This window comes from Mesorhizobium sp. M0678, assembly GCF_040320505.1.
Lineage (GTDB): Bacteria > Pseudomonadota > Alphaproteobacteria > Rhizobiales > Rhizobiaceae > Mesorhizobium.
Genome location: NZ_JAMYPT010000008.1, coordinates 111,849 through 224,519 on the forward strand (window position 1 = coordinate 111,849; position 112,671 = coordinate 224,519).

A 112,671-nucleotide genomic window follows, 5' to 3' on the forward strand; every position below is an offset into this window, starting at 1 on the left:
GAGCACGGCCGCGCCCGTCACCGTCCAGAACACGGCGCGCCAGCCGAAATTCTCGATGATCTGGCTACCGGTCAGCGGTGCCAGGATCGGCGACACCGAAAACACAAGCATCAGCAGCGACATCAGCTTGGCGGCCTCGGTGCCGGTATGCAGATCGCGCACGATCGCGCGCGGCACGGCCATGCCGGCGCTGGCGCCGAGCCCTTGCAGGAAGCGGAAGGCGATCAGCCATTCGATCGAGGGAGCCAGCGCCGAGCCTACGCCGCCGACCATGAACAGCGCCAGGCCGCCGTAGAGTGGCAGCTTGCGGCCGACCATGTCGGAGATCGGTCCGACGACGATCTGGCCGAAGCCCATGGAAAGAAAGAAGATCAGCAGGCTCATCTGCACCGCGGCAGTGCCGGCATGCAGATCCTCACCGATTGAAGGCAGGGCGGGAAGATACATGTCGATGGCAAACGGGCCGATCGCGGACAATAGGCCGAGCACGACCGCAATGCGGAGGAATTTGGCGTTCATGATAGCAGGCTCTTTCGAATTCTGGTTGCCGCCGAGGACCGGCGCGTAACCCTAGGACGTTCCATCCCGTGGAGTTCCGACTCTTCTGCGGAACGAAACCCCCTTCGTGCAGTCCACAAATTTAGACAGGCTTGTCTAATTCGTCAACCACCTCTATATAGTTTTGCATGAAGGCCAACGTTTCTCCTGACATTTTCCCGCCGCGGGGCCATGAGGCCAAGCGGATGTCGATTGTCGATGCCGCCGCCTCGGTCTTCTGCCGCGAAAGCTTTGCCGGTGCCAATATCGACATGATTGCCGCCGAGGCCGGCGTCTCCCGCCAGACCATCTACAATCATCACGGCGACAAGGAGAAACTCTTCGTTGCCATCGTCCGCGACCTCACCGAACGTTGCAATGCCGGCATCTTTGCCACGATTTCCACTTTTCCCGATCAGCCGAAGGATCTCGAGGCCGACCTCATCGCCTTTGCTGTGCGGATGAACCACAACTGCATCTGCAACCGCGACGGCAAATTCCTGCGCAAGCTGATCCAGACCGAGGGCGGGCGCTATCCCGAGTTGTTCGCCGAATGGCGCGAAGAAGGACCGGGCAGGACATGGCCGGCGATCGCCGCCCGCTTCGCCCGCCTCGCTCATGCCGGCTTCCTTGATATCGACGATCCCGATGTCGCAGCGCGCCAGTTCATGGCGCTTGCCAATGCCGAGTTGCAGACGACATTCATGCTCGGCGGTACACCGACCGAGGACGAGGTGGTGCAATCGGCGACAAATGGCGTGCGCACCTTCCTGCGCGCCTTCGGCAAGCGGCAGCCTATGGCCCGGGCGAGCAAACAGGGCGCGCTCGCCAGCGCTTGACGATCAAAGCTGTTTGACGATCAAATCGTCGCCAATGGGCTTCGCTTCCGCACGCCGGCGATCTATATCCGGTTTACGCCGCGCTCAAGCTTGATTACAGCTATCAGGACGATTCAACGGAACCCGACAGCCACATGGCCGACGACCACATCCGCTACGACATTCTGGCCCAGGAGGCGTTGCGCGGCGTCATGCGCAAGGTCCTGGCCGAAGTCGCGCGCACCGGTCTCCCGGGCAACCATCATTTCTTCATCACCTTTCTCACCGGCGCGCCGGGCGTGCGCGTGTCGTCGCGGCTGCGCGAGCGCTATCCCGAACAGATGACCATCGTCATCCAGTTCCAGTATTGGGACCTGAAGGTGAGCGACACCGGCTTTGAGGTCGGGCTGTCGTTTTCCGACGTGCCGGAGAAACTGGAAATCCCGTTCTCGGCAGTACGCGGCTTTTACGACCCGTCCGTCAACTTCGAGCTCGAATTCGACGTCAAGACCGATACCCCGGCGGAACAGGAGACAAAGGCCAAGCCTGCTCCCGAACCGCTGGCCATCGTCGCCGAGAAAAAGCCCGAGACGAAGAAGAAAACCGCCGAGGCGGAAAAGAAGCCTGCCGCGGCCGACGCCGGCGCCAAGGGCGCCGACGTGGTGTCGCTTGACGCCTTCCGCAAGAAGTGACCCGACGGGCGGCGTGACATGGCCGAGATCGTCAATCTCCGTCAGGCACGCAAGCAGAAGGCGCGAGCCGAGAAGGAGCGCCTGGCCGAACAGAACCGGGCGCTGCATGGCCGTTCCAAACCCAGCCGGGATCGCGACCGCCTGATCGCCGACAAGGCCGATAAATTCGTCGCCGGCCATCGCCGCGAAAATTCGGGCGATTCGGACAAATCCGATGCTTGAAGTGTGAGTAGGATCGTCTCGTGAGCCCGGTGGAAAAGCGCTCGGTCACCATTCGCGGCCACCGCACCAGCTATTCGCTCGAAAAGCCTTTTTACGACGACCTGGTCGCCATCGCGGCCGTGCGAAAACTGACGCTCGCCGCCCTTGTCGCCGAAATCGACGAGAGCCGCCCGCGGGATGCCAATCTCTCCTCGGCGCTCCGGCTCTATGTGCTGGATTGGGCCAAGCGCGGCAAGTTGTAGCCTTCAGGCAACGCTATCCTGTTTCCTGCGCCGGATACGGAAGCCCAGCAAAGCCGAACGGTCGCGTTCTTCGGCCTGCCAAGCGGCGTATCCTGCAGTTTCAGGTCGGCGAGCGTGAACTGGCCAAAATAGGCGATGTTCGTGGCAAGCCGGATCAGCTTCAAGAGGGCAATGCCGGCAAACAACCCCGCCGTCGCAACCACCACCGCTATGCCGGCAATGAGCAGCACCCGGGCATCGGTGGTAAAATCGCGCAGATGGCTGGGGTTGGCGTGATCGGACTTCATTTGCAGACCCTGCTTTCTGGCGGCGTGCCGACTTGCGGATGGGTCGCCGGCCGTGCCACCGAGGATGGCGGGCACGAGCGATGTTGGTGACACCACGCCAGCATCAGGCCCTGCTTGCAATCAAAGGGTTTCCCGGCGGAGGGCCAGTGACCATTGGCGACCTCGCGGAGCGCCTGCGCATCCGCCATCACAGCGCAGTGGAATTGGTCAACCGTCTTTGCGAAGCCGGGCTGGTCGCGAGGGACCACGACGAGGAGGACCACCGCCGCGTGCTGCTGCGGCTGACCCAGCGCGCCGACGACAGTCTCGCCGATCTGTCAGCCGCTCATCTCGACGAACTCGGGCGGATCGAGCCGATGCTGAAGCGCTTGCTTGCAAGAGGCGACACATAAGGGATGCGCCGTCACCCGCCATTCAGCGATTTCAGCAGATCGTCGATCGACGAGGGATCGAGCTTGAGCTTTGGCGGGGGCTGCACTGGCGGTGGCACGTTGTTTGCGGCCGGTGGCTCCCGTTCCGCGCGCTCCGCCGCGGCCTTGCGTTCGGCGTCGAGCCTTGCCTTCTCTTCCGAGGCGATCCGCAACGCCTCTTCCGCCCTCTGGCGTTGCTGTTCTTCGGCCTGCGCTGCTTCCTCGGCAGCCTGTTGCGCCGCCTTGGCTTTGGCTTCGGCATCCGCTGCGGCCTTTGCAGCCGCCTCGGCTTTCGCCCTGGCCTCGGCTTCGGCTTTCGCCGCTGCATCCGCCTTTGCCTTGGCTTCAGCCTGCGCCCTGGCCTCCGCTTCGGCTTGGGCCTGCGCCTCAGCTTCGGCCTTTGCCTTGGCGTCCGCTTCAGCTTTCGCTTTGGCCTCAGCCTGCGCCCTCGCCTCCGCATCCGCCTGTGCCTTGGCGTCCGCTTCAGCCTTCGCCTTGGCTTCAGCCTGCGCCCTCGCCTCGGCTTCGGCCTGGGCCTGAGCCTCGGCTTCGGCCTTTGCCTTGGCGTCGGCCTCGGCCTTCAGCCGCGCTGCTTCCTGTTGCCTGCGCAGTTCCTCCGCCGCTCTTTCACGCTCGGTTTGCAGCGCAGCGTAGTAGCGCACCTCACGCCGCAGCCTTTGTTTCTCGAGCAGTGCGGCTTGCATGGCTTCGACCCGCTGCTGCTCCTTTTCCAGCGCACGCTGGGTCAGGAACTGTGCCAGCGGCTCGCTGTCGAACTGCCGTTTGGTGGCGCCAAACGGCCCGTCGACGCTGAAATTCAAAATCGGTTCGGAGCCGACCAGCGCCTCATCGCCGGGCCGGTAGGCGATCTCGCCCTTGGCATCGACGGTGCTGGTGTTCAGATCGGCGGTGATGTCGGCGGACAGCGTCGCGCCCGGGCTTTCGAATTTGACCGGCGGCGCCCTCAGCGTGCCGCCGGCGATGGTGAAGGCAATATCGGTGTCCTGCGCCGGAAAACTGCCCGCCGCGGCGATCTGCGGCACAAAGCCGGCGGTCTTCGACGCGTCGATATCGCGCCCTATCGCGTCGGCCTTGGCAATGAATGCGCCAAAGGCATCGGGATTGAAGCCGGCAATAGTCATGCCCTTCAGCGTCGCCGTGCCGGAACCGGACAGCGCCGCAACCATCGCGTCGACCGATTTGCCGCTGGTCGAAAGCGCCGTCGAGAACTCGCCGCTTCCGCTGATGCCGGCCTCCGGCAGCACGGCTACCAGATCGGCGCCGGCGAGTTTCATCTGACTGGAGAAAAGCCCGGTGCCGTCATTGTTCTTGAGCTCGAACAGGCCACTCAACGCGCCGCCGAGGAACTTTGCCTTGAGGTCGGAAACGCGGATGCCCTCCTGGTCGAGCTGCAGCGACAGCGCAGCGTCATAGGCGGTGGCAAGCGGACCGGCGGCAAGCGACGCCGCCGTCAGATCGAGATCGGCGGTAAATGGCAGACTGGATTTCTGGCTGAACGGTGCCGTCGGCCAGGTCCTGTCGTTGACAAGGAAGGCCTGGTCGCCGAACAGCATCACCGCCATCGGATCGAGGTCCAGCTCGTCCAGCGACAGCGCGCCGGCAAGATGCGGCAGCCCCTCGTTGATGTCGATATTTACGTCACCGGAAACCGCCGCTTCGTTGACGGCGCCGCTGAGGCCGCTCAGCACCAGGAGACCATTGCCGTAATCGGCATCGGCTGCAAGCGACGTCGACATGCCGGTGCCCATGCCGGGCAGGCCGACGCCGGTCGTCATCAGCCATGGCTCGATGTCGGCCGTTTCAAGGCTGACCTTGCCCTTGGCGGCCGCGCCTTGAGGCGTGTCGGCAATTGTCCCGTCGAAACCAGCTTTGAAGTCGTTGCCGGCCAGGCTGAAGCGTGTCGCCAGGCCGCCGCCAAGCGTGCCTTTGGCCGAGACCTCGGTAGTCGCCTCGCCAAGCATGCCGAGTGGCAGCGCCGGCAGACCGTAAAGCGCCAGAAGCGCGGTGGCGTCGGCGTTCCTTGCGTTGAAGGTCAGCGTCACCGGCGCTTCGAGAGGCCGGTCGAGCGCCCCTTTGCCGGACAACGACGCCGAAAAGGCCGAGCCACCGGCCTTGCCCTGTGCGCTCATTGCCAGTCCAGTCGTACCGTCGCCATTGTCTGCGGCACTCGTGACCGCATCGATACGCGCATCCTGGAACAGCTCGGGATAGGCAGCAGCACGCTCCGCCAGGCCCTTCAGCACTGCATTGTCGGGATAATGCTGGACGGCGACGTCGATCAGCGGCTTGAGGTCGACGGCGACCACCGAGGCGTCGAGCTTGCCGGTCGGGCTCGCCGGGAAATCCTTGATTCGACCGGTAGCGCTGATCGAGGCGCCGGCAAGTCCGCCGACCGACAGGCGATCGATCTCAAGCAGCCCATCGCGCAATCTAAGCGCGGTGTCGACGCTATCGGCGGTCAACCCGCCGGCGCTGACCGGCCCGGCCTTGATCTGGAAATCGAGGTCGCGGTCGGAAAAGCGGTTGGCGCCCTTGTCGCTGACGAAGATCGAGGCGAAGGCGGCGAGCCCGTCGACATCGAGTTCGCCACCTTCCAGTTGCATCAGCACCGATGGCCTTGTGTCGTCGGGCTGGCTGGAATCGATGCGGCCGGAGAACTTCGCCTTGCCGAGGATGAGTTCGAGATCGCTGAAGGCCTGGTGCTTCTCGCTCAAATCCACCTTGGCCTTGAAGCCGGCGGCCGGCAAGCGGCGGATCGCCTCGTCGACGTCCTTCGACAGCCATGCGGCGAAGCCGGAGGGCTGCGCCACCGCCAGAAGCAGCGATCCGGTGAAACCGAAATGGTCCTCGACGCTGACCATGCCGTTGGCTTCCAGCTTGGCGCGGCCGGGCAGCGTGGCGGCCAGCGATTTTACCGCCCAGCCGCCCTCGGCTGGCTCGGCGGACAGGTGCACGTCGCGAACGGTGGTATCGCCTGCCACCACCGCCGGCAGTTTCACCTCGACCGTGCCCGGTATGGTCGGCTTCGGCAGGTCGAGCAGCGCCTGCTCCAGCGCCGCCACCCGCTCGGACAGCGTCAATCCGGCACCGGCCGCCGCCCCCACGGCCTCGTCGAACTGCACCTGCGCGCCATTGGCCTCGATCGAGAAATGCGGCTTCAGCCCAAGGTCGACCGCAGCCTTGCCGTCGGCAGTGTAGGGATTGTCGCGCGGCCCGGTCTCGAAGCGGAATTCGTCGACGCCGAGCTTCTGGTGGTCGAGCGAAAACTTGCCGTTCAGCCTGAAGCCCGGGTCCGGTTTGCCGGCGCTGACTTTCAGCGCCTCGCCGCCGGTGCCCAGCTGCCGCGCCGCAGTCTGGTCTGCGCCCGATATCTTGAACTGGCCCGAATAGACGGCGGCGCCCTCGACGAGGCCCACATTGCCGTCGGTCTCGATGACCAGCGGATAGGCGTCCGGATCGGCCTTGAGCCTGAGCCGCATTTGCCCGTCCGGTTCGGCCTTGCCGGTGGAAGCGGCGATCGTCGTCCGCAACCCGTCCAGCAACAGCGAGCCGTCCAGCCGCCAGGGGCCGGCCAGCGACTTGGCCGAGATCGTCGAGTTGATCTCGGAAATAAGATGGCTGCGCCCGCCGGCGGCGTGGCTGAGCGCGATCTGTCCTTCCGTCACCGTCAGCTTCTCGATGGAGATCTGGCCGGGATCGAAGGGCGAGGACGGCCGTATCGTCCAGTCGACCGTGCCGTCGGCGGCGATGTCAATCGTCGCCTTCGGCCGCACTAGGCGCATGTCGAAGATCAGCACCTCGCCGCGCAGGAATGGCGCGAGTTCTGCATCCATCGAAAAGGTTTCGACGGTCATCGCCGGCTGGCCGTTAGGGCCACCGGCAACGGCGACGTTGGAAAAGGTCACCGAGGGGAACGGCAACAGCCTTGCCGTCGCATCGCCTCGCACGGTCACCTTGCGGCCCAGGACGGCACTGGCCTCGCGCTCGAAATCGGCACGGTAACCTGTCCAGTCGACAAAGTACGGCACCACCAGCGCCGCACACAGCACCAGCACAAGAAGCCCACCGAAGATCACGAACAGGCGTGCGAGCATGAACTCCTAGACAGTTGATAGTAAAGTCAGTGGCACTCTACCCGCATCAGCGTGTCGATAAAGAGGCAAATCGGGGCGCGGCAGCGGCCTGATGTCAGTCCTTTCCCGGCAGTATCTTCCCCGGGTTCATGATGTTCAGCGGATCGAGCGCCTGCTTGATCGTGCGCATGATGTCGACGCCATGGCCGAGCTCATGCCGCAGGAAGCCGATCTTGCCTTGCCCTATGCCGTGCTCGCCAGTGCAGGTGCCGTCCATGGCGATGGCGCGCATATTGAGCCGCGCCACGAATTTTTCGGCCAGTGCGATCTCTTTCGGGTCATCCACGTCCATCAGCACCAGCACATGGAAATTGCCGTCGCCGGCATGGCCGACGATCGGCGCGATCAGGCCCATCTCGGCGATATCCGCCTCGGTCTCGGTGACGCATTCGGCAAAGCGCGAGATCGGCACGCAGACATCGGTCGACAGACCCTTGGCGCCCGGCCGCAGCGTCAGCGACGACCAGTAGGCATCGTGCCGGGCTTTCCACAATTTTGTCCGCTCTTCGGCGACGCTGGTCCACAGGAACGGACCGCCGCTATTTTCCTCGGCGATCATGCCGAAGGTCTCGGCCTGTTCGGCGACGCTGGCATCGCTGCCGTGGAACTCGACGAACAGGCACGGGCTCTCCGGATAGTCGAGCTTCGAATAGGTCTTCATCGCCCGCATCTGCAGCGCGTTGACCAATTCTATGCGCGCCACCGGAATGCCCATCTGGATGGTCGCGATCACCGTGTTGCACGCCGCCTCGAGGCTGGGAAACGGGCAGACGCCGCCTGAAATCGCCTGTGGAATGCCCTGCAGCTTCAAGGTCAGCTGGGTGATGATGCCAAGCGTGCCTTCCGAACCGATCAGCAGCCGCGTCAGATCATAGCCGGCCGAGCTTTTCTTGGCGCGCTTGCCGGTCGTCACTGCTTCCCCGTCGGCCATCACCGCCGTCAGCGACAGGACGTTCTCGCGCATCGTGCCGTAGCGCACCGCGTTGGTGCCCGACGCACGCGTCGCCGCCATGCCGCCGAGCGAGGCGTTGGCGCCCGGGTCGATCGGAAAGAACAGGCCGGTGTCGCGCAGGTGCCGGTTGAGATCCTCGCGCGTCACGCCGGGCTCGACGGTGCAGTCGAGGTCCTGCGGATTGACCGCAATGATGCGGTTCATGCGTGACGTATCGAGCGAGATGCCGCCGCCCGGCGCATTGGTGTGGCCTTCCAGCGAGGAACCGACGCCAAAGGCGATCACCGGCACGCGATGCGCCGCGCATGCGCGCACGATCTCCTGCACCTCCTCCGTCGTCTCGGCAAAGGCGACGCCGTCCGGCGCCTGCGTCGGAATATAGGTCGTGGTGTGCGCGTGCTGGGCCCGGATCGCCTGGCCGGTCTGGAATCGCTCGCCGAGCCGCTGCTTGAGGATGCCGAGTACGGCGGCAATGCCTTCTTCGTTGCGCTCGACCGGATTGAGGTCGCTTAGAGCCATCGATTCCTCCGCGAATGGACCAGCGTCCACCCTTGTTCTGCATCTACGGATGCGTAGTCTCACCAACCACGCTCTGTCCAGTCCACGCTCATCCCGGCATGACGAGAAGGAAGTTTCCGATGCCCATCCCCGCCCCTTTCGTCTCCCGCGCCATGGACATCGAGGAGGCCTGGATCGACTACAACGGCCATCTCAACATGGCCTACTACAACGTGCTTTTCGATCGTTGCTCCGACGAAGCCTTCGAGATGATGGGGATGGGGCCGGATTATGTGAAAGAACGACGGCTGACCATCTACACGGCGGAAGTCCATGTCTGCTACGTCCAGGAGTTGCATCTCGACCACAAGGTCACCGTTTCGTTCCAGCTGCTGGACCATGACGAGAAGCGGCTGAGGGCCTATCAGGAAATCCGTCATGTCGACGGTTGGCTCGCCGCCACTTCAGAAACATTGTCGCTGCACGTCGACATGGCTGGCCCGAAGGTAGCGCCCTTCCCCGCCGACGTCCTGGCCAGGGTGGAAGCGATGCGCGCCGCCCATGCCGCCCTGCCGATGCCGGAGCGCGCCGGCCGCTCGATCGGTATTCGTCGTAAGCCGGCTTGAACCGCAACCCAACCGCCGTTAACCTTACCGAGGTTTTAACGTGAACAAGCCGAATTGAGACGTTGAACGACTCAGCGCGGCGTTGGAAAACCGTCCGCATCGAATTGCGATACGGGCGGCGGAGCAGCAGCGGTTCGGGGAACGTGCATGAAAACCGACATCAAGGTCGAGGCGGACAGGCTGGCGGCTGATCCACGCATCACCGACTATGATTTCTGGCGCTCGCTGAAGAACCTCAACAACGAGATCTTCCACATCGCCAACAACAACGAGCCGATCCCCTTCGCCATGATCCGCTGGCGCGCCATCCTGAAGCAGGCGCGGATGAAACGCGGCCACGCCTGAACGGTGGGGAAAAAACAGACCGGCCGTCCGGTTTGCATTTCTGATGATGTGCTGACGAACGATCCCAAGCGTCAAGGCAGCCGCTTCACCGCCCCCAGCGGCGATCGCGGCACCACCGGCGACGACTGGATGATCGCCGTATTGGTCATCGCGAACGGAATGATCCGGTCGATTACCCGCTCGAGCTCGGCCACCGAGGCGACATGCGCCAGCGCGATGAAACAGTCTTCACCGGCGACCCGGTCGCATTGGGCGATTTCCGGTAGGTCGCGGATGATTTCGGCCACGACAGCGAGCTGGCCCGGCACCGGCCTGATCCGCAGCCACGCCGACAATTTCATGCCGAGCGCGGCCGGATTGATGCGCACCGTGTAGGCCTCGATCACGCCGCTCTCCTGCAGCCGCTTGATGCGCTCGGCCACGCTCGGCGCCGACAGGCCGACCGACCGCGCCAGTTCGGCGGTGCTGGTGCGCGCGTCCTTTTCCAGCAGGCGCAGGATTTTCAGGTCCGCCGGATCCAGATCGCTATTTTCATTTCGAAGGCGTTTCAGCGCAATGCTCCTTGCTTTCGGAAAGGAAATGGCCGAAATGCCCGGCCATTATCCATATCAATGGCAAAAATCGCCTGCGATACTGATCCCATGCAAGATCGGACGCAAGCCCCCGCAGCAAGTCCGGCACTCGCCGGCCCCGCCTTTATCTTGGCAAACGCGGTCCCGCCGCATCTCTGGTTCGGCGTCAGCGCCGTGTTCCACTATCTCGGACCGGCCTTCGCGGTGCTGCTGTTCCCGCATGTCGGCGTGCTCGGCATGGCGTGGCTGCGCATTGCCACCGCGGCGCTCGTCTTTGCCCCGCTGACCCGACCGTGGGCGGTCTTCGCCCGCGCCGATCGCTCGACGCAGTTGCTGCTTGTGGCCTTCGGCGCCTGCCTTGGCGTGATGAACTGTTCTTTCTACCTGGCGCTCGATCGGCTGCCGATCTCGCTGGTGGCAGCGATCGAATTCGTCGGCACGATCGGCGTCGCGCTTGTTGGTCTCAGAAGCCCGCGCAATCTCGCCGCCCTCGCAATCGCTGTCGCCGGCACCCTGTTGCTGATCGACGTCAAATGGTCGAGCGATCCCGTCGGCCTGTTCTGGGCCTTCCTCAACGGCACGCTGTTCGTTGGCTACATCGTTCTTGGCCACCGCGTCGCGCGCGCCGGCGCCGGCGACGGCATCGCCGGGCTGGGTGCCGCCATGGCGGTCGCCCTTCTCGTCGTTCTGCCGATCGGTTTCGCCGATGCTCTGCCGGCTTTCTCGGCGCCGCCGCTGCTGCTTGCGGCGGTCGGCGTCGGCATCTGCTCGTCGGTCATTCCCTATATTTGCGACCAGCTTGCCATGTCGCGGCTGCCGCGCTCCAGCTTCGCGCTGATGCTGTCATTGCTGCCGGTCACCGCAACGTTGATCGGCGTCATCGTGCTGCGGCAGGTGCCGAGCCTCACCGACTGCCTTGGCATCGCCCTGGTGATGGCCGGCGTGGCGTTCCATAAGCCGGCGCCGGACTGATCAGGCCAGCTTCTCCTTGAGGAAAGCGATCGTCCGGCCCCAGGCGAGGTCAGCCGCCTTCTTGTCGTAGCGGGCCGCCGACGTTTCGTTGTTGAAGGCATGGTTGGCGCCTTCATAGACATAGACCGAGTATTCCACATGGGCCGCGTCGAGTGCCTTCTTGAAGGCATCGATGCCGGCATTGGTGCGGGTGTCGAGCCCGGCATAATGCAGCATGAGCGCGGCCTTGATCTTCGGCACGTCCTCGGCCTGTGGCTGCATGCCGTAATAGGCGACGGCGGCGGCGAGGTCCGGCGCGTTGACGGCCAGCATGTTCACCGTGCCGCCGCCCCAGCAGAAGCCGACGGCGCCGACCTTGCCGTTGCCGTCCTTGTAGCCTTTGAGGTAGGCGACGGTTGCCACGGCATTGGCGGCGACCTGTGCTGGATCGAGCTGGGAAAACAGGTCACGTGCCCTGTTTTCATCGTCCGGCGTGCCGCCGAGCGGTGTCATGAAGTCCGGCGCAAGCGCCACGAACCCTTCCAGCGCCACGCGCCGCGCCACATCGCGAATATGCGGGTTGAGACCCCTGTTCTCGTGCACCACGATGACGGTGCCAAGCTTGCCGGTCTGGTCCGCCGGCCTGACCAGATAGCCCTTCATCTCGCCGGCGCTGCCGGGATAGCTGATGTCCTCGCCTTTCACACGCGGATCGTCTTCCGCCACGATTGCCGCCTGGGCCGAGTTCGCCGCCAGCAGCGGCGCGATCGCGGCAGCTGCCGCACCCGATCCGGCAAGCCTGGTCAATTGCTCCATGAAGCGCCGCCGGTCGAGCGTCAGATGCGTGTATTCGTCATAGGCGTCGATCATCGCCTGGGTAATGACAGGCTCGGCGGCAGTGGGTCCGGCACGTGTTGTCATGGCGCGCTCCTCGTCGGCGCCCCCCGCGGCAACATAGAGCCGAAGCTTGCCTGGTCCAGTCACGGCTGAGTGAGGCCGCCATAAGTCCCTGCACGAGGGCCGTGATGCCGCTGGCCCCACTGTCGTTAAATTTTGGTCCTTTGTGGCAATGCTAAATGCACGCACCACAATGTAAAAAGAAGTTACCGGGCTGTGCCTCACTCGGGCCATTTGGCGAACGACAATGGCCATTTGGCGGGAAAAGAATGCCTGATTGACGAAGGAACACGCCCATGACCTTTCCCTCCCCGCTTCTGGCAAGTGGGTTCGCCCTCGCCGCTATGGCTTTGCTGGCGCTGCGGTTCACTGCCTTCACCGCCTTCAAACGATCGTTGATCAAGATCCGCGCCAACCGGCACCCGCCCGCAAACACCAAAGCCTGAGGAAAGGTCATGGACGTTCAGGACATCATCAACACCGTCTCCCAGAAATCCGGTCTCAACCAGGCTTTGACGGAAAAGATCGCCGGCACGATTTTCTCGGTGCTCGAACACGAGGCGGAAGGCACGACTCTGTCCAGCTTCTTCGCCAAGATCCCGGGAGCCGACGCCCTGGCCAAGCAATATGATGTCATGGCTCCCGGCGCAGCTTCCGGTGGTGGCCTCCTGTCCTCGCTGGAGGGCGCGCTCGGCGGCGCTCTCGGCGAAAAGACCGGCGCGCTGATCAACGGCGTCGCCATACTCAAGGCATCAGGTCTTACGCTGGCACAGATCAGCCAGGCCGGCACGATGCTGGTCCAGCAGGCCGAGACAGCCGCCGGCCCGCAGCTGACCAGTGAGGTACTTGCATCGGTACCCGACCTGAAAGGGCATCTCGGGCTCTGAAGGAACTTCTCTATTTCGGCAGCGTATAAGCCATCACATAGTCGCCCGGCTTGGTACCGACCGAGCCGTGGCCGCCGGCAACGATGACGACGAACTGGCGTCCGTCGGCTACCGTGTAGGTCATCGGTGTCGACTGCCCGCCCGCCGGCAGCCGCGCCTGCCAGAGTTGTTTGCCGGTCGTCAGGTCATAAGCGCGCACATAGTCATCGACCGCCGCACCGAGGAAGGCGACGCCGCCGGCAGTGATCATCGGCCCGCCAATGCCGGGCACGCCGACCTTGAACGGCAGCGGCAATGGCGTCATGTCGTAGACGGTGCCATTGCGATGCTTGTAGACGATCTTGCCGGTCCGAAGGTCGGCACCCGCCACATAGCCCCAGGGCGGCGCCTGGCAGGGAATGCCGAGCGGCGACAGGAACGGCTTCAATATCACTGCGTAAGGCGCACCGTCATTGCGATTCAGGCCTTGTTCGCTGCCCTTGGTGTCACCGGGCGGCGGCACGTCGGCGCGCGGCACCAGCTTGGAGATGAACGCCAGGTACGTCGGCATGCCGAACATCACCTGCCGGACCGGATCGACTGCCACGCCGCCCCAGTTGAAGGTGCCGAAATTGCCGGGGTAGATCAGCGAGCCCTGCAGCGACGGCGGCGTGTAGCGGCCCTCATAGCGCAACTTCCGAAGCTCGATCCGGCAGGCCAACTGGTCGAACATGGTAATGCCCCACATGTCGGCGCCGGTCAGCGGTTTCGGACTGAAGCTGAGATCCGAGAGCGGCTGCGTCGGCGAGGTATGGTCGCCCTCGATCGCGCCGCCCGGCGCCGGCACTTCCTTGACCGGAACGATCGGCTCGCCGCTGCGCCGGTCGAGAACATAGAGGTCGCCCTGCTTGGTCGGCCCGACCAGCGCCGGCACCACGCCACTTTCCGTGGTGATGTCGACCAGCGTCGGCTGCGCCGGCACGTCCATGTCCCAGAGATCGTGGTGCACGGTCTGCCGCACCCAGCGCAATTGTCCGCTGTTGAGATCGAGCGCGGTGATCGAAGAGGAGAATTTCTCGTCATTGGCGCTGCGCCCGGCGCCGAGCTGGTCCGGCGTCTTGTTGCCGAGCGGCACATAAAGCAGGCCGAGCTTCTCGTCGGCGCTTGCCGTCGACCACATGTTGGGCGAGTTGTTGGTGTAGGTCTGGTCCGGCGGCAGCGGCGTCGTCTGGTCCGGATTGCCGGAATCCCAGTTCCACAACAGCGCGCCGGTGTCGGCATCGTAGGCACGGATGACCCCGGACGGCTCCTGCGTCGAATAATTGTCGTTGACCGCGCCGCCGACGATGATCTTGTTGGCGACGATCAGCGGCGCCGAGGTCGAATAATAATAGCCCGGCTTCGGATATGGCATGTTGGCGACCAGGTTCAGCGTGCCGCCTTCGGCGAAAGTCGGGCAGACCTGGCCATTCGCCGCATCGAGCGCGATCAGCCGGGCGTCGGATGTCGGCAGGTAGATGCGTGTGGCGCAGGGCTGGCCGGCGGCGACCTTGGCATCGGCATAATAGGACACGCCGCGGCAGGTCTGGTGCTGGCGGTCCTTGTTGAGCTTGACCTGCGGATCGAACCGCCATTTCTCCTTGCCGCTCGCGGCATCGATGGCGATGGCGAAATTATGCGGCGTGCAGATGTAGAGCGTGTCGGCGATTTTTAGCGGCGTCACCTGATAGGTCGTCTCGCCGATGTCGTCGGGCCCTTTCACGTCGCCGGTGCGGTAGGTCCAGGCCGGCTGCAGATTGGCAACGTTTTCAGCGGTGATCTGGTCGAGCGGCGAATAGCGCTGGCCATATTGCGTGCGACCGTAATAGTGCCATTCGCCAGCCGGCACGTTGCCGCCAAGATCGGCCGTCGGCGTCACCTTGTCGGTGTTGAGTTCACCCGCAATATCCTTTGGATCGGTCGTCATCGAATAGCCGGCGACGGCAAGCGATGCCAGCACGGCGAGGATAAGCGGCGCGCGTCCGTCGGGACCGGTAAGCCCGCGCCGCGCCCATGGCGTCAACAGCCATAGCGCGACAAGCACGATGATGCCGCCGCGCGGGCCGAGCTCCCACCAGTCGAAGCCAATCTCCCAGACCGCCCAGGCGAGCGTGCCGAGCACGATCGCCGCGTAGAGCCACAGCGCCGTGGATCTGCGCCTGTAGAGCAGCCAGGCCGCGACAAGGAAAGCTAGACCGACGATGACGTAGTACCAGCTGCCGCCCAGCGTCACGAGCCAGATGCCGCCGCCGCCAACCGCCAGGCCGATGAGGAAAAGGATCAGGGAGGTAATGACCACAGCCAAGACGGTGCTCCTTCGACTGGTGCGCTCCGCGACGCGTCCATGGGCAACCCCGCATTGCGTTCCTGCCCCCACGCAACTTTCTCCGGCCCGCTTCCCCTGTCAAGCAAGCTCGGCGTTTTACGGTGCCGACCCTCAGCAAGCCCGGCGTTTTGGTTAGCGGACCCATTCAGATTGTGAGTCTACCGACTGGACAGAGAACAAAACGGAGACACTTCTGGCCTTTCGCTGCCGAATCACTACATTCGGGGGGAGATGTCCGGCTTTTCGGAAGACATGCCCTTTTTTGACGAACCGAACGCGCGGCCCGCGGCCCCGTCGGGCATTGCCGCGCGCGCCATGGCTGCCCGCAGCAACCAGAACAACGCGCCCGATTATCTCAACGGCCTCAACCCCGAGCAGCGGCTGGCGGTGGAAACCACCGAAGGCCCGGTGCTGGTGCTGGCCGGCGCCGGCACCGGCAAAACGCGCGTCCTGACCACCCGCATCGCCCACATCCTTGCCACCGGCAAGGCTTTCCCCTCGCAGATCCTCGCCGTCACCTTCACCAACAAGGCGGCGCGCGAGATGAAGCAGCGCATCGGCCTGTTGATCGGTGAAGGCAATGTCGAGGGCATGCCGTGGCTCGGCACCTTCCACTCGATTGGAGTGAAGCTGCTGCGCAGACATGCCGAGCTGGCCGGGCTCAAATCCGACTTCACCATTCTCGACACGGATGATGTCGTGCGCCTGATCAAGCAGCTTATCCAGGCCGAAGGGCTGGACGACAAGCGCTGGCCGGCCAAGCAGTTCGCCCAGATGATCGACGGCTGGAAGAACAAGGGCCTCGGTCCTGCCGACATCCCCGAGGGCGATGCCCGTGCCTTCGCCAACGGCAAGGGCCGCGAGCTCTACAAGGCCTATCAGGAGCGGCTGAAAACGCTGAACGCTTGCGACTTCGGCGATCTCCTGTGCCATCCGATCCGCATCTTCCGCGCCAATCCGGACGTGCTGAAGGAATACCACAAGCGCTTCCGCTACATCCTCGTCGACGAATATCAGGACACCAACACCGCCCAGTACATGTGGCTGCGGCTGCTGGCACAGCGGCCGCAATCCTCCCCCCTTGAGGGGGAGGTGCCCGCGAAGCGGGCGGAGGGGGTTGCCGCAGAAGGCACCGCTAGAGCGTCGAGCACTGCCGCCGGTAGGTCAAGCACTGCCGCACGGACCCCACCCGACCGGGCTTCGCCCGGCCACCCTCCCCTCAAGGGGGAGGGAAGCCCGCGCCTGTCCACCGTAAATATCTGCTGCGTCGGCGACGACGACCAGTCGATCTATGGCTGGCGCGGCGCCGAGGTCGACAACATCCTGCGCTTCGACAAGGATTTTCCCGGCGCCACCATCATCCGGCTGGAGCGCAACTATCGCTCGACCGCGCACATCCTCGGCACCGCCTCCCACCTCATCGCCCACAATGAGGGCCGCTTCGGCAAGACGCTGTTCACCGAAAAGATCGCCGAGGACGACGAGAAGGTGCATGTCCACGCCGCCTGGGATTCCGAAGAGGAGGCCCGCGCCGTCGGCGAGACCATCGAGGCTTATCAGCGCCAGAAGCACAATCTCAACGACATGGCGATCCTCGTCCGCGCGTCCTTCCAGATGCGCGAATTCGAGGACCGCTTCGTCACGCTCGGCCTCAACTACCGCGTCATCGGCGGCCCGCGCTTCTACGAGCGCCTCGAAATCCGCGATGCGTTGGCCTTCTTCCGCGTCGTCGCACAAGGCGCCGACGACCTCGCCTTCGAGCGCATCGTCAACGTGCCGAAGCGCGGCCTTGGCGAGGCCACCATCCGCCAGATCCACGACACCGCACGGGCGCTGCGCATCCCGATGCTGGAGGCGGCGGCAAAACTTGCCGAAAGCGACGAGCTGAAGCCGAAGCCGCGCGCCGCGCTGCGCGAGGTCGCGGCCAATTTCGAGCGCTGGCAGAAGGCGCTGGAAACCACCCCGCACACCGAGCTCGCCGAGACCATTCTGGAGGAGAGCGGCTACACCGACATGTGGAAGAACGACCGCTCGGTCGAAGCACCCGGCCGGCTGGAGAACCTCAAGGAGTTGATCCGCTCCATGGAGGAGTACGAATCGCTGCGCTCCTTCCTCGAACACGTCGCACTCGTCATGGACGCCGAGCAGAATGCCGAGCTCGACGCGGTCAACATCATGACGCTGCATTCGGCCAAGGGCCTCGAATTCGAGACGGTTTTTCTCCCTGGCTGGGAGGAAGGGCTGTTCCCGCATCAGCGCGCGCTGGACGAGGGCGGCCGCTCAGGGCTGGAGGAGGAACGCCGCCTCGCCTATGTCGGCCTGACCCGCGCCAAGAAGAACCTGCACATCTGGTTCGTCTCCAACCGCCGCATCCACGGCCTCTGGCAATCGACCATCCCGTCGCGCTTCCTCGACGAACTGCCGGAAGCTCATGTCGAAGTTTCCGAGAGCGGCAACTCCTATGGCGGCTACGGCAATGCCTATGGCGGCGGCTCGTTCGCCTCCGGTCGCGGTGGCCAAGGGGCGGGCAGGCAGAACCCCTATGGAGCATCGCGCTTCGACAACATCGGCGGCAACAACGGCGCCGAGAAATCCGGCGCTTTCTCCAGCACCTATGCGACGCCGGGCTGGCAACGCGCCCAAACGAACCGCACCGAGGCCACCGACCGCAATTGGGGCACGCGCTCCGGCCACCAGGTCGAGCGCATCGGCTATGGCGAAACCGACTCCGGCTACGGCGCCGGCCGCACCTCGGTCAAGGGCCGCACCATCGACGGCGAGCTGGTCGCCAAATCCGTCGCCGACACGCCGTCCCCCTTCAGCGTCGGCGACCGCGTCTTCCACCAGAAATTCGGCAACGGCAACATCTCGGCCATCGAAGGCAACAAGCTGACCATCGACTTCGACAAAGCCGGCCAGAAACGCGTGCTGGACGGGTTTGTGACGGGGGTTTGAGGTCGCCGGTCACCGATACCGCGCCTGGTTCCACTTATGGCCGAGCAGCGACAGGATGATGATCAGGCCGTTGAAGAACTGGACGTAGAAGCCGCTCAGGCCCGCCGCGACGACGCCGGTCTGGATGAAGGAGACGGTGACCGCGCCGATCGCGCCGCCGACGACGGTGCCGATGCCGCCCCAGGTCGGAGTGCCGCCGACGAACACCGATGCCAGCACCGGCAGCAGGTATCCGTCGCCCGCCGTCGGCCACCAGGTGAAGTTGATCATCACCGAGAACGTGCCGGCGATTGCCGCGCCGATGCCGACGAAGACGAACACCTTCACCCTGACGCGCTTGACGTCGATACCCATCTGCTGGGCGCTGTCGGGATTGTCGCCGACCACCTTGACCTGCGCGCCGAAGCGATGGCGGTTGTAGAGCAGCGCCGACAGCACGACGAAGGCGATGGCCCAGAAGATCTGCACCGGAATGCCGTAAACCTGGCTGGAGAAGATCTTGTAGGCCCAGCTGTCGGCAAGGCCGGTCAGCGCCGTCGACCTGCCCTCGTTGATGATCTGGATCAGGCCGCGCAGCAGGAAGTTCATGCCGAGCGTGGCGATCAGCGACGACAGCCCGCCATAGACGACCAGCGAGCCGACCAGGAAGCCGAGCAGCATGCCGGTGACCATTGCGGCGGCGATGCCGAGGAACGGGTCGTAGCCGGCCTGCACGACCAGCGCGAAGACCCATGAGGCAAAGCCCATCGTCGCCGGAAACGACAGGTCGATCTCGCCGCAGGTGACGACGAAGACCAGCGGCACCACCACGAACAGCGCCACCGGCAGCGTGGTCAGCACGGAGCTGTAAAGATACCAGGTGGTGAACACGATCGGGTTGGCGATCATGAACACCGCCATCATGACGATGAACACGGCAAGCGTGCCGAGCGCGGCGCGGTTGTCGAGGATGAACCCGCGCAGCCAGTTGTCGGACGGGTGTCTCCACTCTTTCCCGGCGGCCTCATTATGCGTGCCGCCGAGGGGGCTCTGCAGATCGGGTTCCATGGTCTTGCTCATCGTGCCGCCCTCTCCGCATCGCCCGCGTCGTGCAACCCCGGCAATCCGCTGGGGTGGGCGACGTCTTCCATGAAATTGATCAGGTCCTCGGCCGATTTGACCTCGCTGCGGTCGGCGCTGAGCGCGACCTTGCCGCGGTCCAGCACCACGAAGCGATCGGCGATATCGAAGACGTGGTGGATGTTGTGGCCGATGAACAGGATCGAGCGACCGCTCGCCCGCACCTGGCGCACGAAGTGGAAGACCTTGGCGGTCTCGGTCAGCGATAGCGCGGTCGTCGGTTCGTCGAGGACTATCAGCTCCGCCTTCTTATAGATGGCCCGCGCGATCGCCACGCCCTGGCGTTCGCCGCCCGAGAGCTGGCCGACGATCGACTGTGGCGTGAACACTTTCGAGGTGAAGCCGATCTCGCGCATCAGCCGGCTCGCCTCCGCAATCTCCTTGTTGACCTTCAGCCAGCCAAGCCAGCCGGTGAGCTCGCGGCCCATGAAGATATTGCGCACGATCGTCTGCTGCACGGCGAGCGCCCGGTCCTGGAACACCGTTTCGATGCCGGCGTCGCGCGAGCGCGCAGGGCTCCATCCGGTCACCGGCTTGCCGCGGACGAGAATCTCGCCGCTGGTCGGTTTGACCACGCCGGACAGGATCTTGATCAGCGTCGACTTGCCGGCGCCATTGTCGCCGATCAGACCGACCACCTCGCCGCGATCGACGCTGAGATTGACCCCGCCCAGCGCATAGACCTGGCCGTAGGACTTGCTGATGTCGCGCAGTTCGATGATGCGTTCGGCCATGGCGATCCTCGCTTGATGTCGCGTGCCGGCCTTTTCGCCGGCGGTCCCGCCGGCCGGGCTCGATCCCGGCCGACGGCTTGGGAGGTCAGCGCAACGCCTGCTTGGCGAGCTCGGCGACGATCTCGTAATTCTGCGGCGTGACGAAGCCGGCGCCGGTATCGACATTCATCGGCGCAAGGCCGAGCACTACCTGCTGGCAGAGGCTGAGGATCGGCAGATAGCCTTGCAGGAACGGCTGCTGGTCGGCCGTCAGCTGCACCCAGCCGCCCTTGAAGCCCTCGACGATCTGCGGGCTGGTGTCGAAGCCGAAGTTGAAGATATCGCCCGGCTTCCTGCCCGCCGCCTGCATGTAAGTCGGGACGTTGCCCAGCATCTGTCCGCCGGGATAGCCAACCGCCTTGACGTCGGGATTGTTGAGCAGTGCCGCGGTGATCACCGGAAGGGCCAGATTTGGGTCGGAAGCCCATTCGCCGCTCGGTGGCGAGGAGAGTTGTATGACCTCGACGCCCGCTTCCTTGAGGGCAGCGACAGTGCCGCGTTCTCGCGCGCCGCGGCTCTCGTTCTCGAACGGGCCGATCATGATTGCCTTGTCGCCGGCCTTGAGCCCGGCCAGCTTGACCGCCTCGGCGCCAAGCGCGCGGCCCTGCTGCTCCTGCTGGGCACCGACATAGCCGCCGCCGAACGCCGCCGTGACCGTCGGCACCGGCACGTTCTGGTACATTATCTTGATGCCGTCCTTGTGCGCCTGTTCGGCCAACGGCATGATCGCGGCGTCGCCGGGGTGGCCCATCATGGCGATGCCTTGGGGCTTGACCGCGACAGCCTCGCGCAATTGCTGCACCATCTTCTCGACATCCCACTGGGAAAAGATGTAGTCGACTTTCGGCCCGAGATCGGCCGCCGCCTGCTTGGCGCCATTATAGACGATCGTGCCGAAGGCATCGCCCTCCGCCCCGCCGACGAAGAAACGGATATGGACATCCTTGCACCACTGGGCATCGAGCGCCTGCGCCGGCAAGGTCGAGAGTGCGGCGGCGAGCGCCATCGCGGCTGCCGCGACGGTCGAGCGCAGAACTGTCCTTCTCATCGTAATGCTCATGCACTTATCCTCCCTTTGTTCCCTCGCTAGCCGAGGGGTTTCGACGATCGCTTCGGCATTGCGCCGCAATCTTTCGCTGGCCGGCACCTCCCGCCGGCCGAAACTTCTCACACCGGGTTCGGCAGGTAGCTCGCGCCTCCCCGGCATTGTTGGAGATAATCCAGCGCACGCGCCTGGCCGGTGATCTCGAGATCGCCGCGATAGACCGGGTCGTGCCAGCCCTCGATGTCGATGGCGCCCTTGTAGCCGACCAGCCGCAGCTCGCTGATCACCCGCGTCCAGTCGCTATCGCCGAAGCCAGGGGTGCGCATCTGCACGAACGGCAGGCGGCCGAACACGCCATGTTCGCGGATCACGTCCCAGCGCACCGTCGCGTCCTTGCCGTGGACGTGGAAGATACGCTGCGCCCATTTGCGGATCTGCGGGATCGGATCGATCAGATAGACCAGCTGGTGGCAGGGCTCCCACTCCAGGCCGAGATTGTCGTCCGGCAATTCGTTGAACATCAGCTCCCAGGCGTCCGGATTGTGGGCGATGTTCCAGTCGCCGCTGGCCCAGTTGCCGTCCATCGCGCAGTTCTCGAAGGCGATGCGCACGCCCTTGTCGGCGGCCCGCTTTGCCAGCTTCCCCCAGACCTCGCGGAAGCGCGGCAGGCTGTCGGGCAGCGGCTTGCCTCGGATGCGACCGGTGAAGCCGCTGACCACATTGGTGCCGAACAGATGCGCGTTGTCGATGATCGTTTCCCACGCCTCGAGCACGCCGCGATCGATCTCGCCGCTCTCCAGCGGATTGCCGAACACGCCGATCGACGAGACGATGACATCGGCATCGCCGATCGCCTCGCGGATCTCGCCCGCCAGCCGCGGAATGTCCTTGCCGCCCAGCGTCTGCCAGAAGAACGGCTGGATGCTCTCGAATCCGAGCGGCAGGATCTGCCTGACATAGGCGGCCGGGTCGTCGAGGTTGGCGCGCACCATGGTGCCGATCCTGATGTCGAGCAGCGGGTTTGGCATCATGATCCTTCCTGTGAGGCGATAGCGACCCGGCGCCCGGTTTCGGCGCTCTCGATCGCAGCGAAAACCATGGACAGGCTCTTGATGTTGTCGGCGCCGCGCGTCTCCGGCGCGGTGCCGGTCTCGGCGGCGCGGACGAAATCCTGGATGATGCCGAGATGGCCGCCGACGCGATCTGCCGGGTCGAGCGGCGGCACGGCTATCGGTTCGGTGCGGTCGAACAGGCCTTCACGGACCGGCCGCACGACTTCCGCCTTCAACCCGTCCGCGCCGTCCCAGACAATGCTGCCGCGCTCGGCGACGATCCGCCATGTACTGTCCCAGCTGGTACGGAAGCCGGCCGCGCACCAGCTGCCGGCATAGGTGAACAGCTTGCCGCCGCCGAGGTCGAAGCTTGCGGTTGCCGACGACCCTTGCCGATACCAGGAGTTGGCCGGCTCCCACTCCTGGCAATAGACGCCGGCCGGTTCGCCGGCCACCATGTAGCGGGCTGCATCGAATGTGTGGATCGCCATATCGAGCAGCAGCACATGGCGCATCTCTTCGCGAAAACCGCCGAAATGCGGCGCAACGAAGAAATCGGCGTGGATGCTGGTTGGCGCACCAATGGCGCCGGAATCGAGAAAGCGCCGGATGCGCCTGACGTTGGCGACATAGCGGCGGTTCTGCACGACGGCATGGATGCGGCCGGCGCTGCGGGCCGCCTCGACAATAGCACGCGCATTGTCCGGGCTGTCGGCCAGCGGCTTTTCGGTCAAGAGATGGCAATGGTGGGCAAAGGCGGAAAGCGCGACCTCGCGGCGGGCGGCGGGAACCACCACGTCGAACACCGCGTCGGGCCTGGTCTGGTCGAGCACGGCGTCGAGGTCGGTTCCGATGACGGCGCCGGAAAGCTCGTATTCGCGCGCCCTTGCCCGCGCCCTTTCGGCGTCGAGATCAACCAGGCCGACAATGGCGAGCCCGTCGATCTGCTTGGCTGCATCGAGCCAGGCTTTGCTCATCGCGCCGCAGCCGACCAGGACGACATTGATCATCCAGCACTCCTCCCTCTCGGCCCCTCCAGACCGATCGTCACGGCGTTCACGGCAGGGCCGCAAACGTTCTTCCGTAAACGTTTACGAGAACACACCCGATGGCGTAGAATGTCAATTGGCCGATAGCGAAAAACGTGATGCCGGCTTGGCCTGAAGAGCGGCCGGTGCTAGCCAAGCAAGGGGGAGAACTGTCCTTTGGCGTCCAGTATTCACGACCTTGCACGTCACCTGAACATTTCGATCGGCACGGTGTCGCGCGCACTCAACGGCCGCGCCGACGTCAATGCCGACACACGCCAGCGCGTGCTCGATGCGGCCAAGAAGCTGAATTATTCGCCGAACCAGTCCGGCCGCAGCCTGCGGCGCGGCGCCACCCATTCGATCGCCTTCATGCTGCAGCCTCATCCGGGCGACCAGGAATATGGCGAGCCGTTCTTCATTCCGTTCCTGACCGGGTTGCAGGCCAAGCTCGCCGAAAGCGCACTCGACCTGATCGTGGTGATGGGCGCGCCGGGCGACTATCAGCAGGAGCGCCTGCGCCGTGTCGTCGAGACGCGGCGGGCCGATGCCGTGGTGCTGGCCTGGACGCGGCGCGAGGACGAGCGCATCGACTATCTGACCCAGGCCGGTTTCCCGTTCGCGACGCTCGGCCGCAGCCGCTCCGGCGGCGATTCCTATCCCTCGCTCGACCTCGATTTCGAAAAAGCCGGGGCTGACGCGGTCGATCGTCTCGTCGCGCGCGGTCACCGCCGCATCGCCGCCATCCGCCCGTCGCTCGACCTCAATTTCGGCTATCTGTTCCTCGCCGGCTATCGCAAGGCGTTGCGGCGGCACGGCATCGAATTCGACCTCGAGTTGATCGCCGACGGCTTCATCAACGAGGCCGGCGGCTACGCGGTGACGCCGAAGGTCATGCACTCCAAGGACCCGCCGACGGCCATCATCTTCAACAACGACGCGATGGCGCTTGGCGGCTGCAAGGCTCTGGCCGAGGCGGGCATCAGGCCCGGCCACGACGTTGCGGTGATCGTCATCGTCGACACGCCGCTCTGCCGCTATTTTTCGCCGGCGCTGACCGGCTTCCGCCCGGCGCTTGAGCCGATGGGCGAGCGGTTGGCCGAAATGCTGCTGGCATCGATCCCGGCTTACGCCGGCGCCGAAGGCGCACGCATCATCCGTGAAGTCTGGCCGCTGGAACTGATCGCGCGCGACAGCGATTGAATCGCGGCGGTCACTGAGCAGGCTCAGATTGATCAAGACCCCCGCGCCCGCGCTCTGGCGTTGCGACCAGCGAGGCAGCGGCGGCATTGGCGGCGGCAAGTGCCGCCTCGACGGGCTGCCCACGCGCAAGCCCAGCCGCGAAGGCCCCAACGAATTCATCGCCGGCACCGTGGGTGCTGATGACCTTCACCGGCATCGCAGGCAGTGCGAACGCCTGGCCGCCACGGTCGCGATAGGCAACGCCCTCGCCGCCTGCCGTGACGATCGCGGCCGGATAGGAACCGACGAGCATACCGGCCGCCTTCGCAGCCCCCTCGAGCGTGTCGACGACCGCAACGCCGGCCAGGAATTCCGCCTCGATGGCATTGACGATGACGATATCGGTGAGTGCGACCAGTTCGGCTGACAGCTTTCGCGCGGGTGCCGCGTTGAGGACGACGCAGCCGCAATGCGCCTTCACCGCCCGCGCCGCGGCAATGTTGGCGCCTTCCGGTACCTCGTTTTGCAGCAGCAGAACCGCCGTTTGCGCGATCAGCTCGGCCGCCTCAGTAATGTCCTTTTCGCCGAGAGTGAGATTGCTGCCCGAGACGATTACCGCGCCATAGTCGCCGCTGTCGTCGAAGATCGCTACGCTCATGCCCGAGCCGGCGCCCGCAGCCACTCCCACGAAGCGCTGGTCGACGCCGTTGCGATCGAGATTGTCGAGAAGCGCGCGGCCGAAATCATCGTCGCCGACAGCGCCGATCATTGCCGCACGCACGCCGGCCCGCGCTGCCGACACCGCCTGGTTGCCGCCCTTGCCGCCGCATTTTGGATGCCAGGCATGGCCGGTGACCGTTTCGCCCTTGCGTGGGCGATCGGGGGCTTCGACCATGATATCGTAATGCAGACTGCCGAATACGGTCACCAGCGGCGGGGAAGCCGTCATGTGCCCTTATCTTTCCGTTTCGACGTCACCGCAGACATGGTGCGGCCGAGATTGCGCTCCGCCGCCTGGTAGTCGCGTTGCGCGACCGCCACGAACAGCGCGTCGAGGATGTTGAGCTGGGCAATGCGCGCCGCTGCGTTCTCACCCATCAACGGCGAGCCTTGCGCGGTCGAGCAGAGCACGATGTCGGCGACGGCTGCCAATGGCGAGTTGTCATAGTTGGTGATGGCCAGCGTGCGCGCGCCGCTTTTGCGCGCAAGCTGGATGGCGTCGATGACGGCGCTGGTATTGCCGGAATGCGAAAAGCCGACGGCGATGTCGTCGGCGCCGAGCAGCGAGGCGGACATTAGCATCATGTGCGAATCGTCGTAGACAGAGGTGCGGATGCCGATGCGCAGGAATTTGTGCGAAACGTCGCGTGCGATCTGCGCCGAGCCGCCGACGCCGTAGAAATCGCGATTCCTGGCGCGGTAAAGCAGATCGGCGGCACGGTCGAAATCGTCCATGTCGAGGATGGCCAGCGTCTCCTCCAGCGCCTGGATGGAGGTGCGGAACACCTTCTGCACGATCTCGGCCGAACTGTCGTCCACCGACAGCTCCTGATGCATCTCGGCGGTCGGCAGGCGGCTGTATTCATAGACCGCCGTGCGAAAGTCGCGATAGCCGGAAAAACCCAGCTTCTTGGCGATCTTGACCACCATCGCCTCCGAGACACCGGCCTCCTCGGCGATCTGCTTGAGCGGTATGGTCTCGTCGAAGCCGCGCCGTCCGAAGACCGTTTCAACCACCTTCGCCTCGAGCGGCGTCAGATGCGGCATCATCATGCGAATGCGCGGTCCTACTGCTTTCAGGTCCAGCCCGGTCAAGGTCATCCACGTCCCCTCGTCACGCGATCGATAAGCATCGCGGCGAGGATTATAAGGCCAGTTGCCAGGAGCTGATAGAAGGACTGCACGTTCATCAGCGTCAGGCCGTTGCGCATGCTGCCAAGAATGACGGCACCCAGGATGGTGCCGACGACGCTGCCCTTGCCGCCCATCAGCGAGGCGCCGCCGATCGCCGCCGCTGCTATGGCGTCGAGCTCCCAGAGATTGCCCAGAATGGGTTCGGCCGCACCCAGCCGGCCGATCAGGATCTGCGCTGCAAGCGCTGCCAGCAGGCCCGAGATCATATAGGCGGCGATCTTGGTGCGGGCGATCGGCACGCCGGCTATGTAGGCCGCCTCCTCATTGCCGCCGACGGCGAGCAGATATTCGCCGAACGGCGTCTTCTTGAGGATGATCCAGGCAATCAGCGCGACCACCGCCACGATGATGACCGCCAACGGCAATCCGAACAGCGAGCCGTTGAAGATGGCACGGAAGCCGGCAGGCAGGCCGAGCACCGGATTGCCGCCGGTATAGATCAGCGCCAGCGCCCGGTAGGTGCTGAGCGTTCCCAGCGTGACGATGAAGGGCTGCAGCCCGACATAGGCGACCAGCACGCCGTTGAGCAGTCCGCAGGCAAGGCCGATGGCGAAGCCGGCGGCGATGGCCAGCGGAAACGGCACACCGGCAACCAGCATCGAGGCCGAGATGACCGCCGAAAGGGCTGCCGTCGGCCCGACGGACAGATCGATGCCGCCCGAGATGATGACCAGCGTCATGCCCAACGCCAGGCAGGCATTGATGCTCGATTGCTGCAGGATGTTGATCAGATTGCGCTCGGCAAAGAAGCCGGGGACCAGTGCACCGAAGACGGCGAGGATCACCACCAGTCCGATCAGCGTGCCGGCGTCGCGCACGGAAAACCGGTGCAGGAGATCTGCCCTTGGGCGCGCTGCTGTGTGTTCGATTATATCGGTCATCCGCTGGTCCTGTCCGTTATGCACCGGCCCGATGGCCTTGCGCCTTGCCGGCCTCAATCTCCGTTTGGGGTATGGCGTGCGCGGCGATCGCCTGTTCGCTGAGACTTGCACGGCCCAGTTCGGCGGCGACCGTGCCGTCGCGCATGACCAGCACGCGGTCGGCGAGCCGGATCACCTCGGGGAGTTCGGACGACACGACGATTACCGAATGGCCTTCGGCGGCGAGTTCCTCGATCAGGTGGTAGATCTCCGCCTTGGCGCCGACATCGATGCCGCGCGTCGGCTCGTCGAATAGAAGGATCCGCGTTCCCGCCGCCAGCCAGCGGCCGATGATCGCTTTCTGCTGGTTGCCGCCGCTGAACAGGCGGATCGGCCGGTCGAGCAGGAACGGCCTGAGATTGACCCGCTTCATCTTCTCGGCTGCGACCCGTTTCAGCCTTTTGTGATCGATGACGCCGCGCGGCGCGAACACGCCCATCGAGGCCAGCGCCATGTTGCTGGAGATCGACCGCAGCGGCACGATGCCTTCGCGCTTGCGCTCCTCCGGCACCAGGCCGATGCCGGCCGCGATGGCGTCGCGCGGACTGGAAAGCTTTACCGCCTTGCCGTCGATCTCTATTGCGCCTGATGAGGCCCGGTCGGCGCCGGCCAGGAGCCGCAGCAGTTCGGTGCGGCCCGAGCCGACCAGGCCGGCAACGCCCAGCACCTCGCCGCGATGCAGGTCGAACGAAACGTCACGGACCTTGGTTGCCGAGGCGAGGCCACGCAAGCTCAGCCTGACCTCGGGGGAAGCATGCGAGCGGTGTTGTTCCTGGGCAAGCTCGCGGCCGACCATCATCGAAACGACGGCCTTTTCCGACACCTGCGCGAGATCGACGGTTTCGACCACAACGCCGTCGCGCATGACAGTGGCGCGCTCGCAGATGCCGAACACCTCGTCCAGCTTGTGCGAGACATAAACGACGGCGACACCGTCGCGTGCCAGACCGGCAATGACTTCCGCCAGCCGTTCGAACTCGCTCGGCGTGAGGCTCGACGTCGGCTCGTCCATCGCCACGATCCTGGCGCGGTCGAGCAGCGCCCGGGCGATCTCGACGATCTGCCGCTGCGCCACCTTCAGCGAGCCAAGCGGGGCTGCCGGATCGATGGTCGGGTCGATGGCGGCCAGGGCTTCCGCAGCGCGGCTTTCCTGCTCGCCCCGTGCGACGAAGACGCCGCCGCGCGTCAACGGATGGCCGAGAAACATGTTCTGGGCGACGCTGAGGCGTGGCACCTGCTGTAACTCCTGATGGATCATCGCCACGCCGGCGGCGCGCGCCGCGACCGGGTTGTTCAGCGTCACCGGTTTGCCGTCAATAAGCACGCTTCCCGCCGTCGGCCGGTAGACGCCTGACAGGATGCGCAGCAGCGTCGACTTGCCGGCGCCGTTTTCACCGAGCAGCCCATGGATTTCGCCGGCGCCGACCGAAAAGGACACATCGCTCAGCGCCCGCACGGCCGGAAACACCTTGGAAATGCCCTCGAATTGCAGCCGGGAGATGACTGACATTGCTTCGGTTCTCCAGGCAAGGTGCCGACCCAAGGCCGGCACCTGCCGGCCCTGCTCTACTGGCCCGCTGCCGCGTCCTCGAGCAGCGCCTTGCGCACGGCGTCGCCGGCGCCAGAGTAGCGGTCGGCATTGTCCTTGGTGATCAGCGCCTGCGGCGTGGCGACGACGCGCGGCAGCTTCTGCCCGGCCACCAGTCGCAGCGCCGATTCCAGCGCCACCTCGCCGGTCAGCACCGGGAACGAATCGACGGTGCCGGTCAGCTCGCCGGCGCGGATCGAGGCATAGGCGTCGGAGATGCCGTCGGTGCCGAACACGGCGACCTTGTCCTGCAGCCCGGCAGCCTTGACCGCCTCGACGATGCCCAGCGCCATGCCGTCATTGTTGGCATAGAAGCCGATCAGGTCGGGGTGCTGCTGCAGGATGTTGGTGGCAGCGTCGTAGGAGGTCTGGCGATCCCAGTTGCCGGGGACGCTGGCGACGACCTCGAACTTGCCGGCCTCGGTGACCGTGGTCTTGAAACCGTCGGTACGCTGGACGGCGGCGTAGACGCCGGCCTGGCCTTCGACGATGGCGACCTTGCCGCCGTCCGGCCGATTCTTGATGAACCATTTGGCGACGCGCACGCCGTTGTCGCGCTGGACATTGCCGACATAGTGCTCGGCCTGCGGGATGACCGCGTCGTTGACGTTGACCACCGGCACATTGGCGGCCTTGGCCTGTTCCATGATCGGCTGCAGGTTGGAGTCGGTCTGCGGCGAAACGAGCAGCACGTTGTAGCCTTGCGTGACCAGGCCTTCGGCGATGGTGAGCTGGCCGAGCTGGTCGCCCTCGCTCTGCGCCGCCTGGTAGACCACGGGCACGCCGGTGCGGTCGCCGAACGATTTGTAGCCCTCTCCCAGCGAACGCCAGTATTCGTTGGTCAGCGTCTTGGAGACCGCACCCGCCTTGGTGCCCTCGGGCAGCTTGGGGAAAGCCCCGAACTTGGCCTCGACCTGCGACCAGTCGATGCGATCCTTCTCGGTGTCGGAATTGAGCGGCGCGAGGTCCGCGGAAAACGACGAGCCTATAGACAGCGCCATCAGGGCAGCGGTGGCGGTGGCAAGCAGAAATTTCATGGTCTTTCCTCCCTGGTTGAAAACGGCGATGGCGCCGGAGCTTCAGCTGTCCGGCCCGAGCATGGCTTCCTGGATGATGGCCTGCGAGGCGACCGCGTCCTGACGGTCGACGGCAGTGGACAGGCGATTGTCCTTTTCCAGCCGATCGACGACGCGCAGCATGCGCTTGACAGTCGCGATGTTGACTTCGCATTCGTGGACCGGGTCGAGCCCGGTCATGTCGGGGAACGTGTCGAAGTAGATGGCGCCGGCATAGCCGTCTCGACGGATCTGCCTGAGCAGCTCGATCGTCTGCAGCGTATGCACGGCCCCGACCATCAAGCCGTCGTCGCGCTTGGCGTAGCCGTCGTTGAGATGCACGCCGAGCAGCTTGCTGTGTCGCGCCACCAGCGCAGCGGCGAAAGCCGGCTGCTCGTCGGCGTAGAGCACATGGGCGAAATCGAGCGTCACGCCGAGATTGGGCAGGCCGATCTCGCGGATCGCCAGCAACGTCGTCGCCGCATCGGGCATCAGGCTGTAAGAGCGCGGCTCGTTGGGTTTGTATTCAAGGCTGATCTGGCAATCGGGGTCATGCGCCGCAACTTCACGAATTCCATCGATTTCGTGTTGCCAGAGCGTCGCATAATCGGCCTGGAAAGCATAATCGAAGCCATCCTGCCCGAGCCACAGCGTCATCAGGCCGGCGCCCGCCTCGCGGATGGCGTCGATGCCGGCCTTGGTCAGGTCGATGGCTTCGCGGCGAACGGAAGGATCTGGATTGGTGAAGGCACCGAGCTTGAAAGCCGGATTGGAGTAGTAGCGCATGGCGAAACCATTGATGGAAAGCCCGATGTCGCTGAGTTTGCGCGCCATTTCCGTAGGTTTTTCGCCGACATGGTCGGGGAAGTTGAGGTCGAGATCGGTCAACTCCGCAACCTTCGCCGCACGTGCCGCCATCTGCAGCATGGACGGTTTGCCGACAAGATCGGGCCACTCGGACTGTGGCCGCGAGGCAAAGGAATTGAGGCGGGTGGCGAAACGACAGGCAGTCATCGGGGACCTTTCATTGTCATAACTTTACATAATAACGATTATTTGTAAAGTTGTTAATTGCTCGCTCGGCGACGACGAGTTCGCCATACCCAGGCCAGTTGCAACCACGGGGGACAAGCAAGCGCGGCACTGTCACGCAAGTATCATGTTCGCGTCCTAGATCGCTTCTCCGAAGGCTTTCGCGGCATCCTTGATGCGACGCGGCGCTTTTTCGGGCCCCGGCAGCTTTGTCACAAAGAGGATTTCCATGAAAAACCTGCACCGAACCGCGTCCCTCGCCGTCGCGCTGGCGATGTTCACCGCCTTGACCCCGGCCTTGGCTGAAAACGCCGCAACCGTCGGCGGCGTCAGCTTCGTCAACAAGGGCATGGTCGGTGTCGGCCGCATCCCGGCCAGCCAGAAGGACAAGTTCGGCGAGACGTTTGGCTCCGGCTCAGGCATGTCGATCGACGCTGCCGGCTGGACGCATGGCGCCGATGGCTACAAGGGCTCGTTATGGCTGTTGCCGGACCGCGGCTACAATGTCGTCGGTACCACCGATTACCGCCCGCGCCTCAACACGATCGCCCTCGAGTTCGCCCCGATCGCGCCGGGTGCAGTGCCGGCCACCGGCCAGGAACAATCGGGCCTCAAGGCGACGCTTGCCGACACCATGCTTTTGACCGACGACAAGGGCGCCGACGCAACCGGCCTCGATCCGCTCAACGGCGTGCGTGCCGCGACCGACGACATGCCGATCCTGCCCGAAGCCAACGGCAAGCTCGCGCTCGATAACGAAGCGATCGCACGGCTGCCCGACGGCACGATGTTCATCTCGGACGAATACGGTCCGAACATCTACCGCTTCTCCGCCGATGGGCGTCTGATGTCGGCAACGCAGCCGCCGGCGGCGCTTGTCCCGATGCGTCACGGGACGCCAAACTTTGCTTCCAACAATCCGGGACTTGGCGCGGCAGACCCAGATCCGAAGGATCCCGAAACCGGCCGTCAGAACAACCAGGGCCTCGAAGGCATGGCGCTGACGCCGGACGGGAAGTTCCTGATTGCCGTGCTGCAGTCGGCCCCAAGGCAGGATGGCGGCGATTCCGCCTCGACGCGTCAGAACACGCGCGCGCTGGTCTACGATGCCTCGGATCCCGGCCAGCTCAAGCTCGCGCATGAATATGTCGTGCCGCTGCCGGTGTTCACCGATGCCAAGGGCAAAACCAAGATCGCCGCGCAGAGCGAAATCGTGGCGCTGTCGGACAAGACCTTCCTGATGCTGGCGCGCGACAGCGGCAATGGCCAGGGGCTGAAGGGCGACACCTCGCTCCACCGCGAGATCAGCGTCGTCGATGTGTCTGCGGCAACCGATGTCGCCGGCACAGAATTCGACAAGGACAAGCCGCTGGCGCCCAAGGGTGAGCTCGATCCATCGGTGACGCCGGCCAAGCTGACGCCGTTCATCGACATCAACGACAAGACCGAGCTCGGCCGCTTCGGGCTGCACAATGGTGCGCCCAACGACCGCAACAACCTTTCGGAGAAGTGGGAGGCGATGTCGGTGGTGAGCGTCCTCGATCCAACACTGCCCGACGACTATTTCCTGTTCGTCGCCAATGACAATGACTTCCTCACGCAGGACGGCTTCCAGGTAGGCGCGGCCTACAAGGCCGAGGATGGCGCCGATGTCGACACCATGTTCCTGGTCTATCAGGTCACGCTCCCAGGCCTCGCCAAGAAGTAGCGGCACCCATACAGGCGGACGCGCGGAACGCGTCCGCCTGAGCTGGCGCGATTGAGCGGTCGTGCCCTTCAGTTGCGGCTCGCCCGCGCAAGGACGGTGTCCTGGTGCGTTGCAAAACCTGCGACTGACGATCCAGTCGAAGGCACTTACCTCAACATCTCCGCGTCCTTTGGCACGCCGGCATCGATCGGCTCGGCCGTCCTGTTCGACACGGCGGCGATCTTCCCGGCGGCCGACAGGTTCGGGCGCACGAAGACCGGCGCGACGCCGTCGACGCGGCTGTAGAGGTCGATAATGTCCTGATTCATGAAGCGCACACAGCCGGACGAAGCGTTCTTCCCAATGGAATCCCACTCCGGTGTGCCGTGCAGCCGATACATCGTGTCCTTGCCGTCGCGGAAGAGATACAGCGCGCGGGCGCCAAGCGGGCTCTGCGGGCCGGGCGGCATGCCGTCCTTGTATTTCGCCAGTTCCGGCCGGCGTTGGATCATTTCCGGCGGCGGCGTCCAGACCGGCCACTTCTTCCTAGCCTGAACCACGGCGCTGCCGGTCCATCCGAAACCGGCCTTGCCGAGGCTGACGCCATAGCGAATTGCCTTGCCGCCGCCGCTCACCAGATAGAGGAAGTGCTCGGAGATATCGACGACGATCGTGCCTGGTTTTTCTCCGGTCGGATCGGACACGATTTGGCGAACGAATTTCGGATCGATCTTGGCTACCGGGATTGCCGGCAGTTGATAGCCCTCATCGACGCGCGCGGCATACATGCTTGCGGCATCGCCGAAAGCCGGATCGCTTGGCGCCGCGGTCACTGGCGGCGCTGCCACGTCCGTCGTGGTGCACGCCGAAAGAGCCACGGAGGCCGCGCCCAGAGCGGATGCACCAAGAAACGCGCGCCGGTTCAGGCGCTCAAAAAACAACGGAATATCGGACATGAGCCCCCCGGCTTGCCCTGAGATCCAGGAAATGCGGTCCCACGCGTCCGTGATCAATATCCGATTCCGGAAGCTTTGAGAACATGCTTAGATCAAGGCACGCCAGGCGGAATTTGCAGCGCCGCATCGACCCGTTCCGTTAAATCGGCAATCATTGCGGACCGGACTCAAGACAAGCCTTCGCCGAGTTGCCTGCCATGGATGACAACATGCCCGCGCGCCGGCGGACCGGCGACCTCACCAGTGGGCCTATCCCGCGCACCCTTCTACTGTTTGCCCTGCCGGTGCTCGGCTCCAATGTGCTGCAGTCGCTCAACGGCTCGATAAATGCCGTGTGGGTCGGCCGTTTCCTCGGTGAAGCGGCGCTGACCGCCACGTCCAATGCCAACCTTGTGCTGTTTCTCATCCTCGGCACCGTCTTCGGCATCGGCATGGCGGCGACCATCCTGGTCGCGCAATCCGTCGGCGCCCGCGATCTGCCCGAAGCCCGGCGCATCGTCGGCACCAGCGCCACCTTCTTCTTCCTCGTCTCGGTGGTGTTCGCGGTCTGCGGCTGGATCTGGGTCGATGCGATCCTCGATGCGCTCGGCACGCCGGCCGATGCGTTGCCGCTGGCGCGCTCCTATCTGCGCATCATCTTCCTCGCCGTGCCGATGATGAACCTGCTGTCCTTCGTCATGACGGTGCTGCGCGGCGCCGGCGATTCGCGCACGCCTTTCCTGTTCATGGCGCTGGCCGTCGTGCTCGACGTCGTTTTGAACCCGTTGCTCATCCTCGGCATCGGCCCGTTCCCCGAACTCGGCATCGCCGGCTCGGCCACCTCGACGCTGATCGGCCAGACGGTAAGCGTGGTTGCCATCCTGATCGTGCTTTATGCGCGCAAGCACCCGCTGCGGCTGGCCGGCGCTAATCTCGCTCTGCTGCGGCCGGACCCGGCGCTGCTGCGCATTGTCGTCTTCAAGGGCGTGCCGATGGGCCTGCAGATGATCGTCGTTTCGGCTGCGGCGCTGACGGTGATGGGCATGGTCAACTCGTACGGCTCGCAGGTTGCAGCTGCCTACGGCATAGCCGCACAGCTCTGGACCTATATCCAAATGCCGGCGCTCGCCATCGGCGCCGCGGTGTCGTCCATGGCGGCGCAAAATGTCGGCGCCAGGCGCTGGGACCGGATTGGACGCATCGCCACCTCCGGCGTCGGCTTCAACCTTGTGCTCACCGGCATGCTCGTCGCGCTGCTGTTCGTATTCGATCGCGCGGTGCTCAGCCTCTTCCTTGGCAGCGACAGTGCAGCAATCGAGATCGCCACTCACATCAACAAGATCGCATCGTGGTCCTTCATCCTGTTCGGCATCACCATCGTGCTCTTCGCCACCGTGCGTGCCACCGGCGCGGTGATGCCGCCGCTGATCATCCTGGTGATCTCGGTGCTGCTGGTGCGCACCAGCTTCGCCTATTTCTTCCGAAGCGTGATCGGCGAGGAAGCTCTGTGGTGGAGCTTTCCGGCTGGCTCTATAACCTCGCTCGTGCTGGCCGCGGCCTATTATCGCTTCGGCCGCTGGCGCAGCCTGCACATGATCGAGAGCCGGCCGGCTGCCGGCGAACCGCCGGATACCGGCCTCGGCGTACCGCGCCAGCGCGCGCATCTTTCGCCCGAGACACCGAACGGCTGAAAGGTCGGCTCAGCGCGCGTATTTCGCGCCAAACCCGAGAGCGACCAGGGAAAAGACGACAATCATGCCGGCAAAGGCCAGGCTTGCCACGGTCGCACCTGCCACCGTCGACAGAACGCCGATGCCGATGACCGGCAGCGCGTTGCCGCAAAAACAGCAGATGAAGAAGGCCGAGACGACTTCGGCGCGCCGGTCCGCCGGCGCGATCTCGTTCACCACTTGCAAGCCGCCGCGATAGCCGAGCGCTGCCGCCACGCCGCACAAGGCGGTCCCGGCAATCATTATGGCCATCGAGGCGAAGACCTGCGCCGCAACAATCAGCGCGACGGTTGGGATCATCAGCGCGAGCGCCGCGAACATCGCGGCTCGGCTCGAAAGACGTGCTGTCGCTACAATGGTGGCGGCCGTCACGATTGCCAATTCAAAGAACAGAGCGCCGGCTTCGGCATGGTTGGTTACCTGCAGTTGCTGCGCCAAAATGCTCGGTGCGAGTGCTGCATAAAAGCCGACCAGCGCCATTGCGCCAAAGCCGGTCACCGCCGGCGCAACGAAACTTGCGCGGATGTCATCGGGCACGGAAAGCCGCGGTCGCATCGAAACGTCAGCCAGTTTCCCTGGCCGCGAAACGGTTTCCCGCGTGCGCCAGACCAGCAGGGTTACAGTCGCGAGCATCGCCAGGTAGACGACGAATGTCAGCCTGAGCGGCCAGGGCGCGTATTCGGCGAGCAACCCGGCCCCCAGCGCACCGAGGCCGAGGCCGAGAAAATTGGTGCTGGTGGCAATCGTCGCCGCCTGTGACTTGTCGTCGGTCGGGAGCAATTCGGCGAGCCAGGCGGTGCCGGTGCCCGCGCCGACGCCGATTCCCAGTCCGCTCAGAATTCGGGCGATGTCGAGCCAGGCGACATTTTCGGCGAACAGGAAAACCACCGCGCTGACGACGGCCACCGCTATCCCGGCCAATGCCATTGGACGGCGCCCGATGACATCGGACACACGCCCCAACATCAGCAGCGCCGCCAGATTGCCGATGACATAGACGGCGTAGACCAGCGTCAAAGTGATCTGCGAGAAGCCGAAGAGCTGCTTGTAGATGATGTAAAGCGGCGTCAGCGCCGTGCTGCCGGCGAAAAGAGCCGCAATCATGGCGGCCACGGCGGCCGCTGCAGCGCGGCCGCCGAGTTCGTAATCGCGCGTCATGACTTGAGCGTGAGCGGTCATTTTTCGACCTTTGATAGCGTGATATTCGGGACCTGACACTCTAACGCCGTTTTCGCGTCAGCCGTTCCCCTCCCCCTTCTTGCTCCTGACAACTTGGCTTGCTCCTGACAACTTGGGCAGCTTTTGCCGATAGCGCCGAGTGATATCCTCTTCTAACGTCAGAGGATTGTCAGGGGAGATTCATGGGCAAGGGACGAGTCGAGGCATTCACCGATGGCGTGGTCGCCATCATCATCACCATCATGGTGCTGGAATTGAAGGTGCCGCATGGCGAGGATTTTTCCGCGCTGGCACCACTCTGGCCGATCTTCCTCAGCTATGTGCTGTCCTTCATCAATGTCGGCATCTACTGGAACAATTTGCACAACATGTTCCATACCGTGCAGCGGGTCGACGGCCGCGTGCTGTGGGCGAACCTCAACCTGCTGTTCTGGCTATCGCTGATGCCGGCGACGACAGCCTTCATGGGTGAGAACCATTTCGCGCCGGTGCCGGTTGCCGTCTATGGCGTCGACCTGGCGCTCTGCGCCATCGGCTTCAACATCCTCACCATGGCCCTGCATCGACTGCACGGCAACGAGACTCTCTTCGCCAGGGCGTTGGGCAATGACCTCAAGGGAAAGATCTCGCTGGTCCTCTATCTTTCCGCCATCGCGCTGACCTTCGTCAATCACTGGATCGGTGTCTCGATCTATGTCCTGGTGGCGATGATCTGGTTCGTGCCGGACAGGCGCTTCGAGCGGCTGATCGAGAAATAGGCCCCGTCTAGCCTCGCATTGCTTTCAGCTTTTCCGCTACCGAAGCGGCAAGGTCGGCGTAGCGCTCCTCCAGCCGCTCGGCCGCCTTGATCACTGAAAAATCATGGCCGAATTTTTCCAGCGCCATGCGCAGCTTTTCGACGAATTCGGCCTGTTTTTCGAGCGCCGAAAACAGCGTCATAACTTGCGCTTCGCTGATGTCGGGATTGGCGAGCATTTGTGGCACCTCGCGGCTCATCTGGTCGCCGGTGGCGGTCTGTTCTTTCAGGATCTCGATCCAGTCGGTCAATCGTCAGGTCTCCTTTTTCGATATCAGCATGCGCAGCGCCCGCCGATGCGGTCAACCCGAAGATGCCGGTACCGGCTTGCGCGAGCCTCTTTCCGCGCTAAGTTCGCCGCGGCCAGAACAGGAGAAAATCATGACCACCGACGCCGAGATCCAGACCGCCCTGCCCGCACTTGCCTCCGGCAATGTCGCCGTCATCACCGGCGCGGCCAGCGGCATCGGCCTTGCCGCGGCCAAACGGCTGGCGGCGATGGGCATGAACATCGTGTTGGTCGATATTGGCGGCGCACGCCTCGATGAGGCCCGACGCGCCGTCGCCGCCATCGCCGGCGACAGCGCCGTACTTGCCGTCGCCACCGATGTCTCGAAGGCCGACGAACTCGACCGGCTGGCCGAAAGGACATTCGGCGCCTTCGGCGACGTATCGCTGCTGATGAACAATGCCGGCGTCGGCAACAATCCCGGCAAGCCGTGGGAGAACCGCGACGCCTGGAAACGGCTGCTGGATATCAATTTCTGGGGCGTCGTCCATGGCGTCGAGGCCTTTGCGCCGCGCATGCTGGCGGCGGGAAAGCCGGGCCTGATCGTCAACACCGGCTCCAAGCAAGGCATCACCACGCCGCCCGGCAACCTCGCCTACAACGTTTCCAAGGCGGGCGTGAAGACCTATACCGAAGGCCTGGCGCACGCGCTGCGCAACGAGCCGGGCGCCAGTGTCGCGGCGCATCTGCTTATCCCCGGGTTCACTTTTACCGGCCTGACCGAAGGTGCGACCGAAAAGCCGGCCGGCGCCTGGACCGGCGAGCAGGTCATCGACTTCATGCTGGCCTCGCTACTGCGTGGCGATTTCTACATCCTGTGTCCCGATAACGAGGCGACCCGGTCCATGGACGAAAAGCGCATGGGCTGGGCGATTGGCGACCTCATCGAGAACCGCCCTGCCCTGTCGCGCTGGCACCCGGACTACAAAGATGCTTTCGCGGCATTCATGACACGCACCGCATGATCCCGAACCGAAGATCACCGTAGCAAAGAATCGGATCCGATCTTCGCAGGTATGCGCCGGACCTTTATATCACGCCGCCGCGTGCTTCTTCGTGTTCCGCTTCTTCGCCATGGCTTTCTCGGCTGCCAACTCGGCAAGCTTCTGATCATGCCGCTTCGCTGCCTGTTCGCATTTCTTGCGGATCTCTTCGACCTCGGTCTCAGTCAGGTGTTCGATACCGATGAAGGTGTTCTGGGCTGTGCTGACCCGGATCAATTCGTCGAGCTTCGCCTGGATCGCAGCGCCATCGCGGTTCTGGGTGTTCTGGATGAGAAACACCATCAGGAAGGTGACGACCGTCGTGCCGGTGTTGATGACGAGCTGCCAGGTGTCCGAAAAGCCGAACATCGGCCCGCTTGCCGCCCAGACGACGATGATCAGGAAACAGACGGCAAACGTCGGCGGCAGGCCGGCAAAATGGGCGACGTTGTTGGCGATCCTGGTGAAAAGCTTCTCAATCATTCAAACTCCCTCAACAGCCGGGCGACGAACCCGGACGGAAGCCGAGTTCATTGTGTCTGCAGAAACAGTTGGCAGCCGCTCCTGGTTCCCTCGCGGCGGAAGGTCGCGGGTACATTGTTGGAGGAGCAGATCGCGCAGGCCGTCGGACCGCTTGCAGATAGCCCGAACTCAGGCGGCGTCGTTTTCCCAGCGGTCGAGGAAAGCCTCGATGGGCAAGGCCTGCATGTCGGGGACTGCCCTGGCCAGTTTCTCGAGCGGCCAGTCCCACCAGGCAAGCCGTTCGATCCGGGCCGCAGTTTCCGCGCTGAAGCGCTGCCGCACTGGCCTGGCCGGAACGCCGGCGACGATTGCATAGGCCGGCACGTGGCGCGTCACCACCGCGTTGGCACCGACGATCGCGCCGTTGCCGATCACTACGCCAGGCATGATCACGGCGCCATGGCCGATCCAGACATCATGGCCGATGCTGACGGCTTTCGCCCGCCGCCGGTCGCGGAACGCCTGATCGACACCCAGCCAGCGGAAATACTCGTTGGGCCGATAGCTGATCTTGTGCTGCGTCAGCCGCTCGACCGGATGCTCCAGCGCATTGATGCGGCTGTTGGCGGCGATCGAGCAGAATTTGCCGATCGTCGTATAGATCGCCTCGGCGTGGCGCTCGAAGTAGGAAAAGTCGCCGACCGTCACCTCGCGCAGGATGACCCGCTCGCCGATCGACGCGTAGCGTCCAAGCTTGCACGCCTTCAGCTCCGCCGTCGGATGGATGCGCGGCTCGGGATCTTTCAGGACAAGGTGTTCGGGACGGTCCATGCGCGCGCTTTACGCCCGCGCGCATAGTCTCGCAAGCCGAGTGCAGCGCCGCGCATCCGTTTGGACGCGCCAAGGACCCTGTAGCACCTTCAGTCTCTATTTCGGCTTGCCGCTGGTCCACACCACGTTCTGGCCGTAGAGCGGCACGGTGGTGACCGACATTTTTGCCGAGCCATCCTGCACCTGGCGTGAATGCGACAGGTAGATCAGGGTCTCGTTGGCCTTGTCGTAGATGCGGTTCACCACCTGCTTTTTCCAGATCAGGCTGATGCCTTGCTTGAACACCTCCTCGCCGGCCTCGCTCATGTCGATGTCGCCAATGGTGATCGGCCCGGTCTGGCGGCAGGAGATCGAGGAATCGGACGGGTCCTCGAACCAGTTGCCTTTCTGCAGGCGGTCGATCACGCCACGGTCGAAATAGGAGACGTGGCAGGTCACGCCCTCGACCTTCGGATCCTTGATCGCCTCGACGATGATATCGTTGCCGAGCCAATCGACGCCGACCTTGCCGACTTCCTCGGCGGCGGCCGCGCCGGCGCCAATGACAAGGCATGCGGCTAACGCGCCGCCAATCAGTTTTCGCAAAGAGGCCTCCTGCGGTTCGAATTTTGCCGACCTCAGGTGGGACGAACGGCAGCGCTTTGCAAGCAGATCGCCTCCCACAGGATTGCCGGTTGCGGCAACGCGACATCTTTGCGTCGGCACGACCGAACCGCTAAGAGTGTTCGCCAAGCCAGGGCCTTCACGGCGCCAACCCGGCGCCCGATGGAATAACGACGGACTTTCACTGATGATGCGTTCAATTCTGGTCGGTATTCTCGTCCTGATGGCCGCCGGAATCGGCTGGCTCACCTTCGACTGGTACCGCGGACATTATGGCGGCGAGCCGTTCGGAGCACCGTTCACGCTGGTCGACCAGAAGGGCGCGCCGGTCACCGAAGCCGCGTTTCGCGGCCACCCCAGCGTCGTCTTCTTCGGCTTCACGCACTGTCCGGAAGTCTGCCCGACCACGCTTTTCGAGTTGGCCGGCTGGCTGAAGACGATGGGCGACGACGGCAAGAACCTGCGTGCCTATTTCGTTACGGTCGACCCGGAGCGCGATACGCCCGAAATCATGAACACCTATGTCAGCAATTTCTCCGATCGCATCCTCGGCATATCAGGCGATCCCGACAAGGTCCACGCCATGGCCAAGTCCTTCGGCATCTACTGGAAGAAAGTCGACACGAGCGACGGCGACTACACGATGGACCACACTGCTTCGGTGCTGCTGCTCAACGCCAAGGGCGATTTCGCCGGCACCATTGCTTATGGCGAAAGCCCGGATGCCGCCATCGCCAAGCTCAAACGGCTGGCGGCGGAAGGTTGACATATCCGGTAATGACGCAGACGCGTTTGTATTTCACCGCGGGCAAGATCGAGGCTGATCGCATCTTCGCGGCGCTCGGTGCGGCATTCGACGATGAGGGCCTGCCGATTGCGGTGCTCGAGGTCGACGAGGACCGCGACATCCACGAAGTATCGCTCTATGCCGACGACGACGTCGATGCGGTCGAGGCGCGGCTTAGGGACATCCTTGCCGGACTGTCGCTGTCGAAACCGATAGCGCGCGAAGCGCTGCCCGACATCGACTGGGTGGCGCGCTCGCTGGAGGGATTGAAGCCGGTGCGGGCCGGGCGCTTCTTCGTCCATGGCGCGCATGACCGCAGGAAGCGCCACAGCGGCGAGCTCGCCATCGAGATCGAGGCCGGCCTTGCCTTCGGTACCGGCCATCACGGCACCACCGCCGGCTGCCTCGAAATGCTGGAGCAGGTCATACAGCGCGAGCATCCGCGCAACGCGCTCGACCTTGGCACCGGCAGCGCGGTGCTCGCCATCGCAGCGGCCAGGCTCGCGCATATACCGGTGCTGGCGACCGACATCGACCCGGTCGCCGTCAAGGTGGCCGCCGCCAATGCGCGGCTGAACCAGGTCAAGGGGCTCATTGAAACGGTGGCGGCGCCCGGTTTTCATCATCCGATCTTTGCCGCGCGTGCGCCCTTCGACCTGATCGTCGCCAACATATTGGCGCGGCCGCTGATGCGTCTGGCGCCGCAAATGGCCGGACATATCGCGCTCGGTGGCTCGATCGTTTTGTCGGGCATCCTCGAGCGCCAGCGCGATGCGGTAATCGCGGCCTATGTCGGCCAGAAATTCCGGCACGTCCGCACCTTGCACCGCGGGGGCTGGGTGACGATTCACCTCAAGCGCTGAGGCGCAGCGCCTTCAACGCAAGCCGGAATCAACTCGGACCTAGCGCGAGTTCGCCGCTTTCTTCAGCTGTTCGCGATCGTAGCCGTGAGCTTTCAGCGTTTCGTCGTCAAAGCCAAGCAGAACGCCGCTCACATACCGGCTCGCTTCGCGCTGGCGAGCTTCGATCAGCGCTTTCACAGCGTTTCTGAAAAATCCGCGTCTACGTGAAATCGTGGACATGACGGTCTCCTTTGCAGGGCAATAGGACTCTTTCCTCCACGTGAAGAAGGTAAGCCTTGCTGACGCTTTTTGAAATCGCCGATTCTGCATGGCCTCCATGCGCAAAGAGACACGCAGCAACCGGGAATGATCGTTCCGAAAATCGATTCCGATTTTCGAGGTCATGCGCTACGGTCGCGCCAGCATTCGAGGAGAGCCGACATGTTCCAGACCTTCGATTCCGCCGGCGATCCGGCCGTTGGCAAGCCGCGCGTGGCAATGCTGCGCCAATGGTTGGCGGCGAACGGGCTGGATGGCTTCATTGTGCCCCGTGCCGACGAGCACCAGGGCGAATATGTCGCCGATCGCTCGGCACGGCTGAAATGGCTGACCGGCTTCAGCGGCTCGGCCGGAGTCGCCATTGTGCTTGGCGAGCGCGCCGTCATGTTTGTCGACGGGCGCTACACGCTGCAGGTGCGCCAGGAGGTCGATCTCGACATCTTTTCGATCGAGAGCCTTGTCGACAACCCGCCGGCCAACTGGATCAAGGACAATCTCGGCAAGGGCGTGCGACTTGGTTTCGATCCGTGGCTCCATACGATCAGTGACGTCAAGGCGCTGAAGGCCTCGGCCGAGAAATCAGGCGCGATACTGGTGCCGCTCGAAGAGAATCCAATCGACGCCATCTGGCAGGACCAGCCCGGGCCGCCACTGGGGCCGGTCGAGATCCACCCGATCGGCTTTGCCGGCGAACTGGCCAAGGACAAGCTGGTGCGGCTGGCGGCGGCCACCGAGAAGGACGGCGCCACCCATGCCGTATTGACCGACCCCTCCTCCATTGCCTGGGCGTTCGATATCCGTGGCGGCGACGTACCGCACACACCGCTGGCGCTCGGCTTTGCCGTGCTCGCCGCCGACGGCTCGCATCTGCTTTTCATGGACCAGCGCAAGTTTTCGCGCACCGTCGCGGCCTACCTGACGCAGCTCGCCGAATTGCACGAACCAGGTGAATTCGAAACGGCAATCGTCACCCGGGCCAAGGGCGGCGCAAAAATCGCGCTGGACCCGGTTCTCGCGGCGGACAAGCTCAGAATGCTGGTCGAGGATAATGGCGGCACCGTCATTGCCACGGCCGATCCGGCCCGCATTCCACGCGCAACAAAGAACAAAGCTGAGATCGCCGGCGCACGCGCCGCACATCGCCGCGACGGCGCCGCGGTCGCCAAGCTGCTGTGCTGGCTCGACCGCCAGAAGCCCGGCACGCTCGACGAAATCGCCGTTGTCACCAGGCTTGAGGAGACGCGCCGTCAGACCGGCGAAGAAACGCAGATGCCGCTGCGCGACGTATCGTTCGATACCATCTCCGGCGCTGGTCCTAACGGCGCTATCATGCACTACCGCGTCTCCCGCGCCACCAATCGCAAGCTGGGGGATGGCGAGCTGTTCCTGCTCGATTCCGGCGGGCAGTACCAGGACGGCACCACCGACATTACCCGCACGGTTCCGATTGGCGCGCCAACCGAGGAGATGCGCGAGCGCTTCACGCTGGTGCTGAAAGGCATGATCGGCATCTCCATGCTGCGCTTCCCCCAGGGCACGCGCGGCTCCGAAATCGATGCAGTGGCGCGCCTGGCGCTATGGAGACACGGCTGCGATTTCGCCCATGGCACCGGGCACGGTGTCGGCTCCTATCTTGCCGTGCATGAGGGCCCGCAGCGTATCGCCAAGACCGGTACCGAAAAGCTGCTGGCCGGCATGATCGTCTCCAACGAGCCCGGCTATTACAAGGAAGGTTCCTACGGCATCCGCATCGAGAACTTGATTCTGGTGACACCGGCCGAGGCAATCGAGGGCGGCGACATCGCCATGCACGGCTTCGAGACACTGACGCTGGCGCCGATCGACAAGCGGCTGGTCCGATCGGACCTTTTAACCCGCGACGAGTTGCATTGGCTTGACGAATACCATGCGCGCGTACTGGCCGAGATCGGACCGATGCTCGACGGCGAAACGCTGGCCTGGCTGGAAAAGGCAACCGCGCCGCTGCCGCACGACTTCAAGCAATAGCCGCGGCGGCAACGCCGGTTGACAGGCATTGCTCCGCAAGCAGTCCCTGCAAAGCGGTGACGTTGGGAGAACCGGCTCCCTTGCGCCAGAACAACACCGTGACGGCGTTGTCTTCGTCAGAGGGCAGTTCGTGCAGCTTTAGCCAGCGGCTTTCCGGGAAACCCGAAAGCACGCTTTTCGGCATCAGCGCTATGCCCATGCCAGCCACCACGCAACCAAGGATGGCATGGTATGAACCAAGCTCGATGGTTTTCTCGGCCATGAACCCTCGGCGCGCATACCATTGTTCCAGCCGCTTGCGGTGCGGACAGCCGTGCTCGAAGGCTATCATGGTTTTGGGCATGTCCAGGTGGTCTTCGACCGAAACGCGCGATGCCGCCGAGACAATGACCAGCTGCTCGTGAAACGCGGGCAGCTTTTCGAATGGGGCGTCGGCGATCGGCTCGGCGGCGAACGCTGCATCGAGCTCACCGGCAAGCATGGCGGTCGCGAGAACCTGCGGATTGCCGGTGCGCAACTGGATTTCCACTTCGGGATGCCGTGCATGGTATTCGGCGAGCAGACTTGGAAGCCGTGCCGCAGCGGTGCTCTCCATGGCACCTAGGCGAAGAGTGCCGCGCGGGCGTGGATCGAGCATCGCCGTTCGCGCCTCCTCCGCAAGCGCCAGCAGCCGATCCGCATAGCCGACCAATCTGTGACCGGCCGGCGATACGTGCAGGCGCTTGCCCTTCCGGATAAACAGCTGCACGCCGAGATCCTCCTCGAGCTGCCGGATGCGTGTGGTCACGTTCGACTGCACGCGAAACAGTTTTTCCGCCGCCCTGGTGATTCCACCCTCGCGCACCACCGTGCGGAAGATGCGCAGATCGGCCAAATCCATACATCTCTCCTGGAGAACATAACGATCTTAATTATTCATTTTAACTGATTATGCCTTTCCCGTAAATCGCCGGTGTAGCTGCCGATCAACACGGCAAACCAGGGGAGATGGAAATGTCGCGTAAGCCCTTCGGCATCCAGCCGACCGATCTAAGCGCATTGACGCCGAAGCAGCGCGAAGCCCTCTATAGTGACGCCGTGCGTCGCGCCCACCAGGAGAGATCGGAGGCGATCCGGCTGAGCCTGTCGCGGGTCGGCGCGGCAATAGTCGCTGCGGTAAAACGCATGTGTGCTCTCGCCGCCAAGGCAAAAGTCGATCAGCCGACGAGCTGCCGCGCGAGGATCAGCACGGCAGCACCCGCCAGGAACATCGCCATCAGGCCGCCGCGCAGTGAGACCAAGCCGGCAACGATCAAGGCTGCCCATTCCGCCGGCCCGGCGCTGAGCGCCGCCGGCGCCACCAGCGTGGTCAGCACCGCCGCCGGCACGGCGCTGAGCCCGGCTTCGACGCGCGGGTGGATTTGATCGAAACGCGAGATCACCAGATGACCGCCGATGCGGGTCAGATAGGTCGCGATCGAAGCGGCGATGATGATCCACAAGGTCGTGCTCATCGCCGTACCTCCACGCCGCTGTGGCGGGGCGGCAGGATGACGGCGAGCAGCACGCCGGCCAGCGCACCTATGGAGACATGCCAGGGCGAGCCGACCGTTTTGTATGCAATGATGGAGGCGGCAGCGCTGGCGATGACCACCGGCAGCCACAGCGGCCGCTTGCGGAAGCTCATGACCAGGCCGAGAAAATAGATCGGCAGCAGGAAATCGATGCCCAACGCATGGGTGTCGGGAATAAGCTTGCCGAACATCGCGCCGAGCGCGCTTTCGATGGTCCAGAACACATAGACCGGCAGCCCAAGCCCCATATACCAGGTGAACCCGACGGTCTCGCCGGCCTCCGCCTTGCGCTCGGCCACCGCGAACTGCGGATCGGTAAGCACGAAGTAGCCTATCGCCTGCTGGATCAGCGGCCAATGCGCGATGCGCCGGCCGATGCCAGCCGAATAGAGCACATGGCGAAAATTCACCGCGAAGATCGACAGCACGATCAGCCACGGCGCGACATGCTGGCCGAACAGCTCGATGCCGACCATCTGGCTGGCGCCGCCGAACACCGTTGCGCTCATCAGGAACGCTTCGAGCACGGAAAACCCGTTGTCAACTGCGAGCGCACCGAACAGCAATGCAAACGGCGCCGACGCCACCACGACGGGCATGCTGAGCCGCACGCCGTCCCAGAAATCGCTTTTCGCTCCGTTTTCGGAGATTGCTTCCGCCGACATCGATCGCTCCTTGGGAACGGCCGTATGTAGAGAGAGCGGCCCGGCTTGTCACACCAATTTGCTTGAGGCAAACGATCAGCGGAAATGATGGCTGAAGCGTCGCGGCAAGCTCGCTTCCGAGCCTAGCGCGGCGAAGCCTTGCCATCGATCGCCCTGCCCCAGTCGAGCAGCGGTTTTGCCCGCATGACGAAGTCGACGAGTTCGTCGACCAATCCAGCTCCGTAGATATCCGCCGGCTCGATTGCGTGCCGGACGGCAAAATGCCGGTTGCGGATCGCGGCAGCGAGATCGGGCTCGGCGATATGCTCGAAGCCGCGCGGCGTGCGCTTCATGCAGCCGTCCGGGTCGATCTCGAGGCCGTTCTTCTTCAGCGCCGCGACGAGGCTGCGGAATTCAGCGGGCCGCTTCGCGATCGCGTTGCGCAGCGCCAGCAATAGCTCCGGTCCGGGCTGCCACCAGGCAATGGCGGCAAAGCATCGCTCGAGCCCGATATGGACGTAAAAAACGCCCTGTTCCATCTTGGTGCCGTCGGGCGAAAGGATCGCCGACAAATGCCGGTTATAAGGCCGTTTGTCCTTGGCGAAACGCACATCGCGATTAATCCGGAACAGCGACTTCTTGCGGTCGCCGCGCAGGCCGAGCCCCAATGCCATGAAGCGCTCGGAGAGCGTCTCGACCAGATCGCCGAAGGGACCGCGCAGGTCGCGTTCGAAAAGGTCGCGGTTTTCCAAAAACCACTCCCGGCTCTGATGAAAATCCAGCGCCTTGAGGAAGGGAATGGCCTTTTGCCCAAAACCGTTGAACGCAGCCGCCATCACCCGCCCTTGCCGATCCGCTGCAGCCAGGTGTCCTCGTCGATCACCTCGATGCCGAATTTGGTCGCATCCTTCAGCTTGGAACCGGCGCCTGGCCCTGCCACCAGAAGATCGGTCTTCGCGGAAACCGAGCCGGCGACCTTCGCGCCGAGGCGTTCGGCCATCGCCTTGGCCTCCGGGCGCGTCATCTTTTCCAGCGTGCCTGTAAACACGATTGTCTTGCCGGCGACCGCACTATCGGCTGAGACGTTCACAATGTACGGCTTCGGATGGACCTGTGTGAGCAGCGCTTCAAGCACGGCGTCGTTGCGTTCATTGCCGAAGAAATCGCGAAGCGCGCCTATCACCGTATCGCCGATGCCGTTGATCGAAGGAAAAACGCTGTGTGGATCGGCTGCCGCTGCCGTCTCCTTGCCGATGCGGATCAACTCCTCGATCGTCGAGAAGGTTCGGGCAAGCACAGCGGCCGTCGTTTCGCCGATATGGCGGATGCCCAGCGCGAAGATGAAGCGATCAAGTTCCGGTTCGCGGCGGGCGTCGATGGCAGCGAAGAGCTTGTCGAGGCCGTCATAGTTGCGTTCCTCGACGCTGCGTACATTCTTGCGCGTTTTGCCCGATGCGGCCTCGCGCTGCCTGGCCTGCTCCTCCCGTCGCTCCGCCAGCGCCTTGGTGACGGCGGGACGGCGGTCCCGGAGAGTGAAGATATCGGCGGCTGTCTTGACCAACCCGGCATTGAAGAACAGGTCTATGTTTTCAGCGCCCAGGCCTTCGATATCCATGGCGCCGCGCGACACAAAGTGGCGCAATCCTTCGACGGCCTGCGCAGGACAGATCAGTTCGCCGGTGCAACGTCGGCGGGAATCTTCCTTGCCGGTCTTCTCGTTGATCTCGCGCGTTGCCGGCGAGCCGCAGATCGGACATTTGTGCGGGAATTCGTAGGGCACGGCATCAGTCGGCCGCTTGTCGGCGACGACGCTGACGATCTGCGGAATGACGTCCCCTGCCCGCTGGATGACCACCGTGTCGCCGATACGCACGTCATAGCCGTCGCGGATCGGCTGGCCGTTGCTGTCCAGACCCTTGATGTAGTCTTCGTTGTGAAGCGTGACGTTTTCGACCACGACGCCGCCGACCGTGACGGGCGCAAGCCGGGCAACGGGCGCCAGCGTACCGGTACGGCCGACCTGAATGTCGATCCTGAGCACGGTCGTCATCGCCTGTTCGGCCGGAAATTTGTGGGCAATGGCCCAGCGTGGTTCGCCGGTGACAAAGCCCCATCTGCGCTGCAATTCCAGCTGGTCGACCTTGTAGACGACGCCGTCGATGTCGTAGCCGAGCGATGAGCGCTGGGTCTCGATTAGGTGATAGTGCGCGACCAGTTCCTCGACCGATTTTGCTCGGACCATCAGCGGACTGACCTTGAACCCCCACTCCGCGAACTTCTGCACCGAATCGTACTGGGTCGGAGCCGGATCCTTCGTCGTATAGCCCCAGGCATAGGCAAAGAATTTGAGGTTGCGGCTGGCGGTAACGGACGGGTCCTTCTGACGGAGCGACCCGGCCGCCGTGTTACGCGGATTGACGTAATCCTGGCCGCCTATCGCCGCCGAACGTTGCTTCAGCGCCTCAAATTCCGCGTAGGTCATATAGACCTCACCGCGTATTTCGATGACCTCGGGCCAGTCCGATCCCTTCAAGGTCTTGGGAATATCGGCGATGGTCTTGAGATTGGCGGTGATGTCCTCGCCGACGACGCCGTCGCCGCGCGTTGCTCCCTGCACGAACACACCGCCTTCATACCGCAGGGAAGCCGATAGCCCGTCGATCTTCGGCTCCGCCGTGAAGGCGATGTTCAGATCCTTGTCGCGGTCAAAGAATCGCCGGCCCCGTTCGATGAAGTCCGCGACGTCCTGGTCGGTATAGGCCTTGGCTAGGCTGAGCATCGGCACCGCGTGGCGCACCTTGGCAAAGCCTTCCGCCGGCGGCGCGCCGACCCTGCGTGAGGGCGAATCCTCACGCACCAAAGCGGGGAAGCGCTGTTCGATGGCGAGGTTGCGCCGCGTCAGCGCGTCATATTCCGCATCCGTGATTATCGGCGCGTCCTCGCCATGGTAGCGCCGGTCGTGCTCGGCGATCTCCTGCGCCAACCGCTTCAACTCGCTTGCCGCCTCGCTTTCGCTGAGCGAATCGACTGGTTTTTCGTCCATGCACTGCTCCCTCCACGGTGGCGCGACACAATAGAGCAGGATTCTCTCACGAGGGAGAGACCAGGCACGGAAAATCATTCCTGAACAGCAGGATGGCGCCAGACCCTGACTCAGGTCACGAGCGCCGGAAACGAACTCGTCTAGAGCAATTCCGGGAAAAGTGTGAAACGGTTTTCCGTCCGGAATTGCGCAAAACAAAGAAGTAGAGCGGTTCGGCGTTTCCGTGAAACGATGAACCGCTCTAGGCTGCAGCGGTGTTCTCCCGCAGCAGCCGCTCGGCCGCCGCGCGCGCCTCGTCGGTGATGGTGGCGCCGGCGAGCATGCGTGCGATCTCTTCCTGCCGCGCCGCCCGGTCCATCTCGGCGATGCCGGTCGAGACCCGGTCGGCCCCGCCCGATTTGGAGATCAGGAAATGCGTCGCCGCGCGCGCCGCCACTTGTGGTGCATGCGTGACCGAAAGCACCTGCACGCGTTTTGCCAGCCGCGCCAGCCGCTGGCCGATGGCGTCGGCAACCGCACCGCCGACGCCGGTGTCGATTTCGTCGAAGACCAAGGTCGGCGCCGAGCCCCGGTCAGCGAGTGCTACCTTCAACGCCAGCAGGAAGCGCGAAAGCTCGCCGCCGGAAGCGACTTTCATCATCGGGCCGGGCCTGGTGCCGGGGTTGGTGCGCACCCAGAACTCGACCTGGTCGATGCCTTCTTCCATGCGGCTCTCGGCATCGCTTGCGATCTCGACGATGAACTCGGCCCGTTCGAGCTTCAGCGCCGGCAGTTCGGCCATTACCGCCTTGGTCAGCCCGACGGCCGCCGCATGGCGAAGCGACGACAGCTGGGCCGCCGTAATGTCATAGGCCTGGCGCGCCGCTGCAGCCTGTGTCTCCAGCGCATGCAGGCGCTCTTCGCCGGCGTCGAGATCGGCAAGGTCGGCCGCCATGGTGTCACGCAATTGTGCCAGGTCGTCGACGGCGACGCTGTGCTTGCGCGACGCGGCACGCAGCGAAAACAGCCGCTCCTCGGCTTTCTCCAGCCGCTGCGGATCATATTCGGTGGCGCGCAGTGCGGCTTCGACGCCCGACTGCGCCGCGTCGAGCGACAGCATCGCCTCGTCGAGCGACTTGACGACATCCTCGAGCAAGCCGGGCGCTTCCGTCACCTTGCGCTGCAGCCGCCTGAGCAGGCTGGCCAACTGCGGCAAGGGCGAGGACGGGCCCGAGAGCACATCCTGCGCATCGTGGATTTCCGAGGCGATCTTTTCGGCACGCATCATCGAGGCGCGCAGTTCGGCGAGCTCGGTCTCTTCGCCCGGTTGCGGATCGAGCCTGGTCAATTCGGCGACCGCCGCACGCAGATAATCGGCCTCGCGGGCAGCTGCCTCGACTTTGGCCCCGTGCCGTGAAAATTCCTGCTCACAGGTACGCCAATGCCGCCACGCCTCGCCGGTTGCCCGCGCGGCACCCAGATGACCGCCGAAACTGTCGAGCAACTCGCGATGGGCGCCGGGATCGACCAAAGCGCGCTCGTCATGCTGGCCGTGGATCTCGACCAGCGCACGGCCGATGTCGCGCATCAGCGTCACGCTGGACGGCTGGTCGTTGACGAACACGCGCGTGCGGCCGTCAGCCGTCTGGACGCGGCGCAGGATAATGTCGCCGTCGTACTCGATGGCATTCTCGGCAAGCAGCATGCGAGCCGCGTGATTGCGCGGCACGTCGAACACGGCGATGACTTGGCCTTGTGCCGCGCCATGCCGCACCAGCGAGGCGTCGCCGCGGGCGCCAAGCGCCAGCGACAAGGCGTCGAGCAGGATGGACTTTCCGGCGCCGGTTTCGCCGGTCAGCACCGAAAGGCCGGACGAGAAGTCGATGTCCAGCTTCTCGATCAGAACGATATCGCGGATCGACAGCCTGGAGAGCATGGTGACGCGCCGCTCAGGCGCCGGTGATCAGCTTCCCGGCCTTGGAGATCCACGATCCGGCATTCTCGCGCGGCTCGAGCCCACCACTCTGCAGGAGCTTGTAGGAGTCCTTGTACCACTGGCTGTCGGGATAGTTGGTGCCGAGCACGGCCGCAGCGGTCTGCGCTTCCGACGTTAGCCCCATCGCATAGTAGCTCTCGGTCAGACGCGCCAGCGCCTCCTCGACATGGCGTGTGTTCGAATAGTTCTCCACCACGTTGCGGAACCGTTTGACGGCTGCGATGTATTCGCGGCGCTCGAGATAATAGCGGCCGATCTGCATCTCTTTGCCGGCGAGCTGATCGTTGGCGAAGCGGATCTTCTCCTTGGCGTCGTCGGCATATTCGGACGTGGGCCAGCGCGTCACGAGGTCCTGCATCGTCTGCACGGTAAGACGCGCTTCCTTCTGGTCCTGGGTGACGTCCTTGATCTGGCGGTAGTAGCTCAGCCCGATAATATATTGGGCATAGGCTGCATCGTCGGTCGACGGGTACAGGGTCAGGTAGCGCTTGGCCGAACCGATCGCCTCATCGTAATTGCCCTGACGGTAGTCGGCAAAGGCACCCATCACCATCGATTTGCGGGCGAATTCGGAATATGGATGCTGGCGGTCGACGGCGTCAAACTTGCGGCTTGCCTCCTGCAGTCGCCCGGCATTCAGATTGGCGAGACCCTGATTGTAGAGCACGTCGGCCGGCTCGGTCTGATCGACATAGGTCGACAGATCGACGTCCTTCTCGGACGACATGCAGGCCGACAGAAACAGCGATGGAACGACCACCGAAAGCGCCAGGAAAACAGCCCGCCGCAGCGCCTTCGATTGACCAACTCGCTTGAAAAACATGTTTGGATTCCGCCCTTTCGGCGTCATTTCAGTCGACGGCAGCAGCCATAAACCATAATTGCCTTGCCCGGCAACGCTATCCCCGGCCAATCGCACATTTTTGTGGCGGTTTGGCGCCACCTGGAAAGCTGTGTAATTTGGCCGGCCGGTGATGCATCCATGCAACACAGCTTGACCGCAATGTGGGCCGTAAGACCTTAAGAATCAGATCATCCAGGGCGCATAGAGGGGTGCGTTGACGGCGCTCATCTCCGCGGTACGCCCGCGCTCGCGGCGCGTCGTCTCGACGATCTCGAAAGCCGAACGGTCCGACAAGAGACGGCGCAGCGCAGCCGCGTTCAGCCTGTGGCCACCACGATAGGAGCGGAAGCAGCCGATGAACCGGGCACCGGCGAGCGCCAGGTCGCCCATCGCATCCATCGTCTTGTGGCGCGCGAACTCGTTGGGATAGCGCAGGCCTCCCATGTTGATCACGCGGTTGTCGTCGCCGATCACCAGGGAGTTTTCCAACGAGGAGCCGAGCGCATAGCCGGCCGCCCACAGCCGCTCGACGTCCTTCATGAAACCGAACGTGCGGGCCCGCGCGACGTCGCGGCGGAAAATGTCGGCGTTCATGTCGGATGCAAAAAGCTGGCGCCCGATCGCCGGACTTTCGAAATCGATCTCGATCTCGAAGCGCGTGCCGTCATAGGGCCTGAACTCCGCCCAGCAGGCTCCGTTCTCGATGCGAACCGGCTTGACCACCCTGATGTAGCGACGCTTGACCGGCAGCGTTTCGATGCCTGCCTGGTCAATGGCCTCGACGAACATCACTGCGCTGCCGTCGAGGATAGGCACCTCATGGCCGTCGATTTCGATGACGAGATTGTCGATTCCAAGCCCGAAAAGCGTCGCCATCAGATGCTCGACCGTGGCAATGTGCTCGCCTTGCGGATCGCCAAGCATGGTGCAGAGATCGGTGGCGCCGACCTCGGAGACGAGCGCGCGAAATTCGTGGCTTCCGCTTGCATTCGAAAGCTGGAAGACGACACCCGTATCGGCATCCGCCGGCAGGAAATGGACGGTGACCGGATTGCCACTGTGAACGCCGATGCCAGTCAGCGTCGCGCGCGATTTAAGTGTCGTCTGATAGTCGTGCAAAACAATCCCCATAGCCCGTACTGCCTAGGTCCGCTTCATCTGCCCTGAGGGCGCGGCTCTTGATTGATCGGCAGGCAGGGCCACTTCCCCGAGACTCCCAGCAAACCGACTTTGGTCGGTGGCGAAGATAATGATCCCGCAGGGAGACTCCAAATCACGGTTTCTTACTCTTTGTAACTGCGGTCCCGGGAGGGAACGCCTCATAAGTCCTTGTTCTGAAATCGTTTTTAACGTTAACAGGCGAACAGTCTCCTGCTCGCCTGTTAACAACTGTTACGAACCGTTAACAGATCAATTGGCCTGTCGGCGCAGAAAGGCGGGAATCTCCAACTGATCGTCTTCCTGGACAGCCCGGCTCTGCGGCGTCAGTCGGCCCTGCTCGTCCAGCTGGCCGCGGCGCGGCGCGTAAAGCTGCGGATCCTGGCTGGCAAGGCGGCGCACTTCCGCCGGCGCCTGGCGCAGTTTCGGTTCGCGCGGCTGCGCCGGCTGCAGCCTTGCAGGCTCCTCTTCGCGGCGGGTCAAGCCGTTGGTCAGGCGCTTGAGCAAGCCCATCGGGCCGCTGTTTTCGTGGTCGGCCGGGCGCGCCTTGGCTTCCACTTCGGCCTTCACCTGCGGCGGGAAATCCTCGACCCGCGGCATGCGCTGGGGTGCTGCGGCAACCGGCTGCGGCATTTCACGATGCGGAGCAGGCTGCATCGCTTGCTGAACCGCTGGCTGCATCATCGGCTGCGGCTGAGCCGGAGGCGCCTGGAAGATCTTGCTCTGCGGACGGAAGTCTTCCGCATGCGCGACCGGTGCCGGGCGGGCCTGCGCCACCGCTGCCGCATTCGCCTCGGCGAGCTGAATGGCCTCGGCGACCGGGTCGGCAGCACGTGGTTCATAGATCGGTTGCTGGACAGGCGCCGGGCGCATTTCCGTGACCTGGGCCGCCGGGCGGCTGGCCGCCTTCGGCGGAGCCGTGCGGATGGCGATCGGCGCGGCAGCGATTTCGGCCGCCGATTTGTCGATGCCGGTGGCGACCACTGACACGCGGATAACGCCTTCGAGTTCCTCGTCGAAAGTGGCGCCCAGAATGATGTTGGCATCCTGGTCGACCTCTTCGCGAATGCGGGTTGCCGCCTCATCGACTTCGAACAGGGTCAGGTCGCGGCCGCCGGTGATCGAGATCAGCAGGCCCTTGGCGCCCTTCATCGAGGTCTCGTCGAGCAGCGGGTTGGCGATGGCGGCTTCCGCCGCGGCCATTGCACGGCCCTCGCCCGAAGCCTCGCCAGTCCCCATCATCGCCTTGCCCATTTCGCGCATGACCGAGCGGACGTCGGCGAAGTCGAGATTGATCAGGCCTTCCTTGACCATCAGGTCGGTGATGCAGGCAACGCCCGAATAGAGCACCTGGTCGGCCATGGCGAAGGCATCGGCGAAGGTGGTCTTGTCATTGGCCAGCCGGAACAGGTTCTGGTTGGGAATGACGATCAGGGTATCGACGCATTTCTGCAGTTCCTCGATACCCATGTCGGCCGTCTTCATGCGGCGCTGGCCTTCGAAGTGGAACGGCTTGGTGACGACGCCGACGGTAAGGATACCCTTTTCGCGGGCAGCGCGGGCAACGACGGGAGCCGCCCCGGTGCCGGTGCCGCCGCCCATGCCGGCAGTGACGAAGCACATATGCGTGTTGGAGAGATGATCGATGATCTCATCGATGCATTCCTCCGCCGCCGCGCGCCCGACTTCAGGCTGCGATCCGGCGCCGAGACCCTCGGTGACATGCGCGCCGAGCTGGATCAGCCGCTCGGCCTTCGACATCGTCAGTGCCTGCGCGTCGGTGTTGGCCACCACGAACTCGACGCCGCGCAAGCCGGCGGTGATCATGTTGTTGACGGCATTGCCGCCGCCGCCGCCGACACCGAACACGGTGATGCGCGGCTTGAGCTCGGTGATGTCCGGCTTCTGCAGATTGATGGTCATTGTCTTCGTCCTTTGCCTTTCCCGCCGCTTCGCCGCCGCGGCCGCCTATGGGGCTGTCCCCGTCAAAATTAAAAACTGTCTCTCAACCACTGACTCATTCGATGCAGTTTTCCGCCTGTTCCGGTCATCCGAAGACCGGAAATTCCCTTCGCCGGCCGGCTCTCGAAGCTCGCCATCTGTGGATAGATCAGAAGTCCGACCGGGGTCGAGAAAGCCGGCCCCTTGGCCGCCTCGGGCAAGCCTGCCACGCCAAGCGGGCGTCCGATGCGCACATTGCGGCCGAGAATGCGGCGTGCTGCTTCTGGCAGGCCGGCAAGCTGGCTGGCACCGCCGGTCAGCACCACACGCTTGCCGACGGCGTTGCCGTAGCCGGATTTGTTCAGCCGGTCGCGCAACAATTCCAGCGTCTCGTCGATGCGGGCGCGGATGATGCGCGTCATCACCGAGCGCGGGATCTGCAACGGCACCTCGCCGTCCTCGCCGATCGGATGGATGGAAACCAGGTCGCGGTCGTCGGCACTGCCAGGCAGCGCCGAGCCATGCATCACTTTCAGCCTTTCGGCGGCATCGAGCGAGGTCGACAGGCCCTTGGCCATATCCAGCGTGACGTGGTTGCCGCCGATCGCGATGGCATCGCCATGGACGAACTTGCCTTCCGAAAACACCGAGATCGTCGTCGTGCCGCCGCCCATGTCGATGCAGGCCGCGCCCATTTCGAGCTCGTCGTCGACCAGCGCAGCAAGCCCACTGGCATAGGGCGTCGCCACCATGCGTTCGACCGACAGATGCGAGCGGTTGATGCAGAGCTCCAGATTGCGCAAGGGCGCTGCGTCGCCTGTCAGCACGTGCATGTCGACGCCAAGCTGGTCGCCAACCATGCCGCGCGGATCGCGCACACCGCGCTCGGCATCCAGCGAAAAGGCTACGGGAAGCGAATGGATCACCTCGCGCTCGGCCCGCAACGCCTGCTTGGCGCCGGCGGCAAGCACGCGCTTGATGTCGGCCTCGTCGGCCTCATGGCCGCCGAGATTGATGGTGGCCGAAAAAGCCTCGCTCTTCAGCCGGCCGGCAGTCATGTTGACGATCAGCGAATCGACCGTCAGTCCCGCCATGCGTTCGGCGGCGTCGACGGCAAGACGGATGGCGTGCTCGGCACGGTCGAGATCGATGACGACGCCCGATTTCACGCCTTGCGATTTCTGGTGGCCGATGCCGATCACCTGGACGCGATGCGAGCGTCCGCGCAGCAGCTTGCCATCGTCGCGCGGCTTGAGTTTGGCCACCACGCAGCAGACCTTGCTGGAGCCGACATCCAGCACCGTCAGGATGCCGGACCGGCGCGACGAGGCATCGCTATTGCCGCCAAGCCAGCTCATATCTTCGTCTCCGGCTTGCGCTTCAGCATCTTGGGCTTTTCGTCGAGCGCGGCTTGGCGCTGTGTCGCCGCTTCCGGCGTCAACTGGACGACCAGACGATCGGAAAGGCGCATGTCGACGGCGGCGATGTCGCGCGTCAAAAGCCCGTTCTCGTGATCCATCCTGACCAGGTCGGCAATCGCCTGATCCTCACCGTCTTCGGGAAGCTTGATCGTGATGCCGTTTTCAAGCTTGAGGTCCCAGCGCCGTTCGCCGATGCGGATATAGCCCTTGATCCGCGCGGCGAGCTCCGGATAATTCTTGATCTTGGCTAGGAAATCCGGCGCTTTGGCCGGTGCGCCGGTGCCGATGATCAGCGGCAGCAATATCTGTTTGCCGCCGGAGAATGGCGCAATGACGGTGCCGGATTTCTCGATGACCGAAAGCGCGCTGCCTTGCTGCCACAGCGCGAACGGCTCGCGCTCCTCGACGCGCACTTCCAGCGTATGCGGGTAGACCTTGCGCACTGCCGCGGCTTCGACCCAGGGTAGCGTGGTGATGCGTTCGCGCGCGGCTTCGGCATCGAAGCCGATCAGCGAGGTCCAGCCGTCGAGTTCCAGCCTGTCGAGAATATCGATCTCGGACGTTTCGCGGTTGCCGACGACCTTGACCTGGTCGACGGCAAAGCCGGTGCGGGCGGTGACACTCTGGACGATGGCGTCGGAATATCCGCCGAGATAGGCGCCATAGGCACTGCTCGAAACAAGCAGTGCCGCCGACAGCATGGCAGCGCAATAGGGCGGCGCTTCGAAGTCGCCTTCGCCGAGGCGCGCCAGCACGCGCACCGGCCGGCGGAGCAGGCGCGGCAGCACGAAATGGTCGAACGACAACGGCATGCCGAACAGCGCCGGCCCGGCCGCGCCCTTCCCGTTGCCCTGTCCCCACTTCAACGCAGACACGAAGCGTCCTCCACCATCCAACTCAACAAATCGCCGAACGAGTGTCCCGCTTGCGCGGCGATTTCCGGCACCAAAGACGTCGGCGTCATGCCCGGCTGGGTGTTGACCTCGAGCCAGACAATTTCGCCGTTTTCGGAGTGACGATCGTCATAACGGAAGTCCGACCGGGAAACGCCCCGACAGCCGATAGCTTGATGAGCCTTGAGTGCCAGTGTCTGTATTTTTTGGTAAATATTCGGTGAAAGTTTTGCCGGGCATTCGTGTTTTGATCCTCCCGCGACGTATTTTGAATCATAGTCGTAAAAGGAATGGCCGGTCGGGATGATCTCGCAGACACCGAGCGCCACATCGCCCATCACCGCGCACGTCAATTCCCGCCCGTGCACATAACGCTCGACCATCACCGCGTCGCCATATCTCCACTCGGACGAGCCGATGATCTGCGGCGGATGCGACTGGCCTTCATGCACGATGACGACGCCGAAGCTCGATCCTTCGTTGACCGGCTTGACTACATAGGGCGGCTTCATCGGGTGCTTGTTCTGGATGGCGAAGCGATTGGCCACCTTCGATTCCGCCACCGGAACGCCGGCCGCCTTGGCGACCTTCTTGGCCTGTTCCTTGTTCATCGCAAGCGCCGAGGCAAGCACGCCGGAATGGGTGTACGGAATGGCGAGGTACTCGAGGATGCCCTGGATGGTGCCGTCCTCGCCGAAGGGGCCGTGCAGCGCATTGAAGACGACGTCAGGCTTGAGCTCGGCGAGCACCGAGCCGATGTCACGCGAGACGTCGACGCGGGTGACCTGGTAGCCCTCCCCCTCCAGCGTATCGGCGCAGGCTTTGCCCGACGACAGGGATACGGGCCGCTCGGACGAGAATCCCCCCAGAAGGACGGCCACGTGCTTGCTTGTCATTCCCCGTCATTTCCTCTCACAGCAGGCCTGCACCATCATGCATGGCCCGAAAAGCATCGCGCGCACTCAAATGCGCCCGAGCAACTTCGCTCCCGTGTTTCCGCAACATTGAGTCCGAGTCTCCCGGCAGGTTGCCCCCCCAGACGGAAACGCGAGTAACGCGTCGAAACGACTCAAATCAGGAAACGCTTCAGGGCAGAGAATCAGAGAGTTGATTCGCTGGCAAGTGCTTACGATTCCGATGGATTCACTTTCCGCAAAAACGGCAGCAAAATGTGAATTCATGACTCCGAAAGGCAACGGCGGTCAGCTTGCCTAAAGCAACTGCCCGAGAAATTCCTGGACGGCATGGCCCGGCCGAAAATTACCGATGCGCTTGATCTCCCACTGCAGCCGGATACCTGATCTTTCGAGCACGCGCGCACGCACCGTCTCACCGAGATATTCAAGCTCGTAGCCCGTGGCGGTTCCGGTGTTGATCATGAAGTTGCAATGCATCGGCGACATCTGCGCCCCACCAACCATCAGGCCGCGGCAGCCGGCCTTGTCGATCTCCTTCCAGGCCGAGGTGCCCTCAGGATTCTTGAAGGTAGAGCCACCGGTCTTTTCGCGGATCGGCTGCACGGTCTCGCGATGGTTCTGGACAGCATCCATCGCGGCCTTGATCGCCGCCTTGTCCTCAGGAATGCCTTCGAGCAGCGCCGACGTGAAGATCAGCCCGGACGGCGCCGCTGAATGGCGATAGGCATAGCCCATATCGGCATTGCTCAGCGTATGAACATTGCCCTTGCGGTCGAGTGCCCGCACCTCGACCACGCGCTCGCGCGTCTCGACGCCATTGGCGCCGGCGTTCATCCTCAGCGCTCCGCCAATGGCGCCGGGAATGCCGTGGTAGAAATGAAAGCCACCGATGCCTGCCTCGTAGGCAACGGCCGCAAGGCGCTTGTCGGGTGTCGCGGCGCCCGCCTTGATCGTGGTCGGCGCAATTACTTCGGTCTCGCCAAAGCCTTTGGCCGAAAGCCGGATGACAAAGCCCGCAATGCCGCCGTCACGGACAAGCAGGTTCGAGCCGACGCCGACGATGGTCAGCGGAATTTCCTCCGGCACCGCCTTCAGGAACGTGGCAAGATCGTCCTCGTCGGCCGGCTGGAACAATGCGTCCGCGAGCCCGCCGGCTCGAAACCAGGTGATCTTGTCCATCTCGGCATTGGGCGTGATGCGGCCGCGCAGTCCGGCAAGCCGGTCGCCAAGCTTCTCGATCAACGCCTGGCCGCGCATCATGAGATGGTCCCGCCGAGTTCCTTGGGCAGCGCATAGGCCCATTGGGTGATGTTGCCGGCGCCGAGGAAGACGACGAAATCGCCCGGCTTCGCCACCTCGCGCACGATCGGCGCAATCGCCGCCGGACCTTCGATGTAGCGTGCGTCGCGATGGCCGCCGGAGCGGATGCGCGACACCAGTGCGTCGGACGTGACGCCGTCGATCGGTTCCTCGCCGGCCGCATAGACGGGCGCCACCATTACCGTATCGGCGTCGTTGAAGCAGACGGAAAACTCGTCGAACAGATCGCGCAGCCGGGTGAAGCGATGCGGTTGTGTAACGGCGATGATGCGACCCTTGGTAGCGCTGCGCGCAGCTTTCAGTACCGCCGTGATCTCGACCGGATGATGACCGTAATCGTCGAACACATCGACACCGTTCCACGAACCGGTATGGGTGAAGCGCCGCTTGACGCCCGCGAAAGACGACAGGCCCTTCTTGATTGCCTCAGCCGAAAGGCCGAGCTCATGCGCGACGGCAATCGCCGCCGTCGCGTTGGAGACATTGTGGCGCCCGGGCATGGGCAGCCGCAGGCCTGATATCGTTATCTGGCCGTGCGTCCTGCGGTCGCGGATCACCACGTCGAATTCCGAGGTCGGGCCGTCCATGCGGTGATTGGTGAAGCGCACGTCGGCCTGCGCATTTTCGCCATAGGTGATGACGCGCCGGTCCTCGATGCGGGCGACCAGCGCCTGCACCTCGGGATGGTCGGTGCACATCACACCAAAGCCGTAGAACGGCACATTCTCGACGAACTGACGAAACGCTTCGCGCACTTTGTCGAAGGAGCCGTAATGGTCGAGGTGCTCGGGGTCGATATTGGTGACGACGGCAATCTCGGCCGGCAGCTTGAGGAAGGTGCCGTCGCTCTCGTCGGCCTCGACCACCATCCATTCGCCGTCTCCCATGCGGGCATTGGTGCCATAGGCATTGATGATGCCGCCATTGATTACCGTCGGGTCGAGCCCGCCGGCTTCGAGTAGCGTCGCCACCATCGAAGTCGTCGTCGTCTTGCCATGCGTGCCGCCGATCGCGACCGCCTGCCGGAAGCGCATCAGCTCGGCCAGCATTTCGGCGCGCCGCACGATCGGCAGCAACTTCTCTCTCGCCGCCTTCAGCTCCGGGTTGGATTTCTTGATTGCGGTGGAGACGACGACCACTTCGGCCTCGCCGAGGTTTTCGGCCTGATGGCCGACGAAGCATTCGATGCCCTTGTCGCGCAGCCGCTGCACATTGGCGCTGTCAGCCTGATCGGATCCCTGCACCTTGTAGCCGAGATTGTGCAGCACCTCGGCGATGCCGCTCATGCCGATGCCGCCAATGCCGATGAAATGCACGAGGCCGATCGTCTGTGGCATCTTCATGCGTGCGTCTCCTTCCTGAATTCCGAAACGGATTTCCTGGACGCAATAGCCTCTGTCAGATCGGCGAGCAACCGCGCCGCGTCGGGTCTTCGCACCGAGCGGGCCGCCGAGGCCATGGCGGCGAGCCTGTCGCCGTCGCCCAGCAACTCCACGATCTCGCCTGCGAGCGCCGCCGCGTCGAGGCCGGGCTGGCGCCGCATCACCGCGCCCCCCGCATTGACGAGGATCTGTGCATTGTGGCCTTGATCGTCGTCGAGGGCATGCGGAAGAGGCACGAGGATGGCCGGCCGGCCGATCACCGAAAGCTCGAGCACCGTCGACGCGCCCGAGCGTGAGACGACGAGATGCGCGGCGGCCATGCGCGCCGGCAGATCGGAGAAGAACGACGCGACCTCGGCCTCGATGCCGAGAGCGCGGTAGTGCTCTCTCACCCGCGCCTCGTCCTCGCCGCGTGCCTGCTGCACGATGCTCAGCCGCGAGCGCATTGCGCTGGGCATCGCCGCCACCGCCTCAGGCACAGTGTCGGAAAAATAGCGCGCGCCCTGGCTGCCGCCGAAGACGAGCAGCCGCAGCGGTCCGCCGGGCTCGGGCACGGCATAGGGCCTGCCGGCCACGTCGAGCACCGCCTGCCGGACCGGATTGCCAGTCTCCACGATCTTGGCCGAGAAGGGACCGGAGGCCTTGAGGAAGCCCCCCGCAATCGCCGTCACCCGCGGCGCGAGCGCCTTGTTGGCGCGGCCCATTACCGCGTTCTGCTCATGGATCAGCGTTGGCGCACCGCGTCGCGTCGCCGCGAACAGCGGCGGCAGCGTCGGATAGCCGCCGAAGCCCACCACCGCATTCGGCCTCAGCCGGGCGATCAGGGCGGACGACTGGCGGAATCCACGCCACAGGGTCCAGAAGGTCCGCGCGACAGTCAGCGGATTTCTCGACCCGAAGGTAGCGGAGGCGATAGCGTGGACGCCGTCGCCGGGGAACCTGCCGGCATAGCGCTCGGCGCGGTCGTCGGTGGCCAGATGTACCGCCCAGCCGCGCGTCTTGAGCTCATGTGCCAGCGCCTCGGCCGGGAACAGATGTCCGCCGGTTCCGCCTGCCGCCAGAAGGATGACCCCCTTCGCCATCTCACTCCGCCGGCATCGCACGCGGCGACGGCATGAAGCCCAGCTGCTTGCGCTTTTCCGGGCGCTTGCGCGTCAGCGCCAGCACCATGCCCATCGAGATGGCGATCGCGATCTGCGAAGAGCCGCCGTAGGAGATGAACGGCAGCGTCATTCCCTTGGCCGGCATCAGCTGCAGATTGACGGCCATGTTGATGACCGACTGCAGGCCGAAGACCGTGACCAGGCCGCCAACCGCGTAGCGGGTGAAATCGTCCTGCTCCCTGAGCGCCGTGTTGAGACCGCGCAGCACGATGAAGCCGAAGATGGACATGATGAAGAAACACATGATCAGCCCGAATTCCTCGCCGGCGACAGAGAAGACGAAGTCGGCGTGGCTGTCGGGGATGACCCGCTTGACGGTACCCTCGCCCGGCCCGACGCCGAACCAGCCGCCATTGATCAGCGCCTCGCGGCCCATGTCGACCTGGAACGTGTCGCCCTCGCCGGTCATGAAGCGGTCGATACGGCCGGCAACGTGCGGGAACACTGCATAGGCGGCGAACACGCCGCCGACGCCTGCAGCACCCAGCGCGACGATCCACAGCCACGGCAATCCGGCCATGAAGAACATCACCCCCCAGGTGCCGAGCACCAGCATGGTCTGCCCAAGGTCAGGCTGCGCCACCAGCAGCGAGATGACCAGTGCAAGCAGCAACATGGCGAACAAATTGCCCGGAATGTCGGGCTGGCGCTTGTGCTCGGCGAACAACCAGGCGCAGATGATGACGAAGGCCGGTTTCAGGAACTCGGACGGCTGGATCGACAGGCCGGCTAGCGACACCCAGCGCCGCGCGCCCTTCACCTCGACGCCGATATAGAGCACCGCCACCATCAGAAACAGCATGATGCACAACATGACCAGCGCCATGCGCCGGATCTGCCTGGATTCAAGGAACGAGACGGCCAGCATTACCCCAAGCGCCGGAATGGTGAAGATAATCTGGCGTGTCGCGAAGTGGAAACTGTCTAGCCCGATGCGCTCGGCCACCGCCGGGCTTGCGGCGAAGGACAAAACGATGCCGAGCCCCATCAGCGACAGGAACGCCGCCAGGAACCAGCGATCGATCGTCCACCACCAGGTCGCCACAGGGCTTTTGTCGAGACGGCTTTGCATTATCGTGTCCCTCCGATGGGCTTCACGCCATCAATGGCGGTTGCGGCTTGCCTGAACGCCTCGCCGCGGACTTCGAAATTCTTGAACTGGTCGAAACTGGCGCATGCCGGCGACAGCAGCACCACAGCCTCGCCGCTACTATCCCTGGCCGCATCACGGGCGGCGTGTTCGACTGCCGCCGCCAACGTGCCTGATATCTCGTAGGGCACCGCTTCGCCCAGCGTCGCCGAAAAGGCCGGTGCGGCTTCGCCGATCAGATAGGCCTTGGCGATGCGCGGGAAGAAGCCGCGTAACGGCTCGATGCCGCCCTCTTTCGGCAGGCCGCCGGCAATCCAGTAGATACGCGCAAAGCTCGACAGCGCCGGTGCAGCGGCATCGGCGTTGGTCGCCTTGGAATCGTTGACGAACAGCACATGCCCTTTGCGGCCGACCTGCTCCATGCGGTGCGCCAGCCCAGGGAAACTCTCCAGTCCGGATTGGATCTCGCCGAGCTCGAGCCCGACCTTGAGGCAGGCCGCGGCGGCGGCCAGCGCGTTCTGCGCATTGTGCTGGCCGCGCAACGAGCCGATGCCTTCGAGGAAGGCGACACGGCTGTAGCGGCCGTGCACGGCTTCCATTAAGTTGGTGCCGTCAGCGAAATAACCGTCGGTCAGCGGCAGGCGCTTGGAGATGCGGATGACCTGCCGGCCGGCCCGCTCCAGCCGATCGGCGATCTGGGCGCACCAGGAATCGTCGACACCGATGATTGCCGTCTCGCTGCCGGCCACCAGCCGCTCCTTGATCGAGGCGTAGTGTTGCATCGTGCCATGGCGGTCGAGATGGTCCGGCGTCAGGTTGAGCAGCACACCGGCCGTCGGATTGATCGAAGGGGCAAGATCGATCTGGTAGGAAGAGCACTCAACCACATAGTGCCGTTCAGGCTGCGGCGGATCGAGCGTCATCACCGCGCGGCCGATATTGCCGCCCATCTGCGTGTCGCGCCCAGCCGATTTTAGGATGTGCGCCGTCAGTGCCGTGGTCGTCGACTTGCCGTTGGTGCCGGTAATGGCAATGAAAGGTGCTGCCGGTGCCAGCAGCATCCGCTCGCGGCAGAAAAGCTCGATGTCGCCGATGATCTCCACGCCTGAGCCCCGCGCCAGCTCGACGGTCCAGTGCGGCTTGGGATGCGTCAGCGGCACGCCGGGCGACAGCACGAAGGCGGAAAACCTCGCCCAGTCCGCACCGCGCAGGTCCGCTGTCGTGATGCCGACCGCGCCGGCCTTGGCGACGCTGTCGGGATTGTCGTCCCAGGCCAGCACATCCGCGCCGCCCTCGATCAGCGCGCGCGCCGTGGCAATCCCCGAGCCACCGAGCCCGAAGAGCGAAACGCGCTTGCCTGAAAAGGATGCGGCGGGGATCAAGCGGCCTCCTATCTGAGCTTCAGGGTCGACAGGCCGACCAGCGCCAGGATGACGGCGATGATCCAGAAGCGGATCACCACCTGGCTTTCGGTCCAGCCGAGCTTTTCGAAATGATGGTGGATCGGCGCCATCAGGAAGACGCGCTTGCCGGTCATCTTGAAGTAGCCGACCTGGATGATGACCGAGAATATCTCGACGACGAACAGGCCGCCGACGATGACCAGCACGATCTCGTGCTTGGTCGCCACCGCGACCGTGCCGATCAGCCCACCCAGCGCCAGCGAGCCGGTGTCGCCCATGAAGATCGCCGCCGGCGGCGCATTGAACCAGAGGAAGCCAAGCCCGGCGCCGATCACCGCTCCAAGGACCACCGCAAGTTCACCGGTGCCGGGCACGAAATGGATCTGCAGATATTCGGCGAACACCGCGTTGCCGGAGAGATAGGCGATGACGCCGAAGGATGCGGCGGCGATCATGATCGGCACGATCGCCAGCCCGTCGAGACCGTCGGTCAGGTTCACCGCATTGCCGGCGCCGACGATGACGAAGCACGAGAACGGGATGAAGAACCAGCCGAGATTGACGAGAAACTCCTTGGCGAAAGGGAATGTCAACGATGACGAGAACGGCGCCTGGCCGTTATGCATGATCACCCAGGCGGCGATGCCCGCGATGACGAATTCGAGCCCCAGCCGCGCCTTGCCGGAGAAGCCGAGATGCGATTGCTTGGTTACTTTGAGATAATCGTCGTAAAAGCCGATCGAGCCGAATCCCAGCGTCACCAGCAGGACCACCCAGACGTAGATGCTCGACAGGTTCGCCCACAGCAGCGACGAACCGACGATGCCGGACAGGATCATCAGTCCGCCCATTGTCGGCGTTCCCGCCTTCTTGAAATGCGTCTGCGGCCCGTCGGCACGGATCGGCTGGCCTTTGCCTTGCCGCAGCCGCAGCGAATTGATGATGGTCGGTCCGAAGATGAACACGATCAGCGCCGCTGTGATCAGCGCTCCGCCGGTGCGGAATGTTATGTAGCGGAAGACGTTGAAGACCGAGATCTTGTCCGCAAATTCGACGAGCAGTGTTAGCATGCGCTTGCGTCCCCCGGACCGATCCTAGGTCTGTCTGCTGGTTGTGGCTTCCGCCGGAAACTTGCCGAGCAACGCCTCGACCAGCTTTGAAAAGCCTATGCCCTTCGACGATTTGATCATGACCACGTCGCCGGGCTTCAATTCCGATAGAAGAATCGGTTTCAGATCTTCCGCACCGGCGCGGTACTCCGTCCTGATCTCGCCGGGCAAAACGTCGGCCAGCGCCCGCATTTCCGGACCGCCGAGAAAGACCGTGCGCGTGTCGGTGCCGACGATCAGACCGGCAAGCGCGGCATGCAATTTCGCCGAATGGCTGCCGAGCTCGAGCATATCACCGAGCACGGCAATGCGCCTGCCCTCGCCCGACACCGGCGTCGTGTTGAGCAGTGCCATTGCAGCGCTCATCGACGCCGGATTGGCGTTGTAGCTCTCGTCGATCAGCGTGATCGGCCCGTTGGGGTGACGCAACACATAGCGCTTGCCGCGTCCGCGTTCGGGCGAAAGATCGGCCAGCGCCTGCGCAACCCTGGTGACGTCGGCGCCGACCAGATGCGCGGCACCAAGCACCGCGAGCACATTCTGCACCATATGGCGGCCCGGCGCGCCGATCCTGGCGACAATCTCGTGCCCGCCAATCTTGGCGGTGATGACCGAGTGATCGGCATTGAGCTCGCATTTGATCAGTTTGAAGGTCGCCCGGGCATTCTCGCCGAACCCGTAGACATGCTCGACGCCGGCCTCTTTGGCCATCTTCTCCAGCAGCTTCCAGCGCGCATCGTCGCGGTTGAGAAGGGCGGCGCCACCGGGCTCCAGTCCCTCGAAAACCTCTGCCTTGGCCTTGGCGATCTCGTCCAGGTTGCGGAAGAAGCCGAGGTGAGCCGCCGCGATCAACGTGACGATGGCGACATGCGGCCGGACCATCTTGACCAGAGGCCGGATCTCGTCGGGATGGTTCATGCCGATCTCGAAGACAGCATAGTCGCAATCCTGCGGCATGCGCGCCAGCGTCAGCGGCACCCCCCAGTGATTGTTGAACGACTGGGCCGATGCATGCACCGTACCGACCGCCGAGAGAGCGTGGCGCAGTGCTTCCTTGGTGGTGGTCTTGCCCGCCGACCCGGTCACGGCAATCACCCTGGCCTTTGAGCGTGCGCGCGCGGCAACGCCGAGCTTTTCCAGAGCGACAAGCACGTCCTCCACGACGATCATCGGTGCCGTCAGCCGCCCCAGCGACGGCAGCTTGCCCTCGGCGACGACCAGCACCCCGGCGCCCGCCTTGATGGCGGCGGTGACGAAATCATGGCCGTCCATGGCCTCGCCCTTGATGGCGAAGAAAGCGTCTCCCGGCTGCAGGCTGCGGCTGTCGATGGAAATGCCGGCGATGCCTTCAGGCATCGGACCGAGCGGCCGGCCATCCATGGCGGCAACCAGCGCCTCGGAGGTCCACAGATAGCTCACGTCGCTTGCTCCCGCAGCGCCGAGCGAACTTCCTCATGATCGGAAAAATGCAGCGTCTCGGTGCCGATGGTCTGGCCTTCCTCATGGCCCTTGCCGGCCACGATCAGCGTGTCGCCAGCGTGAAGCATCCCGACCGCCTCGTGGATGGCCTTGCGCCGGTCGCCGATCTCGATGGCGCCAGGTGCGGCCGCCAGGATCGCGGCGCGGATCGTCTCGGGTACTTCCGAGCGGGGATTGTCGTCGGTGACGATGACGACGTCGGCCAGCCTTGTGGCGATCTCGCCCATGATCGGCCGCTTGCCCCGGTCGCGGTCGCCGCCGCAACCGAATACGACGATGACGCGGCCGGTGGTAAAGGGGCGCACCGAAGCCAGCACGTTTTCCAGCGCATCCGGCTTGTGCGCGTAGTCGACATAGACCGGTGCGCCGTTGGCGGCCGTCCCGACAAGGTCGAGCCGTCCCGGCGCGCCCTTCAATTTCTCCAGCGCCATCAACGCCTTGGCAACAGATGTTCCAGTCGAAATAGCGAGGCCGGCCGACACCAGCGCATTTGCAATCTGGAAGTCGCCGGCCAGCGGCAAGTCGACTTCATGGAGAACGCCGTCCGCTTCGACCTCGGCGCGCTGGCGGTGGCGCTCGTGCTCGACCCGCTTCAGCCGCAGGAAATCGCCGTGGCGGCCGACCGTCAGCACATTCAGTCCCCCTGCCCGCGCCGCCTTGATCGTCGGCTCCGACCACGGGTCGTCGGCAAAGATGACCGCCGGCGCGCCCTTCGGCAGCAGCGCGTCGAACAGACGCAATTTGGCGCGATGATAGTCCTCGACCGTCGGATGATAGTCCATATGGTCGCGGCCGAGATTGGTGAAGCCGCCGGCCGCAAGCTTGACGCCGTCGAGCCGGCGCTGGTCGAGGCCATGGCTGGACGCTTCCATCGAGGCGTGGGTGACGCCGGCCTCCGCCAGCTCCTTGAGCAGCCTGTGCAGTGCCACCGGATCCGGCGTGGTCAGCGAGCCATATTCGTTGCGGCCTGGCGCCACCACGCCGGTCGTGCCGATCGAGGCGGCGGCGAAACCCGCCTGCTCCCATATCTGCCGGGTGAATGCGGCGACCGAGGTCTTGCCGCTGGTTCCGGTCACCGCGACCATGGTTTGCGGTTGCATGCCGAAAAAACGTGCAGCACTCAGCGCCAGCGCAAGGCGCGGATCGTCTACGGCAAGAACCGGGACTGGCAGCCCGGCGACGGCACCGCCCTTGCCGACCACGATCGCTGCAGCGCCTCGGCTCGCGGCATCGGCTGCGTAGGCTGCGCCATCCGCCTTGGAGCCGGTGAGCGCGAAAAAGACGACGCCCCGTGTTACCTGGCGGGAATCCGACGAAATCCCTGTAACCTCCATGTCGAAGGAAGCTGTCCCCTCGACAGGCAGGATACCGGCTAGATTTTTCAGCTTCATCGAACCCCGTTCATCGCAACAAAATAGCGCGCAGTTGCCGGCGCGCCCCAAGAATCACTGATAGGAAACCAGCGTTGCACCATTTTCATGGCTGAAATCTGGCTTCACGCCAAGCATGGAAGCCGCACGTCGGATGATGTTTGCAGCCATGATGCCCGCGTTCGAGGCGGCCGTAGCACCCATGCCGGGCTTTTCCGGCTTCGGTTCGTCGGCGATCGTAAGCACTATGTATTGCGGATCGTCCATCGGGAAAGCCGCAACGAAGGCGTTGAAATTCTTTTCCTTCGAGTAACGGCCGTTGACAACCTTCTCCGCCGTTCCCGTCTTGCCGCCCACCCGGTATCCTGGCACCCGTGCATTGCGGCCGGATCCCTTTTCGGCATTGAGTGCATAGAGATAGCGCATGCCCTCGACCGTCTTGTCGCTGACCACTTTCTTGGCCACCGCCATCGCCTGCTCCTGCGTGCGCGGCAGGAAGGTCGGGTCCATCAGATAGCCGCCATTCATCAGCGCGGCGCAGCCGACCGCTGTCTGCAGCGGCGTCGTCGACACACCGTGGCCGAAGGCAATGGTGATCGAATTGACCTGCTTCCAGACCTTGGGCTCGGTCGGCCGAGCGACTTCCGGCAGTTCGGTCTGCATCTTCTCGAGGATTCCCAGGCGATGCAGGAATTCGCGGTGTCCGTCGATGCCAACCGCTTCGGCTTCCTTGGCAGAGCCGATATTGGAGGAGTAGATGAACACTTCCGGCACCGACAGTACTCGGCCCTTGCCATGGAAATCATGGATGGTTTGATGGCCGATCCTGATCGGGCGCGACGCGTCGAAACGGCTTTGCAGCGTTATCTTGCCGGAATCGAGCGCCATGGCGGTGGTGAAGCTCTTGAAGGTCGACCCCATTTCATAGAGGCCGGCCGACATACGGTTGAGCCGGTCCTTGTCCTGCGCGTTATAGGGGTTGTTCGGATCGAAATCCGGAACCGACGCCATCGCCAGCACCTCGCCGGTCTTGACGTTGAGCACAACGGCGCCCGCCGCGATCGCGTGGTACTTTTCCATGCCGGTGGCGACCTCGTCGCGCACGATATGCTGGACGCGCAGGTCGATCGAGAGCTGCACTGGCTTCAAATCCTTGGCCACCGCCAGACCCGACGCCTGAAGGTCGCTCAAGCCTTGTTCGTCGATGTATTTCTCCATGCCGGAGATGCCCTGATTGTCGATGTTGGTGAGGCCGACAATGTAGGACGAGGTTTCGCCGGCCGGATAGAACCGGCGCTTTTCGGTGCGAAAGCCGAATCCGGGGATGCCGAGTTGCATGATGTCGGCCTGCTGCTTCGGCGTCAGTTGCCGGTGCAGCCAGACGAACCCGGCGCCGCTCTTCAGCTTGTTATATGTCTGCTCGTAGTCGATCTCGGGAAGCACCGTCGACAGCTTTTCGATCGCCTCGTCGGCATCGACGATGCGGCGCGGTTCGGCAAACAGCGACGCGGTCTTGATGTCGGTCGCCAGCACTTCGCCGTTACGGTCGACGATGTCGGGTCGCGATGCCGTCACCCGGCTCTGCGGCCCGCCCGACAGGTCGGGATTCTGGAAACCCAGATAGACCAGCCGCCCGGCAATGGTCGAATAGATGCCGAAGAACACCGCCATCGTCATGACGATGCGGGTCCTGCCCTTGCCACCGGTCGCCTTGCGGGCACCTTCGACCACGATCGATCCGCCCGCGCCGGGCTTCGAACCGCGCTTCAGCAGCCTGCCAATCTTTGGAAATCTGGCAGCCATTGGAAATCCGGTGATCATTGGACGATGCCTCCGGTCACCACGGGATCCTTGCCGCCGATATCGGCCATGCCGCCCAGCCGCTGCGATGAAAGGTCCTCGATGTTGACGGGTTTCGCCGGCAGATCGTCCAGCCCGACGATCTGGCGCGCATTGACCGGCTCGAGTCCGAGTTGCGATTTGTAGATTTCGGTGAGCTTCTGCAGGCGCGACGGCTGGGTAAGCAGGCTCCAGTCCGCCTTGAGCAGGTCGATCGTGTCCTCCTCATAACGGATCTGCGCCTGGATCTTGTGCACTGCCGCCAGTTGCTCCTCGGCCTCGCGCTTGGTCTTGTAGGTCAGGGCAGCCGCCGAAACCATGACGGCGATCAGGACTATGTCGCTGGTACGAAACACGTGCTCACCTCTCTCCCGGTCGATCGGCGCCGGGAAGCTTTGGGCCAGGCAGTTTTGGCAGGCCGAAGATCGAAAAATCGCCGGCACGCGCCGGCGCCTCTGTACGGATTGCAGTGCGCAGCCTTGCCGAGCGCGCCCGCGGATTTGCCGATATCTCGGCATCGCCAGGCGTCACGCCGCCGCCCTTCTTGGTGAAGGTGGCGGTGCGCGCCTGCGCCTCGGGCAGGTGCCGCGATCCGGTCGCTGAATCGGCTCTGTCGGCGATGAAGCGCTTGACGATGCGGTCCTCGAGGGAATGGAAGGTCACCACGACAAGCCGCCCGCCCGGTTTCAGCACGCGCTCGGCGGCAAACAGTGCCTTGGCCAGTTCGCCGAGTTCGTCATTGACGAAGATGCGCAGCGCCTGGAAAACGCGGGTGGCCGGATGGATCTTGTCTTTCGGCGCGCGACCGATATGCGTCTCGATGGCATCGGCAAGGTCGAGCGTGCGCTCGAAGGGGCGTCTTTCGCGACGGCTCTCGATCATGCGGGCGATGCGCCCGGCATGGCGTTCCTCGCCGAGAAAACCGAAGATGCGGGCAAGATCGCCCACCTTGAAGGTGTTGACGACGTCGGCGGCGCTCAGGCCCGCCTGCGCCATGCGCATGTCGAGCGGTCCATCGGCCCGGAATGAAAAGCCGCGCTCCGGCTGGTCGATCTGCATGGAGGAGATGCCGATGTCGAGCACGACGCCATCGGCACTTTCAACCTGCTCGTCGAGCGTCGAGAACGGTGCCTGGACAAGCCTGAGCTTGCCGCCGGACTGCTGTTCAAGGGCCCGCCCCGCCGCGATCGCATCCGGATCGCGGTCGATGGCGACGACCGAGGCTCCGCTTGCCAGAATGGCCTTGGTGTAGCCGCCGGCACCGAACGTGCCGTCGACGATCACCTCGCCTTTTGTCGGCGCCAGCGCCTCCAGAACTTCGGCAAGGAGGACCGGAATGTGACGGGCTGGTCCGCCAACGGCATGAACTTCATCGCCGTCGCCCGCCATCATTCCGGCCGCTCCTCGGGCTTCGTCCCCTGCCGAAGCTGCAAAAGCCGGGCGCGTGCTTCCGTCCCATAGGCGCTGAGCCGTCCCGGCTCCCAGATCTGAAAGAAATTGCCGCGGCCAACGAAGGCCACTTCCGCTGAAATGCCGGTATGCTCGCGAATGAAATCGCTCATCGTGATACGGCCGTCCTGGTCGAGCTTCAGAAACGTTCCATCGCCATGGCAGAAGAACGACATATCGTCCGCCGTCTGCAGGAACGGGTCTTCCTGGGCGATACGCTGCTCGTAGCGATCGAGCAGGTCGAGCCCACCGACATCCATCGCCGGGCGATCCAGGCAGCGTAGCGCATAAAGTTCCGAATAGCCGCGTTTCTGCACAACGGCACGGAAATGCGCCGGCACGGACACCCGTCCCTTCGCATCGATCCTGTTCACCGCGTTCGACAGAAACCGGTCCATTACGCGTTACGGCCGCTTGCGCCGCCGCACCCCTCTGCATCTTCCTGTCCGCGCCGCCCCGGCCCGGTCGACGTCCAAAACCCGCTTCGTTGTGAAGGGCGAACGCAGGCAAACGCGCTGCCGCCGCGGCTGCCCGATTGGCGTACGCTTCACCCTGACACGGAACGAAGGCTTGAGTATCGGAATGGGATATCATGGGGTGTTATGGGCGTCAACGGGAACAGTCTTCAAAACGCGCCTGCCACGACTGGGGAGAGCAGCTTTGACGGCACTCCCGTCTTTATCGTCTATTAAGCCTAACGAAGCGTTTAGAGCCGTGTGGCCCAACCGGAGCCGGCTTGCTGCGGATCGCTGCCGCGCATAGCCTCGGCATCTCCTTTTCCGGTCAGTAACGAGGTTGAAACCATGTCCGAAACAGCCAAGTCGCGCGCCGCGGCACTTCCCCATCTGTATCGCGGCAGGCTTGCCAAGGGCGACCCGATCCCCTTGCCCCTGACCATGGCCGCCATCTTTCATGCGCCCGGCGACGCCACCGGCTACGATCAATATGGCCGCTTCAGCAATCCGACCTGGGATGCGGTCGAGCACATGCTGGCGCATCTGGAAGACGCCCCATGCGTCGCCTTCCCCTCGGGGATGGCTGCCATCTCGGCGGTATTTTTCGGCCTGCTCAAAGCCGGCGACCGTATCCTGCTGCCGTCCGACGGCTATCACACGACGAGAGCGCTGGCAGAGCGCTTCCTGAAGTCCTTCGGCGTCGCTTATGATGTCCGGCCAACATCGAGCTTCCTCGACGGCGGCTTCGATAGGTATCGGCTTGCCTTCGTCGAAACGCCCGCCAACCCAGGACTGGACATATGCGACATCGCAGCCGTCGCCGAGGCCGTGCATAGAGCGGGTGCGGTGCTTGTGGTCGACAACACGACGATGACGCCTTTCGGCCAGCGCCCGCTCGATCTCGGTGCAGATATCGTCATTGCCGCCGACACCAAGGCACCAAACGGCCATTCCGATGTGCTGTTCGGCCATGTCGCCAGCCGCGACGCGGACATTATCTCGAGGGTGACCGACTGGCGCGAGGCGTCGGGCGCTATCCCCGGGCCGTTCGAGGCATGGCTGGTGCATCGCGGCCTCGAAACGCTGGACGTGCGCTTCGACCGCATGTGCGCTTCCGCCGAAATGATAGCGCGACGGCTGAAAAACCATCGCGCGATCAGCGGCTTGCGCTTTCCGGGACTGGAGAGCGATCCATCGCACAATCTTGCCCGCGCCCAGATGGAGCGCTTCGGCTTTCTCATCTCGTTCGTGCTCGCCTCGGAGGACAGGGCCGAGGATTTCATCAACAATTGCGCCTTGATGCAGGCAGCGACGTCGTTCGGCGGCGTGCACACTTCGGCCGAACGGCGATCAAAAAGGGGAGATGCCGTTCCGCCCGGCTTCGTTCGCCTGTCGATCGGCTGCGAGCCGGTGGAAGAGCTTTGGCAGGCGATCGAGGCGTCGCTAGACGCAATCGGTGGCTGAATCGGCGTCGATCTTGCGCCGGCCGTGGAGGACGCGAACGATTTCGATCGCCTCTTCGACGCCGACGATCAGGTGACGGATGCCGGGCGCGATGTCTTCGCGCGGGGCACCTGAGAAGGGATAAGTGGCCACTTGCTGCCAGCGGGCTTCGATCCGATCGAGCAATCGATCGGCCGCAGCCTCGCTGTCTTGCGCAACATGAAGCCAGATCGCGATCAAATCCTCTTCCGCATTTGCGGTTCGGATGATGGGCAGCAAATTCATGCCGCGCTGTCGGGTTTCAATCGTCTCCGCGCTTCGGCCTTTATTTCGTCGATCGACGCAAACCGTCCCGGTCCGCTGTCGATCCCCTCCTGCACCAGCTTGCGCAATTCCTCGACCGTGTAGCCGAGCAGGTCGCGCCGGTCCTTCCATTGCCGCAGCGCGTCGCGGATCACCTCGCTCGCCGAGGCATATTCGCCGGCGGCGACCACGTCGTCGACCGCCGCCGCCAGTTCCGGCGATAGCGTGATGCTGCGTTTGTCAACGTGGCCCATGGCGCACTCCTGATCAATCTCTCAATGGTACGATTAAATCGTACCAATTTCAAGGATTGTCGCGCTCGGCTGCAGGGGTCGAAAGTGAATCAACGGCTGCGCCCGAAGACGCAACCTGCTGATATCAGGAGATTTCCTTTTATCGGGGAAAACTGCCAGCTGGCCTGTAAGCCGGGTTCTGTATGGCCCTCGCCCCTTACGGGGCGAGAACGTGGCGGCCATTCATCTTGGGCGCATGTTGCCATGCGCCTCACGCAACCTACCCGGACGGTGAGCCGGAAACAGCCCTCGAGGGTTTCCCCTCGCACCGCCCCTATTCGGTCTTGCTCCCGGTGGGGTTTACCGTGCCGCTCCTGTTGCCAGTCGCGCGGTGGGCTCTTACCCCACCCTTTCACCCTTGCCACGATTGGATCGTGGCGGTTTGCTTTCTGTGGCACTTTCCCTGGGGTCGCCCCCGCCGGTCATTAACCGGCACCGTGTCTCCATGGAGCCCGGACTTTCCTCACCCGCAGCCTTTCGGCTTCGCGGGTGCGGCCGCCCGGCCAGCTGGCAAGGCGTATAAAGGGGTTCAGGCCCGAAAACGCAAACGAAAAAGCAAGTTGTCGCTTGTCAGGCGGGCGCTCCAAGTGCTGCCAGCTGCACCTTGACCTTGCCGCAATAGGCTGCGGACACCGGGTTCATCCGTGTGGCGGCGTGGCCGGCATTGTATTTCAGGATCGTGCCGCAGGTCGTGCCGCCGCCGAGATCCCGCGCCATGGCAAGGTACTTCATGCCGTATTTGATGTTGGTATCGGGATCGTAGAGACCCTGAACCGAACCGCTATAGCCCATCATCCTTGCCGTCGCCGGCTTGATCTGCATCAGGCCGATCTCGCCGGCGCTGCCGACCTGGTTCGGTTGGTAGTTGCTTTCGATCTTGATGACGGCGTTGGCGAGCGACACCGGGACGCCATAGCTGGCGGCATAACGCGCAATGATCGCCGAATACTGTCCGCTGCCGCCGACTACCGCCGCCTGAGGCGCTGGCCTGCTCTTCGGAGCGACTGACGCCGTTGCCATGCGGTCGATGCGTTTGCGGTTACGCTTCACATGCTGTTTGGCGATTGTCTTTCTCGCAGCGGTTGGCCTTTTCGCGGAGACTGGCTTTTTCGTCTTTACCGCAGCCGCTTTTTCCACTTTTGCGGTGGCGGTCTTCTCTACTTTTGCACCACCCTTCGGCATGGCGGTTTTGCCGGCTGCGGCACTGAAGCCCTGATCGGCCCGCTGGCTCAGCGGTGCGCTGTTCGCCGCACTGAAGGCAAAAGTCATTACGCCGGCAGCAATGGCTGCCGTTAAAACGGTCAATTTCTGCATGTGATCCTGTTCTGTTTGATCTGCACAAAGAACTTCGCGCAGATACCCTCAATCAACATCGGAACATGTGGGGGGATAGACGTCCGACAATCTGTACGGATCGCCTTTGACGACGGAATTGGCGCCAAAGAAGGCGACGCAAGTCACTTTGAGTAACAGATTGTAACTTTTAAGCTGGCAAAAGATTATTTGAGAGAGGCTATCCTTACGGAAGCGAGCAGCCTTTCCAGCGTGCGGATCGTCGATCCGTCAGCCATGCCATCGACCAGGCGCAGCCGGAAATGCCGCTGAAATGCCTCGACCACGATTTCGGTCTGCCGGTCGAAAGTGCCGGTGATCTCGACGCCATAACCATAGAGCGCCAGCATCGACTGCAGCGCCTCTACCTCGGCGCCGGTATCGCCTGGCTTCAGCACGGCGCCGCGCCGGATCGGTGCTGCCGGCACAACATGGCCGATACCGGCAGCAAACAAGGCCTTCCATGGAAATTTCTCGCCTGGATCGACCTTTCGCCCCGGTGCCACGTCGGAATGGGCAAGCACCCGCTGCGCCGGAATGGAATGGCGCTCGACGATGCCGGCGCACAGGCCGATCACCGCGTCGATCTGCGGTTTTGGAAAGTTGCGATAGCCGAGCGTATGCCCCGGATTGACGATCTCGATGCCGATCGAACAGGAGTTGACGTCGTTCAGCCCGAACCACGAACTCCTGCCGGCATGCCAGGCGCGGTCGCTTTCCCTTACCATCTGAACAATGCGGCCGCCCTCATGGACCAGGTAGTGCGACGAGACCTCGCTTGCCGGATCGCAAAGCCATTCCTCGGCACCGGCGCCGGTTGCCATGCCGGTGTAGTGCAGCACGATCATATCGGGTCCGAGCGTCCCGCGCCGTGGTCCGAAATTCGGCGATACCCTGACCTCGGCGCTCGGCTCATCGGGCGGAAAGCCGCTCATGCGTGCCGCAGGCCTCGCTCGATCATTTCATAGGCCGCGTTGATCGCCGCCAGCCTGGTCGTCGCGATCTTGATGAATTCCTGCGGCAGGCCGCGTGCGATCAGCCGGTCCGGATGATTGTCGGAGACCAGCTTGCGGTAGCGCCTGCGGACCTCCTCGAACGGCTTGCCACGCTCGATGCCGAGCACAATATAAGGATCGGCCGCACCCAGATCGACATGCCGGGCCAGGATGCTCTGGTAATGCGCCTCATCGATGCGGAATATCTCGGCGATGCGATGCAGGAATTGGCCCTCGCGCTCATGCACCAGCCCGTCGGCCTTGGCGATGTGGAACAGCCCGTCGAGTATGTCCTCGAGCATCAGGCAGTTCGAATGGCCCGAACCGCAAAGCTGCGCCATCCGCTCGGCATAGGTCTCGAAACCGGCAATGTCGCGTTTGGCCAAATCGTAGAGCCGCGCCACATTGCGCCTCTGTTCCTTCGGCACCTCGAATATTTCCTGGAAGGCGCGCACCTCGTCTTGCGTGACGATGCCGTCTGCCTTGGCCATCTTGGCCGACAGGGCGATCATCGCCACCGAGAAGGCGACGCGCCGGCGCAGATCGGCATCGCCGGAGAAAACCGTGCGCACGGCCTCGACCACTTCGGCGACGCCTGACGACGCTGAAGATGAAACGCGTGCGACGAAGTCGCCAAGGCGGTCCCAAATCGACATGGGGGCTTCATAGGGCCAACCACCCATCGCTATCAAGCCAAGACAGTGCCGCAGGGGCTGGCCCAATCGATTTGCCTGAGGCGGCTGGCGCCAGCGCTCACGTCGTCGCACTCGGCCGCCAGGCGCTGGTCTCGTAAGCAGCAGAAAGGCCGGCCTGTGAGGCCAGCCTTTCCTTGGTTGTCACATTGACTACTGAGCCGGAGCAGCCGGCGCAGGCGCCGGAGCCGGAGCCGGCTCGGCAGGCTTGTTTGCGTCAGGAGCAGCCGGCTTCATCGTCTGGTCGGATGCCGGCGGGTTGGTGCTCTGCGTCGTGGTGTTGTCGGTGCCGCTGTTGCTGCAGGCGGCAAGGCCAAGCAACGCAAGCGCCGACACCGACGCAAGAATGAGTTTCTTCATGATATCTCTCCTCTAATCACGCCTCCGTTACCGGCGGCGGTCGAGGACACAATGCGTAAGCTGCGCATGAGTTTCGTAACGTTGCATTTCTGCCTGTAACATATTCCAATCATTTGACGATTGCCGGTCAGGGCCTCGCAAGCTAACAGATCGAACAGGGAAAAATCCCGGGAGCCACTGCCATGACCGCAAAATGGGATTTCTGGATCGACCGTGGCGGCACCTTCACCGATGTCATCGGCCGTGACCCGCAAGGCGGGCTGCATCCAAGGAAACTCCTTTCGGAAAATCCCGAAGCCTATGCCGACGCTGCCATCCAGGGCATTCGCGAGCTGCTCGGCGTCCAACCCGGCGCTCCAATCCCCTCCGCTCTGATCGGCGATGTCAAGATGGGCACCACGGTTGCCACCAATGCGCTTCTCGAGCGCAAGGGCGACCGTGTGCTGCTGCTCATCACCAAAGGCTTCCGCGATGCGCTGAGGATTGCCTATCAGGCCAGGCCCGATATCTTTGCCAAGCAGATCATCCTTCCCGAACAGCTCTATGAGCGTGTCGTCGAGATCGACGAAAGGGTTCGCGCCGACGGCAGTGTCGAGCGCCTGCTCGACATTGCTTCCGTACGCCCGGCTATTGAGCAAGCCAAGGCGGACGGCATCGATGCGGTCGCGATCGTCTTCATGCATGCCTGGAAACATCCCGATCACGAAAAGGCAGTTGCGAAGGTCTGCAGAAAACTCGGATTTTCGCAGGTCTCGGTCAGTCACGAGGTCTCGCCGCTGATCAAGCTGGTCGGCCGCGGCGACACCACCGTGGTCGACGCCTATCTGTCGCCGATCCTGGCAAGGTATGTGCAAAGGGTTGCGGCGGAACTGGGTGCCGCGCCAATCTCCCCCCTCGTGGGGGAGATGGCTGCGCAGCAGCCAGAGGGGGTCATCTCAGAAGGCACCGCCAGAGTGTCGAACCCAGTCGAGCCGACCCCACCCGGCGGCTTCGCCGCCACCCTCCCTTCAAGGGGGAAGGAAAACCCTCGCCTCATGTTCATGATGTCGTCGGGCGGCCTCACCGCCGCCGACATGTTCCAGGGCAAGGATGCGCTGTTGTCCGGCCCGGCCGGCGGTGTCGTCGGCATGGTTGAGACGGCAAAACTCGCCGGTTTCGGCAAAGTCATAGGCTTCGACATGGGCGGCACCTCCACCGATGTCGCCCATTACGATGGCGACTACGAGCGCGCCTTCGACACCGAGGTCGCCGGCGTGCGCATCCGCGCGCCGATGATGCGCATCCACACCGTCGCTGCAGGCGGCGGCTCGATACTCCATTACGAGGCCGGCCGCTTTCGCGCCGGGCCGGATTCGGCCGGCGCCAATCCCGGCCCGGCCGCCTACAGGCGCGGCGGCCCGTTGGCCGTCACTGACGCCAATGTCATGCTGGGCAAGCTGCAGCCCGAGTTCTTCCCGGCTATTTTTGGACCGGGCCAGGACGAACCGCTCGACGTCCAGACGGTTCGCGAAAAATTCGCGGCCCTTGCCGCCGAGATCGGCGACGGCCGCTCCCCGGAAACCGTCGCCGAAGGGTTCATCACCATCGCCGTCGAAAACATGGCCAATGCCATCAAGAAGATTTCCGTGCAGCGCGGCTACGATGTCACCGAATACCTCCTGAACTGCTTCGGCGGCGCCGGCGGCCAGCACGCTTGCCTGGTCGCCGATGCGCTCGGCATGGAGGCGGTGCTGATCCATCCCTTCTCAGGCCTGCTCTCGGCATACGGCATCGGCCTATCCTCTGTATTTGCGTCACGCCAGCAGGCGCTGCTGAAGCCGCTGGCGGACAATTCCGGGCCAGCGATCGATGAACTCATCGCGACGCTGCGCAAAGCCGTCATCGACGAACTCGCCGCGCAAGGCATCAGCGAAGACGCGGTCGCCTCGAGACCGGTGCTGCAGATCCGCTACGACGGCACCGATACCGCGCTGCCTGTGAACTTCGGGCACGGCTCGATTGCGCAGGCCAAGGCGGACTTCGAACTGGCGCACAAGGCGCAGTTCGGCTTTGTCTACGACGACAAGCTGATGATCGTCGAATCGATCGGCGTCGAAGGTACCGATACCGGCGGCACCGGCCGCGACGAAAGCGATTCAGTTGTTGAAGACATGGCCGCAAGTCCTTCCGGGAACCGGAAAATCTTTGTCGACGGCGTCTGGCGCGACGCCGGCATCTTCCCTGGCGAAACGCTGAAGCCTGGTAACAAGATCGCCGGCCCTGCTTTGATCATCGAGCCGAACCAGACCATTATCGTCGAGCCGGGCTGGCAGGCCGAGATCACCGCCAAGGACCACGTATTGATGCGGCGCGTCGAGAAGAAGCGCCGACAGGCCGCACTCGGCACCGAAGCCGATCCGGTGATGCTGGAGGTCTTCAACAACCTGTTCATGTCGATCGCCGAGCAGATGGGCGTAACGCTGCAAAACACCGCCTATTCCGTCAACATCAAGGAGCGGCTCGATTTCTCCTGCGCGGTTTTCGACCGGGATGGCGCGCTGGTCGCCAATGCACCGCATATGCCGGTGCATCTCGGCTCGATGGACCGCTCGGTGGAGACCATCATCCGGCTCAATTCCGGCGACATTCACCCCGGCGACGTCTTTGCGCTGAATGCGCCTTACAATGGCGGCACCCATCTGCCTGATATCACAGTGGTGACACCGGTGTTTTCCCTCCCCCTGGAGGGGAGGGTGGCCGCGAAGCGGCCGGGTGGGGTCCTCGCAGAAGGCACCACAAGTGCGTCGAGCACTGCCGCAACGACCCCCTCCGGCGGCTTCGCCGCCACCTCCCCCTCGAGGGGGGAGGAGATCCTCTTCTACGTCGCCTCGCGTGGCCATCATGCCGACATCGGCGGCACCGCGCCCGGCTCGATGACGCCGCTTGCCACAACCGTCGACGAGGAAGGCGTGCTGTTCGATAATTTCCGCATCGTCGATCGCGGCCGGTTCCGCGAGAAGGACCTGGAGACGCTGCTCACCAACCACCCCTACCCGGCGCGCAATCCGCACCAGAACATCTCCGACCTCAAGGCGCAGATCGCCGCGAACGAAAAGGGCGTCGCCGAGCTGCGCAAGATGGTCGCGCATTTCGGCCTCGATGTGGTCGAAGCCTATATGGGCCATGTCCAGGACAATGCCGCCGAAAGCGTGCGCCGCGTTCTGGAGCGGCTGCCCGACAGTTCGGAATACGAATATCCGACCGACACCGGCCAAATGATCAAGGTGAAGATATCGGTCGACCGGCGGAAGCGCGAAGCCACCGTCGACTTCACCGGAACGTCGCCCGTGATGAAGAACAATTTCAATGCGCCAGAGCCAGTCGCCCGTGCCGCGGTGCTTTATGCCTTTCGCGTCATGGTCGAAGACAACATCCCGATGAATGCCGGATGTCTGCGGCCGATCAACATCATCATTCCCGACGGCTCGATGCTGAAACCCGCCTATCCCGCGGCGGTCGTCGCCGGTAATGTCGAGACCTCGCAACACGTCACCAACGCGCTGTTCGGCGCCATGGGCGCGATGGCCAATGCGCAAGGCACGATGAACAATCTCACCTTCGGCAACAAGCAGTATCAGTATTACGAGACGATCTGCTCGGGCTCGCCGGCCGGCCGGATGAACGACGGCCGCGGTTTTGCCGGCACCTCCGGCGTCCACACCCATATGACCAATTCGCGCCTGACCGATCCGGAAGTGCTGGAACTGCGTTTCCCGGTATTGCTCGAGGATTTTCATATCCGCGAAGGCTCCGGCGGCGAAGGCAAATGGAATGCCGGCGACGGCACCAGGCGCACCATCCGCTTCCTCGAAAAAATGGAATGCGCGATCCTGTCCTCGCATCGCAACCGCCCGCCGCGGGGACTGGACGGAGGCGGGGACGGCGAGGCCGGTTCGACCAAGGTCCGCCGCAAGACCGGCGCGATCGAGACGCTGAAAGCCTGCGATCAGACCATCCTCGACGCTGGCGAGGCGGTCATCGTGACGACGCCGACCCCAGGTGGATTTGGCAAGGCCTGAACTCGCGTCAACAGGCTGTCACTGGCCTGTCATCACCCTGCGCTACCCGCTTGCGGCAAAGCAAACGGGGAATCGCCTTGCCATGACGGACATTTCTGGGGACCTGGTTTTTCGCCGCGGCAAGGAAGTCGGCAAGGCCGTCTACCAGAACCGCCCGCTGTCGAAAGCCGGCATCTCCGAGCGCCTGTTCGCCTTCCTGTTCTCCGGCCTCGTCTATCCGCAGATCTGGGAAGACCCCGAAATCGACATGGACGCGATGCAGCTCGGGACGGGCCACCGCATCGTCACCATTGCCTCCGGCGGCTGTAACATCCTTGCCTATCTCACCCGCTCGCCGGAAAGGATCGATGCCGTCGACCTCAACGCTGCCCATATCGCGCTGAACCGCATGAAGCTCGAAGCCGTCCGTCACCTGCCGTCGCAGGGCGACCTGTTCCGTTTCTTCGGCGCGGCTGAGACCGGGCACAATTCACAGGCCTACGATCGCTTCATCGCACCGCATCTCGACCCGGTCAGCCGCCATTATTGGGAGCGCCGCAACTGGCGCGGCCGTCGCCGCATCGCCGTCTTCGACCGCAATTTCTACCAGACCGGCCTGCTTGGCCTGTTCATTGCGATCGGCCATCGCACCGCAAAATTCTTCGGCGTCGACCCGGCCGGAATCATGGACGCCAAGACCATCGCCGATCAGCGCCGCTTCTTCGACGAAGAGCTGGCGCCGGTCTTCGAAAAACCGCTGCTGAAATGGGCGACCTCGCGAAAGGCTTCGCTGTTCGGCCTCGGCATTCCGCCGGCCCAGTACGATTCGCTGATCACCTCGGGTGACGGCACCATGGCCAGCGTGCTGAAGGCACGACTGGAAAAGCTCGCCTGCGATTTTCCGCTGAAGACCAATTATTTCGCCTGGCAGGCTTTCGCCCGCCGCTACCCTGATCCGGGCGAGGCCGCCCTGCCCGCCTATCTCGAAAAGCGCAACTACAAGACGATCCGCAACAATGTCGATCGCGTTGCCATCCACCACGCCAATCTGATCGAGTTCCTTGCCCGCAAGGATGCCGGCTCGGTGGATCGCTTCGTGCTGCTCGATGCACAGGACTGGATGACCGACGACCAGCTCAACGAGTTGTGGGCCGAGATCACCCGAACCGCCTCCACCGGCGCCCGCGTCATCTTCCGCACCGCAGCGGAACCCAGCCTGCTGCCCGGCCGCGTCTCGAATTCGCTGCTCGATCAGTGGCGCTACGAGAACGACGCCTCGCGCGAGTTTTCGGCGCGCGACCGCTCGGCCATCTATGGCGGCTTCCATCTCTATGTGAAGCGGTCCGCATGAGCACGACCGACTTGCCGGCCAGCCATGCCGAACTGATGGACGGCGTCTACCGCTGGCAGCGTCATATCTACGACCTGACCCGCAAATATTATTTGCTGGGCCGCGACCGGCTTATCGCCGGACTGGATGTGCCGGCCGGCGGCACCGTGCTCGAGCTCGGCTGCGGCACCGGCCGCAACATCATCCTCGCCGCCCGCCGCTATCCCGGCGCGCGCTTCTTCGGCCTCGATATTTCGGCCGAGATGCTGGAGACGGCCACTGCCGCCCTCGCGCGCGAAGGCCTCTCCGGCCGCGTCACGCTGGCGCGCGGCGACGCCACGGATTTCGACGCGAAAGCACTGTTCGGCGTCAAAAGTTTCGACCGCATTTTTGTCTCGTATTCGCTGTCGATGATTCCCGGCTGGGAGAAGACAGTGTTCGCGGCTCTTGCTGCCCTGTCACCGGGCGGCTCGCTGCACGTCGTCGATTTCGGCCAGCAGGAGGCCCTGCCCGGCTGGTTCCGCACGCTGCTGCGCGGCTGGTTGAGAAAATTCCATGTCCAGCCGCGTGAAGCCCTGCGCGACGTTCTGGAATCGGAATCTGCGAGAGTTGGTGCAAGCCTTCGATTCAGAACACTTTATCGCGGCTACAGCTGGCTCGCCGTGATCAAGATCGCCATCTAATATCAATTTTGGCGTGGAAGGTTTTGGGGCTCCAATCCTAAATGGGGGCCGTGGCTGAAATCAGTTAATTTGGCTAAATCACACATTGCCATGTGACCCAAGGAGTGGTACATTATCTCCTCGCCGGAAGCATGGGATGATCATCGGATTTAGAGATGGATGGCTGCGGGCTTTCTTCGTGGACGACACCCACTCCCGCAATATTCCGTCCGATCTCGAAAGCCGCTTGTTCCGCAAGCTCCAGATGATTGACGACGCGGCGATCGATCAGGATTTGCGTGTGCCGCCCAGCAACCATTTCGAGAAGTTGCGCGGCAATCTCGAAGGTTTCCATTCGATCCGTGTCAACAAACAATGGCGGCTGGTCTTCCGCTGGGACGGGGGCCGGGGCGAGGCGTCGGACATCTATCTCGACGACCACAGTTATATATAAGTGAGGTGAGACATGTTGATGACCGCACGCAAGCCGGCAACGGTTGGCGAAATTCTTACGGAAGAATTCATGCAACCACTCGGCCTGACACAGGCGGCTTTGGCCGAAGCTATGAGCGTCCAGCGCAAGCATGTGAACGAATTGTGCAACGGCCGCCGCAACGTGACGGCGGCTACCGCGCTCATTCTGGCGCGGGTGTTTGGCAACAGCCCGGATTTCTGGTTGAACGTCCAGCGCCGTAATGATCTTTGGACGGTTATGAACTCACCCGACGAGCGGGCGCGTGTTGATCGCGCCAAGCCTTTGGCGACAGCCGCATAGACAAGACTGCGACCGCCGCATTCCTCAGTGCAGCGCCTTGATCAGCGCCGCCACCATCGCCTGCGGCCGATAGCCGAGCCTGGCCGGCGTCAGCCCGAGCCGCACCACAACCAGCTGCTCCGAGGGGATGATGGCAACCGTTTGCCCATCATGCCCCTCCATCCAATAGGTGTCCTTGGGCAGGCCGGCGGCAGTGCCGGCGCCGGGGTTTTCTTCGTCGCCCGGTCCTTCTATCCATAATTGCCCCTTGCCGTAGACTTTCGAAGCAGTTGCCGGTTCCCGCATCCAGTCGACGAAGCCGGCGGGCAGGATCTCCTGGCCGTTCCAGACGCCGCCCTGCAGCAGGAACTGGCCGAAGCGCGCCCAGTCGCATGCCGTGGCATAGAGATAGGACGAGCCGACGAAGGTGCCGTGCTCGTCGGCCTCAAGCACAGCGCTCTGCATGCCGAGCGGATCGAACAGCGCGGTCCTCGGCCACGCCAGTGCCTTGTCCTTGTCGCCGATTGCGTCCTGCCACAGCCTGGACAGCATCACCGCCGTGCCGCTCGAATAGGAAAACACCTTGCCGATCTCGCCGGTCAGCGGCTTGGATCCGGCAAAGCCGGCCATGTCCGGTTCGAGGTAGAGCATGCGCGTCACATCGGCGACGTCGCCGTAATCCTCGTTGAATTCCAGCCCGCTCGACATCGCCATCATGTCGGCGAGGCTGATCACGGCACGGCCATCTGCTTGCCAGGGTCCGAACAGCCGCTGGTTGGTCATCGCCAGCTTGCCGTCCTTCACCAGCGTGCCGACGATCGCCGCATTCACCGTCTTGGTCATCGACCAGCCCAGTAGCGGCGTCTTTTCGGAAAAGCCGTCGCCATAGCGCTCTGCGACGATGCGGCCGTTCTTGACCACCACGACCGCCCGCATGCCGGCGCCGGTCGACGCTGGATCGTCGAGGACTTTCGCGACCTCGGGATCCTGCGAGGCATCGGCCTTGTCGCCCTCCGGCCAGATCAGATCGGGCAGCGGCGCCGCCGCTGGCGCGGCTCCCGCGATAGCCTTGGCGGCGGCAATATCGCCGTCGGGAACCGAGGCGCAGCCGAGCCCGTCGCGCGCAACCGCGACACTTTTGCCGAGCACACCGAACAGGCCGGCCGAAACCGTTCCCTTCTCCTTGTCGACCGACACTCTCATCAGCTTCAGCAGCGGATGACCCGGCGCCTGCACATCGACGGCAAGCACATCGTCGGCGTCTCGCCCGGCGATGAAGACGTTCGAACAGACGATCTTGGCCGCATAGCCGGAACCGACGCGGATCAGTTCCGGCGGCGCAAAATACAGCCAGCCGGCGAGTACAGCGGCGGCCAGCACAGCCAAGCCGAGCAGCCATTTGACGAACTTCAAAAGGATCTGCATTTTGAGTTCCCCCGGGCGCGCTCGATCTATGTCATCGATTTGCCGCCATTGTTTCGGCAAAATCGCGGCTCTTGTCGAGCGCCGTCAACCGAATATCAACCATGATCGGCGATCACAGGTGAATGTCGCCCAGAAGTGCGCAGCGGTTTTGGGACAACGACATGCATAGACAAAAGAGCTAAGCGCGTCGAAGCGACGCGCTTAGGACAGACCGGGCGATCCTGTGGGGTGACCGTCCGGCGGGGCTTGAATGCATGCGTCCCAAAACTGCATAACGGTTTGGGAATGCATGAAACGAAGATCCAGGCGCGTCGCGTAAGTCGGTTTCAGACACGCTGCGCCCGGTCGAGGGGGCACCCGCGGAAAGACCCATCAGCGGCCGGCTGAAACCGGCTCGGGAAGTAGCGATGCGCCGTTTCGCGGTCCTCATCACGCTGATGCTGCTTGGCGCCTGCTCGACGGTCGAGGATCTGACGCCATCGCTGTCGTCGTCCAGCGCCCCGACGGTTGCGGTACGCGCGCCGCGTTTTGCCGATTCCGACCCGCATGAATGGGATAGCGGCGCACCGTGGAGCTATGCCGTCCACGGTACCGACGTCTCCAAATACCAGACATCGATCAACTGGCCGGCGGCCAGGGCCAGCGGCATCTCCTTCGCCTTTATCAAGGCAACCGAAGGCGGAGACCGTTTCGATGAAGCTTTCAACGAGCATTGGAGCCGCACCAGGGCCTCGGGCATCCCCCGTGCCGCCTATCATTTTTTCTACTTTTGCACGCCGGCCGCTACCCAGGCGCGCTGGTTCATCCAGAACGTGCCCAAAGACGGTTCGGCGATGCCGCCGGTTCTCGACATGGAATGGAACCCGAAATCGCCGACCTGCAAGCTGCGGCCAGATGCCGCCACGGTACGCAGCGAGATGAGCACATTCCTCGAAATCGTCGAAAAACACTACGGCAAGAAGCCGATCATCTACACGTCGGTCGACTTCTTCGAAGATAATGGTTTATCGGGCTTCCGCGGCTACCCCTACTGGCTGCGCTCCGTCGCCGGGCACCCGCACCAGAAATACGGCAGCCATCCCTTCACCTTCTGGCAGTATACCGGAACGGGTGTCGTGCCGGGCATGGCCGGAAACGCCGACATCAGCGTCTTCAACGGCTCCGAAGCCGCGTGGAAGAAGTGGTTGCGGCAGAACACCCGTTGACACCAGGCCTGCCGCCTGCTTTTCGACACAGCCAATGACGGATGCCCGCAACCGCTGGTAATCTTCTCGGAAGGATGGCGATGCGATCGCGCTTTGGACTTCTCGCGGCGCTGCTCCTGAGCGCCGTGCCGGCCGCGGCACAGCAATGCGGCGGCGATTTCGAGGCATGGAAGCAGGGCGTGGCGGCGGAGGCCAGGGCGGCCGGCGTCGGCGCTGCCGGCCTTTCTGCGCTGGAAAACGCCACCCTCGATGAAAAGGCGCTGGCACGCGACCGTGCCCAGGGGGTCTTCACCCAGACCTTCATCGAATTCTCGAACCGCATGATCTCGTCCCATCGGCTGAAGCAAGGTGCGGCCAATCTGCAAAAATATGCCGAGGTCTTTGTCCGCGCCGATCGCGAATACGGCGTGCAGGCGCCGGTCATCGCCGCTTTCTGGGCCCTGGAAACCGATTTTGGCGCCGTGCAGGGCGATTTTCATACGCTGAACGCGCTGGTGAGCCTCTCGCATGACTGCCGCCGCCCGCAGCTGTTCCGGCCGCAGATCGTCCCGCTGCTGATGTTGATCGATCGCGGCGTGGTGCCGGCCGACGTGACCGGTGCCTGGGCCGGCGAGATCGGCCAGACGCAGATGTTGCCTTCCGACTATCTCGGCCACGGCGTCGACGGCGACGGCGATGGCTTGGTCGACCTGCGCGGCAGCGCGCCTGATGTGATCATGAGCACGGCCAGCAAGATCCAGTCGCGCGACTGGAAGCGCGACCAGCCCTGGATCGAGGAAGTCCGTGTGCCCGACGATTTGCCGTGGGAGCAGACGGGGCGCACCAACAAGCTGCCGTTGACGCAGTGGGCGCAGTGGGGCGTTACCAGGCCCGACGGTACGCCGCTTCTCGACAACGGCCTGAAGGCCGGCCTGGCGCTGCCCATGGGTCGCAAGGGGCCAGCCTTCCTGACCTACGACAATTTCGACGTCTATCTCGAGTGGAACCAGTCCTTCACCTATGCCCTGACCGCGGCAAATCTTGCCGCCCGGCTGGGGGGCGCGCCGCGATTCGATCCGCGCAACCCCGAACCCGGCCTCAACGGCGACCAGATGAAGGTGCTGCAGACCAAGCTCGAGGCGAAAGGCTATGACGTCGGCACCGTCGACGGCATATTGGGCACCAACACCCGCGAAGCGATCCGCAAGGAGCAGAAGCGGCTGGGCCTGCCGGTCGACGGCTGGCCGACGCCGGAGCTGCTCGACAGGCTGTGAGGGTGGTGAATGGTGAATGGTGGAAAAGGAATAGCACCGGAGCCGCACTGAGCACCAGAGGTTACTACTATTCACTATTCACTATTCACTATTCACTATTCACTATTCACTATTCACTATTCACATCACCGCCTGGCAAGCAGGAAATCGATGAACGCTCGCAACGGCGCCGGAACCTGGCGGGAACTCGCGTGATATAGATAAAAACCCGGAAATCTCGGCGACCAGGCGTCGAGAAAGCGGATGAGCTTTCCCGCTTCGATCCATGGCCGGACCTGATATTCCAGCATGTACGCCACGCCGACCCCATCCAGAACCGCCCCGATCATCAGTTCCGTATCGTTGATCGTCAGGCCGCCGCTGACGGCCACTTCCAAAGCACGTTGGCCTCGGGCGAACTCCCACCGGTAGATGTTGCCGCCGCTGGGCCACTGGAAATTGATGCACTGGTGGTGATGCAGGTCCGCGGGGTGACGCGGTATCGGGTGATGCTCCAGATAGCTCGGCGCCGCCACTGCGGCCATCTCGAGTTCCTCGCTGAGTTTCACCGCCACCATGTCCTTGTGCAGCCGCTCACCCAATCTGATTCCGGCATCGAAGCGGCCCTCGACGATGTCGGTGAGCATGTCGTCGACAATGATTGTGAGGGCGATATCGGGATAGGCGCGGCGGAAATCGCCGAGGATCGGCGCGATGAAACGCGTGGCGGCAATGCGCGGAACATTGATGCGCAGCGAGCCTGCCGGCCGGCCGCGTGATGCATGCGCGTCGGCGACGGCCCCTTCCAGTTCGCTGAACGCCGGTGCGATGCGGGCAAACAGCTTCTCGCCCTCAGCCGTCGGCGACATGCTGCGCGTGGTGCGGTTGAGCAGGCGGACACCGAGACGCTCTTCCAGCCCGCGTATCGTCTGGCTGAGTGCTGGAGGCGAAATCCTGAGCTTGGCCGCGGCGCGGACGAAGCTGCCCTCTTCGATGATTGCTGCAAATGCCGTGAGTTCGGAAAACTCGGTTCCGCGCATTATGTACCCCAGGCTTAACAAGTCAGTAAGATAATAGGCTATTCTCTGAGCAATACCATGCCCATAGCTTTCCCTGGAACGCCGCTCGATCGAGGCGGCCGTAATCAGACGGAAGGAACAGCCATGCATCGTCCACTCGAAGGCAAAACCGCACTTGTGACCGGCAGCTCGCGCGGCATCGGACGCGCCATCGCCGAGGGGCTCGCGGCCAAGGGTGCTGCCGTGGTCGTCAACTATGTCGGCAACGAGAAGGCCGCCAGGGAAGTGGTTGCCTCTATTGAAGGGAATGGCGGAAAAGCCGTTGCCATCCAGGCGGATGTCTCCAGCATTCCCGACATTCGCAAGTTGTTCGACGAAACCGAAAGGCAGATGGGGCCGATTGACATCGTCGTCGCCAATGTCGGCGTCGCCGTCATAAAGCCGCTCGTCGAGGCCACCGAAGCGGATTTCGATCATGTCTTCGGCGCCAATGCCAAGGGCACCTTCTTCACGCTTCAGGAAGCGGCGCGCCGCGTTCGCGACGGTGGCCGCATCATTGCCGTCTCCACCGGCGGAACCAGGATGTTCTTCACGCAGACGGCGCTTTATCTCGGCAGCAAGGGCGCCGTCGAGCAGTTCGTCCGCGTCCTCTCGCGCGAACTCGGCCCGCGCTCCGTTACCGTGAATGCGCTTTCACCAGGCTTCACCGACACCGACCTGCTCCCCGAACGGGACCGCGCCGTGGCCGCCGGCATGTCGCCCTTCGGCCGGATCGGAGCACCGCACGACGTCGCCGATGTCGCGGTTTTCCTGGCTTCCGACGAAGCTCGCTGGCTGACCGGCGAGAATATCCAGGCCGGCGGCGGAGTAGCCTGACTGAATGGTGAATGGTGAATGGTGAATGGTGAATGGTGAATGGTGAATGGTGAATGGTGAATGGTGAATGGTGAATGGTGAATGGTGAATGGTGACAATTCACCGAAGCGGACGGAACGCAAGAACTACTTCTATTCACTATTCACTATTCACTATTCACTATTTTACTTATTCACCATTCACTAATCCGCCATCGTCTCCAGGCTGGCAAACCCCTGCGGCGCATCGCCTTCGTCGAATGGCGTCGCCACCTCGACGAAAGTGTCGGGATAGAAGCCGTTGAACCGTGTTCGGAGCGACAGCGAATAGGCGCCGATATGGCCGATCTCGATCCAATCGCCGGTATCGACGGTTTCGGGCAGCCAGAACGGCCGCGACAATATATCGACGGAATCGCAAGTCGCGCCACAGACCTTGAACGGCACGATGGTCTTGTCCTCGCCATTGCGCGAGCGGATCGCCGGATCGGGGATGAAGCGTGCCGGCAGCGTGATCTTGCCGGTCCATGAATCCGACAGCGACGCCCAGATGCCGTCATTGATGTAGAGCCTTTTGCCCTTGCGCAGCAGCACGCGCACGATCAGCGACAGGCAGCGCGCCACGATCACCCGGCCCGGCTCGGCCACCAGCGGCATCTGGTCGAACTGATACTCCTGGAGGTCGCCCGACAGCCGCGACATGATCTGGCCGAGCGACGGCATTTCCGGCTTGCGGCTGTTCGGATCATGACCGTATTCGGCGGGAAAGCCGCCGCCGACATCGAGCCCGGCAATGTCGAAACCGACGCGGTTGCGCACCCAGTCGGCGGAGGCCAGCGCCCGCTCATAGGTGTCGGGATCCTCGATCTGGCTGCCGACGTGAAAGCACAGCCCGACCTTGTAGCCCGTCCGGTTCAGCCGTTCGGCCAGTTCGACCGCATTGGCCGGTCCGGCGCCGAACTTCTTCGACAGTTCGTAGGCCGCCGAGCCTTTCGTCTGGATGCGCACGAACACGGTGATGGCGCCCGGATCGATGTCGAGCGCCCGCACCACCCTGGTCAGCTTGGTGACCTCGTCCTCATGGTCGAGCGAAATGACGCGGATGGCGTATTTTTCCAGCGCCAGCCTGATGTCCGACTGCGCCTTCACCGGGTGCATGTAGAGCATCTCGGCGTCCGGCGAGACGGCGCGCACGGCGGCGAATTCGCCGGGCGAGGCCACATCGAAGGCACCGACGCCGGCCTCGACCAGGGCGTTGAGCACGATCCGCTCGCCATTGGTCTTGACCGCATAGGCGGTCTTGCCGGGAAACATGCCCATGAACTGTTTGGCGTCCGCCTTCAGCACCTGCGGGCGGAAGCAATAGATCGGATCGTCCGGGCGAAGCGCCAGCGCTGCCTCGCGGGCATTTTCGAATCGCTGCATGGACGAATCCCTTGACTGAGGCTGCGCACAATTAATCCAAGCTAGCGGCTAATGAAAACAATTCTATGTCTCGCCGCCCTGGCTTCGCGGCGCTACGCCGGTGCTGCAGGCCGGTTATGAGCGAGCTAGGCCATCGCTCAGGTTTCGGGTGGCCCTTGCGGCCGGATCGGGTATGGCGTGAACAGACGCCTGAAGAGCAAGGCATCTCGTCTGGGAGGACGACCAATGGCGATAGCTGCCACCACCACGATGCGCGGTCCGATGGTGCTCAAGGACTGGGCGCAGCTTCTGCTGCTCGGCGCCGTCTGGGGCGGTTCGTTCTTCTTTGCCCGCATTGCGGTGGCGGAACTTCCGCCGCTGGTGCTGGTGCTGTTTCGCGTCACCATCGCTGCGATCGCGTTGCAGCTCTATCTTGCGGTCCGCGGCCCGTCGTTTCGCCTCGCCTTGCCGCATGCCGGCCTGTTCTTCCTGCTGGCGCTCGCCAACAATGTCATTCCTTTCTCGCTGATCTTTGCCGGCCAGACCGAGCTTGGCGCCGGTGTCGCCTCGGTGCTCAATTCGACGACGCCGTTCTGGACGCTGATCCTCGCCAACGCCCTGACCAGCGACGAAAAGCTGTCGTGGAACAAGCTTGCCGGCATCGCCCTTGGTATCGCGGGAACGGCGGTGATGATCGGCCCCGGCCTCGTCGCCGGGCTCGGCGGTCCGGTCTGGGCGAAATTCGCGCTCATCGGAGCGTCGCTATCCTATGCGGCTGCACTGATGATTGCCCGCCGCCTCAAGGGCGTGCCGTCACCGGTCATTGCCGCCGGACAATTGACCTGCTCGACCATCATCATGATCCCGGTCGTTCTGTTCACCTATGATGCCGCCAATCTGTTTTCGGCCTCGCCGCCGGTCTGGGCGGCGGTGCTGGCACTGGCGCTGCTGTCGACGGCCTTCGCCTACATCCTCTATTTCAATCTCGTCGCCTCGACCGGCGCCACCAACGCCTCGCTGGTCACGCTCATCGTGCCGGCCAGTGCCATCCTGCTCGGCTTCCTGTTCCTGGGCGAGCGGCTCGAACTGTTCGAACTCGGCGGCATGGCGCTGATCGCCCTCGGCCTCGTCACCATCGACGGTCGCCTGTTCGGGCGGCGTTAGAGATGGCGCAGCGAAGTTGTCGCTCCCGATCGTGCGCTATTTGGGCGTGATCGCGGGAACAGATGAACCCTGCCATTCCAGACGCCAGATACCGCCTTGCCGGAGATTCTGAACGAGATCGGGAAGGAAGGCGGCAAGGCAGGTCCCGCCGACATGTCTCACGGAAGGATACACAAGACCGCTCGCGGCGTCTTGCTTGCGGAGTTGCTTCGCCAGCGCCTGACCGGCAGGATAGGCTAAGGCGGTATCCGGATCGAGCACCGGGTCCTTGCTGAACTCAGCACCGCGCAGATCGTGAAACGAGCCTATGAAGTCGGCAACGAGCTCCGCGTAGTCGGTGACGTTTTCGAACCGTTCGATCGCGGCAAGCTCGCGCGTCAGATGAAACGAGACCTCGCCGAGCGCGGTTTCCGCATCGAACCCACAATACCAGACGCCCCTGGCATCATCGTTGAAACGATTGCCGCCCGGACGGGTGTAAGCGAACGCCGCATTGATGAAGGTGTAGCCCGGTCTCCCGAAAACCAGTTCGCGCGGATCGAGGTCGGGCAATCCCCCTTGCTGCGCCTGAAGGCGGCCGCTGGTGGCTCCTTCGAGCTCCGCAAGGTCCTCCAAATCTCCATGATTCCTGGCCAACGGCATCAGGACCGGTTCCTTGAGCCTGCCTGTCGAAATCAGCCGGATCGTGTCGCGCTGGGAAATGTCCGCGCGTGATGGGATCTGCATTCAAAGTCCACCGCGCAAAGCGTCGATATGTTGGCGAACCTGCAGCAGCCTCGGAATGCCGCCCTCGATCATCACGTCCAGGGGGCGCCGGCCACCATAAAGAGGCCCTTTGTTCGGCAACCGCACCCATTCATCGGCAAGCCCTTCGGAAAACAGAAGCCGCAGTCCCTTGAAGATGCCGATCAGGGCGCTGATGCGTGTCAGCGAATCCTGGGAGAGAACGCCCTCCCACTCGCCTTTCTTCATGCGGAACCAGGTTCTCTCCGACACGTCGCCAATCAAGGTACAGGTCTCGGTGCTGGTCAGATGCCAGATGTCTGCGAGCCTGACGATGCCGGCAACAGCAGCTGGCGTGATCCGCGCCCGTGCCGAGGCATCCGCCAGATTTGCCGGCAAAGCCTGATTTGCAGGATCGCGAACCGCATAAGCGACACTCATTCCGACCTCCATCACTTGGCAGGCAACATACTGCCAATTGGCAGCATATTCAAGTCCTGGGCTATCCTCGCAACGCGCTGCTGCCCATCGCAGTGCAGCACCCGGTTGGATATGCAAAGGACGCTCCGACGCTTCGAATCTTCAGTCGGTCCGAAAATCGATTTCCGATTTCTGGCGCGGTAGCGCTGCCATTCTCGTTACTGCCCCGGCTTTGCCACAAATTATTCACAGGTCCCGAGCCGGCTTTTGACAAAGAGTTTCAATGCCTAACGGCAAACGGCAGGTCGCAAATTCCACAATCTCGTCGCATTGCAGCAAAGTTTCTGCTTGCCTGTGGCACAAATGACCCTAGACTCTCGCCATAGCTCTTTAAGAGGAGGCTATGACATGGGACTGACGAGGCCGATCAACGCATTGATGATTTGTGCTGCGTTTGCATTCATCGGCGCCCTCATTATGGGCGTTCTTCCATAAGGCCGCTGAGCGGGGGAAGACCAGCACCGAATATTCCAAACCATTGAAAAGGCCGGGCATTTTGCCCGGCCTTTTGCATTTCCCCGATCTTTGACATTTCAAAAAGGAGCTTGCCGCCTTACGCCGCGGCGGATCCCGCCGCCTCGACTTCGTGCGACCTGATGCCGATCATGTGGCAGATGGCGAAGACCAGATCGGCCCGGTTCATCGTGTAGAAATGGAAATCGCCGACGCCGCGCTCGACAAGGTCCAGCACCTGCTCGGCCGCCACGGCAGATGCCACCAACGCATGCGTTTGCGGATCGTTCTGCAGCCCATCGAAACGCTCGGCCAGCCATGCCGGCACCAAGGCGCCGCACCGCGCCGAAAAGTTGGCGACCTGGGTGAAATTGTGCACCGGCAATATGCCCGGCACGATCGGTATGTAGATGCCGGCCCGCCGTGCCCGCTCGACATAGCGCTCATAGAGATCGTTGTCGAAGAAGAACTGGGTGATCGCCCGCGTCGCTCCGTTGTCGGCCTTGCGCTTCAGCATGTCGAAGTCGGTGGCGAAATCCGGACTCTCCGGATGTTTTTCCGGATAGGCCGAGACCGATATGTCGAAATCGCCGGCGCCCTTCAGCGCATCAACCAGTTCGGCGCCATTGGCATAGCCTTCCGGATGCGGCCGGTAAGCCGCGCCGACGCCCTCTGCCGGATCGCCGCGCAGGGCGACGAAACGCTTGACGCCCATATCGGCGAACTCCCGGATCACCGCATCGACCTCGTGACGCGCCGCATCGACGCAAGTCATGTGCGCCGCCGGCGTCAGCGTCGTTTCATTGAGGATGCGCTTGACGGTGCGGGCCGTCCGCTCGCGGGTCGAACCACCGGCGCCATAGGTGACCGAGACGAATTTCGGCTTGAGCGGCTCAAGCCGGGTGACCGTGTCCCACAGCCTTGCTTCCATCTCATCGTTTTTCGGCGGAAAGAACTCGAACGAAACCCTGACCTTGTCGCCGATGTCGGGGCGGCGGGAGAAGCGGAACTGGTTCATCAGGCGGTTTCCCCTATCGGATACGCATTGGCCGGTTGTCTGTCGTTGGAAGGCTCGGCAATCAGCATGCGCCGGTCGCGGCCGAGCCAGAGTTTGACGGTGAGCTTGGCCTCGTTGCCGCCGCGCGGCTCGAATTCCTGGCTGTCCTCAAGGTCGAGGCCGGCCTCGGAAAACCAGTCGCCAATCTGCCGGTCGGAAAAGCCGAGACGCATATGCGCGTGCTCCTCGCGCAAGAACTCCAGCGCGTGCGGCGCGAAATCGACGATCACCAGCCGGCCGGCCGGGCGCAACAGACGCGCCGCCTCGCGGATGGCGCGGGCGGGATCGTCGAGATAATGCAGCACCTGATGGATGGTAACGAGATCAAAGGCGTCGCGTTCGACCGGTGGCGCAAAAATGTCGCCCTGGCGCACTTGCGCATTCGAAACGCCGGCCTTGTCGAGATTGGCGCGCGCCACCGTCAGCATCTCGCGCGACATGTCGATGCCGACACCGCGCCGATAGAGCGGCGAAAATATCTCGAGCAGCCGTCCGGTGCCGGTGCCGAGATCGAGCATCGACTGGAACGGCCGCTTGCCGACGAGCTTGATGAGAGCTGCTTCGACCGCGCGATCCGGCACATGCAGCGAGCGGATATGGTCCCAGCTTGCGGCGTTTACCGAGAAATATTCGGCAGCCCGGTCCTGCCGCTTGCGCTTGACCGCGGTCAGCCGTTCGAGATCACGCTCGACCTGCGGATCGGCGCCGCGGATGCCGGAGACCAGCCTGAGCACGAAATCGCGCGACGCGTCGGAATCCGATAGCCGGAAGAACGCCCACGAGCCCTCCTGGTAGCGGCCGATCAGCCCTGCCTCCAGCAGCAATTTCAAATGGCGCGAGACGCGCGGCTGCGACTGGCCGAGGATTTCGGTGAGGTCGGACACGGTCAGATCGCCGCGCGACAGCAGCGCCAATATGCGCAGCCGGCTGGATTCCGCCGCCGCCTTCAATGTATCTACCATCGTGTCGAGAGCGACATGCATGCGAGCATTCTCTTTGAAAAGATATAAACATATGTTTATGTCGGTTTGGATAGGCTTGCAAGCGCTATGTCGCTTCCGGACAAGAAAATGACGCATGCGTGGCGGATCGCGCAAAAACGGACGCATGATCGGGGCGAGAACCATGTTCGAAACGCGCAGCGGCGAAAAGCTCCTGGAAACCGACCCGGCAACGATGCCGCCGGATGGCCATGTCGTCTTCATCGGCCGCATCGCTTCGCCTTGGATCACGCGGGAGACCTGCCCCAAGAACATGAAGGCAGCGCGGGAGATGGGACAGCCGGCGGTTCTCACGATCGATCCGCTCTATCGGGACGGCCTGCTTGGGCTGGAACGCGCTAGCCACGTCATCATCCTGTCCTGGCTGCACCATGCGCCGCGGCAACTGATTGTCCAGAAACCCCGCCATGCCACGGAGCCAAAAGGCGTCTTTTCGCTGCGCTCCCCTGCCCGGCCGAACCCAATTGGGCTGCATGTCGCCGGGCTGGTTGCCGTCGACATCGACACCGGCCGCCTCGATCTCGATGCCATCGACGTGCTCGACGGCACGCCGGTCATCGACATCAAGCCTTATTTCGCCTCGACCGATGCCTTTGCCGATGCGACCATCGCCGGGCGGGACGAGCCAGGGCCGGTGGAGTGATGAGCGCGCCGACCGGCCGCCGCCGCGCCATCGCCAAGGCGCTGACAGCGCTGCTGCCGCTGGCGCCTTATGCCGACATGGAAAAGATCCGTGCCGATGCCGGCGCCGTGCACATGAAGAGCTTGCCGCCGAGCATTGCCGTATGGCTGGCGACGATTGCGCATATTCGCCACGCCCACACCGACTACGAAAAGCTGCTCGCCGAAGGCTATGACCGCGATTCCGCGCGCTTCTTCGTCATCGAGCAGACCAACATCGTGCTGACCCGCTGGCGCGCCACCCGGCTGCTCGATGATGAGGATGAGGCGTAGAGAATGGCAGGCACACGCGTCGAGTTCTGCGCTCTTCACCGCTGTGATTAGCGAAATCGAGAGGTGACGGCCAATCTCCCCCCAAGTGGGGGAGATGTCCGGCAGGACAGAGAGGGGCTGTCCAGGGCGCTGTCCCGCCTCACGTCGGCAACTTCGGAATCTCAAAACAAAAAAACCCGCCTCGGTGGGCGGGTCGTTGGAGCCAAATGGCACCATACCCAAATTAGTAGCATAGCTGCCGGCACAAAGCAAGAACAAAGTTGCTGTGTTTTAGGGAAATCGCTTCAGGTTGGCATCGCGGCTTCATTCCAGCTTGGGTTCCTCGCCCCCACGAAAGTGGGGGAGAGGTGGCTCGGCGAAGCCGAGACGGAGAGGGGGAACCGCGCTCTACGAAGGCCCCCTCTCCGGGGGGGTCGGCGCCCCCACCCCACCCCCCGCGGCGGGGGGGGGGGGCCCCCCCCCCCCCCCGGGGGGGGGGGGGGGGGCGGCCCCCCCCCCCCCCCCGCGCCGCGCCCCCCCCGCGCCCACCGACGCCCCCCGCGCCGGCCGCTGCCCGCCCACCTCTCCCCCCGCTTCGCGGTGGGCGAGGAACCCAAGTCTACGCCTTGCCTGGAAAACAACTAGGCCCGGTAAACCCACTGCTCCGGCACGCGCACCGAAATTTCCTCGCCGGCCGCGATCATGCCGGGCTTCTCGACCCAGGCGACGAGCCCGCGCAACCGTTTCGCCGCTTTCGGGAACAGCAGCGCGCCGGCCTCGACGTCGGCCATACCGGCATTCTCGGCGACCGACCTGCCCGCAATCCGGCAAGGCCCGTTCTGCGCGTCGATCTTGACGGTCGCGCCGCCTTTGAAGAACAGCAGCGTGCCGGACGGCAGCATCGAGAGGCGCGGCAGGCCTTCGATCAGGAGATTGGCGCCGATCCATTCCGGCTTGATCTCGGTAATGCCCATCCGTTCGGCGACGATCGCCAGCTCGTCCTCCGCCACGATCGACAATTGCCGTTCGTTGCGCATCTCGGTGCCGCGCGGATACCACGGCTCGCGCCCACCAGAGCGCCGCGTTGTGCCGGCGTGGAAATCGCCGTCGATGCCGTCGAAGCCGACTTGCAACTGATCCACTGCCCGTGTCTCGAAATGATCGAACGGTGCGAGGTAAAGCGCCGCCACCCTGGCGGCGAGTTTTCGCGACGGGACGATCTCGACCGGAGTTTCGGCTTCGGGAAAAAGATCCAGCATGGGTTCGTGCCTCGCGTGATACGCGCAATTAGCCGCGGTCAGCTCATCAGGTCCAGTCGAAAGCGCTGATGCTCCGATCAAGCGGACTGATGCGATTTGCCAGGCGCGCTCCGATGCGGGTGCCGTTCGCGCCGAGCTGATGCATGTCGCCCAAAAGCATGCCCTCGGGCTTGAACCGAGGGTGTGCAGCGGTTTTGGGACAACGACATGCGTAAAACAAAAATCTAGAGCATGCGCAATAGAGCGCCGCCGATCGAGTAGCCGGCGCCGAAGGCGCAGAGCAGGCCGTAGTCGCCGGCCTTCATGTCGGCATGGTTCTCCGACAGGGCGATGATGGCGCCGGCGGCGGCGGTGTTGCCGAGGCGCTCCAGCACCATCGGCGCGCGGTCGTGGTCGACGTCATGGCCGAACGACAGTTTCAGGATCATGGCGTTCATCCGCGCATTGGCCTGATGCAGCCAGAAGCGCCGGATCGCTTGCGGCGTCAGCCCGTGCTCGGCCAGGAATTCGACGATGAATTTGTGGCCGGCGACGGTGACTTCCTTGAACACCTTGTTGCCGATCTGCTTGATCAGATTGCCTTCCAGATCGATCATGTACGGATCGTCCTGGGTGGCGCGGGTATAGTAGCCGAGATTGGTGCGGATGCTGTTCGACATCTGTGTCCAGGCGCGCGTATCGAGCACCTCGAAGCGGCCCGGCCGCTTCTCGCCCTGGGCAAGCCCTTCGACGACCATCGACACGGAAGCGTCGCCAAAGATGAAATGCGTCTGCCGGTCGCGAAAATTGAGGTGTCCGGTGATGATCTCCGGCGTCGTCACCAGCACGCGTTTATGCGCCCCTGCCCGTACCAGATTGACCGCGATGTGCAACGCCGCCGCTGCCGAAGAGCAGCCAAGCCCCATATCGAAGCCGGCGCCTTTCGTGCCCAGCGCCTGCTGCATTTCGATGGCGATCGCCGGATAGGGCCGCTGATGGTGCGAGGCCGAGCAGATCACCAGGTCGATGTCGCCAGGCTTCAGCCCGGCATGATCGAGCGCCTTGCGGGCCGAAGCGATGCCGAACTCGGCCTCCAGCGACAGCGCATCGTCGGGCCGCGCCGCGAAGCGCGGCGCCATGCGGGTCGGATCGAGGATGCCTTCCCGTTCGATGACATGGCGGGTCTGGACGCCCGAGGCATGGACGATGAAGGCACTGTCCGATTTCTGCAGAAGCGGCTCGCCCGACACCTCGCGGCGGACGTTTTCCATATCCACCCAGCTGTTGAAGCTGGCGACGAGTTCCTCATTGGTGATCGAGGCTTCGGGGATTTCAACGCCGATGCCGCTGATGATGACGCGATGCATTTCCAGTTCGTCCCGTGCGCAGGCGTTGCGGCTTCGCCGTAAAAAGCTCGGCGCAACCTCTTTTGCACCTAGCCAGTTTATGCCGGCTTAAATCAAGTCCCTGGGACGGGTCTTTACCAGGCGCAGAGCTTGGTATTGGTCTGCGGGTTGTTCCAGCAGGCACCGTCATCGCGGCTGCGCACGAATTGCCCGGGCAGCGGCACGTTGCGGCGGCCGAGATTGACATAGCCATAGGCAAAACCCGGTCCGTCGATTTCCAGGACGTAGGTCGGATAGCCCGGCGCCGAGATGCGAAAGCTGCCGGCATCGTCCAGCGCCCGATAGCTGCACGAGAAATAGCCGTCGTCGCTGGTGAAGCAGCGCGCTCGCTTGGCCTCCGCCGATATAGACAAGGCAAGCACAGCGGCCGCACAAACGCTGCCGCCGAAACCCATCTTCTTCAGTGTCATCATCCACCCCCATGGCCCATGAAGGGCCTTATCCCTGCCCCAGCGAGATGCGCATGACGGCGAAAGCCGGTCAAGCATCCGCTGCTGGCTGTTTTTGGGTGTAGCTAAGAGTTTCTAAGCAGAACGCCGCGCCACGATGAAGAGACGGGGAAAGCGCAGCAATACCTTGCCGCTTGCCGTTTTCGGATAGGCTTCGCTGATCCCGGCCGTGTAGCGCTTCAGGAAAAGCTGCCGCTCGTTCTCGTCGAGCGGATCGAGGAACGGCTTCAGCCCCGTCGACTTCACCCATTCGACGATCGCCTCGGCATCGGCCAGCGGATGGTTGTAGATCGTGTGCCAGATATCGAGCCGATCCGAGAATGGTGACAAAAGGTCGTAGTAGAACGCGACCGGCGGCAGCGGCGCGCGGGCCGCGCGCTCGAGCTTTTCGGCAAACGGCATCTCGGCCGCGGTCTCCCGCATCAGCCGGTGCGAAGGCTCAGCCATATTGTCCGGCATCTGCACGGCAAGCGCGCCGCCGGGCGCCAAAAATCCCATCAGCCGCTGGAAGACCGCCGGATGCTCCGGCAGCCATTGAAACACCGCATTGGCAAAGATCACGTCGACCGGTTCGTTCGGCTGCCACGCCGCCGCATCCGCCAAGGCAAAGGTGACGCCGGGCAGGCGCGCCTTCGCCTTCTCGATCATGTCGAGGGAGGTATCGAAGCCGCTGATCTGCGCCTGCGGCCAGCGCTCGACCAGCAATTCGGTCGAATTGCCCGGCCCGCAGCCAATGTCGACCACCCGGCGTGGTTCCGGCACCGGCACCTGCGCAACGAGATCGCGCGCGGGGCGGGTGCGCTCGTCCTCGAATTTCAGGTAGAGGGCGGCGGACCAGTCGGCCATCTTGGTTCCTCAGATCATTTGAGAATTCGCCGCCCTGTAAATGTCTTACCGCGTCAGCCGCTTATACGTCATGCGGTGCGGATTGACCGCGTCCGGGCCGAGGCGGCGGATCTTGTCCTGCTCGTAATCCTCGAAATTGCCTTCGAACCATTCGACGTGGCTGTCGCCCTCGAAGGCGAGGATGTGCGTCGCCAGGCGATCGAGGAACATGCGATCGTGCGAGATGATGACGGCGCAGCCGGCGAAGCTCTCGAGCGCGTCTTCAAGTGCAGCCAGCGTTTCGGTATCGAGATCGTTGGTCGGTTCGTCGAGCAGCAGCACATTGCCGCCGGTCTTCAGCATCTTGGCCAGATGCACGCGGTTGCGCTGGCCGCCGGACAGGTTGCCGACCTTCTGCTGCTGGTCGCCGCCGCGGAAATTGAACGACGCGCAATAGGCGCGGGTGTTGGCTTCGAACTTGCCGAGCTTGACCACTTCGGCGCCGCCCGAGATCTCTTCCCAGACCGTCTTGGTCGGGTCGAGCGCGTCGCGGCTCTGGTCGACATAACCGAGCTTGACCGTCTCGCCGACGCGGATGGTGCCGGCATCGGGCTTTTCCTGGCCGGTGATCATGCGGAACAGCGTCGTCTTGCCGGCGCCGTTCGGGCCGATGACGCCGACGATGCCGCCGGGCGGCAGCTTGAATTCGAGATCGTCGATCAAAAGCGTGTCGCCAAAGCCCTTCGACAAGCCCTCGACCTCGATCACCACATTGCCGAGCCGCTCGCCATGCGGAATGACGATCTGGGTGTCGCTCGGACGCCGCTTGTCGGCTGCATCCAGCAGATCCTGGAACGCCTGGATACGGGCTTTCGACTTGGTCTGCCGGGCTTTCGGGCTGGACTGGATCCACTCGCGCTCGCGGCCGATCGCCCGCTGGCGCGCATCGTCCTCGCGGCCTTCCTGCTTGAGCCGCTTGGCCTTGGCTTCGAGATATTTGGTGTAGTTGCCTTCGTACGGGATACCGCGGCCGCGATCGAGCTCGAGGATCCAGCCGGTGACATTGTCGAGGAAGTAGCGATCGTGGGTGATGATCATCACCGCGCCCGGATAGGCCCGCAGATGCTTTTCCAGCCACGCCGTCGTCTCGGCGTCGAGATGGTTGGTCGGCTCGTCGAGCAGCAGAAGGTCGGGCTGGCGCAGCAAAAGCTGGCAAAGCGCGACGCGACGGCGTTCGCCGCCCGACAGCTTGGTGACATCGGCCTCCTTGGGCGGGCAGCCGAGTGCCTCCATCGCCATCTCGACCTGCTGTTCGAGATCCCAGAGGTTGAGCCGGTCCATCTCGTCCTGCAGCTTGGCCGACTCGTCCGCCGTCTCGTCGGAATAGTTCATCATCAATTCGTTGTAGCGCTCGATGATGGCGGTCTTGGCGGCGACGCCTTCCATGACGTTTTCGAACACGTTCTTGTTCGGATCGAGCGCCGGCTCCTGCGCCAGGTAACCGACGGTAGCACCCTCGGCCAGCCAGGCCTCGCCGCTCCACTCCTTGTCGATGCCGGCCATGATCTTGAGGATCGTCGACTTGCCGGCGCCGTTGGGACCGAGGATGCCGATCTTGGCGTCCGGATAGAAGGACAGATGAATGTTCTCGAGCACCTTCTTGGTGCCGTAGGCCTTGTTGAGGCCGGCCATGTGATAGATGAACTGGCGTGCCACGCGCGCTTTCCCTGAAAAGTCGACTGATGTCGGATTGAATGGAAGTTGGGGGCTATGTAAGCGATGCGGCCGCGAACGGCAAACAGTTTTGGCCCCAAGCGGATTTGGTCGCACCCACAAACGCTTAGCCGCTTCATTTCGTGCCGGCGCCCAGGCGAAAGCTCCGGTTAACCATTCCGCGTCAAACAATGTTGGATGGGAAATCGCTGGCAGCCGCGATTTCGGGGAGAGAGATCGGGCCGTGTTGAACAGTTTCCTGCTTTTTGCCGAAGCGGTTCTCTATTTCGGCATCATGGTCACGCTTTTCCGGTTCAGGGGCCGCATCGGCCTCGGCGTCTTTGTTTGCGCCCTTGGCGTCATGCATTTCCTGGAAACCTATCTCGCCAGCGTCTTCTACGTCGCGCTGCCGTTCGGCATGGTATCGCCGGGTTCGGCCGTGCTGTTTTCCGGCAAGCTGGTCATGCTGCTCCTGCTCTACATCAAGGAGGACGCGGCAACGGTCCGGCAGCCGATTTATGGCCTGCTGCTCGGCAATGCCCTGATGATCGGGCTCGTGCTGATCCTGCGCCTGCACGACATCGCACCGCTGCCCGACGGCAAGCTTCCCGACATCGGCTTCATCGACGAGATGGGCTGGCTGATGGTGTGGGGCACGACGCTGCTGTTCGTCGACGCCATCCTGATCATTCTGCTCTATGAAAAGCTCGGCAAATATCTGCGCAAGGCGCTTTTCACCCGCATCCTGGTCTCCGTCGCCTGCGTGCTCACCTTCGACCAGGCAGGCTTTTTCACGGCGCTGCATTTCGTCACCGGCGCGCCGGTCGCGGTGTTCTTCGGCGGCTGGTTCGCCAAGATGGCAGCGGCCCTGGTCTACAGCACCATGCTGGTCGGCTATATCAGGTGGTTCGAGGCGCGGCAGGTGCCGGCGGCGCGCGGGCTTTCCGACATTTTCGACACGCTGACCTATCGCGAGCGCTATGAGGCGCTGGTCGAGCATGTCGGTCGCGACGGCCTCACCGGCCTCCTGCACAGGGGGCGCTTCGACAGCGATGGCGAGGCCGCCGTCGCCGCCAGCCTGCGGACCGCCAGGGCGCTCAGCCTGCTGATCATCGATGTCGACCACTTCAAATCGATCAACGACCGCTTCGGCCACGCCGAGGGAGACAAGGTGCTGAAAGCCCTGGCAATTTTGCTTGGCGAACTTGTCGGGACCGAAGATCAATTGTTCAGGATCGGCGGTGAGGAATTCGCCATCCTCGGCTGGCGTCCGCAGCCGCTCGCCAGACTGCTGGGCGAAACCGTCAGGCAAGCGGTCAAGACGTCCGCGAGCACCAGCCGGTTCGACATTACCGTCAGCGCCGGCATCTCGACGGTCAGCGAGACGACCCGTTGCCTTGCCGATCTCTTTGCGCTGGCCGACCAGCGTCTCTACAAGGCCAAATCCACGGGACGCGATCGCGTTGTCGGCGAACCGGGCGGCAACGAAGCAGACGCCCGCAACACATGGACCAGGCCGGAGCGCAGCGCCGGCGCGTAACGCTGCCCAGGCCTGCGATTGGCTCAATCAGGATTGTTTGCGCCGCTGCCATCCGCCGATCGCAACCGAAACCGCCATCAGCGCGATCGCCAGCCATTTCAACGCGGTAATAATCGGGCCGGCTTCGATGTCGTAGGCAATGAACAGAAGAATGCCCGGTACCAGCAGGCCGCAGAGCACGAGCGTGATCCGGTTGATCTGCCATGACACTTTTGCCGCAAGCGCCTGGTCGCCGGGCACGGCGACAAGCGCGGCCCGCATTGCCTTCGGCGCCACCAGCGTGGTCGAAAGACGCAGCGAAATCGGCAGGCCGATGCCGATGATCAGGAAGGCGCATGCCGCCAGGAGCAGCGAAAACTTGATCGCACTGGTTTCGGCCGGTACCGGGAACAGCAGCGCCGCCAGCGGCAGGAAGACACAGAATATCCCGAGCGCGGCAATGGCGATGAAGATCGCCGCGTTGACCAGCGTGAACAATTGGTAGGTGCCGCCGCCGACGGGTTTGGCGAGCGTGGTCATGCGCGCCCACTCCACTTCGGTGTAGGAAAAGCCCGGCCACTCCATATGGCCGTCGCGGATCGCCGTCATGCCCTTGGCCCAGAACGCCAGCCGCGCCAGCGCGCCGCCCGTCATACCACTCATCGCCACCCCCTATGAATGATGCCCCCGGGATCATACCATCCCCGGTGCAAAGCGACAGTCGCGTACGGCCTGTTTACTGGAACCCGACGGCATCGACCGCGCCCTTCGGGCAGCCAGCCTTGGCTGTCGGCGCCGAGGCAAGCAGCAGGGCACCGAGCGAAGCGTTCGAAGCGATCGGGCCGGTCAGGCCGAGCGTCAGTTCGCCGATCAGCCGCCTGCCGTTCGAAGGATCGACCACGCAGGACACGCGGACCCGGTCGCCCGCGCCTTTGCCGAAGGCACTGTCGAAGGTGCTGCGGATCTGATCGGATGTCAGTTGCTTGCCGATGTTCTTGATGAAGAGATCGCGCACCGGCGACGCATTCATCGCGCGCATCAGGTTCAAAGCGACGGCGAAATACTCCTGCTGGCTCTTGCCGTAGCAGGTGCCGTGCTTGATCCATTCATGCCTTTCGAGGGCGGATGCGGTGCCCGGCATCACCTGGTCGAGTTCCGCTCGCGTTTTCGGGTCAAGGGTGACCGGCGGCAAGTCTCGCCAGTGCGCCGGATCGTCGTTCGCCTTGTCGCTTGCGGCGACCTGGCAATAGAAATTTCCGTTCGGCTGCGGCCACAACCCATGCAAGGTGAAGTGGGTCGCCTCGAAACCGGCGGCGGTCTGCGCACGGCATTCGGCCTTGCTGGATTTGGTCTCGCAGAAAGCCGGCTGCCAGCTCAGCGCGAAGACATATTCCGGCTTTCCGGACGCCGATGGCTTGTTCGGCTCGGCAGGCGCCGGTGCAGCCGGCATCGTCGACGCGCTGCCGCCCGAAACACGACCGCAGCTGATCTTAACCCAGCGGCGCTCCGGATCGGCGCCCGGCACGCGAATGAGATAGTGCGTGGGCGCGTCCTTGTTGCCGGCCAGCAGATCATAACTCTGACCAGCCGCGGTCGAGACATTGCCGGGATTCTTGCCGCTCTTGATCGCCTGCGTTGCCGGACAGGCGGCATCGGCGACGAAAGAGCCGGTCATCTTCACATCGGCGCGCGCCGCGCTTGCGCCAGCAAACGCAAGAAACACCGCCCCCCATATCGCCCAAATCCGCATTCCGGCACTCCTCGTGATTCACGCCGCAAGCTAGAAACTTGCGACATGTCAGACTTACGATTTCTTTCGCCCGGCCGTAAAAACAATCGCCAGCGCATTGAGACGGCTCCCGCGCGGTCGATCAGGATCCGCCCGCCTCCACCCGTTCCGTCAGGGTGCGCAGCAGATCAAGCGAGGCTTTCAGCGCGTCGGCGTCCATACCCTCCGAAACACGGTTCGCCCAAACATGCTGGCGTGTGCCGATATTCTTGACCGCTGCCCGGCCGGCATCGGTTATCGACAACAGCTTGGCGCGGCGATGCGCCGGGTTGTCGGCGTAGGCGGCAAGCCCCTCCGCAGCCAGTATGTCGGCCAGCCGCTGTACACTCTGACGGGCGAGACCCATGTCGCGGGCGATGTCGGCCACAGATTTCGGCTCCTTCAAAACTGCACCCAAAACCTGCCAGCGCGCTGCCGTCAGCCCGGTTGGAGCGGCCAGCCGCTCGGCCGCATCCAGAAAACTGCCGTTCATCCTGAACACGGCAAGCACCAGTTCGGTGAGCACATTTGCCGCTTCGGTCCTGGTCGTCATTTCTGGCCGGCCTCGATGGTCGCGACGAAATTATTAACGGCTTCGGCTACGACCTCCGGCTTGTCAAGCATCACCCAATGGCCGCTGCCCGCCACGATCTGGCGCGGAATGTCCGTGCGCAGCCGATAGAGCGCGGCTGGAGTGTCACTGGCCTCGGTAGCCAATACGAACATAGGCCCGCGATACGCATCGAGTGCCGGCTCCGGGTTCCATTCGGCCAGTGCCTTGCCGACACCTGCCCTCGCCGCCGGATCGACCACTGCCGCATCGGCCAGAACACGCTGGCGAACAGCCGCGTTAGGGCCGGCAATCGACGTGTAATAGGCGTTCAGGACATCACGGCCTTGCGGACCGGCCAGATCGCGGACAAAGCCGTCACGAATCGCCTGCGGCAGCGCACGAGGATCGGTCGCCGGGTCGACGAGCAAGACACCGGCGACCCGGTCGGCATGGCTGGCGGCATAAGCGAGCGCCACGCCACCGCCGCCGCTGTGCGCGACAATGAGAAACCGCTTCAGGCCAAACGCGTCGGCCACGGCACCGACATCCATTGCACGACCGTCATAACCATAGTCACCGTCCTGCGCCGGCGCGGAGGCGCCATGACCGCGAAAATCGAAGGCTACCGCCTCGCGGCCTTCGACGGAGAGCTGCATCACCCGGTCCCAGTGGGAAGCGCGGCTGCAATCTCCATGCAGGAACATGATCGGCAGGCCATTGCCGGCGTTGATCCTATAAGTGGCAAGCTGGCCTTGCGGGCCTGGAACAGTGGACGTCATCATGGATCATCTCCCTGGTTTCCTGACTGAACGCAGCAATCCCTGACAACAGGGTGGCCGTCGTGAAGGCGAAGCCCGCCAGCAAGATTGCACGCCGCGAAATGGCCCCGGTGGTTTTCATAGTCATACCCCCAATCTGCCGCTGACCATTTGACAGTATGCTGTCATGTAGTCACATTGACAGCATGCTGTCAACTACCGTCGAATGGGTACCCTACGTCCCTTGACGTCGATCGCTGCGTCGCCCAACAGTCGCCGACGGGAGCGAGACATGCCATTTGACAAGCAGAGGATGCTGGCATCGCCGACCGGCGCCGAGCTCAACCTTTATGTGAAACACGCCATCGGCCAACCGCGCGCCATTGTCCAGGTCAATCACGGGTTGGCCGAGCACGCGGCGCGCTATGCCCGTTTCGCCGATTTCCTTGGCGAGCGCGGCTACCAGGTCTACGCGCACGACCACCGTGGCCACGGCGCCACCAAGGCGCCCGACGCACCACCTGGCAGGTTCGCCGATGCGGATGGCGGTGCCAAGGTCATCGCCGATGTCGCCGCCGTCCATGATCTCATCGCCAGGGAACAACCTGGCCTGCCGGTCATCGTCTTCGGCCACTCCTTGGGCGCGTCGATCGCGCTGAACTTTGTCCTCCGCCACTCGGCGCGCATCCATGCCGCCGCGATCTGGAACGGCAATTTCTCGGCCGGACTGCTCGGCCAAATCGCGCTGGCCATGCTTGGTTGGGAAAAGTTCCGGCTTGGCTCAGACGTGCCGTCGCGCCTGCTGCCCCGGCTGACGTTCCGGGCCTGGGGCAAGGCGGTGCCCAATCACCGGACGCCGTTCGACTGGCTGTCGCGCGATGCCGTTGAAGTCGAGAAATACATCGCCGACCCGCTTTGCGGCTGGGACGCGTCGGTGTCGATGTGGCAGGACATCGTCATGATGACGCTGCATTGCGGCAGCGACCGCAATTTTTCCGGCGTGCGGCGCGACCTGTTCGTCAATCTGGTCGGAGGCGAGCAAGATCCGGCCTCGGACGGCGGCAAGGCGGTCAGCCATCTTGCCGGCCGGATGCACATGATGGGTTTTTCGAATCTCGTTTCAAAGGTTTACGCCAAAACCCGCCACGAAAGCCTGAACGAGATCAACCGAGACATCATCATGGAGGATTTTGCCGCCTGGGCCGACCGCGTGCTGAGGGCACAGTGATACTGGCCCATTGCAAGGGCCGTGACAGCGGCGCGCGGGATTGATAGAGGCTGCGCTTTCGATCAACCACGGTGATCCATGACTGAGCCTCCGCTCAAAGGCATCCGCGTCATCGAACTCGCACGCATCCTCGCCGGGCCATGGGCCGGACAGCTGCTTGCCGACCTCGGCGCCGACGTGATCAAGGTCGAGAGCCCGGACGGCGGCGACGACACCCGCAAATGGGGACCGCCCTTCGTCATCGGCCATGACGGCGAGAACCTTTCGGCCGCTTATTACCATTCCTGCAACCGCGGCAAGCGCTCCATCGCCATCGACTTCTCGACGCCCGAGGGTGCCGAGACGGTGCGCCGGCTGGTCGCGACATCGGATGTGCTGATCGAAAACTTCAAAGTCGGCGGACTGAAGAAATACGGCCTCGACTATGACAGCCTGAGGAAAATCAACTCGCGGCTGATCTATTGCTCGATCACCGGTTTTGGCCAGTCGGGACCGTATGCGCCGCGTGCCGGCTATGATTTCATCATCCAGGGCATGGCCGGCATGATGTCGATCACCGGCGAAGCCGGCCGCGAACCGCAAAAGGCGGGCGTCGCTATATCGGATGTTTTCACCGGGCTTTATTCGGTCATCGCCATCCAGGCGGCGCTTCGCCATGCCGAGAAGACCGGCGAAGGCCAGCATATCGACATGGCGCTCTACGACACCCAGATCTCGACGCTCGGCAACCAGAACCTCAACTATCTCGTCTCCGGACAGTCGCCGGTGCAGATGGGCAATGCGCATATGAACATCGCGCCCTACGAAGTGGTGCCGGTGAAAAATGGCCACATCATCCTGGCGGTCGGCAATGACGGCCAGTTCGCAAAGTTCTGCGCTGCCGTCGGCCTCGACGAGCTGGCGTCGAACCCTGACTTCGCCACCAATCCCGCCCGCGTCGCCAACCGGGCAAAGCTGCGCGAGCATATGATCGAGGCGCTGAAAGCCTTCGATCGCGACCCGTTGCTGGCCAGACTTGAGACTGCCGGAGTGCCGGCCAGCCCGATCAACAACATCGGCCAGATGTTTGCCGACCCGCAGACCATAGCGCGCGGCATGCGGCTCGACCTCGATGACGGCCATGGCAATCTCTTGCCCTCGGTGCGGGCGCCGATGGTCATGTCCGGCACGCCACTGGTCTATGAGCGCCCGTCGCCGCGTCTCGGCGAACACACCGAAGAAATCCTTGCCGAACTGGAGAGGTCAGGAAAATGAAGACCGGCGGACAACTCATCGTCGATGCGCTCGAAGCCAACGGAACGGACCGTATCTATTGCGTACCTGGCGAATCCTATCTGGCGGTGCTCGACGCGCTGCATGATTCACCGATCCGCACAATCGTCTGCCGCCAGGAGGGCGGTGCCGCAATGATGGCCGACTGCCATGGCCGCCTAACCGGCAGGCCCGGCATCTGCTTCGTCACCCGTGGCCCAGGCGCCACCAATGCCTCGGCCGGCATCCACATCGCGATGCAGGATTCAGTCCCCCTCATCCTGTTCATTGGCCAGGTCGCCAGCCACGCCAAGGGGCGCGAGGCCTTCCAGGAGGTCGACTACGTCAGGTTCTTCGGCGATATCGCCAAATGGGTGGTCGAGATCGACGACGCCGCACGCATACCCGAATTCGTCACACGCGCCTTTGCGGTGGCGACGTCCGGTCGCCCGGGCCCGGTCGTCATCTCGCTGCCCGAGGACATGCTGACCAGCCTCGCCGAGGCACCGGACGCCCGGCATTACACCCCTGTCGAGACGCAGCCCGGCGAAGCCGAGCTCGACGCACTGGAAGTGTTGCTCAACAAGGCAAAGCGGCCCTTCGTCATCCTCGGCGGTACGCGCTGGGACGCGCAGGCCGTTGCACGGATGCGGACGATAGCCGAAGCCTGGTCGCTGCCGGTCGGCTGCTCCTTCCGGCGCCAGATGCTGTTCGACCATCTCCACCCGAACTATGCCGGCGATGTCGGCATCGGCATCAATCCCAAGGTAGCAACCGCCATCAAGCAGGCCGACCTTGTGCTGCTGATCGGCGGCCGCATGGGCGAGATGCCGTCATCCGACTACACGCTGCTGAAGAGTCCCTACCCCGACCAGACGCTGGTCCATATCCATGCCGACGCCGGCGAACTCGGCCGCGTCTACCGGCCGGCGCTGGCGATCAATGCCTCGCCTGCCGCTTTCGTCGAAGCCTTTGCCAGACGCAAGCCGGCCGCAACGCCGGTGTGGGCGGCTGAGGCAGCGAAGCTGCACGCCGCCTATCTCGACTGGTCGACGCCTCCGGAGAGCGGCCCCGGCGCCGTCCAGATGGGGCCGATCATGAATTATCTCGAAACGATTCTGCCGGACGACGCCATCCTCGCCAACGGCGCCGGCAACTACGCCACCTGGGTGCATCGCTACCATCGCTTCCGGCGTTTCGGCACGCAGGCAGCACCTACATCCGGCTCGATGGGCTACGGCACGCCGGCGGCGGTCGCCGCCAAGCAGCTTTTCCCAGACCGCGACGTGATCGCCTTCGCCGGCGACGGCTGTTTCCTGATGAACGGCCAGGAATTCGCCACCGCCGTGCAATACGGGCTGCCGATCATCGTCATCGTCGTCAACAATGGCATCTACGGCACCATCCGCATGCATCAGGAGCGCGAATATCCCGGCCGTGTCGTCGCCACGGACTTGAAGAATCCCGACTTTGCTGCTTTGGCCCGTGCCTATGGCGGCCATGGCGAGACGGTGGAAAAGACCGCCGACTTCGCCGCGGCCTTCGAGCGAGCGCGGGCCAGCGGCAAGCCGTCGATCGTAGAGATCAGGCTCGACCCTGAAGCCATCACGCCGACCCGCACGATGACCCAGATTCGCGACAAGGCCTGACAAAACAGGATGATTGCCCTGTTTTGTCGTCGTGATCTGCCTATTTGGCCTTCTCGATCTGGCCGCGGATCTCGCCGTCCGCGTGGGCCGCGGTGTGGATGTTGACGTAATATTTGCCAGCCTCAAGATCGGTGGCCTGGGCATCAGTCAATGTCGCCGAACCCTTGATCGGGCTCTTCAGCTTGCCTTCGAACGGCACCACTGGATC

General features: G+C 63.5%; 106 protein-coding genes, 1 other RNA gene and 1 pseudogene (2 of these 108 running past the window's edge). 35 read left to right on the forward strand and 73 right to left on the reverse strand.

The features are described 5' to 3' along the window. Positions 1 to 519: the 5' end (the start) of a multidrug effflux MFS transporter gene (locus NKI29_RS16760; protein WP_023676705.1), read on the reverse strand. 687 nt of this gene lie to the left of the window's left edge; only the first 519 of its 1,206 coding nucleotides appear in the window; it begins with the start codon at positions 517 to 519; its stop codon lies off the left edge, out of view. A 167-nt stretch (positions 520 to 686) separates the two neighbouring features. Here NKI29_RS16760 and NKI29_RS16765 point away from each other — a divergent pair, with 167 nt between their 5' ends. The 4 genes from NKI29_RS16765 to NKI29_RS16780 all read left to right on the forward strand — a co-directional run bounded on the left by NKI29_RS16765 (position 687) and on the right by NKI29_RS16780 (position 2,511). Next, positions 687 to 1,376, forward strand: a complete 690-nt coding sequence (locus NKI29_RS16765; RefSeq protein ID WP_352456524.1) for a TetR/AcrR family transcriptional regulator — start codon at positions 687 to 689, stop codon at positions 1,374 to 1,376. Between the two features lie 134 nt (positions 1,377 to 1,510). Further along, on the forward strand, positions 1,511 to 2,047 hold the full coding sequence (locus tag NKI29_RS16770) for an SspB family protein (protein WP_023676707.1): 537 nt from the start codon (positions 1,511 to 1,513) through the stop codon (positions 2,045 to 2,047). Positions 2,048 to 2,065: 18 nt separating this feature from the next. Continuing rightward, complete coding sequence (locus NKI29_RS16775) at positions 2,066 to 2,269, forward strand: DUF4169 family protein (protein ID WP_023676708.1); 204 nt, start codon at positions 2,066 to 2,068, stop codon at positions 2,267 to 2,269. 20 nt (positions 2,270 to 2,289) lie between these two features. After that, complete coding sequence (locus tag NKI29_RS16780) at positions 2,290 to 2,511, forward strand: ribbon-helix-helix domain-containing protein (protein ID WP_352450079.1); 222 nt, start codon at positions 2,290 to 2,292, stop codon at positions 2,509 to 2,511. On the opposite strand, the gene NKI29_RS33450 is transcribed toward NKI29_RS16780, so the two are convergent. Continuing rightward, entirely contained in the window at positions 2,475 to 2,798 is a 324-nt protein-coding gene (locus tag NKI29_RS33450) for a hypothetical protein (RefSeq protein ID WP_502895654.1), read from the reverse strand. The genes NKI29_RS16780 and NKI29_RS33450 overlap by 37 nt on opposite strands. 86 nt (positions 2,799 to 2,884) lie before the next feature. Here NKI29_RS33450 and NKI29_RS16790 point away from each other — a divergent pair. Then, a pseudogene (locus tag NKI29_RS16790) lies at positions 2,885 to 3,190 on the forward strand (MarR family winged helix-turn-helix transcriptional regulator); the annotation flags it as partial. Between the two features lie 11 nt (positions 3,191 to 3,201). On the opposite strand, the gene NKI29_RS16795 reads toward NKI29_RS16790, so the two are convergent. Both NKI29_RS16795 and NKI29_RS16800 read right to left on the reverse strand, forming a co-directional pair. After that, positions 3,202 to 7,323, reverse strand: coding sequence for an AsmA family protein (locus tag NKI29_RS16795; protein ID WP_352796732.1), 4,122 nt, complete (start codon positions 7,321 to 7,323; stop codon positions 3,202 to 3,204). A 94-nt stretch (positions 7,324 to 7,417) separates the two neighbouring features. Next, the gene (locus NKI29_RS16800) at positions 7,418 to 8,833 is read right to left on the reverse strand and encodes an FAD-binding oxidoreductase (protein WP_352796734.1); all 1,416 of its coding nucleotides are present in this window, start codon (positions 8,831 to 8,833) and stop codon (positions 7,418 to 7,420) included. 119 nt (positions 8,834 to 8,952) lie between these two features. On the opposite strand from NKI29_RS16800, the gene NKI29_RS16805 reads away from it, so the two are divergent. After that, positions 8,953 to 9,438 carry a thioesterase family protein gene (locus tag NKI29_RS16805; RefSeq protein WP_352471602.1) on the forward strand — a complete coding sequence of 162 codons (486 nt, stop codon included), beginning with the start codon at positions 8,953 to 8,955 and terminating at the stop codon, positions 9,436 to 9,438. A 147-nt stretch (positions 9,439 to 9,585) separates the two neighbouring features. Beyond that, positions 9,586 to 9,783 (forward strand): hypothetical protein, encoded by a 198-nt coding sequence (locus tag NKI29_RS16810; RefSeq protein WP_023676715.1) that lies wholly within the window; start codon positions 9,586 to 9,588, stop codon positions 9,781 to 9,783. Between the two features lie 71 nt (positions 9,784 to 9,854). Here the strand turns inward: NKI29_RS16810 and NKI29_RS16815 are convergent, their stop codons facing one another. Continuing rightward, positions 9,855 to 10,334 carry an Lrp/AsnC family transcriptional regulator gene (locus NKI29_RS16815; RefSeq protein ID WP_352796788.1) on the reverse strand — a complete coding sequence of 160 codons (480 nt, stop codon included), beginning with the start codon at positions 10,332 to 10,334 and terminating at the stop codon, positions 9,855 to 9,857. Between the two features lie 90 nt (positions 10,335 to 10,424). Between NKI29_RS16815 and NKI29_RS16820 the strand changes: the two genes are divergently transcribed. Continuing rightward, positions 10,425 to 11,327: an EamA family transporter gene (locus NKI29_RS16820; protein ID WP_352796736.1), complete on the forward strand. Its 903-nt coding sequence runs from the start codon at positions 10,425 to 10,427 to the stop codon at positions 11,325 to 11,327. Here the strand turns inward: NKI29_RS16820 and NKI29_RS16825 are convergent, their stop codons facing one another. Further along, positions 11,328 to 12,227, reverse strand: a complete 900-nt coding sequence (locus NKI29_RS16825) for a dienelactone hydrolase family protein (protein ID WP_352796738.1) — start codon at positions 12,225 to 12,227, stop codon at positions 11,328 to 11,330. 272 nt (positions 12,228 to 12,499) lie between these two features. Here NKI29_RS16825 and NKI29_RS16830 point away from each other — a divergent pair, with 272 nt between their 5' ends. Together NKI29_RS16830 and NKI29_RS16835 are read left to right on the forward strand one after the other, a co-directional pair. Next, positions 12,500 to 12,649: a hypothetical protein gene (locus NKI29_RS16830; RefSeq protein WP_023676719.1), complete on the forward strand. Its 150-nt coding sequence runs from the start codon at positions 12,500 to 12,502 to the stop codon at positions 12,647 to 12,649. Positions 12,650 to 12,658: 9 nt separating this feature from the next. Then, entirely contained in the window at positions 12,659 to 13,090 is a 432-nt protein-coding gene (locus NKI29_RS16835; RefSeq protein WP_023676720.1) for a hypothetical protein, read from the forward strand. Positions 13,091 to 13,100: 10 nt separating this feature from the next. Here NKI29_RS16835 and NKI29_RS16840 read toward each other — a convergent pair whose 3' ends face one another. Beyond that, positions 13,101 to 15,413 carry a glucose/quinate/shikimate family membrane-bound PQQ-dependent dehydrogenase gene (locus NKI29_RS16840; protein WP_352796741.1) on the reverse strand — a complete coding sequence of 771 codons (2,313 nt, stop codon included), beginning with the start codon at positions 15,411 to 15,413 and terminating at the stop codon, positions 13,101 to 13,103. Between the two features lie 252 nt (positions 15,414 to 15,665). On the opposite strand from NKI29_RS16840, the gene NKI29_RS16845 reads away from it, so the two are divergent. Next, on the forward strand, positions 15,666 to 18,389 hold the full coding sequence (locus NKI29_RS16845) for an ATP-dependent helicase (RefSeq protein ID WP_352796743.1): 2,724 nt from the start codon (positions 15,666 to 15,668) through the stop codon (positions 18,387 to 18,389). 9 nt (positions 18,390 to 18,398) lie between these two features. On the opposite strand, the gene NKI29_RS16850 is transcribed toward NKI29_RS16845, so the two are convergent. From NKI29_RS16850 to NKI29_RS16870, 5 genes are all read right to left on the reverse strand, one after another. Then, positions 18,399 to 19,448, reverse strand: coding sequence for an ABC transporter permease (locus NKI29_RS16850; protein WP_352456536.1), 1,050 nt, complete (start codon positions 19,446 to 19,448; stop codon positions 18,399 to 18,401). After that, entirely contained in the window at positions 19,445 to 20,242 is a 798-nt protein-coding gene (locus tag NKI29_RS16855) for an ATP-binding cassette domain-containing protein (RefSeq protein ID WP_352456537.1), read from the reverse strand. Before NKI29_RS16855 ends, NKI29_RS16850 begins: the two co-directional genes overlap by 4 nt. An 85-nt stretch (positions 20,243 to 20,327) precedes the next feature. Next, entirely contained in the window at positions 20,328 to 21,341 is a 1,014-nt protein-coding gene (locus NKI29_RS16860) for a substrate-binding domain-containing protein (RefSeq protein ID WP_352456538.1), read from the reverse strand. Between the two features lie 107 nt (positions 21,342 to 21,448). Further along, a complete protein-coding gene (locus NKI29_RS16865) occupies positions 21,449 to 22,354 on the reverse strand; it encodes a sugar phosphate isomerase/epimerase family protein (protein ID WP_502896708.1) in 906 nt (301 codons plus the stop codon). After that, a complete protein-coding gene (locus NKI29_RS16870) occupies positions 22,354 to 23,388 on the reverse strand; it encodes a Gfo/Idh/MocA family protein (protein WP_352456540.1) in 1,035 nt (344 codons plus the stop codon). The genes NKI29_RS16865 and NKI29_RS16870 overlap by 1 nt, the downstream gene beginning before the upstream one ends. Positions 23,389 to 23,583: 195 nt before the next feature. On the opposite strand from NKI29_RS16870, the gene NKI29_RS16875 reads away from it, so the two are divergent. Beyond that, positions 23,584 to 24,609, forward strand: coding sequence for a LacI family DNA-binding transcriptional regulator (locus tag NKI29_RS16875; protein ID WP_352570462.1), 1,026 nt, complete (start codon positions 23,584 to 23,586; stop codon positions 24,607 to 24,609). A gap of 10 nt (positions 24,610 to 24,619) precedes the next feature. Here NKI29_RS16875 and NKI29_RS16880 read toward each other — a convergent pair whose 3' ends face one another. From NKI29_RS16880 to NKI29_RS16905, 6 genes are read right to left on the reverse strand one after another with little or no spacing between them, the layout of a single operon-like run. Further along, positions 24,620 to 25,537 carry a ribokinase gene (locus tag NKI29_RS16880; protein WP_352570463.1) on the reverse strand — a complete coding sequence of 306 codons (918 nt, stop codon included), beginning with the start codon at positions 25,535 to 25,537 and terminating at the stop codon, positions 24,620 to 24,622. After that, entirely contained in the window at positions 25,534 to 26,409 is an 876-nt protein-coding gene (locus NKI29_RS16885) for a MurR/RpiR family transcriptional regulator (protein WP_023676730.1), read from the reverse strand. The genes NKI29_RS16880 and NKI29_RS16885 overlap by 4 nt, the downstream gene beginning before the upstream one ends. Then, positions 26,406 to 27,383 (reverse strand): ABC transporter permease, encoded by a 978-nt coding sequence (locus NKI29_RS16890; RefSeq protein WP_352570464.1) that lies wholly within the window; start codon positions 27,381 to 27,383, stop codon positions 26,406 to 26,408. The genes NKI29_RS16885 and NKI29_RS16890 overlap by 4 nt, the downstream gene beginning before the upstream one ends. A gap of 16 nt (positions 27,384 to 27,399) precedes the next feature. Further along, positions 27,400 to 28,932, reverse strand: a complete 1,533-nt coding sequence (locus tag NKI29_RS16895) for a sugar ABC transporter ATP-binding protein (protein WP_352570465.1) — start codon at positions 28,930 to 28,932, stop codon at positions 27,400 to 27,402. Between the two features lie 56 nt (positions 28,933 to 28,988). After that, positions 28,989 to 30,047 carry a sugar ABC transporter substrate-binding protein gene (locus tag NKI29_RS16900; protein ID WP_352570466.1) on the reverse strand — a complete coding sequence of 353 codons (1,059 nt, stop codon included), beginning with the start codon at positions 30,045 to 30,047 and terminating at the stop codon, positions 28,989 to 28,991. A 42-nt stretch (positions 30,048 to 30,089) separates the two neighbouring features. Then, positions 30,090 to 31,079 carry a TIM barrel protein gene (locus NKI29_RS16905; RefSeq protein ID WP_352570467.1) on the reverse strand — a complete coding sequence of 330 codons (990 nt, stop codon included), beginning with the start codon at positions 31,077 to 31,079 and terminating at the stop codon, positions 30,090 to 30,092. Positions 31,080 to 31,326: 247 nt separating this feature from the next. Here NKI29_RS16905 and NKI29_RS16910 point away from each other — a divergent pair, with 247 nt between their 5' ends. Continuing rightward, on the forward strand, positions 31,327 to 32,805 hold the full coding sequence (locus tag NKI29_RS16910; RefSeq protein WP_352570468.1) for an esterase-like activity of phytase family protein: 1,479 nt from the start codon (positions 31,327 to 31,329) through the stop codon (positions 32,803 to 32,805). Between the two features lie 146 nt (positions 32,806 to 32,951). Here NKI29_RS16910 and NKI29_RS16915 read toward each other — a convergent pair whose 3' ends face one another. Then, complete coding sequence (locus NKI29_RS16915; protein ID WP_352570469.1) at positions 32,952 to 33,740, reverse strand: L,D-transpeptidase; 789 nt, start codon at positions 33,738 to 33,740, stop codon at positions 32,952 to 32,954. A gap of 197 nt (positions 33,741 to 33,937) precedes the next feature. On the opposite strand from NKI29_RS16915, the gene NKI29_RS16920 reads away from it, so the two are divergent. Next, positions 33,938 to 35,410, forward strand: coding sequence for an MATE family efflux transporter (locus tag NKI29_RS16920; protein WP_352570470.1), 1,473 nt, complete (start codon positions 33,938 to 33,940; stop codon positions 35,408 to 35,410). Between the two features lie 9 nt (positions 35,411 to 35,419). Here the strand turns inward: NKI29_RS16920 and NKI29_RS16925 are convergent, their stop codons facing one another. Continuing rightward, a complete protein-coding gene (locus NKI29_RS16925; protein ID WP_352796744.1) occupies positions 35,420 to 36,628 on the reverse strand; it encodes an MFS transporter in 1,209 nt (402 codons plus the stop codon). 182 nt (positions 36,629 to 36,810) lie between these two features. Between NKI29_RS16925 and NKI29_RS16930 the strand changes: the two genes are divergently transcribed. Further along, positions 36,811 to 37,386 (forward strand): TMEM175 family protein, encoded by a 576-nt coding sequence (locus NKI29_RS16930; protein WP_023676740.1) that lies wholly within the window; start codon positions 36,811 to 36,813, stop codon positions 37,384 to 37,386. Between the two features lie 7 nt (positions 37,387 to 37,393). Here the strand turns inward: NKI29_RS16930 and NKI29_RS16935 are convergent, their stop codons facing one another. Then, the gene (locus NKI29_RS16935) at positions 37,394 to 37,675 is read right to left on the reverse strand and encodes a hypothetical protein (RefSeq protein WP_023676741.1); all 282 of its coding nucleotides are present in this window, start codon (positions 37,673 to 37,675) and stop codon (positions 37,394 to 37,396) included. Between the two features lie 130 nt (positions 37,676 to 37,805). On the opposite strand from NKI29_RS16935, the gene NKI29_RS16940 reads away from it, so the two are divergent. Further along, positions 37,806 to 38,678, forward strand: a complete 873-nt coding sequence (locus tag NKI29_RS16940; protein ID WP_023676742.1) for an SDR family NAD(P)-dependent oxidoreductase — start codon at positions 37,806 to 37,808, stop codon at positions 38,676 to 38,678. A gap of 69 nt (positions 38,679 to 38,747) precedes the next feature. On the opposite strand, the gene NKI29_RS16945 is transcribed toward NKI29_RS16940, so the two are convergent. The 3 genes from NKI29_RS16945 to NKI29_RS16955 form a co-directional block, all read right to left on the reverse strand. Further along, the gene (locus tag NKI29_RS16945; RefSeq protein WP_031211766.1) at positions 38,748 to 39,179 is read right to left on the reverse strand and encodes a low affinity iron permease family protein; all 432 of its coding nucleotides are present in this window, start codon (positions 39,177 to 39,179) and stop codon (positions 38,748 to 38,750) included. Positions 39,180 to 39,347: 168 nt separating this feature from the next. Continuing rightward, on the reverse strand, positions 39,348 to 39,989 hold the full coding sequence (locus NKI29_RS16950; RefSeq protein ID WP_352570472.1) for a DapH/DapD/GlmU-related protein: 642 nt from the start codon (positions 39,987 to 39,989) through the stop codon (positions 39,348 to 39,350). Between the two features lie 96 nt (positions 39,990 to 40,085). Next, positions 40,086 to 40,574: a CreA family protein gene (locus NKI29_RS16955; protein WP_023676745.1), complete on the reverse strand. Its 489-nt coding sequence runs from the start codon at positions 40,572 to 40,574 to the stop codon at positions 40,086 to 40,088. 205 nt (positions 40,575 to 40,779) lie between these two features. Here NKI29_RS16955 and NKI29_RS16960 point away from each other — a divergent pair, with 205 nt between their 5' ends. Beyond that, on the forward strand, positions 40,780 to 41,358 hold the full coding sequence (locus NKI29_RS16960) for an SCO family protein (RefSeq protein ID WP_352570473.1): 579 nt from the start codon (positions 40,780 to 40,782) through the stop codon (positions 41,356 to 41,358). 11 nt (positions 41,359 to 41,369) lie between these two features. Next, on the forward strand, positions 41,370 to 42,242 hold the full coding sequence (locus tag NKI29_RS16965) for a 50S ribosomal protein L11 methyltransferase (protein WP_352570474.1): 873 nt from the start codon (positions 41,370 to 41,372) through the stop codon (positions 42,240 to 42,242). A 39-nt stretch (positions 42,243 to 42,281) separates the two neighbouring features. On the opposite strand, the gene NKI29_RS16970 is transcribed toward NKI29_RS16965, so the two are convergent. Continuing rightward, the gene (locus NKI29_RS16970; RefSeq protein ID WP_352570475.1) at positions 42,282 to 42,626 is read right to left on the reverse strand and encodes a hypothetical protein; all 345 of its coding nucleotides are present in this window, start codon (positions 42,624 to 42,626) and stop codon (positions 42,282 to 42,284) included. 36 nt (positions 42,627 to 42,662) lie between these two features. Between NKI29_RS16970 and NKI29_RS16975 the strand changes: the two genes are divergently transcribed. Then, the gene (locus NKI29_RS16975; protein ID WP_352570476.1) at positions 42,663 to 44,507 is read left to right on the forward strand and encodes an aminopeptidase P family protein; all 1,845 of its coding nucleotides are present in this window, start codon (positions 42,663 to 42,665) and stop codon (positions 44,505 to 44,507) included. On the opposite strand, the gene NKI29_RS16980 is transcribed toward NKI29_RS16975, so the two are convergent. The 24 genes from NKI29_RS16980 to mraZ form a co-directional block, all read right to left on the reverse strand. Beyond that, positions 44,497 to 45,387, reverse strand: a complete 891-nt coding sequence (locus NKI29_RS16980) for a LysR family transcriptional regulator (RefSeq protein WP_352796746.1) — start codon at positions 45,385 to 45,387, stop codon at positions 44,497 to 44,499. The genes NKI29_RS16975 and NKI29_RS16980 overlap by 11 nt on opposite strands. A gap of 316 nt (positions 45,388 to 45,703) precedes the next feature. Next, positions 45,704 to 46,000 carry an AzlD family protein gene (locus tag NKI29_RS16985; RefSeq protein ID WP_023676751.1) on the reverse strand — a complete coding sequence of 99 codons (297 nt, stop codon included), beginning with the start codon at positions 45,998 to 46,000 and terminating at the stop codon, positions 45,704 to 45,706. After that, on the reverse strand, positions 45,997 to 46,725 hold the full coding sequence (locus tag NKI29_RS16990) for an AzlC family ABC transporter permease (protein WP_023676752.1): 729 nt from the start codon (positions 46,723 to 46,725) through the stop codon (positions 45,997 to 45,999). Before NKI29_RS16990 ends, NKI29_RS16985 begins: the two co-directional genes overlap by 4 nt. Positions 46,726 to 46,847: 122 nt before the next feature. Continuing rightward, on the reverse strand, positions 46,848 to 47,540 hold the full coding sequence (locus tag NKI29_RS16995) for a DUF2461 domain-containing protein (protein ID WP_352570477.1): 693 nt from the start codon (positions 47,538 to 47,540) through the stop codon (positions 46,848 to 46,850). Next, positions 47,540 to 49,747: an NAD-dependent DNA ligase LigA gene (ligA, locus tag NKI29_RS17000; RefSeq protein ID WP_352570478.1), complete on the reverse strand. Its 2,208-nt coding sequence runs from the start codon at positions 49,745 to 49,747 to the stop codon at positions 47,540 to 47,542. Before ligA ends, NKI29_RS16995 begins: the two co-directional genes overlap by 1 nt. A gap of 241 nt (positions 49,748 to 49,988) precedes the next feature. Beyond that, positions 49,989 to 51,662 (reverse strand): DNA repair protein RecN, encoded by a 1,674-nt coding sequence (gene recN, locus NKI29_RS17005; RefSeq protein WP_352570479.1) that lies wholly within the window; start codon positions 51,660 to 51,662, stop codon positions 49,989 to 49,991. A 13-nt stretch (positions 51,663 to 51,675) separates the two neighbouring features. After that, on the reverse strand, positions 51,676 to 52,545 hold the full coding sequence (locus tag NKI29_RS17010; RefSeq protein WP_023676756.1) for an outer membrane protein assembly factor BamD: 870 nt from the start codon (positions 52,543 to 52,545) through the stop codon (positions 51,676 to 51,678). Between the two features lie 204 nt (positions 52,546 to 52,749). Then, entirely contained in the window at positions 52,750 to 53,697 is a 948-nt protein-coding gene (gene lpxC, locus NKI29_RS17015; RefSeq protein WP_254818982.1) for a UDP-3-O-acyl-N-acetylglucosamine deacetylase, read from the reverse strand. Between the two features lie 279 nt (positions 53,698 to 53,976). Next, on the reverse strand, positions 53,977 to 55,647 hold the full coding sequence (ftsZ, locus tag NKI29_RS17020; protein ID WP_352570480.1) for a cell division protein FtsZ: 1,671 nt from the start codon (positions 55,645 to 55,647) through the stop codon (positions 53,977 to 53,979). Between the two features lie 68 nt (positions 55,648 to 55,715). Continuing rightward, complete coding sequence (ftsA, locus tag NKI29_RS17025) at positions 55,716 to 57,023, reverse strand: cell division protein FtsA (protein ID WP_023676759.1); 1,308 nt, start codon at positions 57,021 to 57,023, stop codon at positions 55,716 to 55,718. Further along, positions 57,020 to 57,961 (reverse strand): cell division protein FtsQ/DivIB, encoded by a 942-nt coding sequence (locus NKI29_RS17030; RefSeq protein ID WP_023676760.1) that lies wholly within the window; start codon positions 57,959 to 57,961, stop codon positions 57,020 to 57,022. The genes ftsA and NKI29_RS17030 overlap by 4 nt, the downstream gene beginning before the upstream one ends. After that, a complete protein-coding gene (locus NKI29_RS17035; RefSeq protein WP_023676761.1) occupies positions 57,949 to 58,875 on the reverse strand; it encodes a D-alanine--D-alanine ligase in 927 nt (308 codons plus the stop codon). The genes NKI29_RS17030 and NKI29_RS17035 overlap by 13 nt, the downstream gene beginning before the upstream one ends. A 315-nt stretch (positions 58,876 to 59,190) precedes the next feature. Beyond that, positions 59,191 to 60,156: a UDP-N-acetylmuramate dehydrogenase gene (gene murB, locus NKI29_RS17040; RefSeq protein WP_031211769.1), complete on the reverse strand. Its 966-nt coding sequence runs from the start codon at positions 60,154 to 60,156 to the stop codon at positions 59,191 to 59,193. Then, positions 60,153 to 61,559 carry a UDP-N-acetylmuramate--L-alanine ligase gene (gene murC / locus NKI29_RS17045; RefSeq protein ID WP_352796748.1) on the reverse strand — a complete coding sequence of 469 codons (1,407 nt, stop codon included), beginning with the start codon at positions 61,557 to 61,559 and terminating at the stop codon, positions 60,153 to 60,155. Before murC ends, murB begins: the two co-directional genes overlap by 4 nt. Then, on the reverse strand, positions 61,556 to 62,680 hold the full coding sequence (gene murG, locus NKI29_RS17050) for an undecaprenyldiphospho-muramoylpentapeptide beta-N-acetylglucosaminyltransferase (RefSeq protein ID WP_352456167.1): 1,125 nt from the start codon (positions 62,678 to 62,680) through the stop codon (positions 61,556 to 61,558). The genes murC and murG overlap by 4 nt, the downstream gene beginning before the upstream one ends. A 1-nt stretch (position 62,681) precedes the next feature. Continuing rightward, a complete protein-coding gene (gene ftsW / locus NKI29_RS17055) occupies positions 62,682 to 63,833 on the reverse strand; it encodes a putative lipid II flippase FtsW (protein ID WP_352456168.1) in 1,152 nt (383 codons plus the stop codon). Beyond that, the gene (murD, locus tag NKI29_RS17060; protein ID WP_352570481.1) at positions 63,833 to 65,233 is read right to left on the reverse strand and encodes a UDP-N-acetylmuramoyl-L-alanine--D-glutamate ligase; all 1,401 of its coding nucleotides are present in this window, start codon (positions 65,231 to 65,233) and stop codon (positions 63,833 to 63,835) included. The genes ftsW and murD overlap by 1 nt, the downstream gene beginning before the upstream one ends. An 8-nt stretch (positions 65,234 to 65,241) precedes the next feature. Further along, the gene (gene mraY, locus NKI29_RS17065; protein ID WP_023676767.1) at positions 65,242 to 66,324 is read right to left on the reverse strand and encodes a phospho-N-acetylmuramoyl-pentapeptide-transferase; all 1,083 of its coding nucleotides are present in this window, start codon (positions 66,322 to 66,324) and stop codon (positions 65,242 to 65,244) included. Between the two features lie 24 nt (positions 66,325 to 66,348). Continuing rightward, entirely contained in the window at positions 66,349 to 67,782 is a 1,434-nt protein-coding gene (locus NKI29_RS17070; protein WP_352755758.1) for a UDP-N-acetylmuramoylalanyl-D-glutamyl-2,6-diaminopimelate--D-alanyl-D-alanine ligase, read from the reverse strand. Then, positions 67,779 to 69,233 (reverse strand): UDP-N-acetylmuramoyl-L-alanyl-D-glutamate--2,6-diaminopimelate ligase, encoded by a 1,455-nt coding sequence (locus NKI29_RS17075; RefSeq protein WP_352680268.1) that lies wholly within the window; start codon positions 69,231 to 69,233, stop codon positions 67,779 to 67,781. Before NKI29_RS17075 ends, NKI29_RS17070 begins: the two co-directional genes overlap by 4 nt. A gap of 54 nt (positions 69,234 to 69,287) precedes the next feature. Continuing rightward, on the reverse strand, positions 69,288 to 71,015 hold the full coding sequence (locus NKI29_RS17080) for a peptidoglycan D,D-transpeptidase FtsI family protein (protein ID WP_352796751.1): 1,728 nt from the start codon (positions 71,013 to 71,015) through the stop codon (positions 69,288 to 69,290). A gap of 14 nt (positions 71,016 to 71,029) precedes the next feature. After that, positions 71,030 to 71,407: a cell division protein FtsL gene (ftsL, locus tag NKI29_RS17085; RefSeq protein ID WP_023676771.1), complete on the reverse strand. Its 378-nt coding sequence runs from the start codon at positions 71,405 to 71,407 to the stop codon at positions 71,030 to 71,032. Between the two features lie 4 nt (positions 71,408 to 71,411). Continuing rightward, positions 71,412 to 72,443, reverse strand: coding sequence for a 16S rRNA (cytosine(1402)-N(4))-methyltransferase RsmH (gene rsmH, locus NKI29_RS17090; RefSeq protein ID WP_352755755.1), 1,032 nt, complete (start codon positions 72,441 to 72,443; stop codon positions 71,412 to 71,414). Then, a complete protein-coding gene (mraZ, locus tag NKI29_RS17095; RefSeq protein ID WP_352456172.1) occupies positions 72,440 to 72,898 on the reverse strand; it encodes a division/cell wall cluster transcriptional repressor MraZ in 459 nt (152 codons plus the stop codon). Before mraZ ends, rsmH begins: the two co-directional genes overlap by 4 nt. 405 nt (positions 72,899 to 73,303) lie before the next feature. Between mraZ and NKI29_RS17100 the strand changes: the two genes are divergently transcribed. Next, positions 73,304 to 74,419, forward strand: coding sequence for a cystathionine gamma-lyase (locus NKI29_RS17100; protein ID WP_352636620.1), 1,116 nt, complete (start codon positions 73,304 to 73,306; stop codon positions 74,417 to 74,419). Here NKI29_RS17100 and NKI29_RS17105 read toward each other — a convergent pair. The 7 genes from NKI29_RS17105 to NKI29_RS17135 form a co-directional block, all read right to left on the reverse strand. Beyond that, positions 74,399 to 74,683, reverse strand: coding sequence for a type II toxin-antitoxin system RelE/ParE family toxin (locus NKI29_RS17105; RefSeq protein ID WP_352636619.1), 285 nt, complete (start codon positions 74,681 to 74,683; stop codon positions 74,399 to 74,401). The genes NKI29_RS17100 and NKI29_RS17105 overlap by 21 nt on opposite strands. Next, positions 74,680 to 74,955 (reverse strand): type II toxin-antitoxin system ParD family antitoxin, encoded by a 276-nt coding sequence (locus tag NKI29_RS17110; protein WP_023676776.1) that lies wholly within the window; start codon positions 74,953 to 74,955, stop codon positions 74,680 to 74,682. Before NKI29_RS17110 ends, NKI29_RS17105 begins: the two co-directional genes overlap by 4 nt. Before the next feature lie 151 nt (positions 74,956 to 75,106). After that, positions 75,107 to 75,505, reverse strand: an RNA gene (gene rnpB / locus NKI29_RS17115) — RNase P RNA component class A. Between the two features lie 59 nt (positions 75,506 to 75,564). Further along, complete coding sequence (locus NKI29_RS17120; RefSeq protein ID WP_352755752.1) at positions 75,565 to 76,308, reverse strand: lytic transglycosylase domain-containing protein; 744 nt, start codon at positions 76,306 to 76,308, stop codon at positions 75,565 to 75,567. 185 nt (positions 76,309 to 76,493) lie between these two features. Beyond that, positions 76,494 to 77,261, reverse strand: coding sequence for an N-acetylmuramoyl-L-alanine amidase (locus NKI29_RS17125; RefSeq protein ID WP_023676778.1), 768 nt, complete (start codon positions 77,259 to 77,261; stop codon positions 76,494 to 76,496). Beyond that, positions 77,258 to 77,977, reverse strand: a complete 720-nt coding sequence (locus NKI29_RS17130) for a TerB family tellurite resistance protein (RefSeq protein WP_352755750.1) — start codon at positions 77,975 to 77,977, stop codon at positions 77,258 to 77,260. The genes NKI29_RS17125 and NKI29_RS17130 overlap by 4 nt, the downstream gene beginning before the upstream one ends. A 189-nt stretch (positions 77,978 to 78,166) precedes the next feature. Next, complete coding sequence (locus NKI29_RS17135; protein WP_023676780.1) at positions 78,167 to 78,373, reverse strand: hypothetical protein; 207 nt, start codon at positions 78,371 to 78,373, stop codon at positions 78,167 to 78,169. Positions 78,374 to 78,555: 182 nt separating this feature from the next. Here NKI29_RS17135 and NKI29_RS17140 point away from each other — a divergent pair, with 182 nt between their 5' ends. The 5 genes from NKI29_RS17140 (at position 78,556) to NKI29_RS17160 (ending at position 85,177) form a co-directional block, all read left to right on the forward strand. Continuing rightward, positions 78,556 to 82,431 carry a hydantoinase B/oxoprolinase family protein gene (locus NKI29_RS17140; protein WP_352755748.1) on the forward strand — a complete coding sequence of 1,292 codons (3,876 nt, stop codon included), beginning with the start codon at positions 78,556 to 78,558 and terminating at the stop codon, positions 82,429 to 82,431. A gap of 82 nt (positions 82,432 to 82,513) precedes the next feature. Continuing rightward, positions 82,514 to 83,761 (forward strand): BtaA family protein, encoded by a 1,248-nt coding sequence (locus NKI29_RS17145; protein ID WP_023676782.1) that lies wholly within the window; start codon positions 82,514 to 82,516, stop codon positions 83,759 to 83,761. Next, positions 83,758 to 84,423, forward strand: coding sequence for a class I SAM-dependent methyltransferase (locus NKI29_RS17150; protein ID WP_352638507.1), 666 nt, complete (start codon positions 83,758 to 83,760; stop codon positions 84,421 to 84,423). The genes NKI29_RS17145 and NKI29_RS17150 overlap by 4 nt, the downstream gene beginning before the upstream one ends. A 136-nt stretch (positions 84,424 to 84,559) precedes the next feature. Further along, complete coding sequence (locus NKI29_RS17155) at positions 84,560 to 84,856, forward strand: type II toxin-antitoxin system RelE/ParE family toxin (RefSeq protein WP_352456184.1); 297 nt, start codon at positions 84,560 to 84,562, stop codon at positions 84,854 to 84,856. Positions 84,857 to 84,868: 12 nt separating this feature from the next. Then, entirely contained in the window at positions 84,869 to 85,177 is a 309-nt protein-coding gene (locus tag NKI29_RS17160) for a HigA family addiction module antitoxin (RefSeq protein ID WP_352453138.1), read from the forward strand. Between the two features lie 24 nt (positions 85,178 to 85,201). On the opposite strand, the gene NKI29_RS17165 is transcribed toward NKI29_RS17160, so the two are convergent. Continuing rightward, positions 85,202 to 86,581 (reverse strand): serine hydrolase domain-containing protein, encoded by a 1,380-nt coding sequence (locus NKI29_RS17165; RefSeq protein WP_352638505.1) that lies wholly within the window; start codon positions 86,579 to 86,581, stop codon positions 85,202 to 85,204. 407 nt (positions 86,582 to 86,988) lie between these two features. Between NKI29_RS17165 and NKI29_RS17170 the strand changes: the two genes are divergently transcribed. Both NKI29_RS17170 and NKI29_RS17175 read left to right on the forward strand, forming a co-directional pair. After that, positions 86,989 to 87,786, forward strand: coding sequence for a glycoside hydrolase family 25 protein (locus NKI29_RS17170; RefSeq protein WP_352638503.1), 798 nt, complete (start codon positions 86,989 to 86,991; stop codon positions 87,784 to 87,786). A gap of 80 nt (positions 87,787 to 87,866) precedes the next feature. After that, positions 87,867 to 89,039, forward strand: coding sequence for a lytic murein transglycosylase (locus tag NKI29_RS17175; protein ID WP_352638501.1), 1,173 nt, complete (start codon positions 87,867 to 87,869; stop codon positions 89,037 to 89,039). A gap of 125 nt (positions 89,040 to 89,164) precedes the next feature. Here the strand turns inward: NKI29_RS17175 and NKI29_RS17180 are convergent, their stop codons facing one another. After that, entirely contained in the window at positions 89,165 to 90,058 is an 894-nt protein-coding gene (locus NKI29_RS17180) for a LysR family transcriptional regulator (protein ID WP_352589424.1), read from the reverse strand. A 123-nt stretch (positions 90,059 to 90,181) separates the two neighbouring features. On the opposite strand from NKI29_RS17180, the gene NKI29_RS17185 reads away from it, so the two are divergent. Beyond that, on the forward strand, positions 90,182 to 90,913 hold the full coding sequence (locus NKI29_RS17185; RefSeq protein ID WP_352638500.1) for an SDR family oxidoreductase: 732 nt from the start codon (positions 90,182 to 90,184) through the stop codon (positions 90,911 to 90,913). Between the two features lie 182 nt (positions 90,914 to 91,095). On the opposite strand, the gene NKI29_RS17190 is transcribed toward NKI29_RS17185, so the two are convergent. After that, on the reverse strand, positions 91,096 to 92,316 hold the full coding sequence (locus tag NKI29_RS17190) for an alanine racemase (RefSeq protein WP_352456188.1): 1,221 nt from the start codon (positions 92,314 to 92,316) through the stop codon (positions 91,096 to 91,098). A 225-nt stretch (positions 92,317 to 92,541) separates the two neighbouring features. Between NKI29_RS17190 and NKI29_RS17195 the strand changes: the two genes are divergently transcribed. After that, positions 92,542 to 93,459: a DMT family transporter gene (locus NKI29_RS17195; protein ID WP_352638499.1), complete on the forward strand. Its 918-nt coding sequence runs from the start codon at positions 92,542 to 92,544 to the stop codon at positions 93,457 to 93,459. A 36-nt stretch (positions 93,460 to 93,495) separates the two neighbouring features. Here the strand turns inward: NKI29_RS17195 and NKI29_RS17200 are convergent, their stop codons facing one another. The 4 genes from NKI29_RS17200 to NKI29_RS17215 form a co-directional block, all read right to left on the reverse strand. Next, complete coding sequence (locus NKI29_RS17200; RefSeq protein ID WP_352755744.1) at positions 93,496 to 94,101, reverse strand: RES family NAD+ phosphorylase; 606 nt, start codon at positions 94,099 to 94,101, stop codon at positions 93,496 to 93,498. Positions 94,102 to 94,185: 84 nt separating this feature from the next. After that, entirely contained in the window at positions 94,186 to 94,623 is a 438-nt protein-coding gene (locus NKI29_RS17205; RefSeq protein ID WP_352638496.1) for an antitoxin Xre/MbcA/ParS toxin-binding domain-containing protein, read from the reverse strand. Positions 94,624 to 95,215: 592 nt separating this feature from the next. Continuing rightward, positions 95,216 to 96,133, reverse strand: a complete 918-nt coding sequence (gene metF, locus NKI29_RS17210; RefSeq protein WP_023676795.1) for a methylenetetrahydrofolate reductase [NAD(P)H] — start codon at positions 96,131 to 96,133, stop codon at positions 95,216 to 95,218. Next, positions 96,133 to 97,155, reverse strand: a complete 1,023-nt coding sequence (locus NKI29_RS17215; RefSeq protein WP_352638495.1) for an ArsR/SmtB family transcription factor — start codon at positions 97,153 to 97,155, stop codon at positions 96,133 to 96,135. The genes metF and NKI29_RS17215 overlap by 1 nt, the downstream gene beginning before the upstream one ends. Before the next feature lie 142 nt (positions 97,156 to 97,297). Between NKI29_RS17215 and tsaA the strand changes: the two genes are divergently transcribed. After that, positions 97,298 to 97,816: a tRNA (N6-threonylcarbamoyladenosine(37)-N6)-methyltransferase TrmO gene (gene tsaA / locus NKI29_RS17220; RefSeq protein ID WP_352647374.1), complete on the forward strand. Its 519-nt coding sequence runs from the start codon at positions 97,298 to 97,300 to the stop codon at positions 97,814 to 97,816. Beyond that, positions 97,816 to 98,127, forward strand: a complete 312-nt coding sequence (locus tag NKI29_RS17225; RefSeq protein WP_292659440.1) for a DUF2293 domain-containing protein — start codon at positions 97,816 to 97,818, stop codon at positions 98,125 to 98,127. The genes tsaA and NKI29_RS17225 overlap by 1 nt, the downstream gene beginning before the upstream one ends. A 620-nt stretch (positions 98,128 to 98,747) precedes the next feature. On the opposite strand, the gene NKI29_RS17230 is transcribed toward NKI29_RS17225, so the two are convergent. The 5 genes from NKI29_RS17230 to ettA all read right to left on the reverse strand — a co-directional run bounded on the left by NKI29_RS17230 (position 98,748) and on the right by ettA (position 103,740). Beyond that, complete coding sequence (locus NKI29_RS17230) at positions 98,748 to 99,365, reverse strand: MOSC domain-containing protein (protein ID WP_352637255.1); 618 nt, start codon at positions 99,363 to 99,365, stop codon at positions 98,748 to 98,750. A gap of 224 nt (positions 99,366 to 99,589) precedes the next feature. Next, positions 99,590 to 100,711: a beta-ketoacyl-ACP synthase III gene (locus NKI29_RS17235; RefSeq protein WP_352646996.1), complete on the reverse strand. Its 1,122-nt coding sequence runs from the start codon at positions 100,709 to 100,711 to the stop codon at positions 99,590 to 99,592. Positions 100,712 to 100,824: 113 nt separating this feature from the next. After that, on the reverse strand, positions 100,825 to 101,163 hold the full coding sequence (locus tag NKI29_RS17240; RefSeq protein ID WP_352578733.1) for a hypothetical protein: 339 nt from the start codon (positions 101,161 to 101,163) through the stop codon (positions 100,825 to 100,827). A 111-nt stretch (positions 101,164 to 101,274) separates the two neighbouring features. Beyond that, a complete protein-coding gene (gene tam / locus NKI29_RS17245; RefSeq protein WP_352646998.1) occupies positions 101,275 to 102,045 on the reverse strand; it encodes a trans-aconitate 2-methyltransferase in 771 nt (256 codons plus the stop codon). A gap of 45 nt (positions 102,046 to 102,090) precedes the next feature. After that, complete coding sequence (gene ettA, locus NKI29_RS17250; RefSeq protein WP_292659428.1) at positions 102,091 to 103,740, reverse strand: energy-dependent translational throttle protein EttA; 1,650 nt, start codon at positions 103,738 to 103,740, stop codon at positions 102,091 to 102,093. A 241-nt stretch (positions 103,741 to 103,981) separates the two neighbouring features. Between ettA and NKI29_RS17255 the strand changes: the two genes are divergently transcribed. Further along, positions 103,982 to 105,277, forward strand: a complete 1,296-nt coding sequence (locus NKI29_RS17255) for a GGDEF domain-containing protein (protein WP_352571800.1) — start codon at positions 103,982 to 103,984, stop codon at positions 105,275 to 105,277. A 27-nt stretch (positions 105,278 to 105,304) separates the two neighbouring features. Here NKI29_RS17255 and NKI29_RS17260 read toward each other — a convergent pair whose 3' ends face one another. From NKI29_RS17260 to NKI29_RS17275, 4 genes are all read right to left on the reverse strand, one after another. Further along, a complete protein-coding gene (locus NKI29_RS17260; RefSeq protein ID WP_156937311.1) occupies positions 105,305 to 105,919 on the reverse strand; it encodes a hypothetical protein in 615 nt (204 codons plus the stop codon). A 73-nt stretch (positions 105,920 to 105,992) separates the two neighbouring features. Then, on the reverse strand, positions 105,993 to 107,006 hold the full coding sequence (locus NKI29_RS17265; RefSeq protein ID WP_352571799.1) for a ribonuclease T2 family protein: 1,014 nt from the start codon (positions 107,004 to 107,006) through the stop codon (positions 105,993 to 105,995). A gap of 121 nt (positions 107,007 to 107,127) precedes the next feature. After that, positions 107,128 to 107,577, reverse strand: coding sequence for a MarR family winged helix-turn-helix transcriptional regulator (locus NKI29_RS17270; RefSeq protein ID WP_352456202.1), 450 nt, complete (start codon positions 107,575 to 107,577; stop codon positions 107,128 to 107,130). Then, positions 107,574 to 108,359, reverse strand: coding sequence for an alpha/beta fold hydrolase (locus NKI29_RS17275; protein WP_352456203.1), 786 nt, complete (start codon positions 108,357 to 108,359; stop codon positions 107,574 to 107,576). The genes NKI29_RS17270 and NKI29_RS17275 overlap by 4 nt, the downstream gene beginning before the upstream one ends. A 268-nt stretch (positions 108,360 to 108,627) precedes the next feature. On the opposite strand from NKI29_RS17275, the gene NKI29_RS17280 reads away from it, so the two are divergent. The 3 genes from NKI29_RS17280 (at position 108,628) to NKI29_RS17290 (ending at position 112,463) form a co-directional block, all read left to right on the forward strand. Then, positions 108,628 to 109,563 (forward strand): alpha/beta fold hydrolase, encoded by a 936-nt coding sequence (locus NKI29_RS17280; protein ID WP_352571798.1) that lies wholly within the window; start codon positions 108,628 to 108,630, stop codon positions 109,561 to 109,563. A 78-nt stretch (positions 109,564 to 109,641) separates the two neighbouring features. Continuing rightward, positions 109,642 to 110,817, forward strand: coding sequence for a CaiB/BaiF CoA transferase family protein (locus NKI29_RS17285; RefSeq protein ID WP_352571797.1), 1,176 nt, complete (start codon positions 109,642 to 109,644; stop codon positions 110,815 to 110,817). Beyond that, a complete protein-coding gene (locus tag NKI29_RS17290; RefSeq protein ID WP_352571796.1) occupies positions 110,814 to 112,463 on the forward strand; it encodes a thiamine pyrophosphate-binding protein in 1,650 nt (549 codons plus the stop codon). Before NKI29_RS17285 ends, NKI29_RS17290 begins: the two co-directional genes overlap by 4 nt. 40 nt (positions 112,464 to 112,503) lie before the next feature. Here NKI29_RS17290 and NKI29_RS17295 read toward each other — a convergent pair whose 3' ends face one another. Next, on the reverse strand, positions 112,504 to 112,671 hold the end of the coding sequence (locus NKI29_RS17295; RefSeq protein WP_352571795.1) for a CHRD domain-containing protein. The gene runs 276 nt beyond the window's last position; only the last 168 of its 444 coding nucleotides appear in the window; its start codon lies off the right edge, out of view; its stop codon occupies positions 112,504 to 112,506.

Excerpts from the sequence above, each read along its gene's own strand:
- murB (WP_031211769.1), bottom strand. The coding sequence starts at position 60,156 with ATGATGCGCGGCCAGGCGTTGATCGAGAAGCTTGGCGACCGGCTTGCC.
- NKI29_RS16975 (WP_352570476.1), top strand. The coding sequence starts at position 42,663 with ATGTTCCAGACCTTCGATTCCGCCGGCGATCCGGCCGTTGGCAAGCCG.
- NKI29_RS16890 (WP_352570464.1), bottom strand. The coding sequence starts at position 27,383 with ATGACCGATATAATCGAACACACAGCAGCGCGCCCAAGGGCAGATCTC.
- NKI29_RS17145 (WP_023676782.1), top strand. The coding sequence starts at position 82,514 with ATGACGGACATTTCTGGGGACCTGGTTTTTCGCCGCGGCAAGGAAGTC.
- NKI29_RS16820 (WP_352796736.1), top strand. The coding sequence starts at position 10,425 with ATGCAAGATCGGACGCAAGCCCCCGCAGCAAGTCCGGCACTCGCCGGC.
- NKI29_RS16950 (WP_352570472.1), bottom strand. The coding sequence starts at position 39,989 with ATGGACCGTCCCGAACACCTTGTCCTGAAAGATCCCGAGCCGCGCATC.
- NKI29_RS16940 (WP_023676742.1), top strand. The coding sequence starts at position 37,806 with ATGACCACCGACGCCGAGATCCAGACCGCCCTGCCCGCACTTGCCTCC.
- NKI29_RS17285 (WP_352571797.1), top strand. The coding sequence starts at position 109,642 with ATGACTGAGCCTCCGCTCAAAGGCATCCGCGTCATCGAACTCGCACGC.
- NKI29_RS16970 (WP_352570475.1), bottom strand. The coding sequence starts at position 42,626 with ATGACCTCGAAAATCGGAATCGATTTTCGGAACGATCATTCCCGGTTG.
- NKI29_RS16900 (WP_352570466.1), bottom strand. The coding sequence starts at position 30,047 with ATGAAATTTCTGCTTGCCACCGCCACCGCTGCCCTGATGGCGCTGTCT.
- NKI29_RS17165 (WP_352638505.1), bottom strand. The coding sequence starts at position 86,581 with ATGCAGATCCTTTTGAAGTTCGTCAAATGGCTGCTCGGCTTGGCTGTG.
- NKI29_RS16965 (WP_352570474.1), top strand. The coding sequence starts at position 41,370 with ATGACGCAGACGCGTTTGTATTTCACCGCGGGCAAGATCGAGGCTGAT.
- NKI29_RS17215 (WP_352638495.1), bottom strand. The coding sequence starts at position 97,155 with ATGCATGTCGCTCTCGACACGATGGTAGATACATTGAAGGCGGCGGCG.
- NKI29_RS16990 (WP_023676752.1), bottom strand. The coding sequence starts at position 46,725 with ATGTCGGCGGAAGCAATCTCCGAAAACGGAGCGAAAAGCGATTTCTGG.
- NKI29_RS16855 (WP_352456537.1), bottom strand. The coding sequence starts at position 20,242 with ATGGCCGAACGCATCATCGAACTGCGCGACATCAGCAAGTCCTACGGC.
- NKI29_RS17010 (WP_023676756.1), bottom strand. The coding sequence starts at position 52,545 with ATGTTTTTCAAGCGAGTTGGTCAATCGAAGGCGCTGCGGCGGGCTGTT.
- NKI29_RS16800 (WP_352796734.1), bottom strand. The coding sequence starts at position 8,833 with ATGGCTCTAAGCGACCTCAATCCGGTCGAGCGCAACGAAGAAGGCATT.
- NKI29_RS17275 (WP_352456203.1), bottom strand. The coding sequence starts at position 108,359 with ATGATGACGTCCACTGTTCCAGGCCCGCAAGGCCAGCTTGCCACTTAT.
- NKI29_RS16825 (WP_352796738.1), bottom strand. The coding sequence starts at position 12,227 with ATGACAACACGTGCCGGACCCACTGCCGCCGAGCCTGTCATTACCCAG.
- NKI29_RS17230 (WP_352637255.1), bottom strand. The coding sequence starts at position 99,365 with ATGCTGGATCTTTTTCCCGAAGCCGAAACTCCGGTCGAGATCGTCCCG.
- NKI29_RS17130 (WP_352755750.1), bottom strand. The coding sequence starts at position 77,977 with ATGTCGATTTGGGACCGCCTTGGCGACTTCGTCGCACGCGTTTCATCT.
- NKI29_RS16770 (WP_023676707.1), top strand. The coding sequence starts at position 1,511 with ATGGCCGACGACCACATCCGCTACGACATTCTGGCCCAGGAGGCGTTG.
- NKI29_RS17260 (WP_156937311.1), bottom strand. The coding sequence starts at position 105,919 with ATGAGTGGTATGACGGGCGGCGCGCTGGCGCGGCTGGCGTTCTGGGCC.
- NKI29_RS16805 (WP_352471602.1), top strand. The coding sequence starts at position 8,953 with ATGCCCATCCCCGCCCCTTTCGTCTCCCGCGCCATGGACATCGAGGAG.
- NKI29_RS17235 (WP_352646996.1), bottom strand. The coding sequence starts at position 100,711 with ATGCATCGCGTCATCATCAGCGGCATCGGCGTTGAAATCCCCGAAGCC.
- NKI29_RS16795 (WP_352796732.1), bottom strand. The coding sequence starts at position 7,323 with ATGCTCGCACGCCTGTTCGTGATCTTCGGTGGGCTTCTTGTGCTGGTG.
- NKI29_RS16865 (WP_502896708.1), bottom strand. The coding sequence starts at position 22,354 with ATGCCAAACCCGCTGCTCGACATCAGGATCGGCACCATGGTGCGCGCC.
- NKI29_RS16920 (WP_352570470.1), top strand. The coding sequence starts at position 33,938 with ATGGATGACAACATGCCCGCGCGCCGGCGGACCGGCGACCTCACCAGT.
- mraY (WP_023676767.1), bottom strand. The coding sequence starts at position 66,324 with ATGCTAACACTGCTCGTCGAATTTGCGGACAAGATCTCGGTCTTCAAC.
- NKI29_RS17200 (WP_352755744.1), bottom strand. The coding sequence starts at position 94,101 with ATGCCGTTGGCCAGGAATCATGGAGATTTGGAGGACCTTGCGGAGCTC.
- NKI29_RS17190 (WP_352456188.1), bottom strand. The coding sequence starts at position 92,316 with ATGCAGCGATTCGAAAATGCCCGCGAGGCAGCGCTGGCGCTTCGCCCG.
- NKI29_RS16885 (WP_023676730.1), bottom strand. The coding sequence starts at position 26,409 with ATGACCTTGACCGGGCTGGACCTGAAAGCAGTAGGACCGCGCATTCGC.
- NKI29_RS16775 (WP_023676708.1), top strand. The coding sequence starts at position 2,066 with ATGGCCGAGATCGTCAATCTCCGTCAGGCACGCAAGCAGAAGGCGCGA.
- NKI29_RS17180 (WP_352589424.1), bottom strand. The coding sequence starts at position 90,058 with ATGCGCGGAACCGAGTTTTCCGAACTCACGGCATTTGCAGCAATCATC.
- NKI29_RS16915 (WP_352570469.1), bottom strand. The coding sequence starts at position 33,740 with ATGTCCGATATTCCGTTGTTTTTTGAGCGCCTGAACCGGCGCGCGTTT.
- NKI29_RS16845 (WP_352796743.1), top strand. The coding sequence starts at position 15,666 with ATGTCCGGCTTTTCGGAAGACATGCCCTTTTTTGACGAACCGAACGCG.
- NKI29_RS17075 (WP_352680268.1), bottom strand. The coding sequence starts at position 69,233 with ATGAAGCTGAAAAATCTAGCCGGTATCCTGCCTGTCGAGGGGACAGCT.
- NKI29_RS17270 (WP_352456202.1), bottom strand. The coding sequence starts at position 107,577 with ATGACGACCAGGACCGAAGCGGCAAATGTGCTCACCGAACTGGTGCTT.
- NKI29_RS17155 (WP_352456184.1), top strand. The coding sequence starts at position 84,560 with ATGATCATCGGATTTAGAGATGGATGGCTGCGGGCTTTCTTCGTGGAC.
- NKI29_RS17265 (WP_352571799.1), bottom strand. The coding sequence starts at position 107,006 with ATGCGGATTTGGGCGATATGGGGGGCGGTGTTTCTTGCGTTTGCTGGC.
- NKI29_RS17105 (WP_352636619.1), bottom strand. The coding sequence starts at position 74,683 with ATGAATTTGCTGCCCATCATCCGAACCGCAAATGCGGAAGAGGATTTG.
- NKI29_RS17170 (WP_352638503.1), top strand. The coding sequence starts at position 86,989 with ATGCGCCGTTTCGCGGTCCTCATCACGCTGATGCTGCTTGGCGCCTGC.
- NKI29_RS17160 (WP_352453138.1), top strand. The coding sequence starts at position 84,869 with ATGTTGATGACCGCACGCAAGCCGGCAACGGTTGGCGAAATTCTTACG.
- NKI29_RS17225 (WP_292659440.1), top strand. The coding sequence starts at position 97,816 with ATGAGCGCGCCGACCGGCCGCCGCCGCGCCATCGCCAAGGCGCTGACA.
- NKI29_RS33450 (WP_502895654.1), bottom strand. The coding sequence starts at position 2,798 with ATGAAGTCCGATCACGCCAACCCCAGCCATCTGCGCGATTTTACCACC.
- metF (WP_023676795.1), bottom strand. The coding sequence starts at position 96,133 with ATGAACCAGTTCCGCTTCTCCCGCCGCCCCGACATCGGCGACAAGGTC.
- NKI29_RS16960 (WP_352570473.1), top strand. The coding sequence starts at position 40,780 with ATGATGCGTTCAATTCTGGTCGGTATTCTCGTCCTGATGGCCGCCGGA.
- ftsA (WP_023676759.1), bottom strand. The coding sequence starts at position 57,023 with ATGAGCTGGCTTGGCGGCAATAGCGATGCCTCGTCGCGCCGGTCCGGC.
- NKI29_RS16880 (WP_352570463.1), bottom strand. The coding sequence starts at position 25,537 with ATGACGGCTTCCCCGCCGCTGGTGACCGTATTCGGCAGTCTGCATTAC.
- NKI29_RS16765 (WP_352456524.1), top strand. The coding sequence starts at position 687 with ATGAAGGCCAACGTTTCTCCTGACATTTTCCCGCCGCGGGGCCATGAG.
- NKI29_RS16945 (WP_031211766.1), bottom strand. The coding sequence starts at position 39,179 with ATGATTGAGAAGCTTTTCACCAGGATCGCCAACAACGTCGCCCATTTT.
- NKI29_RS17125 (WP_023676778.1), bottom strand. The coding sequence starts at position 77,261 with ATGAGCGGCTTTCCGCCCGATGAGCCGAGCGCCGAGGTCAGGGTATCG.
- NKI29_RS17195 (WP_352638499.1), top strand. The coding sequence starts at position 92,542 with ATGGCGATAGCTGCCACCACCACGATGCGCGGTCCGATGGTGCTCAAG.
- murG (WP_352456167.1), bottom strand. The coding sequence starts at position 62,680 with ATGGCGAAGGGGGTCATCCTTCTGGCGGCAGGCGGAACCGGCGGACAT.
- NKI29_RS17140 (WP_352755748.1), top strand. The coding sequence starts at position 78,556 with ATGACCGCAAAATGGGATTTCTGGATCGACCGTGGCGGCACCTTCACC.
- NKI29_RS16870 (WP_352456540.1), bottom strand. The coding sequence starts at position 23,388 with ATGATCAATGTCGTCCTGGTCGGCTGCGGCGCGATGAGCAAAGCCTGG.
- tam (WP_352646998.1), bottom strand. The coding sequence starts at position 102,045 with ATGGCCGACTGGTCCGCCGCCCTCTACCTGAAATTCGAGGACGAGCGC.
- NKI29_RS16980 (WP_352796746.1), bottom strand. The coding sequence starts at position 45,387 with ATGGATTTGGCCGATCTGCGCATCTTCCGCACGGTGGTGCGCGAGGGT.
- NKI29_RS17280 (WP_352571798.1), top strand. The coding sequence starts at position 108,628 with ATGCCATTTGACAAGCAGAGGATGCTGGCATCGCCGACCGGCGCCGAG.
- NKI29_RS17135 (WP_023676780.1), bottom strand. The coding sequence starts at position 78,373 with ATGAAGAAACTCATTCTTGCGTCGGTGTCGGCGCTTGCGTTGCTTGGC.
- ftsW (WP_352456168.1), bottom strand. The coding sequence starts at position 63,833 with ATGCAAAGCCGTCTCGACAAAAGCCCTGTGGCGACCTGGTGGTGGACG.
- ftsZ (WP_352570480.1), bottom strand. The coding sequence starts at position 55,647 with ATGACCATCAATCTGCAGAAGCCGGACATCACCGAGCTCAAGCCGCGC.
- NKI29_RS17120 (WP_352755752.1), bottom strand. The coding sequence starts at position 76,308 with ATGCAGAAATTGACCGTTTTAACGGCAGCCATTGCTGCCGGCGTAATG.
- NKI29_RS16860 (WP_352456538.1), bottom strand. The coding sequence starts at position 21,341 with ATGAGCATTACGATGAGAAGGACAGTTCTGCGCTCGACCGTCGCGGCA.
- NKI29_RS16925 (WP_352796744.1), bottom strand. The coding sequence starts at position 36,628 with ATGACCGCTCACGCTCAAGTCATGACGCGCGATTACGAACTCGGCGGC.
- NKI29_RS16905 (WP_352570467.1), bottom strand. The coding sequence starts at position 31,079 with ATGACTGCCTGTCGTTTCGCCACCCGCCTCAATTCCTTTGCCTCGCGG.
- NKI29_RS16930 (WP_023676740.1), top strand. The coding sequence starts at position 36,811 with ATGGGCAAGGGACGAGTCGAGGCATTCACCGATGGCGTGGTCGCCATC.
- NKI29_RS17080 (WP_352796751.1), bottom strand. The coding sequence starts at position 71,015 with ATGGCTGCCAGATTTCCAAAGATTGGCAGGCTGCTGAAGCGCGGTTCG.
- NKI29_RS17035 (WP_023676761.1), bottom strand. The coding sequence starts at position 58,875 with ATGACAAGCAAGCACGTGGCCGTCCTTCTGGGGGGATTCTCGTCCGAG.
- mraZ (WP_352456172.1), bottom strand. The coding sequence starts at position 72,898 with ATGGACCGGTTTCTGTCGAACGCGGTGAACAGGATCGATGCGAAGGGA.
- murC (WP_352796748.1), bottom strand. The coding sequence starts at position 61,559 with ATGAAGATGCCACAGACGATCGGCCTCGTGCATTTCATCGGCATTGGC.
- NKI29_RS16985 (WP_023676751.1), bottom strand. The coding sequence starts at position 46,000 with ATGAGCACGACCTTGTGGATCATCATCGCCGCTTCGATCGCGACCTAT.
- NKI29_RS16810 (WP_023676715.1), top strand. The coding sequence starts at position 9,586 with ATGAAAACCGACATCAAGGTCGAGGCGGACAGGCTGGCGGCTGATCCA.
- NKI29_RS17240 (WP_352578733.1), bottom strand. The coding sequence starts at position 101,163 with ATGATGACACTGAAGAAGATGGGTTTCGGCGGCAGCGTTTGTGCGGCC.
- NKI29_RS17100 (WP_352636620.1), top strand. The coding sequence starts at position 73,304 with ATGTCCGAAACAGCCAAGTCGCGCGCCGCGGCACTTCCCCATCTGTAT.
- NKI29_RS17110 (WP_023676776.1), bottom strand. The coding sequence starts at position 74,955 with ATGGGCCACGTTGACAAACGCAGCATCACGCTATCGCCGGAACTGGCG.
- rsmH (WP_352755755.1), bottom strand. The coding sequence starts at position 72,443 with ATGATGGCGGGCGACGGCGATGAAGTTCATGCCGTTGGCGGACCAGCC.
- NKI29_RS17205 (WP_352638496.1), bottom strand. The coding sequence starts at position 94,623 with ATGAGTGTCGCTTATGCGGTTCGCGATCCTGCAAATCAGGCTTTGCCG.
- NKI29_RS16910 (WP_352570468.1), top strand. The coding sequence starts at position 31,327 with ATGAAAAACCTGCACCGAACCGCGTCCCTCGCCGTCGCGCTGGCGATG.
- recN (WP_352570479.1), bottom strand. The coding sequence starts at position 51,662 with ATGCTCTCCAGGCTGTCGATCCGCGATATCGTTCTGATCGAGAAGCTG.
- NKI29_RS16850 (WP_352456536.1), bottom strand. The coding sequence starts at position 19,448 with ATGAGCAAGACCATGGAACCCGATCTGCAGAGCCCCCTCGGCGGCACG.
- NKI29_RS16830 (WP_023676719.1), top strand. The coding sequence starts at position 12,500 with ATGACCTTTCCCTCCCCGCTTCTGGCAAGTGGGTTCGCCCTCGCCGCT.
- NKI29_RS17175 (WP_352638501.1), top strand. The coding sequence starts at position 87,867 with ATGCGATCGCGCTTTGGACTTCTCGCGGCGCTGCTCCTGAGCGCCGTG.
- NKI29_RS16995 (WP_352570477.1), bottom strand. The coding sequence starts at position 47,540 with ATGGCGGCTGCGTTCAACGGTTTTGGGCAAAAGGCCATTCCCTTCCTC.
- NKI29_RS17150 (WP_352638507.1), top strand. The coding sequence starts at position 83,758 with ATGAGCACGACCGACTTGCCGGCCAGCCATGCCGAACTGATGGACGGC.
- ligA (WP_352570478.1), bottom strand. The coding sequence starts at position 49,747 with ATGGACGAAAAACCAGTCGATTCGCTCAGCGAAAGCGAGGCGGCAAGC.
- NKI29_RS16835 (WP_023676720.1), top strand. The coding sequence starts at position 12,659 with ATGGACGTTCAGGACATCATCAACACCGTCTCCCAGAAATCCGGTCTC.
- NKI29_RS16895 (WP_352570465.1), bottom strand. The coding sequence starts at position 28,932 with ATGTCAGTCATCTCCCGGCTGCAATTCGAGGGCATTTCCAAGGTGTTT.
- NKI29_RS17290 (WP_352571796.1), top strand. The coding sequence starts at position 110,814 with ATGAAGACCGGCGGACAACTCATCGTCGATGCGCTCGAAGCCAACGGA.
- tsaA (WP_352647374.1), top strand. The coding sequence starts at position 97,298 with ATGTTCGAAACGCGCAGCGGCGAAAAGCTCCTGGAAACCGACCCGGCA.
- lpxC (WP_254818982.1), bottom strand. The coding sequence starts at position 53,697 with ATGGGGATTGTTTTGCACGACTATCAGACGACACTTAAATCGCGCGCG.
- NKI29_RS17185 (WP_352638500.1), top strand. The coding sequence starts at position 90,182 with ATGCATCGTCCACTCGAAGGCAAAACCGCACTTGTGACCGGCAGCTCG.